Source organism: Nonomuraea sp. K271 (assembly GCF_009908215.1).
Lineage (GTDB): Bacteria > Actinomycetota > Actinomycetes > Streptosporangiales > Streptosporangiaceae > Nonomuraea > Nonomuraea longispora.
On sequence record NZ_JAAAHR010000005.1, the window covers coordinates 1 to 111486 of the forward strand.

A 111486-nucleotide genomic window follows, 5' to 3' on the forward strand; every position below is an offset into this window, starting at 1 on the left:
GATCTGGGTGGTGGGCGCGGTCATCGATCGGGCCCTGCGTGTGACGCTCGTGGTGGTGCTGGCCGTGGTGGCGGGGGCGATGGCCGTGCTGGGCACGATCGGCGGGCCGGTCTCCCTGGTGGCGGTGGTGTTGTGGGGCGCCGCCTTCGGCGGTGTGCCGACGTTGTTGCAGACGGCGCTGGTGACGGTGTCAGGGCCGCGGAACGCCGACGTGGCCACCTCCATGCAGACGACGGTGTACAACGCCGGCATCGCGGGTGGGTCGCTGGCCGGCGGGCTGGTGCTGGAGGGGGCCGGCGCGGGCGCGCTGCCGTGGACGGCCCTGCCGCTGGTGGCGCTCGCCCTGGCGATCGTGCTCGCGGCGCGCGGGCGCGCCTTCCCCGGCCGCCGGGCCGCTAGAAGCCGTGCCTGGCCAGGGGCTCGACGAGTTCGCGCTCCTCGTACGACAGGTGGGACAGCAGGCTGTCGGTGAGCAGGTCCACGGCGGCGCGCAGGGCGCCGACGCCGCCCGGTTCCCCTCCTCGGGCCGCTCCAGCGGGGGCAGATGACCCGTGTCCTGCAGGTCGAGCCGGCGGGCGCCGGGGACGCCCGCGGCGAGCAGGCCGGACACGTCCTGGATGCCGGGCACGTCCGACAGGCCGTTGATCACCAGGGTCGGCGCGGCGATCTCGGTCAGACGGGTGGCCGCGGGCGGATCGAGCTCGCGTTCGGCCGGCCGGGGGCCGGACCACGACCGTTCGACACCAGCCGGCACATCTCCACCGCCGCCGCCCACACCTCGTCGGAGAGGGCGTCGCGGCCACGGCCGGGGCCCGCGACCTGCCACAGCGTGTGGTCCTCGGCCATCGCGCGCACGTCGGCCGGATCGACGCGATCCGCGGTGCCTGCGCGGTAGCGGGCCAGCCGGTCGGCCGGAACCGAGCTGTGAAACGCTCGCGGGCCTGGTCGAGCATCTCCCGCGGCCACTGGTGACCGGTCAGTCCGGAGCCGATCAGGACGAGCGCGGCGACCCGCGAAGGGGCGGCGAGCGCGGCCTCCACGGCGTACGCGCCGCCCATGGACGAGCCGATCAGGGCCGCCCGCTCGATCCGCGCGGCGTCCATGAGGGCGAGCAGGTCCTCGTGGTGGCAGACTTCGTCGTCGTCGTCGTCGTCGTCGGCGTCGCCGGACCGGCCGTGGCCGCGCATGGCGTAGCGGACCACGGGGTGGCGACGTGACAGCGCCGCGAACTGGTGGTCCCACACGCGCATGTCGGCCACCGCCGCGTGCAGCAGCACCACGGTGCCCACGGGCTCTTCGGGACCGGCTTCTTCCCAGGCGATCCCGACCTCGCCGGCCTTCACCATGCAGCGGACACTAACGCAGGGCGGGGCGGGGGAGCGCGGCCGTTCGCCAGTGCGCAGCGCGGAACGGCTCCGCAGGGGGAGGATCATCCCCCTGACGGGGGAGCCCCGGCGGCGGGCCCCTCGGCAGAGTCGATGCCATGAGAATCGTGATGGCGGGCATCGCATGGACCGGTCTGTACGTGGCGTCGAAGGTGGTCTACGCCCTGGAGGGCAGGCTGGGCGTCACCGGCGGGCCACAGGTGTCCCCGAACAGCTACGACGCGTACGGGCCTGGCGAGGTGGCGCTGGCCCAATGGGGAAACGTGGCGTCCGGGGTGGTGATCATGGCGATCCTGCTGGCGGGACGGATCCGGTTCACGAGGCGCCTGCCGTACCTGGTGGTGCTGTGGCTGCACGGGGCGTGCACGGCGGTAGCCGCCGTGGGGGCGGTGGGGATGACGGGCGGCGCGCTGCTGACCGGCCGCGGGGGCGCGGTCTTCGGCGCCTACTGCGCCGTGTGGGCGGTGCTGCTGTTCCTGGCCACGCGTGACGTACGCCGCAGGCACCACGCGCGGCGGCCGCTCGGTGAGCCGAAAAGCGGTGGCCGCGCCTCCGCCCGCCATCAGAGAATCGGAGGCGCCCGGGAACGGTGACACCGGATGGAGAGGGGTCCGTATGCGCGCCTGTGAGCTCATCGCCGCCGCTTCGAGGCGAGGGTACGAGACACCTCACTGACGTGGCCTGCTCATCGGACCGCCGCGCCGGCGGTCCGATGCGGGTCCCCTGCCGGCACGAGGCCGCCGGATTCCCTCCGGCGTCTGAGGCTCCTCGCCTGGAGCGGTCGCACGCGCACACGACCGTTTCCCTCCCGTCCGAGGAGTTCTTTTGCGTGCACTCAGCTCCGCGCGTCCCGGCGCGGACTTCACCATTCCCGGTGACGGCATCCCCGTCATCCACCCGGCCTTCTTCCCGCTCGCCACCGGTGAGGCGCTCGCCGGCCCGGCCCTCGTACCCACCGGTGCGGGGGAGTGGTGAGCGTGTCCCTGCTTCCCCGTGAGCTCAGGGCCGGGCTCGACCGGGAGCTCGCCCGTCACCCGGCGCGTGACCTGGCGGAGGCGGCGGCGCGGCTCAGCGAGCGTTACCGCGCGGGCGCCGCCCCCGGAGGCGTGTACCTGCGCGGCGAGACCGACGTCGCCGCCTACGCCGGGGTGCGCATGCCCGCCACCTACGCCGCCACCGCCGCCGCACTGCACCGGGCGGCGGTGCCGGGTTTCCTGCCCCGTGGGCATCTCGACGTCGGCGGCGGCACCGGTGCGGCGATCTGGGCGGCGGCCGGCGCCTGGCCGTCCATCGAGCAGGTCACCGTCGTCGAACGCGACCCGCACGCCATCGACCTGGGCCGCCGCCTGGCCCGGACCTCGCCGGCGCTGCGCGGGGCGACGTGGCGGCGGGCGCCCGCCGGCCCCGGTCTCGACCGCCCCGCGGCCGACCTCGTCACCATGGCGTACGCCCTGGGCGAGCTTCCCCCGGAGGATCGTCCGGCGGCCGTGCGCTGGCTGGCCGCGGACGCCGCCATGGTGGTCATCGTCGAGCCCGGCACCCCCGCCGGCTACGCCACCATCGCCGCGGCCCGGGAGGTCCTGGCGGCGAACGGCCTGACCATCGTCGCCCCCTGCCCTCACGACGGGCCCTGTCCGATCCGCCGGGGTGAGGATTGGTGCCACTTCTCGGTACGGCTGCCCCGGAGCGCCCTGCACCGCAGGGTCAAGGCGGGCACTCTCGGCTTCGAGGACGAGAGGTTCTCCTATGTGGCCGCCACGACGACGAGGTGGCCGAGGGCCGGCGCCAGGGTCCTGCGCCACCCGCGCACGCGTAAGGGCATGGTGTCCCTGCGGGTGTGCACGGACGAGGAGTCGGTACGCGACGTGACGGTTTCCAGACGGCAGGGCGGGCTCTACCGGCTGGCCAGGGACACCGGCTGGGGCGACGCCTGGCCGCGTACCGGTGAGGAGGGGACGAGACGCCCTAGAAGGCGCATCCAAGCGTTCATGGAGCAGTGAGAGGCAGGTAGCGTCCGGCAATATCAGGAAAGATCCGGTACCAGTCGGTCAGGCACGCCATGCTGGTGGGGTGCAGACGACTGACCTCCTTCACGCCTTTTACGCCCGGCGCCTGCGCCGGCAGGTCATGGCGGGCCCTCTTCCGGGGCACGTCGGCCTGATCATGGACGGCAACCGGCGCTGGGCCAAACAGAAGGGCCTGGCGCACCCGGGCCTCGGCCACAAAGCCGGCGCCGAGCACATCGCCGACGTCCTGTCGTGGTGCGAGGCCCTGGGCATCAAGCATCTGACCGTGTTCCTCTGCTCGACGGAGAACCTCGAGCGCCGCGGCGACGAGGAGGTGACGTCGCTGCTGGGCGTGATCGAGCGCATGGTCGCCGACCAGCTCGACCGGCCCGACGCCCGCTGGCAGGTCCACGTCGCCGGGATGCTCGACACGCTGCCCGACACCACGGCCCGCGCGCTCAAGAGCGCCGTCGAGGCCACCCGTACGTGCGCCACCGGCTTCCACCTTACCCTGGCGATCGGGTACGGCGGCCGCCAGGAGGTCGTCGACGCCCTGCGCGAGCTGCTGTACGAGCGGGCCGAGTCGGGGCAGTCCATGGTGGAGCTGGCCTCGACGCTGACCGTCGACGACATCACCCCGCACCTGTACACCGCCGGGCAGCCCGACCCCGACCTGGTGATCCGCACCAGCGGTGAACAGCGGCTGTCGAACTTCCTGCTCTGGCAGTCGGCCTACTCCGAGCTGTACTTCTGCGAGGCGTACTGGCCAGCCTTCCGCGAGATCGACTTCTTGCGCGCGCTGCGGAGCTTCGCGGCGCGGCAGCGGCGCTACGGCGGCTGACAAACGGGTTTGCCCGGCGCACGCCGAACTGCTGAGCTGTCAGGATGGATCCTGACGAGGTACTGTCCCTGTTCGACCGGCGGCTGCGGCGGGAGGCCCGCCCCGACGGGCCGGGGCGGCGGATCGAGCGGACGGGCGGCGTGGTGCGCCAGACCGGCCCCGCGCACGGCTGGAACGGCGTGCTGTGGTCAGACCTCGACGAGGAGGACGCGGACCCGGCGATCGCCGTGCAGGTGCGGCACTTCGGGTCGCTGGGGCTGGCGTTCGAGTGGAAGCTGTACGCCCACGACCGCCCCGCCGACCTCGGCGACCGGCTGCTGGCCGCCGGGTTCACCGCCGGTCCCGAGGAGACGGTCATGGTGGCCGAGGCCGCCGCGATCGCGGCCGGGCCGCCCGCCGGGCCGCTCGCCGTGCCGGAGGGCGTCCGCCTGATCCCGGTGACCACAGCCGGCGACGTGGAGCTCATGGCCGGCGTGCACGAGCGCGCGTTCGGCACGGACGGCGGCGACCACCTCAGACGGCACCTTCTCGACGGGCTCGCGGACGGCACGCTCAACGCCGTGCTCGCCCTGTCCGGCGACGTACCGGTCAGCGCGGCGCGGATGGACCTGCACCCCGGCACCGGCTTCGCCGGCCTGTGGGGCGGCGGCACCGTCCCCGGACGGCGCGGGAGGGGCCTCTACCGCGCGCTGGTCGCCTGGCGTGCCCGGGAGGCGGCCGCGCGCGGCTACACCCACCTGCAGGTGGACGCGTCCAGCCGGAGCCGGCCCATCCTGGAGCGGCTCGGGTTCACGCCGCTCACCACGACGACGCCGTACACACACAGTTGAATAAGGTGAAGCGTCACGTTTCGTCGTACGCGAGGAGCAGCAGTTGCCCGGAACGAACCCGCGTGAGCTCGGCCTGCTGGCCGACTGCGAGAGCTGCTTCGGGCTGTGCTGCGTGGCGCTGCCGTTCTCGGCATCGGCGGACTTCGCGGCCGACAAGGACGCCGGGCAGCCCTGCCACCACCTGCGCGACGACTTCCGCTGCTCCATCCATGACCGGCTCAGGCAGAGCGGCTTCGCCGGGTGCACGGTCTTCGAGTGCTTCGGTGCGGGGCAGAAGGTCTCCCAGGTCACGTTCGAGGGCACGAGCTGGCGGGAGGCGCCGGGGACGGCCCGGCGGATGTACACCGTGTTCCCGGTCATGCGGCAGCTGCACGAGCTGCTGTGGTATCTGGCGGAGGCGCTGGCGCTCGACACCGCCCGGCCCCTGCACGCGGAGCTGGCCCAGGCCCTCGCCGGCACCGAGCGCCTCACCCTGCTGGACGCCGGCGAACTGGAGAAGCTCGACGTGGAGGCGGAGCGCGTGCGCGTCAACACGCTGCTGCTGAAGGTCAGCGAGCTGGTCAGGGCCGGGAGGGGCGGCAAGGACCGCAGGGGAGCCGACCTGATCGGAGCCCGTCTGGCCGGGGCCGACCTGCGCGCGGCCAGCCTGCGCGGCGCCTACCTGATCGGGGCCGACCTGAGGGGCGCCGACCTGCGCCAGGCCGACCTCATCGGGGCGGACCTGCGGGGGGCCGACCTGTCGGGCGCCGACCTCACCGGCGCGTTGTTCCTCACCCAGCCCCAGCTCGACTCCGCCAGGGGCGACACCGCGACCCGCCTCCCCGCCGCCCTCACCCGCCCGGCGCACTGGGCGGCCCCGCAGGAACGGGCGTCGCGGCCCCGCACCAGGGGCGGAGGAAGGGCGCGCGGCGCCGGCCGCCGCCGCTGAACCCCGCCCTCCTGCGCGCCCGCGACGCGGGCACGTCCTCCTGAGGCGTGCACGCCTCAGGAGGGGCCGGTCGTGTCGCCGAGGGACTCCAGCAGGTCGCGCAAGGTGGCGGCGAGGTCGTCGCGCCGCTCCTTCGGCAGCGCGGCCAGCACACGCTGCTCCGTCTCGAGGTGGTGCGGCAGCACCCGGTCGATCAACGTGTGCCCCTCGTCCGTGAGCGTCACGTGGACGCCGCGCCCGTCCGAGTCGCTCGGCGTACGGGTCACCAGGCCGCGCGCCTCCAGGCGGTCGAGCCGCTGCGTGATGGCCCCCGAGGTCACCATGGAAGCGCGCATCAGCTCCGCGGGCGTCAGGCGGTGCGGCGGGTCGCTGCGGCGCAGCGTGGCCAGCACGTCGAAGGAGGCGGGGTCGAGTCCGTGGGCCTCGAAGGTCCGGCGCAGCTCCACGGTGATCAGCCACGACAGCCGCGACAGGCGGCCGATGATCGCCATGGGGGAGACGTCCAGGTCGGGGCGCTGCGCGGCCCACTGTTCGAGCACGAGGTCGACGTGATCTGACACTGCTCCAGCCTAGCGATGTCTTAGCGGTGAGGTACATCACCTAGGCAAATATCTTAGCGATGAGTTACTTTGCCTTAGTGCTAAGGAATGGGCTGGGAATCGTGTTACTGACCGCGTTGACCCCCTCCATCTGGGGGACGACCTACCTCGTCACCACCGAGCTGCTGCCGCCCGACCGGCCCTTGCTGGCGGCGTTGGTCCGGGCCCTGCCCGCCGGCCTGCTCCTCCTGGCGATCAACAGGCGCCTGCCCGAGGGCATCTGGTGGTGGCGTGCGCTGGTGCTGGGGGCGCTGAACATCGGGGTGTTCTTCGCCCTGCTGTTCGTGGGCGCCTACCGGCTGCCCGGCGGGGTGGCCGCGACCGTCGGCGCCATCCAGCCCCTGCTGGTCGCGCTGCTGTCGGCCGGGCTGCTCGCCGAGCGCCTGTCCCTGCGCACCGCGCTGTCGGCCGTGGTGGGCGTGGCCGGGGTCGGCCTGCTCGTGCTGCGCGCCGACGCGCGGCTCGACGCGCTCGGGGTCGCCGCGGCGCTCGGAGGAGCCGCCGTCATGGCCACAGGAGTTGTGCTGAGCAAGCGGTGGCGTTCGCCCGCGCCGCTGCTGGCCACCACCGGCTGGCAGCTCGTGGCGGGCGGCCTGCTGCTGCTCCCCGTCGCCCTGCTCGTCGAAGGGCCGCCGCCGGCCACGCTCACCGCCGCCAACCTCGCCGGGTACGCCTACCTCACCGTCATCGGTTCCGCCTTCGCCTACGCCTTGTGGTTCTGGGGTCTGGGACGGCTGACGGCGACCCAGGTGACGTTCCTCGGCCTGCTCAGCCCCGTGGTCGCCACCGCACTCGGCTGGCTGGTGCTCGGCCAGCACCTCACCGCCGCCCAGGCGGTCGGCGCGGTCGTCGTCCTGACCGCGCTCGTCGCCGCCCAGCTCCGCCCCGCCCGGCCGCGGCCGGCGCAGGCCGTTCTGGCGGGAAAGGAAACCTGACCGTCATGCGCATCACCCTCTTCGGCGCCACCGGCGCCGTCGGCGGCAGGGCGCTGGCCGAGGCGCTCTCGCGAGGCCACGACGTCACCGCCGTCGTCCGCGACCCCGCACTGCCGGCCGCGGCGCACCCGGGCGCCAAGGTGCGTCGCGGCGACGCGTCGGACCTCGCCGACGTCATCGCGTTCAGCGCGGGGCAGGACCTCGTCATCAGCGCCACCCGCCCCGCGCGGGGCCAGGAGGACGACCTGGTGACCACCGCCGGTTCGCTGCTGTCCGGGGTCTCGGTCACCGGCGTGCGGCTTCTGCTCGTCGGCGGCGCGGCCGGGCTGACCGTGCCCGGCACCGGCGGGCTCACCCTCGTCGAGACCCCGGACTTCCCGTCCTCCTGGAGGCCCGTCGCGCTGGCCTGCCACGCCCAGCTCGCCGCCTGCCGCGCGGCGTCGCGCGCCGACTGGACGTACGTGAGCCCGCCGGCGCTGCTGGAGCCGGGCGAGCGCACCGGACGCTACCGGCTCGGCGCCGACGAGCTGCTGGTGGGCGCGGACGGCCGGTCGGCCATCTCCCTGGAGGACTTCGCCGTGGCGCTCATCGACGAGGCCGAACATCCCCGGCATCGGCGGTGCGGGTTCACGGTGGCGTACTGACGCCGCGGCGTTCTCGCCGGCCGCCGTTAGAGTCGTGCACCACGCACCCGGGATCACGACGAGGAGAGCGCCTCATGACCATCGCCGCGTACACCGTGACCGATCCCATCGCCGAGCACGGCGAGGGGCCCGTCTGGTCCAGCCGCTGGGGCGGGCTGCGCTGGGTCGACATGCTCGCCGGCGACGTGCTCGCGCTGGACGCAGGCGGCGGGGTGCGCCGCCGGCACGCCGGGTCGCTGGCCGCCGTCGTACGGCCCCGCGTGTCCGGCGGGTACGTGGTCGCCGCCGAGCGCGAGCTGCTCCTGTCCGGCTCCGACGACCTCGACGCCCCGCTGCGCTCCCTGGGCGAGGCGTGGACCGACCCCTCCGTCCGGATGAACGAGGGCGGCTGCGACCCTGACGGCCGCTTCTACATCGGCAGCATGGCCTACGACGCCGCTCCTGGTCGCGGCTCGTTCTATGTGGCGGGTCCCGGCGGGGAGCTGAGCGTGGTGCTGCCCGGGGTGACGATCTCCAACGGGTTCGATTTCAGCCCCGACGGGAGCCTCGCCTACTACGCCGACACCGCGACCGGCCGCGTGGACGTGCTCGACTACACCCCGGACGGCGGGCTGAGCGGCCGGCGGCCGTTCGCCGTCGTCGACCCCGGCCAGGGCGCGCCCGACGGCCTGACCGTGGACGCCGAGGGCGGGGTGTGGGTGGCGTTGTGGCAGGGCGGGGCCGTGCACCGGTACGACGCGGGCGGCCGGCTCGACGCGGTCATCACGCTGCCCGTACGCAAGGTCACGGCGGTGGCGTTCGGCGGCGCCGGCCTCGACCGGCTGTTCATCACGACCTCCGCGCTAGACGTCGACAGGGCCGAGCAGCCGGCCGCGGGCGCCCTGTTCGCCGCCGACCCCGGTGTGCGCGGCCGGCCCGTCCTGTCCGCGGCTCTCTGACCTCCGGTTTGCGTGACCGCGCCGCTCCAGGCTAAACCTAGGATTCGTAGGCTGACGGACGGGAGGTGGGCATGGCGCGTGCCGGACTGACCGCCGACCGGGTGACGGAGGCGGCGGCCGACCTGGCCGACGTGGTCGGGTTCGACAACGTCACGCTGTCGGCGCTGGCGCGCGGCTTCGGCGTCGCCGACGCGAGCCTCTACTCCCACGTCAGGAACATGCGCGACCTGCGCACCCGCGTGGCCGTGCGCGCCGCTGCCGAACTGGGCGACCGCCTCGCGGCGGCCACCGCGGGCCGGGCGGGCAAGGAGTCGCTGGCCGGGTTCGCCAACGCGTGGCGCGACTTCGCGCGCGAATGCCCCGGCCGCTACCAGGCCACCCAGATGGCCGTCGACCCCGAGGTCGTCGCCGCGTCCCCCGGCCACCAGCGGATCATGGCCATCGCCTACGCCCACCTGAGCGCGTACGCGCTGCCCGAGCCCGACCTGACCGACGCCATCCGCCTGCTGCGCAGCACGTACCAGGGCTTCTTCGCCATCGAGGCGAGCAGCGGGTTCGACCACCCGCGCGATCTGCAGGCCTCGTGGGAGAAGATCCTCGACGCGCTCGACAGCGCGCTCACGCACTGGCGCGTGTCCTAGCCCGCCCCGCCCCGGCCTGTGCCTGGACGGCGTGACGTTGGCGGGGGCGGCGTCCAGCGCTCGCCGGCGGACGGGAAGGGCCGCCCGCGGCCTCGGCCGGATGCCTGTTGCGGCCACCGCCGCCACGTGAGCGGGCGGTGTACGACGAGGCGCCGGCGTGAACGTCGCCCATGGCTTGGACCGCACGGCCCTGCCCTCCGGTTCCCTTCCGCGCGGGATTTCGTGCCCGCGTTGCCGCGTGCCCTGGCATCGGGATACTGTTACCATCGGGATGTTGCAATCATCGGAATGGAGTGGGCGATGACCGAGGTGCCTGAGATCGACCTGGCCGGCCCAGCGGTGCTGGCAGACCCGCTCACCGCGTTCTCGGCGGTGCGCGAGGAGTCGCCCGTGGTGCGGCTGACCGCACCCGGGTTCGGTCCGCTCTGGGCCGTCACGCGGCACGCCGAGGCCAGGGCGATGCTGAGCGACCCGCGCCTGGAGACCGGCGACGGCAGCTACCTGCCCTTCGACGTGCCCGAGCACTGCCGGCCCTACATGCGCACGATGTCCGTGCTCAACGGCCCGGAACACTCCCGGCTGCGCCGCCTGGTCGCGCCCGCGTTCACGCCGCGCAAGGCCGCCGCGTTCGGGCCGCGCATGGAGCGGATCGCCGGCCGCCTCCTCGACGAGCTGCCCGGGCACGCCGCCGAGGACGGCGCCATCGACCTGCTGGCCCATTTCGCGCGACCCCTTCCGATCGAGGTGATCTGTGAGCTGGTCGGCATCCCCGCCACCGACCGCCCCCGCTGGCGCGAGTACGGCGCCGCCGTCGCCGCCGGGCACGGCCAGGGCCTGCGGGAGGCCGTCCCGGCCATCATGGAGGGCGCCACGGCCGCCGTCGCCCGCGGCATCGCCGAGCGCGGCGACGACCTGATCTCCGACCTCGCCCGGATCCTGGAGGAGGACGGTGACCGGCTCAGCGAGGCCGAGCTGGTCACCATGGTCTGGCAGCTGGTCCTGGCCGGGCAGACGCCGACCAACCTCATCGCCAACGCCGTGCACACCCTGCTCGGCCACCCCGGGCAGCTCGCCGCCCTGCGCGCCGGCCCGGAGCTCATGCCGCGCGCCGTCGAGGAGCTGATGCGCTGGTGCGGCCCCCAGCTGCTGACGATCCCGCGCTTCCCCGCCGAGGACGTCGAGATCGGCGGCGTGCCCATCCCCAAGGGGGAGCCGGTCACCGCCGCGATCGCCGCCGTCAACCGCGACCCGCGCGTGTTCGACGATCCCGGCACGTTCGACATCCGGCGGGAGGCGTCCGGTCACCTCGGGTTCGCGCACGGCCCGCACTTCTGCGTCGGAGCCTCGCTGGCCCGGGTGCAGACCGGCGCCGCGCTCGGCGCGCTGCTGCGCCGCTTCCCCGACCTGGCGCTCGCCGGCGACGCCTCCTACACCCCCGACCCGGGCACGCTGCGCCTGGCCTGCCTGCCCGTGAGGCTGGGCCCGGCCGCCTGAAGGCCCTCAGGCCCGCGGGTTGTCCTCGCCGTCGAAGATGCGGCAGATCACTGCCGTGGGCGGTCCGGCGGTGGCCGCGTACGGCTCGCTGTCGTCGCGCGGCTCGTAGCCGAGCTTCCTGGCCGAGGCGAGATCCCAGTGCCGCCGGGTGTTGGCCGACATGCCGAAGTGCACGCTCCACCCCGGGCCGGCCGTCAGCGCCGCCAGCAGCAGCGCTCCCGCGTCCCGGCCGGACAGCCACATGCCCAGGTACCTCGCCTCGTCCAGCGCGTAGCCGGTCGAACCGAGCCGCAGGCAGACCACGGAAGCGCCGGTCAGCTCAGCGTGCAGCCGGCCGAGGTTCTCCGCGATGACCTTGCTGAGCCCGTACGCGCAGCAGGGCCGGGGTTCCCATGCCGGGTCCACCGGACGGTGCTCCGTCCGGTTGTACTCGCCCATGGCGTGCACCGTGCTGGCCAGCACCACCCGTGGCACGCCCTGTCCGGCGGCGGCGTCGAGCACGCGGCGGGTGAGCGTCACGTTGGCGCGGTAGACCTCCTCCCAGGCCGCGTGCGGCCTGGGGTCGCCCGCGAGGTGGACCAGCCCGGACGCCCCGGCCAGTGCCCGCTCGGCCACTCCTGGTTCGGCCAGGTCGGCCACCACGGACTCCTCGCCGGGCAGGGTCGTCCCGGCCACCCGGTCGACGACACGCAGCCGGTGCTCCGCCAGCAGCGCGGGCCGCACCAGGCTGCCCACCCGCCCGAAACCGCCAGTGATCACCACAGGATCCATGCCGTGCCCCGTTCCGCTCTCCACCTCGAATGTAGGCAGGTGATCGGGGGACGGACAGGACCTTTGCGACACGGATCTGCTACCGTGACCATCCCCGAACGGACCGGGCAGGGAGGTGAGACCCATTACCGCTGTGACAGGCTGGGTGCTCCCCTTCCCCGCCAGGCGGGCCACCGGGACCAGGTGACCGCGGGAGCGCCCATCGGCATCCCGGAAGGCTTCCATGTCTGCGTCTTCGTCACCCGTCCAGACCGCTGAGATCGTCACGAGGCTGCGCGCCGCGGGATGCGTGTTCGCGGAGGACGAGGCGGCATTGCTCGTCTCCACCGCGTCCACTCCCGAGGCCCTGGCCGCCATGGTCGCCAGGCGAGTCGCCGGCGAGCCGCTCGAACACGTGCTGGGCTGGGCGGAGTTCTGTGGCCTGCGCGTCGTCGTCGAGCCGGGGGTGTTCGTGCCCCGGCCGCGCACGGAGTTCCTCGTCCGCAGGGCCGTCGCACTGGCCCGCGCGACCGCCGGCCCACCCGTGGTTCTCGACCTGTGCTGCGGCACGGGCGCGATGGGCGCCGCCGTCATCGCCCAGCTCGCCGCCGCTGGGGCAGGCGAGGCCGAGGTGCACGCCGCCGACCTCGACCCGGCCGCCGTGCGTTGCGCCCGGCGCAACCTCCCAGGCGCGCACGTCTACGAGGGCGACCTGTTCGAGCCGCTGCCCTCCTCCCTGCGCGGCCGCGTCGGCCTGCTCGTCGTCAGCCCGCCGTACGTGCCGTCGGAGTCGATCGGCCTGCTGCCGCCCGAGGCCAGACTGCACGAGCCGCTGATGGCGCTCGACGGAGGCGGCGACGGGCTCGACGTCGCCCGGCGGGTGGTCGCCGAGGCGCCGCGGTGGCTGGCGTCGGGCGGCCACCTGCTGGTCGAGACCAGCGAACGACAGGCGGAGGCCACCGCCGCGGCCCTGGCGGCGGCCGGGCTGCGCGCCCGCGCGGAGTGGTCCGAGGAACTCGACGCCACCGCCGTCATCGGCACCCGCCCCTGACCCCCGCACACGTGACCGCCGGCCGACGGCGTCGGGGGTCAGGGCCTGCCCGCGGATGATCGGCGGGTCGTCGAAGGAGGACCATCGGCGCCCAGCCGTCCGGGCAGATCGTGCAGACCGGGCCCGACGCCGTGAAGACGCCGCCGGGCGCGTGCACCGACAGCACCTGGCGCACCGACACGGTCGACTTCTTCGCGCCCGCCATGACGCGGAGGCGCACCGGCGCGGCCTTCTACAAGGCGCGGGTGTGGAGCCCGCACCACGGCGGCCCCGGCCAGAGCCGCGCGGCACGGTGTGGGACCGCACCCGTGGCCCACCGGGCGCCTGGGCTTCCGGCGCGACCGGGATCGACGCGAACGGCGGCATCTCCGACGTGTCGGCGGCGGCGCTGCCGGACGGGAGCCCGCACGTGCGGACGCTGGTGCCGGGGGCGGCGTCTGGGACCGTACGCGCAGCGCGGCCGGGGCCTGGGACGGCGCGGGGGTGAAGGCCGACGGCGACGCCAGTGTGCTGGCCTCCTCGGCCGCGGCGCTCCAGGACGGCACCTTGCCTATTTTCACGCTTCCTGACATTTCCTAATCTCCGGAAAATGTCAGGCGAAAGCCCAGAATAAGGGAATTCCCCTGAATTCTGAGGCGACCTTCGCTTGTGTCGTCCGTGGACTTCCCCGCTGATCCGCGATTTCATGTCCTCCGTCGATTTCGCTCGACGGCCAGGGGAAATACGGGGGATCATATGGGTCGTACGCGGAAAATCATACAAATAACCATCACCTTCGCGATGGTGGTCAGCGCCGCGCCACCCGCGGCCGCCCGGAGCGCGCCGGCGGAGGTCCGGATCACACGTTTCCTGGGCGAGCAGCGGGTGCCGCACCTGGTGCAGTTCGCGGGGACCACCGTGGGCGGTCTGTCCGGCCTCGACCGCGACCCCCGCACCGACACGTGGTATTTCGTCTCCGACGACCGGTGGCGCTACAACCCCGCCCGCTACTACACCGGGCGGCTCGACATCGACCGCCGGTCGGGCGCCTTTCACGGTGTGCGCCTGACGGGGGTGACGACGATGTTGCGGGCCGACGGGTCACCGTACCCCGCCTACGGCAGGCCGGGGTCGGCCGACCCGGAGTCCATCAGGTACGACCGGTGGAACCGGCGGCTGCTCTGGGGCGACGAAGGGGACCGCCCCGACACCCGCAATCCCGATATTCCGCTTTCACCCCCGGCGGTGCGCTCGATGGACCTCCGCGGCCGCCACACGAACGTCCTGCCGTTGCCGGCCAACCTGCGGCTCACCACGGCCGACCGGGGGCCCCGGCGCAACTCCGGCTTCGAAGGCCTGGCCGTCTCCAGGCGTACGATCACCGCCGTGACCGAGGGCCCGCGCTACGAGGACGGTCAGCCGCCGACGGCCGAGCGCGGCGCGCCCGCGCGGCTGACCGTCTGGAACCGCCAGGGCGTCCTGCGCGGCCAGTACGCCTACCCGCTCGACCCGCTGCCCGCCGCGCCCGTCCCCGCGTCCGGGCAGTCGGACACCGGCGTGTCGGAGCTGCTGCCCATCGACGGGTCCCGCTTCCTGACACTGGAGCGCTCCTGGGTCGAGGGGACCGGCTACCGCGCCAAGATCTACGAGATCGACCTGCGCGGCGCCACCAACGTGCTCGGCACGGCCGCGCTGGCGAGCGGGGGCCCGTACCGCGCGGTGACCAAGCGCCTGGTCTTCGACCTGGGCGCCTTCCGGCCTCCGGTGCAGAACTGGGAGGGCCTGGCCTGGGGGCCGCGCCTGGCCGGCGGCGAGTGCACGCTCGTGGTCGCCTCCGACGACAACTTCGACGAGCGCGAGTCGACCAACTTCCTGGTGTTCGGCGCGACCGGCTGCCGCTGACGCCCCTGCCCCGCTCGGCCCCGCTCGGCCTGGCCCGGCCGTGGAAAGCCGCTGAGGTGGATGACCTCCCGCTCCGGGGTAGCTGTGCGGAACAGAGGCAGGCGAGACGGGAGGGCCGCGATGAGCGGAGCGATCGTGGTCGGGATCGACGGGGCGGACCGGGCCTGGACCGCGCTGGCGTGGGCCGCGGACGACGCCGCGCGGCGCGGTCGGCCGCTGCGGATCGTGCATGTACGCGAGCCGTGGCAGCCCGAACGGCCGCTGGCGGGCACGCGCCTGACGCTCAGCGAACGCAACGAGGCGCTGCTGTCGGACGCCGTCGAGCGGGTACGCACCGTCGCACCCGAGGTGGAGACGACGGCCGTGCTCGTCACCGGCGCGGTGGTCGAACGGCTGCGCACCGAGGGCGCCGACGCCGACAGTCTGGTGCTGGGCAGCAGGGGACGCAGCGCGGTCGCCGGGCTGATGCTGGGCTCCACCGGTTTCGCGCTGGCCGGTCACGTACGCTGCCCGGTGGTGATCGTGCACGAGCCGCCCGGCCCTGCGCGCGGCGAGATCGTGGTGGGATACGACGGATCCGCCGACGCCGAGGCGGCCCTGGCGTACGGGCTGGAGCAGGCGGACGCGCGCGGCGCCCGGGTCCGGGTGGTGTACGGCCGGCAGGTGCCCGTGTTGTCGCCTCATCCCGTGGGATACGGGCCGCTGCCGGGAGCCAATTTCGGCCGGCAACTGGAGGCGGCGATGGCGCCGTGGCGGGAGATGTACCCGGACGTGCCGATCGAGGACTCCTTCGTCGACCGGCACCCGGTCACCGCGCTGGTACGCGCCTCCAGCGGGGCCGACCTGGCGGTGGTCGGGTCGCGCGGGCTGAGCAGGCTCACCGCGACGGTGCTCGGCACGGTGAGTCACGGCGTGCTCCAGCGGGCCCACTGCCCGGTCGCCGTGGTGCGCGCCCCCTGGCGCCCGTCGTCCCAGCCCCCCGATCGTCAAGGTGGCCGGGCACGCGTGATGCCACGGTTCACGCGGTCTACACGCCGTGGATGCGGCGGCCCGTGATCTGCCGCGGCGTGATGCGGACGTAGAGGTGCCGCTCGCCGCCCGCCCACGGGATGACGCCTGAGCCCGCCGCGTCGGCCACCCCCTCCGCCGGCACGTGGTGGGCGGGACCCTGCACCAGGACGCTCCAGCCTTCGCGGTTGACCTCGTCGATCCGGTCGATCTCGAACGCGATCACGATGTCGACCCCCTCCACGCCGCTGCGCAGGTCCTGGTCCATGGCGCCGCCGGTCGCGGTGCGGAAGACGATGTCGCCGTCGTGCAGCTTGTAGTTGACGGGCAGCACCGTCGGCCCGTGCGAGCCGTTGAACGCCACCCGCCCGATTCCGCCGGACTCGATCAGCCGCAGGCACTCCTCCCGGTCCAGCGCTTCCAGGGTGGGATGGGCCATGGCAAGACCGTGGCCGGGCGGACGGTCCTGGCCGCCGCCGAGCAGCTCCTCGACCGTGGTCTGCAGGGCGTCCGCCAGGCGGTAGATGGCGCCGGTGTCCGGCGTGTCGGCGTGCTCTTCCAGATATTCCATGTACCCGGGCGACATGTCTGCCTTGTCGGCGACCTGTTCACGGGTCAGGCCGAGACGTTCGCGGTGATGAATGATGCGCCGCCCGAAATCGCCGGTGCCTGTCATGATCACTTCTCCTCGCCCATAGGTGCGGCGCGCGGTGCCGTTGATGCGCGCCTCGCGATGGTCGGCGTCGACGAAGATCTGGCGCCCGTGGTAACGCAGCGGCATGCACACCAGGCCGAGCCGGTCGGGCACCTGCGGGTCCAGGCGCAGCCGCCCGCCCCGTTCCAGCTCCAGGCCCAGGTAGCAGCTCTGCAGCAGGTCCAGCGTGCCGCCCATGGCGCCCAGGTGGATGCCCTCCGCCGTCGTGCCTCCCTGCACGTCCTCGATGTCGCCCGTGAGGGCCTCGATGAAGAACTCCCAGGACTGCTCAGGGTTGCGGCGGGCCAGGATCCAGGCGTGCACGACGGCGCTGAGCGTGGAGCCGTGGCTGGTGCGCCGCAGGTAGTAGGAGATCGTCCTCTCGATCAGGTCCGGGTCGGGCGCGTAGCCGAGCCGTTCCAGGATGCCGGTCAGCTCCTCGTCGCTCAGCAGGTAGCAGAGCATGAGCGTGTCGGCCTGCTTGGAGGCCTGGTAACGGTTGACGTCGTCGCCGTCGGCCTCCAGCGCCCGGTCCAGCCGGCGCACGCCGCCGTAGCGGTCCCAGTCGAGCTCCCGCAGCTCCCCGTACCCCGTGAACTGGCTGATGACGCCGTCGTGGAAGTCGACCCGCATGCGGCGGCCGACGTCGGCCCAGTGGGCCAGCTCGGCGGCCGGCGGCGCCAGGTGCGGCGCCAGCACGGCGGTCTCGCGGGCGCGCTCCATCAGCCACACGGTCATGATGTTGGTGTAGGCGTTGTTCGCCAGCCCGGGCTCGTCCGCGTCCGGGTAGGCGTCGTGATACTCGTCGGGGCCCATGACGCCGCGGATCTCGTAGCGGCCGTCGCGCGGCTCGGCCAGCGAGCCGAAGAACCTGGCGATGTCGAGCAGCAGCTCGGCGCACCACGGCGGCATCGAGCCGGTGGCCAGGTAGTGGTGCCACACGTTGTAGGCGATGGCCAGGCCGACGTGCCGCTGGCGATGGGAGTTGTCCGGCAGCCAGCGGCCGGAGGCGGGATTGAGATGCAGCGTCTGCGTCTCCTCGCGCCCGTCGCTGCCGCTCTGCCACGGGAACATCGCGCCCTCGTACCCGGCCTCGGCGGCGGCGTCCCTGGCCTCGGGCAGACGCCGCCAGCGGTAGCGCAGCAGGCCGATCGAGATCTCGGGGAAGCGCAGGTTCAGCCACGGCTCCACGAACAGCTCGTCCCAGAACACGTGCCCCCGGTACGCCTCACCGTGCAGCCCCCGGGCGGGCACCCCGGCGTCGAGGTCGGCGGTGTGCGGGGAGAGCGTCTGCAACAGATGGAAGATGTGCACGTGGACGAGCCGCGAGAGCTCGGCGCCGCCCGCGTCGAGCCGGGCCCGCCGCCACAGGCACTCCCACGCCGCCACGTGGCGGTCGAGCAGCTCGTCGAAGCGCGGCGCGCGGCGCACCTGACGCAGGGCCGAGGAGCGGGGGTCATGGATGGCGGGATCGCGCGAGCTGGTCAGAGCCACGGTCTTCGTGAGCCGGGCCGGCTCGCCCTCGGCCAGGTCGAGCACGTGGTCGGAGGTGATGTGGTCGCCGCACAACGCTGGCCGCGCGGCCTGCCCGTCGCCGTCGGTCCGCGCGGCCAGCGTCACCATGACGCGCGAGTTGCGCGTGGTCACGGTCAGCCAGGCCAGGCCGTCGTCCGCGCCGGTCTCGTGCCCGGTGAGATGGTCGCCGCGCAGGTCGCGGTAGCGGGCCACACCGGAGTTGGTCACCCGCCCGTCCAGCGTGCAGCGCACCCGCATCGGCCCCGACCAGTTCTCCGCGGTGAACGTGGTCTCCAGCGCGGCCAGCGTGGGGTCGGCCATGGACACCAGACGGCGCTGGCGTACGTACGTCACCCTGCCCGCGCCGTCGCGCCAGCGCAGCTCCCGCGTCAGCACGCCGTGCCGCAGATCCAGCTCGTGCCGGTAGAGCAGCAGCTCGGCCTCCTCCGGCCGGAACCAGCCGGACTCCGGCGTGGCGAACGTCAGCGGCAGCCAGTCGGGCAGGTTGACGATGTCCTCGTTGGTCACCGTACGGCCGGCCACGACCGAGTCGAGCCGGTCGTAACAGCCCGCCAGGTACGTGCCCGGCGTGCGCGGCCGCCCGTCGGGAGTGGCGCCCCGCGTCGCGAACCGGCCGTTGCCGAGCGTGCACAGTGCCTCGCGCAGCCCCTCGCCGGCGGGATCGAAACCCTCGTAGACGAGCGTCCAGGCGTTCATCGCCGTCCCACCGGCACCCGTCCCGACACGCTCGCGTCGGCCAGGTCGGCCACCACCACGTCGGCTCCGGCCGCGCGCATGGCCGCCTCCTGCGAGCCGCTCCTGTCCACGGCGACGATCCGCCCGAACCCGCCCTTGCGGCCGGCCTCGACCCCAGGCAGCGCGTCCTCCACGACCGCCACCTCGGCCGGGGGCACCCGCAGGCGGCGGGCCGCCTCCAGGAACATCGCGGGATCCGGCTTGCCCGGCAACCCCAGCTCGGCCAAGTCGTTGCCGTCGACCAGCGCGTCGAACAGGTGCAGCAGCCCCGCGGACGCCACGACCGCGCGGCAGTGCCTGCTCGCCGACACCACCGCGGTACGGGCCCCGCGCCGCCGCAACTCGTGCAGCAGCGCGACGGTCGAGGGGAACGCGGCCACGCCGTGCTTGTCGGTCTGCTCCACGAACAGCGCGTCCTTGGCCAGCCCCATCCCGTGGACGGTCGGCGCCCCCGGCTCGTCGTCCGGGCCGCCCTCAGGCAGCGTGACGCCGCGCGAGGCGAGGAACGTACGCACCCCGTCGAGCCGCGGCCGCCCGTCCACGTACGCCAGGTAGTCGGCGCGGATGTCGAACGGCTCCGCGCCCCGGCCCCGCAGGAAGGCGTCGAACACGTGCTTCCACGCGGCCGCGTGCACCCGGGCCGTGTCGGTGACCACGCCGTCCGTGTCGAAGACCACCGCGCGGAGTTTGCTCAGGTCGAAGGTGGACATATCAGGACGCCTACCCGCGTACGGCCCGGCCAGCCCTGACGGTACGTCCCGGCTTCGTCCTGCCCCGCACGAGGTCCCCGTACGGACTCACCGCGAGGGCGTCCACACGGATTTCGCCCGGTCAGAAGCCGTCCGGGGTACCTTGGGTTCGCCACCGTGAGCGCTGTCGCAGGAGGTCCGCATGAAGGTGATCCGCGTGCTGACGCCCCTCCTGGCGGCGCTCGGACTCGCCGTCGCCGGCTGCGGCGGCGGGGCCGGCCCGGAGACGAGGGCCACCGGGCAGCCCTCGACGCCACCTTCGACGTCCGCGGGGCCCACCGGTCCGCCCAGCCCGTCCGCCTCGACCCCGGGCCCCGGCACGCCCGCGCCGGGCGAGTCCCTCGTCGCGGGCCGCTACCAACCGCTGTGGCCGTTCTCCACCCAGGAGGAGGCGGAGGGATGGCGGCGCGCCCACGGAGAGGACGGCGGCCGGACCTGGCACCTCGACGCCGCCCGCACCGCGCTCGCCTTCACCCGCGGCTACCTCGGCTTCACCGAGATCGACCGGGCCGTCAAGATCTCCGAGGAGGGCGCGCACGCGCGCGTGCACGTCGGCTACCGCAGCAAGGAGGGCGACAGGCCGGCGGTCGCCGCCGTCGTGCACCTCGTGAGATACGGCTCGGGCGAGGACGCCCCGTGGGAGGTCGTCGGCACGGACGACACCTCGTTCACGCTGACGCGACCCGCGTACGGCGCGGCCGTGAGCTCGCCGCTCACCGTGGGCGGGCGCATCTCGGGCGTGGACGAGAGCATCACCGTCCACGTGCGCCGCCCCGGGACGGACGCCCCGCTGGGCGAGCGGTGCTGCGTGCCCGCGGGCGGCGAGAAGGCTCCCTGGTCGGCCACGGTCGACTTCACGGCCACGCCGGGCGGGACGCTCACCGTCGTGGCCTCCACGGGGGGTCACGTGGCGACGGTCGAGCGCTTCGCGGTGACGGGCGTCAGCGTCACGTCGTAGCTGGAGACGCCAGACGATCCGGTACCCGTCGGTGGAGTCTCGCTCGTGGAGAGCGACCCTGTTGCTCGACGGTGTGCTCGACGGTGTGCTCGGCGGCCTGCTCGTCCTCTGGACGGACGGCCGCTGATCAGCCTGCCTCCGGGCACCGGGCCGCGGGCGGTGCTGGAGGAGACCTGCGCGCGGGCGGGATTCGCCCCGAACGTGGCGTTCGAGGCCGGCGAGCCGCTCATGCTCGGCCGGCTGGCCGCGCGGGGGCTCGGCATGGCGATCCTGCCCCACATGACCCACCTCACCGAGTAATCTGAATGGCCGTTCATTGACCAGCGGAGGCGTCATGGGCAGGCCGCGTACGACCAGCGACGAGGCGATCCTGTGGGCCACCGCGCGCGCGATCGGCCGCCACGGGCCGCAGAGCCTCACCCTTGCCGCGGTCGCTCACGAGGCCGGCCTGTCCCCGGCCACGCTGGTGCAGCGGTTCGGCTCCAAGCGCGGCCTGCTGCTCGCGCTCGCCGGGCAGGCGGCGCAGAACGCGGCGCGGCCGTTCGAGCGCGCCCGGCAGGAGCACGCGTCGCCGCTGGAGGCGCTGCGGGCCGCCGTGGCCGCCCTGGCGGAAACCGTGGCCACGCCGCCGGAGCTGGCCAACAGCCTCGGCTTCCTGCAACTCGACCTGACCGATCCCGACTTCCGCGGGCACGCCGCCGAGCACGCCCGCCGCACGCGGGAGGAGATGGCCGCGCTGCTGGCCGAGGCGGTGGCGGCGGGAGAGCTCACGGGCGGGACGGACGTCGCCAGGCTGGCCCGCGCGGTGCAGGTGACCTACAACGGCGTGCTCATCCTGTGGGCGCTGACCGGCGAGGGCTCCCTCGCCGACGCCATGCGCGACGCGCTCGACGAGACGCTGCGCCCCTGGAGCAACGCCTGACCGACCCTCCGCCGGAAAGCTGGACCGGCGTGCCGTACTTCGGGGGATGGTCAGTGGTGAACGCACATCGGTCAACGAGGGAGCCATGAGCCACGCGGAGAACGGCCCGCCGGAGTCGCTGGAGGCGCTCGCCAGGAGGCACGGTTTGCGTCCCGCCGTGGCGCGGCCTCCGTTCCCCGTCTACCTGCGCCTGCTGTGGCAGCGGCGGCACTTCATCCTCACCTACGCCACCTCCAGGAACGTCTCGAAATACTCCGGCTCGGCGCTGGGGCAACTCTGGCAGGTCATCACCCCGCTGCTCAACGCCGCGATCTATTACGTGATGTTCGGGCTCATCCTGGGCGCGGGCCGGGGCATCGACAATTATCCGATCTTCCTGCTGACCGGCATGTTCGTCTTCACGTACACACAGCGGACCGCCACCGCGGGCGCCAAGTCGATCTCCGGCAACCTGTCGCTGATCCGCGCCCTGCACTTCCCCCGGGCCGCGCTGCCGCTGGCGTACACGATCCAGGAGCTGCAGCAGCTGGCCTTCTCCATGGGCGTGCTGCTGCTCATCGTGGTCGCCACCGGCGAGCCGCTGACGTGGTACTGGCTGATGATCCCGGTCGTGCTGGCGTTGCAGAGCGTCTTCAACGTCGGGGCCGGGCTGATCCTGGCCCGGCTGGGCGCCTGGCTGCGCGACCTCAACCAGCTGCTGCCGTTCATCATGCGCACGTGGTTGTACGCGTCCGGGGTGTTCTTCGCCATCCACGACAAGGTGGTCGGCACCGCGGGGCTGCCCGAGTGGGTGGCGACCGCGATGTACCTGAACCCGGCGGCCTCCTACATCGAGTGGATGCGGGACATCCTCATGGCGGAGCACACGCCGCCGCCGACGGCGCCGGTGGCCTGCGCGGTCTGGGCGGTGCTGGCGCTCGTGATCGGAGGCTGGTACTTCTGGCGGGCCGAGGACCGGTACGGGCGGGGCTGATCCGGGCGATTCGGTATACCCAAAATTGGCTCGCGCCGGCAGAAGGCGCTGATGGTGCTGGTACAAGAGAGGCGAACCCGATCTTCTGGCGTGGGAGCGTTCCCACCGGTAGCTGAAGAGAGAACCCCTTGCACCACCAGCACCTGAGATTCCCGGCGCTCTTAGCCGGCGCCGCACTCGTCCTCGCCCTCGCCGCGAGCCCCGGGCACGCCGGCGCCTCCGGCCAGGCCCCTACCACCAGCACTGCCACCAGCACTGTCACGAGCACTGCCACCAGCACTGCCACGAGCACCGGCACCGCCACGAGCTCCGCCGCACCCGTCACCATCACGCTGATCACCGGTGACGTCGTCACGTACACGCCGGTCAAGGACGGCGTCCCCAAGATCTACATCGAGGAGGCCGCCCGCCCCGACGGCGCGCAGGTCACCTTCGCGACCCTGCCGGCCAGGAACGGCGGCTGGCTGGTCCTGCCGTCCGACGCCGCGCCGCTGGTCTCCGCGGGAACCCTGGACGAGACGCTGTTCGACGTCGTCACGCTGGCGCGCGAGGGCCGTGCCGACCGCATCCCGCTGCTGGTCACCTACCGGGGTGAGCCCGCCGCGTCCGCGCTGTCACCGGCCGCGGTGGCCCTGGCCGGGGCCACGGACGTGCGCCCGCTGCCCAGCATCGACGGGGCCGCGCTCACCGTGCGGCCGTCCGACGCGGCACGGTTCTGGAACGGTTTCCGCGGCGAGCGGCCCGCGCTGGAAAGGTCGGCGGGCGGCATCGCCAAGATCTGGCTCGACCGGCAGGTCACCGCGTCGCTCGACAAGAGCGTGCCGCTCATCGGCGCGCCCGCCGGCTGGGAGAAGGGCCTCGACGGCACCGGCGCCAAGGTCGCCGTGCTCGACACGGGCATCGACGCCGAGCACCCGGACCTCGCCGGCAAGATCACCGCCAGCGAGAACTTCACCACGTCCTCGGACATCACCGACAAGAAGGGCCACGGCACTCACGTCGCCTCCATCATCGCGGGCTCGGGCAATGCGTCGGGCGGGACGTACAAGGGTGTCGCGCCCGGCGCCTCCCTGCTGATCGGCAAGGTGCTCGGCGACAACGGCAGGGGCGACTGGTCGTGGGCCATCGCCGGCATGGAGTGGGCCGCCCGGCAGGGCGCCGACGTGGTCAACCTGAGCCTGGGCAGCTGCTGCGGCGACGGCACCGACCCGATGAGCCAGGCCGTCGACGAGCTGACCAGGGCGCACGGCACGTTGTTCGTCGCCGCCGCGGGCAACGCCGGGGAGACGCTCACGGTCGACACCCCCGCCGCCGCGGACCTTGCCGTCGCCGTTGGCTCGGTGGACAAGGACACCGGCACGTCGCTGAGCGGCTTCACCAGCAAGGGGCCGCGGCTGTACGATGCGGCCGTCAAGCCGAACGTCGTCGCCCCCGGCGACGGCATCGTGGCCGCACGCTCCTCCACCTCCTCCGGGAAGCCGCACCCGGGCAACGAGCGCTACACCGCCGGCTCCGGCACCTCCATGGCCACCCCGCACGTGGCCGGCGCCGCGGCGATCCTGGCGCAGCAGCACCCCGGCTGGAGCGCCGCCGAACTGCGCGACGCGCTGACCTCCACCGCCGTGCGCGACGACGGCCACAACTGGTACGAGCAGGGCAGCGGCCGGGTCGACGTGGCCCGCGCGGTCAGCCGGCAGGTGTTCGCGACCTGGGCCGTCGACTTCCGCGTGCTCTCCGGCGAGCCCGCGACGCGGCAGGTCACGTACCGCAACACCGGGAGCGAGGACATCACGCTGACCGTCGAGCCCGTGACGCGCGGCTGGAGCGGCAGCCCCGCGCCCGAAGGGGCGGTGCGCCTCGGTGCCGGGACCGTCACCGTGCCCGCGAACGGCTCGGCCACCGTCGACGTCACCGTCGACCCGGCCAAGGGGGAGGCCGGCGCGTACGGCGGCTGGATCACCGCGAGCGGCGGCGGCGCCGAGCTTGTCACGCCGTTCAGCTACTACACCGGCCTGCCCACGCACCGGCTGACCGTCTCGCTGATCAACTCCTACGGCGTCAAGGAGTTCGGCAGCGGTGTCGCCGGCACCGAGCCGACCGTCTACTTCATCCCGATGAAGCGGAAGGTCAGCGCCGAGGACCCGTTCTACCCGGCCGGCTACTACACCGCCCGCACCGACGCCCAGGGCCACCGGCAGGTGCCGCTGCCCGCGGGCGAGTACGAGGTCGTCACGGTGATCAACGACGCGTTCACCGCCAACCGCTCCAGCATGGTCATCGGGACCGTCACGCTCGACGGCGACAGGACCCTCACCCTGGACGCCCGCGACACCGTGCCGGTCGAACCGGTCACCAAGGAGAAGACGGAGGGCGACGGGAGACTCTGGTACATCCGCACGTTCACCGACCGCGGCAACCCCGTCTCCGTGTACGCCGGCGGCGCCACGGGCCAGGACCACTACGTCACCCCGGTCCGCAAGGTCGCGGCCGGCGAGATGCGGCTGTCCCACGGGTGGCGGCTCGACCCCGCCGCGCTGGCCTCCGCGACCGCGGGGCGGCTCCGGCTCGACCCCGTCTACGAAGTCACCGACATGCACGCCGCCCTGACCGAGGACCGCACCCTCCGCGTCGTGTCCGTGGGGCAGGGCCGGGAGGCCGACTTCGAGGGCGTCGACGTGGCGGGCAAGCTCGTCCTGGCCGGGGTGCCGCTCGGCGACGGCTCCATGCCGTACCGCACCGCGGCCGGCGCGATGAACCAGGCCGCCAAGCTCGCCGCCGAGCGCGGCGCCGCCGGGTTCGCCGGGTACCTCGACGTCGACGGCGGCAGGGCAAGGACTCCGTACTCCACCGAGCAGTTCCTCGGCCTGGGGCTCAGCGCCGAACAGGGCCGCGCGCTGCGCGCCGCCGTGGACGCGCGGCCCGTCTCCGTGCGCCTGGAACCGGACGACGGGGGAGCGGTGTACCGCCTGCGTTACGACGAGCGCGGCCGGATCCCCGCCAAGCCCCACAAGGCGGACACGCGCGACCTCGTGCGGATCGACGCCCAGTACCACGCCGACCAGCCGGGAACCCCCGGCCGCGAGTACGGCAAGTCCGTCACGGACGAGGGGCTCGGCGAGATCGGGTACGGCCAGCCGGTCACCATGCCGCTGGCCCGCACCGAGTACTTCGGCCCGGTGGACGACAAGGTCACCTGGACCCGCGAGATCTCCAACCAGAGCCTGAGGCTGCACGCCAGTGACCGCTTCACCCGGCACGACAAGCGTCGGGGCGAGCACTGGTTCAAGGCCCCCCTGACGCCCGGCGCGGCCGAGCAGCCGAAGGACCACCCGGCCGGCCTGCCGTGCGTGATGTGCCGCGACGGTGACCGGTTCGTGCCGCTCGACCGGTGGTCCGACTCCGATCCGCGCCACTTCACCAGCCCCGGCGTGGCCGAGGTCAAGTCCGCGCCGCGGTTGTTCGCGGGCGAGCAGGAGATCCCGGTGCAGGGCCGTGCGCCCCGGTCCTTCGCCGTCCCGGAGGGGAGCGCGACGTACCGGCTGGAGAGCGTCGACACCACCAAGCGCACCCTGTCGCCAGAGGTGAGCACCACGTGGTCGTTCGCCTCGTCGCCGCCGTCCGGCACGCCGCGCGGGACGGCCTGCTCGTACGGGCCGTCGTGCGCGGTCCAGCCGGCGATCCTGCTCGGCTACGACCTCCCGCTCGACCTGCTGAACCGGGCACGGGCCGGGCTGCCCTTCACCTTCGAGATCGCGGCGGGCCCGCACGACTCGATCCCGAGGAAGCACGCGGTCAAGCGGCTCACGGCCGAGTACTCCGTCGACGACGGCGCCACCTGGCTGCCGGCCCTCACCGGGAAACGCGGCCAGGACCGTTACCAGGCCCTGGTGATGCATCCGCCGCTCCGAGCCACCAGCGGGTACGTTTCCCTGCGGGTCACCGCCTCGAACAAGGCGGGGGCCACGGTCACGCAGACCATCAAGCGGGCGTACGCGCTGAAGTGACCGCTCCCCGGGGGCGGCCGCCGGCGCCGCCCCCGCGCGATGGCACCCTTTGATGTCGAACAGGAGCCATGCATGCGAATCGGTGTCGTCTTTCCGCAGAACGAGATGAGCGGGGACGTGGGCGCGGTGCGCGCCTACGGGCAGGCAGTGGAGGAGCTCGGATTCAGGCACGTGATGGCCTACGATCACGTGGTCGGCGCCGACCCCGCTGTGCACCAGGGCTGGCAGGGGCCCTACGACCTGCGGAGCACGTTCCACGAGCCCATGGTGCTGTTCGGTTATCTCGCCGCGCTGACCACGCTCGAACTGGTCTCCGGCATCATCATCCTGCCCCAGCGGCAGACGGTCCTGGCGGCCAAGCAGGCGGCCGAGGTCGACCTGCTCACCGCCGGCCGTTTCCGGCTGGGCGTGGGGCTGGGCTGGAACCAGGTCGAGTACGAAGCCCTCGGCCAGGACTTCACCACCCGGGGCAGGCGCATGGAGGAGCAGGTCGCGCTGATGCGCCGGTTGTGGACGGAGGGGTCGGTCACGTTCGAGGGCGCCTTCGACCGGGTGACCGGGGCGGGCCTGGCGCCGCTGCCGGTGAGCAGGCCGATCCCCCTCTGGTTCGGCGCGCAGTCGCCCCCGGCCTACCGCCGCGCCGGCCGGCTGGCCGACGGGTGGTTCCCGCAGATGTCTCCCGGCCCGAAGCTGGACGAGGCGAGAGCCATCGTCGAGGAGGCGGCCACGCAGGCGGGGCGCGACCCCGCCGGCCTCGGCATGGAGGGCCGGGTCAGCTGGACGGGCGACGCCGACGAGCTGGGCGCGCTGGCCGGCAGGTGGCGGGAGGCCGGAGCCACGCACCTGGCCGTCAACACCATGAAAGCGGGGCTGGGCTCGGTCGACGAGCACATCGCCGCCCTGGCGAGCGCGGCCGTCACACTCGGACTTCGCGGAAGCTGAGCCCATCGCGTCGCCGGACCCGGCTCAACGGCCGGGCCCGGCGCCGCGGTCCACGGCGACGCGGTCCACGGCCGGGCACGGCACGGTCCCCGGCCGGGCAGGTCGAGCCGGTGCCGCGTACGGACGCGACCGTCGTCCGGCCCGGTCAGATCGAGGCCAGACCGGCGCCGACCAGGAAGCGCAGGTGCTCCAGCAGGTCGTCGGGGGTGGCGGCGAGCGGCTGGACGCAGACGTGGTCGGCGCCCGCCTCGAGGTGGTCGCGTACCCTCTCGATGATCGTTTCCGGGTCGCCCCACGCGACGATGGCGTCGACCAGCGCGTCGCTGCCGCCGCCCGTGACGTCGTCCTCGCTCCAGCCCAGGTCGAGCAGGTTGTTCACGTAGTTCGGCAGGCCGAGGTAGATCGACATGAAACGGCGGGCGATCTGCCGCGCCCGCTCCGGATCGGTGTCGAGCACGACCGTCTGCTCCGGCGCCAGCACGGGGTCGGGGCCGAGGACGGCGCGGGCCCGCGCGGTGTGCTCCACGGGCACGAAGTAGGGGTGCGCCCCCTGCGTGCGCTGGGCGGCCAGTTCCAGCATCCGGGGGCGCAGCGCCGCCAGCAGGCGCGGCGGCGGCGCGGGCAGCGGGGCGCTGTACTGGGTCGCGTCCATGGCGTCGAGATAGTCGCGCATCGCCGACACCGGCCTGCTGTAGTCATGGCCGCGCATCTCCACGGCGGGCGCGTGGCTCACGCCGAGCCCGAGCACGAACCGTCCGCCGTACGCCTCGGCGAGCGCGTTCGAGCCGGTCGCGGCGGCGGTGGCGTCGCGGCCCCAGATGCTGGCGATCCCGGTGGCGATCATCATGCTCTGGGTGGCGTCGAGCAGCAACGCGGCATGGACCAGCGACTCCTTGCCCGCCGGGGTCTCACCGAACCACAACGTCCCGAAACCCAGGCTCTCGATCTCGGCCGCCGCGTCGCGTTCCACCGGGGCCGACTCCGAGGTCAGCGTGGCGTTCCAGACGCCTACCCGTCCCATGCGCCGCTTCAGCGCCGCCACGTCGATGCTCGCCTCCGGCATCGCAGTCACCACCTTGGTCGTCAGCTGTCACCCAGGGCCACGATATGCGGCGTATCGTCCGCGTAGCGCAAGGCCCGCTTCATGACTTGCCGCGTTCCCCGCCATCCGTACGCGACGGCCCGCCCCGGCGCCGGAGGCGGGCGGGGGCCTTTGTAGCGCCCCGCGGCCACTGGAGCGGCCACCGTGGCTGGCGGCGAGGCAGGCCGCTGTCACGTACCGCCGCAGCCGCCTCCGCCGCAGCCCCCGCCGCAGCCTCCGCCGCCACCTTCGCTGTCGCCGCCGCCGAAGTCGCTTCCGCCGTGACCGCCGCCCGAGTGCGAGCCGCCGGAGCTGAACGGAGCGCCGAAGCCGGAGAAGCCGCCGCAGCTCGCCCCGCTGGAGCCGCTGCCGTGGAGCACCGGAGTGCTCATGCTTCCGTACGATCCGCAGCGTCCAGGGGCGCAGCACGCGGCGTGCGATCGGGTTCTGGCCCGGGTGTCGCGGCGCAGCGTGTCGGCGAGCCGCCGGTCGGGCAGCTTCGTCAACCCGTGCAACGCCACCCCGCTGATGTCCTCCGAACCCCGCCACTCGCCTGTCGCGAGGATTCTGGTGTCCACCCGCTCCAGCGCCGCCCGCCCGGCCATGGTGAGCGGGTCGGTCAGCCGTTGGCGGAGCAGGTAGAAGCAGACGTACGCGGCCACGGCCGCCACGGCGGCGATCGCGATCGCGCCGTCGGGGCTGTGCACGGCCGCGCCCACGGCGGCCCCGACCGTCGCCAGGGCGGCGAGCACGGCCAGCAGGCTGGTACGCCGCCGCGCCCTCACCCTGTCGGCCGCGGCATCAGATAGCCCCGGCGCACGAGGGACGTGGCCAACGATCGCAGCGCTTCCGCGTCGCCGACGCCGTGGCGTACCTCGGCGGCGGTCGACCCGCCCACGCTGCCCTTGACCTGCCCGTGGACCGCTCGCTCGACCCGTACCCGCTTGTCCGGCCGGAAGCCCCGCACCGGCGTGACGACTCCCTCGCTGGACACCCGTACCCCGCCCTGGGCGGCCAGCGACACCAGCGCTGTGTTGATCGCCCGCCGCGGCCCGCCCGCGAGATAGGCGGCCTCGTAGAGGTCGAGCCGCGGGCCTGTGACGGCCGTCGAACGCGATCGCGCGGCGGACCACGCCAGTTGGGTGCGCGTCGCGGCGAGTGCGATGAGCGCGATGAGCGCGATGAGCGAGATGGCGACCGTGTAGGAAACCCCGTCCATGTGTCTCCTCTTCCGCAGAGAAATGACGCAACAGGCGGCCCCCTGTGCTTGGAGGACGTTCCCGGTCCGGCCGGCGGTTCCCCGGGAGTTGGCAGAACGAGCAGAAGTGCCCCCAGACGCAGCCCCCGAAGGGGGCTTCACCTGGAAATATCCTGGTATGGCGGGCCCCGGGCGGGCAGGGACCTATGAGGGACCCAAAAGCCTCTGCCGGACATGATGGCGCCACCCGGAGAGAGCCGTCAGGGGGTGTTCGTGATGCGCGACTCGGTGATGCGACAAGTGCGGAGATACCGGTTCGACCGCAATCCGCTGCGACGCCGATCCGACCGCCTGGAAAGTCTCGCGCTGCTGGTGGCCGTGCTGCTGGTGCTCCTCAGCGCGTGGCCGGCGGTGGCGGCCGGGCGGCAGGCGTACCAGAGCGCCGCGAGCGCGGGCGCCGGTGGGCGGCTGCAGGTGGACGCGACGCTGCTGGCGGACGTGCCCGTCAGCCCGACGTCGTTCGGCTCGCTGTCCAGGGGCGGTCCGGTCGAGGCACGGTGGACGTTGCCCTCAGGGCAGGAACGCACCGGCCAGGTACGCGCTCCCGCCCTCGCCAAGGCGGGCACCACGGTCCGCATCTGGGTCGACGAGACCGGCCGGCCGGCACTCCCGCCGCCGAGCGCGCTGGAGGTCCGCATCACGGGCGTGGTGACGGTGCTGCTCGTCATGCTGGGCGCGGTGGCCGCCGTGCTGATCGCGCTGGCGGCCTTCCGGTGGCTGGTGGACCGGGGCAGGTATCGCGCATGGGAGGACGCCTGGTCGCTGATCGACGAACGCCGGCGCCGCCGCCGCTCATGAGCCCAGGAAGGGGCTGAGGGCTTCTGATGCACTCGGGCGCCGACACGCCAGGCACCGCGCAACCCCCGTAACCGGCGCGGGTGTCGCGCGCCCTCTGCAGCATGCGCGGAGGGTGTCAGGGCGATGACTTACAGTTTCCCCATCATTTTCAGTCATCGCCTGTTCAGGGGGACAGATGAGAACACGGACCATCCCGATCACGGCGGCCGCCGCCCTGGCCTTGACCGGCCTCACGGTGCCGGTGGCCGCCGCGTCGGGGGCCGGGCGGGCCGTCTCGCCCGTGGCGGGGGCGCCCGCGGACACACGCCCGCGGTGGCCGCACGGCGCGGACAGGTCGCCGGAGATGGACGCCCACACGTCCAGCGAGTTCTGGACGCCCGCCCGCATGACGGCCGCGCTCGGCGCGTCCCTGCCGGAGACCGAGCTGGATCCGCACCACGGCGAGGGGGCGGCGCGCGTCACCGGAGTCCCCTCGTCGCAGCGGCTGACGCCCGGCGGTGACCGCAACGGCTACGCCAAGGTCCGGCGTCCCTACGGCAGGCTCCCGCACACCCGCGCGACCGGCCGGCTGTTCTTCGTCGACGCCCACGGCAAGCTCAGGTCCTGTACGGCGGCCGTGGTGCGCTCGCGCGACGAGTCGCTGATCGCCACCGCCGCGCAGTGCGTGTACGGCGCCCCCGAGGACCATCACGAAGGGGAGCACCGCCGTGATCCGCACGGGTACGGCTGGCACCGCCACCTGCTGTTCGTGCCCGGCTACGACGGGGGCGGGGAGCGGGAGCCGTACAGCCGCTGGGGGGCGGTGCGCGCGTGGAAGCCGAGCGCCTACACCGGCCACGAGAGCGGGGACGCCAACTCCCCGTACGACGTCGCGCTGGTGAGGGTGGAGAACATCTACACCGACCAGACGTTGCAGGACCGGGTGGGCGCCTACACCGTGCTGCGCAACCAGGGAGGCAGCTTCAGGGTCAACACGCTCGGCTACCCCGCCGTGCACAAGGACCGTGCCTACCAGGGCAAGGACCAGCGGTGGTGCCAGGGCCGCACCCGGCCGTCCCGCCCCTACGAGCCGCGCCGCCACGACGTACGGTTCGGCGGGCTGACCACCCACAACTGCGAGTCGGCCGACGGCGGCAACGGCGGACCGTGGATGCTGCGCGCCCCGGGCAGCGGCCTGGTCGGCGTGACGTCGACCGGCCGGTCGCACCACGGCGACAACGGCAGCACCACCGCCACGGCCATGGGCATCGACTCCTACGGCGCCGTCGTCCGGGCGGCCGACCCCTACGGCGTCCACGACCAGCTGTCGATCAGCGCCGACGTGGCGGAGGGGACGATCGAGCAGGGGGAGAGCACCACGGCCACCCTGACGGTCGCCATGCGCGGGCTGAGCGGCGCGGCGGGCGTGCCCGTCACCGTCCGGCTGCCGCGCGGGTTCCGCCTGGTGCCCGGCTCGGAATCGGACTGCGAAGGGTCGCACGGCGAGGTGACCTGCATGGTCGACGCCATCTACCCGGGTCAGACGGTGGAGCTCAGCCTGCGGATCGCGGCCGGCGACGCCGCCCCCGGCAGCCACCGTTTCCGCGCGGCCGTCGAGCGTACCCATCTCAACCCCGAACCGCGCGGCACCATCGCGTCCTTCAGGATCCGCGTCCTGCGCTGAGCCATTCCGCCCCGCGGGCGGACCTGCCCGCCCTCATGCGGGGGCGGGCTTGGCCCTGACGTGCATGCGCTCGCCCTGCGGCCCGAACAGGGCCAGCACCTCGGCCGGCTCGTCGGTGGGGTTGGCGAAGGCGTGCGGCGTCCGCGTGTCGAACTCGGCCGCCTCGCCCGGGGTGAGGATCACGTCGTGCCGCCCGAGCAGCAGCCGCAGCCGCCCCGACAGGACGTACAGCCACTCATAACCCTCGTGGACCTGCTGCTCCAGCTCGCAGCCGGGCCAGTGCGGCGGGTAGATCTGCTTGAACGCCTGCAACCCGCCCGGCCGGCGGGTCAGCGGGATGTACGTCCTGCCCCCCTTGAGTTTGACCGGCCGCATGTGCACCCGGGGGTCGCCGGTGACGGGCGCGTCGATCAACTCGTCGAGCTGCACCTGGTGGGCTCTGGCCAGCAGGAGCAGCAGCTCCAGCGTCGGCTTGCGCTGCCCGGCCTCCAGGCGTGAGAGCGTGCTGACGGAGACCCCCGTGCTCGTCGACAACTGCGTCAGCGTCACGCCGCGCTCCTGCCGCAGCGCCCGCAGCCGCGGACCCACCGCCTGCAGCACTTCATCGAGTTCCATGGTCCCACTTTGCCACTTCGGCAATGAAATTTGTCAAGTGGGGGTCGCGTCGCGGACAGTGGCCGCACCACACGGACAAGAGGAGCGGCAATGGAAACGAGATATGACGTGGTGGTCATCGGAGGCGGCGCCGCCGGACTGAGCGGCGCGCTCACGCTGACGAGGGCGCGCCGCAGGGTGCTGGTGATCGACGAGGGCCGGCCGCGCAACGCGCCCGCCGACGGCGTGCACGTCTACCTGGGGCGCGAGGGCGTGCCGCCGCACGAGCTCCTCGCGGCCGGCCGCGAGGAGGTGGCCGGGTACGGCGGCGAGATCGTCACCGGCACCGTCGAGACCGCCGAGCGCGTCGGCAAGGGTTTCCGGCTCGGGCTCGCCGACGGGTCGCAGGTGGAGGCCGCCCGGCTGCTGGTGACCACCGGCCTGGTCGACGAGCTGCCCGACATCCCCGGGCTGGCCGGGCTGTGGGGCCGTGACGTGCTGCACTGCCCGTACTGCCACGGCTGGGAGGTGCGCGACCAGGCGATCGGCGTCATCGCCGCCGGCCCGCTCGCCGTTCACCAGGCGCTGCTGTGGCGGCAGTGGAGCGAGGACGTGACGCTCTTCCGCCACACCGCGCCCGAGTTCGGCGGGGAGGACGTCGAGCAGCTCGTCGCCAGGGACATCACGGTCGTGGAAGGGCGTATCACCGGGCTGGAGCTGACCGAGGGCCGGCTCAGCGGCGTGCGGGTCGGCGGCACGGTCGTGCCGCGCCGGGCCCTCACCGTCTCCACCCGGCTCATCGCCCGCTCCGGCGTGCTCGCCGGGCTGGGGGTGGAGACGGCCGAGCAGGAGACCCTCGGGCACGTGATCGGCACCCACGTCCCCGCCGACCCGACAGGCGCGACCAACGTGCCCGGCGTGTGGGTGGCGGGGAACGTGACGAACCTGGTCGAGCAGGTCATCGGCTCGGCGGCGGCGGGCGTCCGGGCGGGCGCGGCCATCAACGCCGACCTGATCGCCGGGGAAACTCGCCAGGCCGTCGCCGTGCACCGGGCGCACGCGGCCGGCCAGATCCCCCCGGAGGAGTTCTGGGACGGCTTCTACCGCGAGCGCCCGCAGATCTGGAGCGGGAAGCCCAACGTCATGCTCGTGCGCGAGGCCGCGGACCTGGAGCCGGGCCGGGCGCTCGACCTCGGGTGCGGCGAGGGCGCCGACGCGATCTGGCTCGCGGAGCGGGGCTGGCGGGTGACGGCCTCCGACATCTCCCGCGTCGCGCTCGACCGGGCGGCCGAGCACGCCAAGGCCGCGGAGGTGGCCGACCGCATCGACTGGCAGCGCCACGACCTGGGCAGAACGTTCCCCGACGGGCGGTACGACCTGGTCTCGGCCTCGTTCCTGCACTCGAAGGGGGAACTGCCGCGCGAGAAGATCCTGCGCTCCGCGGCGGCGGCCGTCGCGCCCGGCGGAGTGCTGCTCGTCCTCGGGCACGGCGGCTGGCCGAGCTGGGAGCACGACCCGATGCCCGAGGTGCACTTCCCGACCACACAGGAGGTGCTCGACGCGCTCGAACTGCCGGAGGGGGAGTGGGAGGTGCTCCGCAGCGAGGAGTACGAGCGCAGCCACCACGACCACGAGGGCCGGCCGGGCACCCGCACCGACAACGTGCTGAAGGTCCGCCGCCGCCCCTGACAGGCCGGCGCGCGGCGAGGAGGGCAGAGAGCTGTGCGTCCTGGCGGATGACACGGTGGGGACGGCATGGGTGGAGGTGACCCGCCCAGGTGTGATCGGGAAGCCCATTGTCATCAGAGACGACAACGTCCGGCATCCGGGCGGCACCTGTCAGGTGCTCGCTTCCCTCGAAGACGTCACCTACCGGGCGGATTACGAGAGTGACTGCGGCCGTGGGTGGTGAACCACGTCGCGATCTGCACCCGGGAGGAGAGAGACAGCTTGGTCATGATGTGCTCGACGTGCCCTTCGGCGGTGCGCTGCGCGATGACCAGCCTGGCGGCGATCTCCTTGTTGCTCAGCCCCTGTGCGACGAGTTCTGCGACCTCCTGTTCCCGGGGGGTCAGGACGGAGGGCCGCCGGCGTTGCGCCGGCGGGCTCCGGTCGACGTCGAGCGCGTGGTCGACGGCTTCGTCGAGGGACAGGCCGGCGCCCCGCCGGAAGACGCTCAGGTACGCGTCCCCGCCCAGGGCGTCGCGCACCCGCGTCTCGCAGAGGTTGTGGAAGTCGGTGAAGGACCGCAGCCCGGGCGTCGCCGTGCCGATCGACCGCCAGGTCGCGCAGGCGGCGCCGAACAGGGTGGCCGCCCGCTCCTCCCGGCCGTGCGCCGCCTCGATCCAGGCCAGCACCTCCAGGCTCTCGGCGACGCCCCAGCGGTCGTCGTGGCGGCGCATGACGTCGAGCCCTTTCTTGACCAGCGCCGCCGCCTGGTCCTGCGCTCCCTGGAACCAGTGCGCCAGGCCGGCCACCCACAGGGCGTTGGACCTGGACAGGTAGGCGCTGCGGCCCTCGCACATCGCCAGGCACTCCGCCGCGTATGCAGCGGCCTGATCAGTGTCGCCCGACGCCGAGTAGACGATGACCAGGTGGAACAGGGTCATCCACACTCCGGCCTGGTCGCTGGCGGCGAGGTAGCGCTCGCGCGCCTCCGACAGGAGCGCCAGGGCCTCCTGGTGCTCGCCTTCCAGATGGGCGGCCAGCCCGGAGAAATGGGTGACGCTCGCCAGCGCGGCCGGGAGATCGAGCCGCTGCGCGAGGTCGCGGCTCTCGCTGAGCAGGGGCTTGGCCGCGTCCACGTCGCCCTGCCTGAGGGCGAACCACGCCGCCACCCACAGCGCGTCGGCGCGGATCGGGCTGGCCTCGGGAGCCAGCTCCAGGGCTCGGGCCAGCCTGCGGCGGCCCTCGCCGAACGAGCCGGCGGTGAAGAGCCAGTAGTTCCACAGCGAGCTGACGATCTCCAGCGCGGCGGGCGCTTCGCCGGGCTCGCCGAGACTGAACTCCAGCGCGGCCCTGATCCCGTCCTGGTCGCACTGGAGCCGGGTGACCCACTCCGCCTGGTCGGGACCGAACCACTCCTGCCGTGCCCGTCGCGCCAGGCTCAGATAGTGGTCGCGGTGCCGCCTGCGCAGCGCGGGCTCCTCGCCGAAGCCGGCCAGGATGTCCTGACCGTACTCCCGGATGTTGTCGAGCAGACGGTATCGCGCGCGTCCGGCCCGCTCCGTGCGCGTCAGGATCGACTTGTCCAGCAGTCCGCCCAGCAGATCGAACACCTCGTCCGGGGCGATCTCGTCGCTGGAGCAGACCTGCTCGGCGGATTCCAGGCCGAACTCGCCGGGAAACACCGACAACCGGGCCCACAGAACGCGTTCGGCGGGCTCGCAGAGGTCGTAACTCCAGTCGATCGCCGCGCGCAGCGTCCGGTGCCTGGGCACGGCGGTCTGCCGGCGGTCGGCAAGGAGCCGGAAACGGTCGTCCATCCGGTCGAGAATCTCGGCCACGGGCAGAACTCTCAGCCGCGCCGCGGCGAGCTCGATGGCCAACGGGAGGCCGTCCAGCCGCCGGCACAGCTCGGCGACCCGCTCGCCGTCGTCCCCGAGGGTGAAACCCGGCTGTACGGCCGCGGCCCGTTCGGCGAACAGGGTCACCGCCTCGCTGAGGTCCGCTGACTGCCCGGGCAGGGGGAGGGTGAGCGGCGGCACCGTGAACACACACTCGCCCTCCACGCCGAGGGTCTCCCGGCTGGTCGCCAGGATCCGCAGCTCGGGGGCCGCGCCCAGCAGCTTGCCGGCCAGTACGGCCACCGGCAGAGGCATGTGCTCACAGTTGTCCAGCACGAGCAGGAGCTGCCGGGACTCCAGCAGTTCGACCAGGCCGGAGTCGGGCCGGCGCGGCGATTCGTCGCGGAACCCGAGGGCGTCGACGACGGCGGGCGCGAGGGACTCGGCGTCGTGCAGGGGGGCGAGGTCGACCAGCCACACGCCGTCACGGAACGCCCGGCGTGCGTCGGCGGCGAGGCGCAGCGCGAGCCTGGTCTTGCCCACGCCGCCGGCGCCGGTCAGCGTCAGCATGCGGGTCTGGGTCATGAGCCGCCGCGCCTCGGCGAGCTCGTGACGGCGGCCGACAAAGCTCGACAGTTCGAGCGGCAGGTTGCCTTCGGTCCGTTTCGGCACCATGGTTCACAGTAACGTGCCAGGTCAAGCCGGGTACGGCCGCCCCTCGTCATGCTCCGGAGTTCGAAATCTACAACGTAAAGGCGCCGGGTTCGGCGCAGTACGCCGTACCCTTACCGGAAACCCGCACCGGCGCGGCGGCGGCCGGCACGAACGCCGACTGCCCCGGGCGCAGGGTGAGGCCCTCGCCCAGGCGGGTCTCGCCGTCGAGGCAGAGCACGATCCGCGGCACGCCGCCGGGCAGGGTGTGGGCGGCTTCGCCGGTCAGGTCGTAGCGGATGAGCGCGAACTCGGGGGCGGGCGGCCGGTAGTGGTGCTCGCCGGCGGTGTCGTGGCCGGGGTGGACGAGGTGCGGGGCGGCCGGCGTGAAGTCGACGACGCGCATGAGCTCGGGGACGTCGACGTGCTTGGTGGTGAGGCCGCACCGCAGCACGTTGTCGGAGTTGGCCATGATCTCCACCCCGATGCCGTCCAGATAGGCGTGGGGCACCCCGGCGCCGAGGTAGAGCGCCTGGCCGGGGAGCAGGTCGACGTGGTGCAGGAGGAGGGCGGCGACGATGCCGGGGTCGCCGGGGCAGGCGCGGGCGATGCCGGCGTAGGGGGCCAGTTCGTCGTCGCCGGTGCCGATGAGAGCGTGCTCGACCTGGTCGCGCAGCGGCCCGGACGCGTCGTCGAGCATCTGCGCGAACACGGTGCGCAGGGCGGTCCGCGGCTCGGCGGAGCGGAGGGTGCCGGTCCAGGAGCGCAGGTCCGGCAGGCACAGGCGGTCGAGGAGGTCGGCGGTGGCGGCGGGGTCACGGAACCCGCACAGGCCGTGGAAGGGAGTGATGGCGCAGACCATCTCGGGTTTGTGCGAGGTGTCCTTGTAGGTGCGGGTGGGGTCGTCGAGGGGGACGTCGCGGGCGTTCTCGTCGGCGAACCCGGCCTCGGCCTGTTCGGTGGTGGGGTGGACCTGGAGGGAGAGCGGCCGCTCGATGGCGAGGACCTTCAGCAGGTAGGGGAGCGCGGGCCCGAACCGGGCGGTGGAGCGTTCGCCGAGGGTGGCGGCGGGGTTTCGGGCGATGAGGTCGTTGAGCGGGATGCCGGCGACGGTCGAGGGGGCGCCGGGGTGGGCGCCCATCCAGAGTTCGGCCTGCGGCCGGCCGGTGGGTTCCGTCCCGAACAGCTCGGGCAGGGCGGTGACCGAGCCCCAGTCGTAGGGGCGGATGGTGGTGGCCAGGCGCATGGGCGCGTCGGTCGGTGGCAGGTCGGGGTGTGGCACGGCGTCGGCTCCAATCGTCGTCCATGGAGATTAGAACGCGACCGGCGGCGGTGGGTATTCGGGTGCCGTTCCGCCCGTTGGTTCGCCGCGTGCCCCCTGTCCAGGCGGGCACGCGGCGAACCAACGGGCGGGTCACTGGGCTGGTCACTGGGCGCGCGGCCCGAGCAGCACGGGCATGGTGCGGGTGCTGTTGCCGAGCAGGGTGTCCAGCGGGCGCAGCTCTTCCGCCGGTACGGCGGGCGCGATCTCCGGGAACGCGTCGAAGAGCGCCGACAGCGCCACTTCGGCCTCGAGGCGGGCCAGTGGCGCGCCGAGGCAGAAGTGCGGGCCGTGCCCGAAGGACAGGTGGGTGGCCGGCGGGTCGGTGAGGTCGAACAGGTGCGCGTCCTCGCCGTACTGGTCGGGGTCGCGTCCCGCGGAGGCGAAGCAGCCCAGTACAGGTTCCCCCGCGCGCACCCGTACGCCGTCGATCTCGACGTCGCGCCGGGCGTAGCGCATGGGGAAGTAGGCGATCGGCGAGTCCCAGCGCAGGGTCTCCTCCACGGCCGCGCTGTAGGGGCATTTGCCCGCGCGCAGCAGCTCGACCTGGTCGGGTACGTGGAGCAGGGCGCCGATGGCGTTGGTGATGAGGTTGACCGTGGTGACGTGGCCGGCGATGAACAGCAGCTCGATGGTGGCGAACAGCTCGTCGTTGGAGAGCCTGCCGCCGTCCTGCTCGCGCAGCGTGATGAGGTCGGTGATGAGGTCCTCGCCGGGGCTGTCGCGCCGCTCGTCGATGATCTGACCGAGCAGCACGTGCAGGGCCTGGCGCAGGTCGGGTGTGTCGTCGAGGCTGCCGCCGACCTGGGCGACGGCGTCGGTCAGCTCGTGGAGCTTCTCCTGGTGGGCGGCCGGGATGCCGATCATGTCCGAGATGACGTCGCGGGGCAGCGGGTAGGCGTACTCCTTGCGCATGTCGACCGGCCGGCCGGGCGGCATGGCGGCGAGCCGGTCGATGAGGGCGGCGGTGAGCTCCTCGATCCTCGGGCGCAGCCCTTTGAGCCGGCGGGGGGTGAAGGCGGGCGTCAGCGGGGCGCGTAGCCGGCGGTGTTCGTCTCCTTCCGCGTTGAGCAGCGAGGTGTCGGTGACGATGCGGGTGATGGCGGTGCCCGGCGGGGCGCTGTCGCGGTCTTTCCAGTAGCGCAGTTCCCTGGACAGGTCCGGGTGGGTCAGTACGGCCAGCAGCGTGGAGTAGCGGGTGGCGGCCCAGGTGTGCACGCCTTCGGCGTCTACCGGGACGAGCGGTCCCGCGGCGCGCAGCCTGTCGTCGTCGCCGTGCAGGTCGCTGGTGGCCGGGTCGAGGATGAAGCGGCTGTGGTCGGTCATGGGTCATCCCGTTCGTCGTGGGCCGACCGCGAGCGCGGTCACGTCGAAGCCGGGGTCCTGGTCGAGGTAGAGGTCGCGGACCAGCTCGCCGGCGGCGGGCGCGTTGCACAGTCCGTGGCCGGAGAAGCCGGTGGCGTACAGGAACGCCGGAGGCCCCGGCTGGTGGCCGATGAAGGCGGTGCGGTCGGGGCTCGCGTCGCGCAGGCCGGTGACGGCGGTGTGCAGCGTGAGTTCCGCGAGGCTCGGGTAGACCTCGGAGACCCGCCGGGCGACGTCGTGTCGCCAGGCCTCCCGGTCGGGCCCCGGGTAGCCCATGCCGATCAGCATGCGGTCGTCGCGGACCCGGATGAGCAGGCCTGTGGCGGCGTGCAGGGTGACCGGCACGTCGGGTGTGTCGGGCGGCAGCGGGTCGGTGGTGAGCAGTTCCTGCTCGATGGGTTCGGTGAGCGGCAGGTCGACGCCCGCGCAGCGGACGAGTGAGGCCGACCAGGCGCCGGCGGCGCAGATGATCGCGTCGGCGCCGATCTCGCCGCTGGCCGTGCGGAGGCGGCCGGCCTGCGCGTCGATGCCGGTGACCGGGCAGCCGGTACGCAGGACGGCGCCGGCCTTCTCGGCCGCCTGCGCGTAGGCGGTGACGATGGCCGTGGTGTCGGAGATGTAGGCCTGCGGCGAGTACGCGGCGGCCAGCAGCGGTGTGTCGCCGCCGACGAGCGGGTTGAGCTCGCGCGCCTCCTCGGCGGTGATGAGGCGGACGTCGACGCCGGCGGCGTGCTGGGCGGGCAGGTCGGCCTGGAAGGCGGACAGCTGTTCCGGCTCGGTGAACAGGACCAGGTAGCCGACCTGCCGCAGGGGCAGGTCGATGCCTGGCCGGTCCGGGAAGGCGTGGTAGGCCTGCAGGCTCCGTACTGCCAGCGCGGAGCTGACGGGGTTGCCGGCGAAGTAGGAGCGGACGACGTCGGCGGTGGCGCGGGAGGCGCCGGAGCCGAGGGTGCCGCGTTCGAGGAGGGTGACGTCGACGCCGGCTTCAGCCAGGTGGTAGGCGATTGACAGGCCGATCACGCCGCCGCCGACCACCACCACCCGGGAGCCGCCGTTCATGCCGGCTCCCGTACGACGCGCAGGCTCTCGCCGGCCTGCCAGGGGAACAGGTGCAGGTTCCAGCCGCCCAGGCAGTTGCAGTAGAGGGCCATGTGGGCCATGACGGAGATGAAGTCCTCGTGGCTGTCGAGGCGTTCGAGTCCTGACAGGAGGCGCTGGGTGAAGTCCCAGAGGGTGTCGAGGCCGCAGTAGCCGAGGAACTCGGCGGGGGTGGCGGCGAGTTGGCGGGTCATCTGGCGCAGCCACGGCATGGGCATGCCGTCGAGGGCGGCGCGGACGAGGCCGCCGTAGCAGCTGTAGCCGAGCGGGCGGGTCTCGCCGTTGACGAACAGGAGTGTGGTCAGGACGGTCTCGTAGCTGCCCGCGCCGGAGGGGATGCGGCCCTCGTGCAGGGCGACGAGCTCGCGTGGCGGGTCGAGCCAGATGCGTTCGGTCTCGGCGTGGACGTCTTTGACGAGTTCGTTGAGCTGCGGGTCGCCGATGGGCAGGCGGGGCAGGACGTGGCCGCTGTCCTGGCCGGCGCGGCGAACTTCGGCGATGACGGGCTCTTTGGTGGTGTAGACGGCGTTCCAGACGTCGCGGCCGGCCTGAATGAGGGCGTCGAGGTCCTCTTCTGCGACCTGGCCGACGGGGGTGGCGGTCATGGGTTCGGTGAGTTCGCCGTACTTGATGCCCAGGTGTTGCAGGCGGGAGCAGAACAGGGTGCCGTCGGGCACGGTGCGGCGGTCCACGCGGTATTCCGCGGGGGCGTGCAGCAGCGAGTGGACCGGGGCCACGTGGTAGAGGTGGTATCCCGCCACCAGGGCGTGTCCTTGCAGGCTGCGGTAGGGGAGCGCGTCCCACAGGCATTGGGCCAGGGCGGGGTTGCGCTCGTCGAGTTGGGCCGCCACGGTGATGCCGAGGCCGGGCCAGGTTATTTCCACACGCTTAGTCTCGTTCACAGTACGTCACTGTATCGTCGCATTTTGTGGCGATACAGGGCGTGGTCAGGGTATTTACCCGGACATGACCGCATCTGGGTGCTGCCCGAGCAGCGCCCCGCTTCGCGGGGTCTGCGACAGCCGCTCCCTGAAGTCCGCCACCTGCGGCCTGGAGCCGAAGGAGGCCGTCCACCGTGCGAGCCGGAACGCGCGCGGGCCCTCGCGGTGGAGGGTGAGCGCCGCAGCTCGCCGATGCACTCTTCGGCTGCCCGCCGGCTCATCAGGATGGCGACGTGGGCGAACACGCGGGCGGGCGACCCGCCCACCCCGCTCTCCTCCCGGACGGGTGGTCAGCCCTTGATGCCGGAGAGCAGGACGCCCCTGACGATCCAGCGCTGCGCGATGAGGAAGAGGGCGACCAAGGGCAGGATGGCCACGAGCGCGCCGGCGAACAGCGCGGGAAGGTTGACCGCCTGCTGGTTGAGGTTGGTGGACAGCGCCACCTGCACGGTCCAGTACTCCGGGTCCTGGCCGATGACCAGCGGCCACAGGAAGGCGTTCCAGTGCTCGATGAAGGACAGGATGCCGAGCGAGGCGAACAGGGCGCCGGAGTTCGGCAGCGCCAGGCGGGCGTACAGACCGAGGAAGCCCAGGCCGTCCACCCGGCCCGCGTCCTCCAGCTCGCGGGGGAAACGCAGGTAGAAGCCGCGGAACAGCAGGACGGCGAACGCGCTGAACAGGCCGGGGGCGATCAGCCCCCACAGGGTGTTCACCCCGCCCATCGAGCCGACCACGACGAACGTCGGGATGAACGTGGCCGCGCCCGGCACCATCATCGTGGCGATGATGAAGTAGAACACCGGCTTGGACGCCGCCACGGGGATGCGGGCCAGCGCATATCCGGCCATCGACGCCAGCAGCGTCGACAGGGGCGCCGAGATCGCGGCTATGAGCGTGGAGTTCCACAGGGCGTTGGCCAGCGGCACCGCCTCGTTGCCGAAGGCGTCGGCGAAGCCCTGGAAGCTGATCTCCTCCGGCCACCATTGCCAGTCGAGCGAGCCCAGCTCCCGCCTGGTCATGAGGGCATTGCGGATCAGCAGGTAGAACGGCAGCAGGAACGGCACCGCGAAGACGATGGCGGCCGCGTACGAGCCCAGATGCCGTTTCCTCATCGCCCCTCCTCCTCTCCGGTCCTGCCGAACCCGGCGAAGCGGCCCTGCAGCAGCGTGAACACCACGATCAGCGCGGTGACGATGAACGCGCCCGCGGATCCGGCGCCGTAGTTCTGCTCGCCGAGCGCCGTCTGGAACAGGTAGATCAGCGGTGTCCTGCCGTCGGCGCTCCCCAGCCCCGACAGGTTGGAGGCGAGGATGTTGTAGAACTCGTCGAACGCCTGGAACGCGTTGATGATCAGCAGCAGCGTCACGGCGACCGACGTGTTGCGCAGCATCGGCCAGGTGATGTGGCGGAACAGCTGCCATTCGGTGTGCGCGCCGTCCACCCGCGCCGCCTCGTACAGCTGGGCGGGGATCTGCTGGATGCCGGCCAGGAACAGGATCATGTAGAAGCCCGTCTGCAGCCACAGCCGGACCGTGACCAGCACGATCCAGTACAGCGGCGGGTCCACGGTCGCCACCCAGCCGATGGTGTCCTCGTAGCCGAGCAGGTAGGCCAGGCTGTTGGCCACGCCCGAGGGTGTGCCGCTGAACAGGCTCATCTTCCACACCAGCGCCCCGACCACGTACGAGACGGCCGTGGGGATGAAGAAGGTGGTCCTGAAGATCGCCCGCCCGCCGCGCAGGCGGTTGACCAGCACCGCCAGGCCGAGCGCCAGGGCGAACGTCACCGGGACGATGAACAGCGTGAACACCAGGATGGTGACCAGCGACCTGGTGAAAGCCGGGTCGCCCAGCAGCCGCCGGTAGTTGTCCAGGCCGTTCCACGAGCCGAGGCTGATGGTGCCGCGGGCGTCGTTGAAGCTGAGCAGCAGGCCCCAGCCGATGGCGACGTACTTGAACAGCAGCAGACCGGCCACCATCGGCAGGGTGAGCAGGAGGAACGCGCGCCAGGCCGGCCACCGGGAGGCCCACCGCGCGGGAGCGCGGTGCGGCCCGCCGGCGCGGGGGCGGGCGGGCGCGGCCGTCGTCATAGCGTGGGCACCTTGTCCAGGATGTCCTGGGACCGCTTGGCCGCCTCCGCCAGGGTCTTGGCCGGGTCGGCGTCCTTCTTGACGATGGCGGTGACGGCGTCGTCGTAGGGCTGGCGGACCTCGGGGGTCCACAGGGCGGGCTGCTTGACGCCGTGGGTGTTCGCGGCCTCCATCACCTTCTGCGCCTGGCCGGTGCGCAGCTTGTCCGCCGCGTTGGCGGCGCTGGTGCGCGGCGGGATGTGGAAGCCGTAGCCCAGGTTCCAGTCGGTCTGCGCGGCGGTGTTCTCCACCCACAACCAGCGCACGTACTTCTTGGCCGCCTCCAGGTGGGCGCTCTTCCCGTTGACGACCTGCACCCAGCCGCCCATGTTGACCACCTGACGGCCGCCGGGCCCGAACGCCGGCAGGGGGAAGGCGCCGAAGTCGTCGCCCAGTTCCGCCGTCATGCCGGGAACGGCCCACATGCCGACCCACTGCATGGCCGCCGCGCCGGTGATCAGCGCGCCCGGGTCCCACCAGTCGGTCGAGTAGCCCTGCAGGGTGACCTTGCTGTCGTGCAGGCCTTTGAGCGCGGTCAGCGCCTCGACCACCTTCGGGTCGTCGTAGACGATCTCGCGGTCCTCGACCAGCAGGTTGCCGTTCGACCAGGGCACCAGCATCCCCAGGTCGCCGATGCCGTCGTTGCCGACGAACAGGCCCTTCTGCTTGCCCGCGGTGAGCGTCTTGGCCGCCGCGGCGAACTCGGCGAAGGTCGTCGGCACCGCCACGCCGGCCTTCTGGAACAACGACGTGCGGTAGAACACCAGCATCGGGTCCACGACCATGGGCACCGCGTAGACCTTGCCGCCCCACGTGTACGGGGCCAGCACCTTCGCGTCGAAGTCGGACTTCTCCGCGCCGAGGACGTCGTCGAGCGGCGTGACCTGCTCGGCCTTGACCATGTCGGGGCTGACGTCGTTGACCTCGTAGATGTCGGGGCCGTCGGAGGTCAGGACGGCGGCCGTCCACTTGGTGCCGTAGTCGCCGGGGATCCAGGACACCTTGACCGCGATGTCGGGGTTGGCCTTGGTGAAGTCGGCGGCGTAGCGCAGGGCCGCCTGCTGCGTGCCCTCCTCGCCGTACTCGTGGTACCAGTGGTTCAAGGTGATCTTGGCGTTGCCCGCGGCGGGTGAGGTCTTGGTCTTGGCCAGCGGGTCGCCACCGCACGCGGAGACGGCGGCGCCGGCGACGAAGAGCACGGAGCCTTTGAGCAGTCCGCGGCGGCTGAGTGGTCTGTCCATCGGGGCCACCTCTCGTTGAGGGGGGTGAGATCGGTGCCGATGCGAGGTAACCGGTTACTTCTGACGTCGTGAGGCGGACGTTAGACGCGCCCGGCAGGTGCCGTCAATGTGCTGTTAACTTTTCGTTACAAAGCCGCTGGATCCGGTCTTGACGGGCCGTGGCAGATCTCCTAGCGTCCAGGGCGTTCGCCATGTAACCGGTTACCTGCCTGGAGGCCTGCCGTGAGACTGCCGCCTGCCGATCGGGCCGCCTCCGCACGCACCGGCCCCACCCGGGAGCCCGCCGCACCAGGGGGTGCCCGGTGAGCACGCCCGGCCGGGTCACCATCCGCGACGTGGCGCGGCGGGCCGGGGTGTCCGTGGCCACCGTCTCCCGGGTGCTGGCCGGCGGCTATCCCGTGCTGGCCGTCACCCGCAACAAGGTCTTGCGGGCCGTACGCGAGCTCGACTACGTCCCCAACGCCCACGCCAGGGCCCTGTCGGCGGCCCGCCCCGGCGCCATCGCGATCGTCGTCGACAGCGTCGCCATGCCCTACTACGCCTACATCGCCCAGGGCGTGGAGGAGCAGGCCGCGCGTGAGGGCCGGCTGTCGCTGATCTGCACCACCGGCGGCGACACCGGCCGCGAGCTGTCGATCGTGCAGCTCCTGCGCGAGCAGCGGGCCGAGGCCGTCATCCTGGTCGGCAGCGTGATCCTGGACGACGAATACCGCAAGCGGATGACCGAGTACGCGCACGCGCTGGCCGCCGCGGGCTCGCGCCTGGTGCTGTGCGGCCGCCCGCCGCTCGGGGAGGGCGTGCCGGCCCTGGTCGTCGGCTACGACAACACCGGCGGCGCCCACGCCGTGACCGCCCACCTGCTCTCGGCCGGCCACCGCAGGATCCTCTACCTCGGGCTGCGGCCCGGCCACACCACCTCCGACAGCCGGGTGGCCGGCTACCGCAGCGCGCTGGCCGAGCACGGCGTGCCCGCCGACCCGGCCCTGGAGGTGGAGGCGGAGTTCACGCGCGAGGCCGGGTACGACGCGATGAAACGCCGCCTGGCCGAAGGGCCGCCCGGCTTCACCGCCGTCTTCGCCGGCAACGACCTGGTGGCCTCGGGGGCGATCCAGGCGCTGGACGAGCACGGGCTGAGCGTGCCCGGCGACGTCTCGATCGTCGGTTACGACGACGTGCCCCCGGCCCAGGACCTGCGCCTGACGACCGTGCACCTGCCGCACGACGAGCTCGGCCGGGCCGCCGTACGCCTCGCGCTCGGCCGGATGGCCTCCAGCCCGCTGATCCTCGGCACGCACATCGTGGTGCGCGGCTCGGTCCGCCCGCTCGGCCCCCGATGACCCTCCCGGCGAACCCGCTCGCGGCCTTCGCGCTGCAGCCGCCGCTGCTGCCCGAACTGTTCCCGCCGGAGCTGCGCCGCCGGCTGTCGCTGGTGGCCCGGGTGCACGAGCGCGTCCTCGACCGTTTCGAGGGGCCGCTCGACGCCGACGTCCTGATCACCGGCTGGGGCTGCCCGCGCATCGACGCCGGCGTGCTGGACGCCGCGCCCCGGCTGCGCGCGGTCGTCCACGCGGCGGGCAGCGTGAAGGGTCATCTGACGGCGGAGGTGTTCGACCGGGGCATCGTCGTCTCCTCCGCGGCGCAGGCCAACGCGGTGCCGGTGGCCGACTTCACCTTGGCGATGCTGGTGCTGGCGGCCAAACAGGCGTTCACCCGCGCCCGCGCGTACGCCGCCGGAGGGTGGTCGGGCGACGCGCTGCCGGGCGTGGCCACGCCGGGGGAGCGCGGCGGGCTGACCGGGGCGGTCGTCGGCGTCGTCGGCGCCTCGCGGGTGGGCCGGCTGGTCATCGGACGGCTGCGCGCCCACGGCGCGGACATCCTGCTCAGCGACCCGTACGCGAGCCCTGAACAGGCCGCCGCGCTGGGCGCGAGCCTCGTCCCCCTCGACGAGCTGTGCCGGCGCGCGGACCTGCTGACGGTGCACGCCCCCGAGCTGCCGGAGACGCGCGGCCTGCTCGGCGACCGGCGGCTGTCGCTCCTGCGCGACGGGGCGGTGCTGGTCAACACCGCTCGCGGCGCCATCGTCGACACCGACGCGCTGGTACGCCACTGCGCGGGCGGCCGCATCGGCGCCGTCCTCGACGTGACCGACCCCGAGCCGCTGCCCCCGGGCCATCCGCTGCTCGCCCTGCCCAACGTCCTGGTGACCCCGCACATCAGCGGCGCGCGGGGACGGGAGCTGCGGCGGCTGGGGGAGTTCGCGGTGGCGGAGGTGGAGCGCCTGGTCCGCGGCCGCCCGCTCCGGGGCGCCGTCCGCCCCGCCGACCTGAACCGCATCGCCTGATGCCCGCTCACCCCGCTCCCGCGCCCGCGCTGCTGGTACGGCAGGCGCGGGAGGAGGCCGCAAGGGCGCGTACGGAACCGCTGCCCGCGCTGACCTTCGCCCTGTGGAGCCGCTACGCCGACACCGGCGACCGCCGTGCTTACGAGCGCGTCTACTTCGAACGGCGCCGCCGCCTGGCCGCCCTCATGCTGGTCGCGCACCTGGACGGCCGCCCCGACCCGGCGCTTGACGACCTGCTGTGGGCGGTGTGCGACGAGTACTCGTGGGTGCTGCCGGCCCACGAGCCGCAGGACCGTCCGGTCGGCACGTTCGTCGACCTGTTCGCCGCCGAGACCGGGCACACACTGGCGGAGGCGGTGGCCCTGCTCGGCGGGCGGCTCGACCCCCGCGTACGGGACCGGGCGCGCGAGGAGGTGGAGCGCAGGGTCCTGCGCCCCCTCCTGGCCGGAACGCCAGCCCTGTGGTGGGAGTCGGCCCGGCACAACTGGGCGGCCGTCTGCGCCGGCGCGGCCGGGATGGCTGCCCTCGCCCTGGACTACGAGCACCTGCCCGCCCTCCTGCCCCGCCTGGAACGCGCCCTGGCATCGTTCCTCGCGGGCGCGGGCCCGGACGGCGCCTGCCTGGAGGGACCCGACTACTGGTCCTACGGCTTCGGCTATTTCGTCTACTTCGCCGAGGCGCTGCGCGAGCGTACGGGCAGGGACCTGCTGGACGACCCCCACGTCCGCGAGATGGCCGCCTATCCCGCCAGGATCGACCTCGGCGACGGCGTGCGCCCGGCCTTCGCCGACTCCTCCGGCACGGGCGCCTACCCGGCGGGCCTGCTGGACCGCCTGGCGCAGCGCCTGGGCGTGCGCGTGCCGCCGCGGCGGGAGCCGTCGTTCCACGACGATCACTGCTACCGCTGGGCGCACCTGAGCCGCACCCTGTGGTGGACGGCGCCCACGCCGCCGGCGCCGCCTGCCCCGCTCGCTCCGCACGACCGCCTGCCGGACGCCGCGATCGTGGTCGCCAGGGCGGACGGTACGGCCTTCGCCGCCAAAGGCGGTCACAACGACGAGCCGCACAACCATCTCGACCTGGGCCACTTCGTCCTGCACGCCCACGGCGAGACGGTGCTGGACGACCTGGGCGCCCCCGAGTACACCCGCGACTACTTCGGCCCCGGCCGCTACGCGGTGGCGCAGGCCTCGGCGGAGTGGCACTCGGTCCCGATCATCGGGGGCGCCGCGCAACGCCCCGGCCGCGACCGCCGCGCCGAGACCGTCCGGTACGCGGCCGGCCCCGACACCGTGGAGTGGACGCTGGACCTGACCGCCGCCTACGACGCGCCCCGGCTCGTCCGCTTCACCCGCGCCTTCGCCTGGTGGCCGGCCCGGCTGGAGCTCACCGACACCTTCGACGTCACGGGAGGCGAATGCCCGGTGACGGAGTCGTTCGTCTCCCGCGTGCGCCCCGAGGTGCGCCGCGGCTCGGTCCGCTGGGGGCCGGTCGCGCTGCGGGTCCCGCCCCCGTGGCGCGTCACGGCCGAGGACCTGGAGGCGCGCGGCCACGACGGCGTTCCCGAGACCGTGCACCGCGTACGCCTGAGCGCCGCCGTGCCGTCCGGCCCGCATACCTTCGTCTTCACCGTGGATTGACGGTCGCGGACGCAAGCGCACAAATTTGTGCCTCGATATGTTGATATATGCCCAGCAATAGGGAATACTCTGATCCAGAAGTCCAGCAGAGGGCTTCGACCCACGCATTATCCGTGGCGTGCCTCTGCCTGGGCTTTTTGTCGTGCAGGGGCAGCCATGAACTGAGCTTTGGGAGCATCAGATGGCCGTCCTGGAGATCGCACTCGAAGAGATGACCGCCGAGCAGCTGCTCACCGAGATGAACCGGCCCGAGACGCCGGAGCTGCGGAAGGTACGGATCCGTGAGCGGGTCGTGGCCATGTACGACGCTCTGGTGGGCGAGGTCACCCGCCGCTACCGCTACCGCGGCGAGCCGATGGAGGACCTGCGCCAGGCCGCGTACGTGGGCCTGATGAAGGCCATCAACGGATTCGACCCCACCCTGGGGCACGACTTCCGCGGCTATGCGATGATCACGATGGTCGGCGAGGTCAAGCGGCACTTCCGCGACCGCACCTGGGCCATCCGGGTGCCGCGCGTCTACCAGGAGCGCCGCCTGGAGCTGAACAAGGTGACCAGCGAGCTCACCCAGACCTTCGGCCGCGCCCCCACGGTCGCCGAACTGGCCGGCAAGATGGGCATCTCCGAGGAGGACGTGCTGCTCGCCCTGGACGCCTCCGCCGCGTACAGCACCCTGTCGCTGGACGCGCCCGTCGGCGGCGAGGACGACGCGGCCGACCTCGGGGACTTCCTGCCCGCGCAGGACGACTCGCTCGACAACATGCTCGGCAAGCACGCGATCAAGCCGCTCATCGACGCGCTGCCCGAGCGGGAGCGCACGATCCTGCTCATGCGCTTCTACGGCAACATGACCCAGTCGGAGATCGCCACGGAGTTCGGCATCTCGCAGATGCACGTCTCCCGCATCCTGCGCGCCGTGCTGACCAAGCTCCGCACCGCCCTGCAGGACTGACCCGACCAGACCTGGCCCGACCAGACCTGGCCCGACCAGATTTGGCCCGACCAGACCGGACCGCCCTGACGCCGCCCGGATCCCGGCCGTACGTGCCGGATCCGGGCGGCGTCACATTGCGGCGACGGCCCGGCTCTCGCCGGGGGAGTCCAGGTGGAAGGCCGCCGTGCGACCGGCCGCCGACACCTCGTACGCGCCGAGGAACCCGGTGAAGCGCACCCGCCCCTCCGCGTCGGTGCGCAAGGTGGTGGGCGGGAACCACCAGTCGCCCTTGATGAGCGCCCGCGCCGCCTCGTACGACGGCTTGGGGCTGCCGTCGGCGCGGACGAACCCGCCGGGCGCGCCGAGCCAGCCGCCGTCGGCCATCCCCCAGTACGTCATCGCCTCAACCGACGGATGCGACAGCAGCGTCCGGTAGTGACGGACGATCTCGCCGGCCTGGCGCTCCTCGCCGTCGGGAGTGCTCGGCCAGGACGCCACCTGGTAGTCGTTCAGGTCGGTGATGTGCCCCGGCATGAGCTCGCCGGACAGGATGGTGGTCTCGGTGAAGTGCAGGGGCAGGCCGTACCGCGAGAAACGGTCGAGTACGGCGAGCGTCCTCTCCTCACCCCAGTAGCCCTGGTGCATGTGGCTCTGCAGGCCCAGCGCGTCGATGCGCACGCCCGCTTCGAGCAGGCCCTCGATGAGGCACTCGTACGCCGCCGACATGTCGAAGTCGTTGAGCAGCAGCGTGGCATGCGGGTCGGCCTCGCGGGCGGCGTCGAAGACCATCCTGACCATCGGGATGCGCCCGATCTCGCGGCACAGGCGGGTGATCCCGTTGTCGTACTTGTCGAAGATCGGCATGATGACGACCTCGTTGATGACATCCCACATGTCGATAAGTTCGGAAAAATCGCTTACCTCGCGCCGGATCCGGTCCACCTGCGCGCGGGCGATCTCCTCGTTCGGCAGGTCCATCAGCCAGTCGGCCGTCACCGTGTGCCACACCAGCGGATGGCCCTTGACCGGGCGTCCCCGCTCGCGGAACCACGTCGCCGCCTTCCGCAGCCGCGCGGTCCCGGCCTGCCCGCGTACCTGCTCGAACTGCCCCCAGTAGAACGGCAGCGTGACGAAGTTGAACAACCCGAGCCAGTGCCCGGCCAGCCGCTCGGCCCTGGCGGCGGCCTCGCCCGTCAGCTCGCCGTTGGCGAAGGGCACGAGGTCGAACCCCGTGCAGCCGAACAGAAACCGGTGGTCGCGCTGGGAGACCAGCACATCCCGATCCGGCAGCGGAACGCCGTCCAGGGTGACAGTGATCGTGGCATTCGCAGTACGGTTCTTCCTGATCGAGGCGTCCAGATTCGTCAGGGCCACGGCAACCCCTCACCATGCCGAAACTTTCGGGAAAGTTATCGCCGCACAACGACCGACATAGACAGTGAACTCGGGCGTCGCGCGCCGACCGGACCTGCAACATAGCAGTTGGAGACGCTCTTGACAGCCTTCTGCGAACCCGCTTATGTTGCCGCAATATTAAGCGGTTTTCCTTGAAAGTTTCGGCTTCACATACCGCAATCCGCGTGGGATGTTGCCGTTATAAGCCCCGAAGGGATGGCATGACGGGCCACGGACCGATCGACACGCGCCCCACGCCGGACGGCAGCACGCGGTGGCGGGACCCAGGGCTGTCCCCCGGCGAGCGAGCCGAGGCCCTCATCCCGCTCATGACGCTGGAGGAGAAGGTCGCCCAGCTGGTGGGGGTGTGGGTCGGCGCCGACGCCTCGGGGGAGGGCGTCGCCCCGCACCAGACCGAGATGGCCGGCGGCGCCGAGTGGAGCACCGTCATCCGGCACGGGCTCGGCCAGCTGACCAGGCCGTACGGCACCGCGCCCGTCGACCCCGCCGCCGGCGCCCGGTCGCTGGCCGCCTCCCAGGCCGAGATCGTCGCGACCAGCCGCTTCGGCATCCCCGCCCAGGTGCACGAGGAGTGCCTGACGGGGTTCGCCGCCTGGCGGGCGACCGTCTACCCGGCGCCGCTGAGCTGGGGCGCGGCGTTCGACCCAGGGCTGGTCGAGGAGATGGCCGGGCGGATCGGCCGTTCCCTGCGCGCCGCCGGCGTGCACCAGGGCCTGGCCCCGGTGCTCGACGTGACCCGCGACTACCGCTGGGGCCGCACCGAGGAGACGATCAGCGAGGACCCCTACCTCGTCGGCACCATCGGCGCGGCCTACGTGCGCGGGGTGGAGGGCGCCGGCGTCGTCGCCACGCTCAAGCACTTCGCCGGCTACTCCGCCTCGCGCGGCGGCCGCAACCTCGCCCCCGTGCCGATGGGCCGCAGGGAACTGGCCGACGTCGTCCTGCCGCCGTTCGAGATGGCGCTGCGCCTGGGCGGCGCCCGCTCGGTGATGAACTCCTACGCCGAGATCGACGGCGTGCCCGTGGCCGCCGACGACGGCCTGCTGAGCGGGCTGCTGCGCGACGAGTGGGGCTTCACAGGCACGGTGGTCGCCGACTACTTCGCGATCCGGTTCCTGCAGAAACTGCACGCCGTGGCCGCCGACGGCGCCGAGGCGGCCGGGCTCGCCCTGCGCGCCGGCATCGACGTCGAACTGCCCACCGTCGACACCTTCGGCGAACCGCTGATCGAGGCGGTGAAGGCGGGAGCGGTCGACGAGAAGCTCGTCGACCGCGCGCTTCGCAGGGTGCTGACACAGAAGGCCGAGCTCGGCCTGCTCGACGAAGGCTGGCAGTGCATTCCCGAAGGCCTGTCCAAGAGCCTGCCCGGGACCTCGCCCGACGGCTCTTCCGGCGGCTCTTCCGGCGGGTCCTCCGGCGGCGCCGATCGGCTGCGCCTCGACGACGCCGAGAGCCAGGACATCGCCCTGCGGCTGGCCCGCGAATCGGTGGTGCTTCTGCGCAACACCGCGGACATCCTGCCGCTGGCCCCCGGCCGGCGGGTCACCCTCGTGGGGCCGGTCGCCGACGACCCGATGGCGATGCTCGGCTGCTACGCCTTCCCCGCGCATGTCGGCGCCCACCCCGAGCACGGGCTCGGCCTGGAGATCCCCTCACTGCGCGAGGCGCTCGGCGCGCTGGTCCCCGGGCTCACTTACGTGCCCGGCTGCGACATCACCGGCGACGACACCTCCGGCATCGAGGCCGCGGCCGCCGCGGCCGCCGCCGGCGACGTGTGCGTGCTGGCCGTCGGCGACCGGGCCGGGCTGTTCGGCCGTGGCACCTCCGGCGAGGGCTGCGACGCCACCGACCTGCGTCTGCCGGGCGTGCAGTCCGAGCTGGTCAGGGCCGTGCTGGCCACCGGCACCCCCGTGGTGCTCGTGCTGCTGGCCGGGCGGCCGTATGCGCTGGGTGAGGAGGTCGACGCCGCCGCCGCCATCGTGTACGCCTTCTTCCCCGGCCAGCGCGGCGGCCAGGCCCTGGCCGAGGTGCTCACCGGCGCGGTGAACCCGTCGGGACGGCTGCCCGTCAGCGTGCCGCGCGACGCGGGCGGACTGCCGGCCACATATCTGTCCCCGTGGCTGGGCCGGCGCTCCCAGGTGTCGTCCGTCGACCCGACCCCCGCCTTCCCGTTCGGGCACGGGCTGGGCTACACCACGTTCGACTGGAGCGACGTGACAGGGCCCGGAGAGCCGGGCGAGCGCGCGGACTGGCCGGTCGACGGCGAGGTGAGCGTCGCCGTCACCGTCCGCAACGCCGGCACCCGGCCCGGCACCGAGGTCGTCCAGCTCTACCTGCACGACCCGGTCGCTCAGACCACGCGGCCGGTGGTCCGCCTGGTCGGCTACGCCCGCGTCCCGCTGGAGCCGGGCGAGGCCGCCCGCGTGACGTTCGACGTGCCGGCCGACCTCACCTCGTTCACCGGCGTGCGCGGCCGGCGCATCGTCGAGCCGGGCGAGGTCGAGCTGCGCTTCGCGCGGTCGAGCGCCGACGCGGCCGGGGCCGTGCCGCTGCGCGTGACCGGCGACGTACGCGAAGTGGGCCACGAGCGACGGATGCGGCCACGGGCGCGGATCGAGCGCATCGCACCGGAGGACAGAGGATGAGCACCACCCCCACGACCATGAACCCCCCACCGGACACCCTCGAAACCGGGCCGTCCACGCGCCGCCGCAGACGGCGTCCCGCCGGCGCCTCCGCCTGGAGTGCGGCGTTCCGCCGCAACTGGCAGCTCTATTCGCTGGCCATCCTGCCGCTGCTGTTCTTCGCCGTCTTCCGGTACGCTCCCATGATCGGCAACGTGATCGCGTTCCGGAAGTTCGAGCCCGGCGGCAGCGTGCTGGGCGAGGAATGGGTCGGCCTGCGCTACGTGAAGTTGTTCCTGAACGACCCCACGTTCTGGAACGTCTTCACCAACACCGCGATCCTCGGAGGGCTGACCCTGCTGTTCTGCTTCCCGCTGCCGATCGTGCTGGCGCTGCTGCTCAACGAGATCCGCAACCGCGGCCTGAAGAGGTTCCTGCAGTCGGTCTCCTACCTGCCGCACTTCCTGTCGATCGTGGTCGTGGCCGGCATCGTCATGCAGACGCTCTCCATCGACGGTCCGGTCAACCAGATCGTCCGGGCCTTCGGCGACGACCCCGTCGCGTTCATGCAGAAACCCGAGTGGTTCCGCACGATCTACATCTCGTCGGAGATCTGGCAGACCGTCGGCTGGGGCACGATCCTCTACCTCGCCGCCCTCACCACCATCGACGAGCAGCTCTACGAGGCGGCCAGGATCGACGGCGCCGGACGGTGGCGGCAGATCTGGCACGTCACGCTCCCCGGCATCCGGCCGACGGCGGTCACTTTGCTGATCCTCAACATCGGCACGTTCATGGCCGTCGGCTTCGAGAAGGTGCTGCTGCTCTACAACCCCCTGACGTATCCGACCGCCGACGTGATCTCCACCTACCTGTACCGGATGGGCGTGGAGTCCAGCAACTTCAGCTACGCCGCCGCGATCGGCCTGTTCGAGGCCATCATCGGGCTGACCCTGATCCTGTCGGCGAACCTGATCTCCCGCCGAGCAGTAGGGACGAGCCTGTGGTGACACTCGCCAAGAGCCGGGGCTACCGCGCCTTCCAGGTCGTCAACGCCGTCGTCCTGACCGGCGTGGTCATCCTGACGCTCTATCCGTTCGTCAACATCATCGCCCGTTCCTTCAGCGAGGAACGCTACATCCTGTCGGGCGAGGTCAACCTCATCCCGCGCGGGTTCAACCTGACGACGTACCAGATCGTGGTCGCGGACCCGATGTTCTGGACGAACTACCGCAACACCGTGGTCTACACCGTCGTCGCCACCGCGATCGCGATGGTGCTGACCACCTGCTACGCGTACGTGCTGTCCAAGAGGCACCTCAAGGGCAGGACGTTCCTCATCTGGGTCGCCGTCTTCACGATGTTCTTCAACGGCGGACTCATCCCCAACTACGTGCTGGTCAACAGCCTCGGGCTGACGAACTCCCTCTGGGCCATCGTCCTGCCCAACGCGATCAGCGTCTTCAACCTGCTGGTGATGAAGGCGTTCTTCGAGAACCTGCCGAGCGACCTGGAAGAGGCCGCCGCCATCGACGGGCTCAACACCTACGGCATCCTGGGGCGGATCGTGCTGCCGCTGTCGAAGGCGGTGATCGCCACGATGGTGCTGTTCTACGCGGTCTCGTTCTGGAACTCGTGGTTCTCGGCGTTCCTCTACCTCAACAGGACGGAGTTGTTCCCGGTCACCGTCTATCTGCGCAACATCATCGCGGGCGCCACCGGCGCCGAGAACGCCGGCGCGGGAGCGGCGGATCTCACGCAGGTCGCGGCCAACATCCAGTCGGTGACGATCATGCTCACCGTGCTGCCCATCCTCGCGGTCTACCCCTTCGTCCAGCGGTACTTCGTCTCCGGAGTCATGCTCGGCGCGGTGAAGGGTTAGCCTCCTCACGCCTCCACAACCCCCCGGACACGGCAAAGGAACCCCAATGCGCGAACTTTCACGGCGTCAGGCGATCATCGGCTTGGGTGCGTTCACCCTCGTCCTCGCCGGCTGCGGCGAGGACGAAGCCCCGAAGCAGGCTGCCCAGACCGCGAACAAGGCGGGCGCGATGGCCAACTACGGTGTCAACCAGCAGTTCAAGGCAACCGAACCGCTGTCGTTCGACGTGCTCTACAACAACCACCCGTTCTACCCGCTGAAGGACGACTGGCTGTTCTGGGAAGAGCTGACCAAGCGCACGAACGTGACGCTCAAGCCGGTCGCGGTGCCACTGAGCGACTACGAGAAGAAGCGCAGCTTAATGATCGGCGCAGGGGACGCCCCGCTCGTCATCCCGAAGACGTACCACCCGCAGGAGGAGGCCTTCGTGGCCTCCGGCGCGGTCCTGCCGGTCAGCGAGTACTTCGACCTGATGCCGAACCTCAAGGACAAGGTCGCCAAGTGGAAGATGGAGCCGGAGCTCGACACGCTCCGGCAGGCCGACGGCCGCATCTACCTGCTGCCCGGCATGCACGAGAACGTCTGGGTCGACTACACCCTCGCGATGCGCATGGACATCCTGGAGGAGCTCGACCTGGAGGTCCCGAAGACCTGGGACGAGCTCTACACCGTGCTCAAGGCCATGAAGGCCAAATATCCTGACCTCTACCCCATGACCGACCGGTTCGGCATCCCCACCCCCGGCGGCAACCTGCTCAAGCTCGTCGCCCAGGCCTACGGCACCAAGGGCGGCTGGGAGTACCAGCACGCCTTCTGGGACGCCACCGCCGGCAAGTTCGTCTACACCGGAGCCATGCCGCAGTACAAGCAGATGATCGAATATCTGCACAAGCTGGTGAAGGAGAAGCTGCTCGACCCCGAAGCCTTCACCCAGCAGGACGAGCAGGCCGACCAGAAGCTCATCTCCGGCAAGTCGTTCGTCATCAGCTGCAACGCGCAGACCCTCGTCAACGAGTTCCGCGGCGCGCTCACCAAGGCCAACCCCGACGCCAAGATCGCCAAGATCCCCGTCCCCATGGGCCCCGTCGGCGACTACAAGATCGGCACCCGGCTCGAGAACGGCGTCATGATCTCCAAGAAGGCGCTGGAGCACAAGAACTTCGTCGCCATCATGCAGTTCGTCGACTGGCTCTGGTACTCCGACCAGGGCCTGGAGTTCTGCAAGTGGGGCGTCGAAGGCACGACGTTCACCAAGGACGCCTCCGGCGGCTACAAGCTGGCCGACGACGTCGACTTCGTCGGGCTCAACCCCGACGCGTCCAAGCACCTGCAGAAGGATTTCGGCTTCCAGAACGGCGTGTTCTCCTACGGCGGCACCACCAAGCTGCTGGAGTCCACCTTCTCCGAGGAGGAGCTGGAGTTCCAGAAGGTGATGAACGCCAGGAAGGCCTGGCCGGTCGACCCGCCCCACCCGTTCAACGAGGAGGAGCGCGAGCAGGCCACGCTGTGGGAGACACCGCTCAAGGACTTCGTCACCCAGCAGACGCTCAAGTTCATCCTCGGCGAGCGCGACCTCAGCGAGTGGGACGCCTACGTCAAGGAACTGGAGGGCAATAACATGGCCTCCTACATCAACCTGGTCAACACCGCCTACGACCGGTTCAAGAAGGAACACGGCTGAGTGGAGGGCCCTCGATGAGCGACGCGACCGGGGGGCGGTTCGGCACCGGGCCGCTCTCGCGCGTCGCCGCGCTGGTCTACACCCTGCTGGTCGTCGAGCTGCTGTTCCTGCTCACGGCCGCGCCGGGGCTGGCGGCGCTCGTCCTGCTCGACCGCGACGCCGGCAACCTCCCACTGGCCGCGCTGTGCGCGCTGCCCGCGGGCCCGGCGCTGTCGGCCGCCCTCTACGCGCTGCGTCACCGGCGCTCCGACCTGACGGACCTGCGTCCCGCGGCGGTGTTCTGGCGGGGCTACCGGGGCAACGTCGCGGGGGTCCTGAAGATCTGGGCGCCGTGGCTGGCGGGGCTGACCATCGTCGGGACGAACCTGGCGAACTACTCGGCCGCCGGCGTTCCCGGCTGGTGGGCGGTGCTGCTCGTCGCCGTCGCCGTGGCGGCGGCGCTCTGGGCCGCCGCCGCGCTGGTCATCACCTCGCTGTTCGAGTTCCGGGCGGCCGACGTCGCCCGGCTGGCGTCCTACTCGCTCGTACGTTTCCCCGGCGTCACCGTGAGCAACCTCTGCCTCCTCGTGGTGGCGGCGGGCCTCACGACGGTCGCCACCGAGGCGGCGCTGACCCTCCTCGCCGCGGTGTTCGTGGCGGCGCTGCTGCGCAACAGCCGCCCGATGATCGACGAGATCAGGGAGAGGTTCACCGCCTGACCGCCAGCGGCGCGTCACGGGATGCGCCGGCCCCGGGCGTCGGGCACTCCCGACTTACGGAAGAAATAGGCGTTGACCTGGTCGCGCCACTCCTCCGCACAGCGCAGCTGCTCGTCGAGCAGCTCCTTCACCCGGGCGTGCAGCGCCGGATCCCCGGGATCGGCCCGCTCCCAGAGCCGCCGGCTCCCGGCCACCTCCTCGACCCCCGCGAAGTGGGTGTCATAGATGTGCTGGATGACCGTGGCGCCGTCGTGCAGCACGTGCCCGTACGGGACGTGGTGGAAGAACAGCAGCAGCTCGTCGGGGCAGGTGCCGAGCGACTCGTAGACCTCGGACCACGGCTGCGGGTACTGACCGGTGAACCCGGTGCCGGAGGCGCGGGTGCGGTCGACGCCGACGCCGTCGCGGTCCGCGAAATGGTACGTGCCCCACGGCGTGTATTCGTAGCCGTCCACGTCGGGGCCGTAGTGGTGACCGGGACGGACCATGAACCCGACGCCCAGCGGCGCGGTGTACCGCTCGTACGTGCGCCACGAACCGTCCATCATCGCGTGCAGCGTGCTCCGCAGCGGACCCGGGTCGCCGCCCGCCGCCGGCGCGAACGTCAGGTCGATCCATTCGTCGAGGAGAGCGGCGGGCTCCAGCCGCGGGTCCCAGGCCAGGCGGCCGAAGGCGTACAGGTTCGCCTGGGCGAGCGGATGGCCCGTCCAGTAGAAGTCGTCGCCGACGTTCGACACCGCGACCAGGCCGCCGCCGTCGCCCGACGCGCCGGTGGCGACGTCGGCCACGGTGCGCCCGTCCGCGCCCCACGGCCCGAACCCGAGCACCTCCTTCCACATCGGCGCCAGATAGCACACATGCCGCTGCTGGCCGGTGTACTCCTGCGTCACCTGCAGCTCCACCGCCAGCCGGGTGGACGGCATGGCCGCGATCACCGGCGACACCGGCTCGCGCGTCTGGAAGTCCATCGGGCCGTGCTTCACCTGGAGGATCGCGTTGTCCCTGAACCGCCCGTCGAGCGGCGCGAAATGGTCGTAGGCCGCGCGGGCGCGATCGGTCGAGCGGTCACGCCAGTCCTGCCGGTGGTTGTAGACGAAGGCCCGCCAGTGCACCACCCCGCCGAACGGGGCCAGGGCGTCGGCGAGCGTGTTCGCGCCGTCGGCGTGGCTGCGCCCGTACGCGAACGGGCCCGGCTGCCCTTCCGAGTCGGCCTTGACGACGTAGCCGCCGAAGTCGGGGATGGCCGCGTACACTTGCTCGGTCGTGCGCGCCCACCACTCGCGCACCCGCTCGTCGAGCGGGTCGGCGGTGGGCAACCCGCCGAGCCTGATCGGCGAGGCGAAGCTGACCGACAGATGCACCCGGATCCCGTACGGGCGCACCTCGTCCGCGATGGCGGCCACGTCGCCGAGACGGTCGGTCAGCAGGCGGGACTCGGTGGCGTGCACGTTGACGTTGTTCACCGTGATGGCGTTCACCCCGGTCGCGGCCAGCAGCCGCGCATAGGCCCGCACCCTGGCCGGGTCGCCGCGGGGGCCGCCGTCCCGCCAGAAGATCGACCCGCCGGAATAGCCGCGCTCGACCTGGCCCATCACCGGATGCACGTCGATGTTGTCCCAGTGGTCGAGCATCCGCCGGCGGGCGGCGGGCCGGTGCCGCTCGGCGGGGCGCTCCCCGGTGAACGCCTCCTCGCCCAGCCTGACCACGTGGAACAACCCGTAGAGCAGGCCGGCGGAGTCGTCGGCCAGCACCACCGTGACGCCGTCGCGGCGGGCGAGCAGGTAACCCTCCTCGCCGACGGCGGACCCGCCCTGCCCGGCCAGCAACTCCCGCGCGGCGGGCGCCTGGCCGGCCGCCGCCGACAGGGCGAGCACGAGGTCGGGGGATCCCGTCCCATCCTGCTCCAGGGCGCCGCCGTGCCGGGCGCACGCCTGCTCGGCCTCCGCTCGTACGGTGCCGGTGAGGGGCCCGTCGCCGAGCACGAGGACGCGGCGCGCGCCGATCGCGCGGAACACGCCGGGGGGAAGCCATGCGGGATGGACGCCGGTCAGGTCGGGAATGCTCACGTGTTCCTCGGTCGGCTCGATGATGGTTGATCCATCATGAATCTACTGAAAACAGATCACGTAGGACCCCGCCCGATCAGAACCCCGCCGGCAACCGCGTGCGCGGAGCCCGCAGAAGCCCTGTCTGGCCAGCAGATCCCGCAGCACCTTCGTCACCTCCGCCGGGGCCTCATCCGCCATGAAATGCCCGCACGACACCGTCTCGTCACCAGGTCCGGCGCCCACGCCCGCCACCGGCCGGCGGTGTCGAAGCCGAGCGCGGCACCCCCAGTCCTGCTGCAGCACGGTCACCGGCATCCGCAGCCGGTTGCCCGCCCGCCGGTCGGCGGGGTCGTGCTCGACGCCGACGGTGGCCGAGGCGCCGTGCATGACGTTCTGGCCCTGTACCGCACGCCGCGACCGCCTCCGGTCAGAGAATCTGGCCCGAGGCGAAGGCATGGCTGCGGCGCACCAGCTCCCACACCGTCTCCAGTTCTCCGCCGTCGCGCGGGCCGTACACCATGATCAGGGTCGGCGGGCAGCGGCCCTCGGCCACCAGCGGGTGGAACTCGCCCCAGCCCTGCGCCAGGGCCTCGGCTGCGTCACGCTCGGGCAGCAGCAGGTGCAGGCTCCCGTCGAACGGCCCGTGCAGGTGGGCGAACTCGGTGCTGTCACGCACGAACGCCGTGGCCGGCCCGAGCGCGTGCTCGGGGTCGAGATGCAGCGCGCGTGTCTCCGGCAGGGAGACGACGCTGGCGCCGGTGCGTACGTGGCCGAGCCCGGCCATCCGCCGCCACAGTTCCTCCTGCAACTCCACCGGCGCGATCTGGTCGAGCTGCTGGTGCGGGATCTCGGGGTGGGTGGCGGGACGTTCACCGCACCGCTCCCGCAGTGCGTACGGAAGGGATATCTCTGTCTCTTGAGTTCTCACACTGAGTAATCATACATATGCGTAATGTAGCGACATGTGGGTGCGGTTCCCCCGGCAGGTCACGCCGTGATGCCCGACCCCGTCAGGTAGTGCTGCACCACCGGGCCGATCTCCCGCACCAGGGTCTCGGTGTCGGCCTCCACCATGGGCGGAAACCGCAGGACGTAACGGGTGAGCGCCAGCCCCAGGAGTTGTGCGCTGACCAGCCCCGCCCGGTGCTCCGCGTCGTCGGCTCCCGTCAGCCGGGCCACCTGTGAGGCGATCTGACCGGCGAACACCTCCCGCATGCGCTCGGCGGCCATGCGGTTCGTGCTGGCGGAACGGAGCAGCAGGACCAGCGCGTCGTCGGACAGATCGCCCTCCCATCGCGCCAGGAAATGGCGTACGAGCAGCTCGCCCAGCCGGTCGAGCGGTGGCGGCTGCCCGGTCTGGTCGAGTCGCAGATCGACGTCGACGGCGGCGTTGAAAAGCCCGGCCTTGCTCCCGTAGTAGCGCATGACCATCGACGGGTCGACGCCCACCCGCTCGGCGACCGCCCTGATCGTCATGCCCTCGAAGCCCCGCTCGACGAGGAGCCTCCTGGCGGCCGAGAGGATGGAGGCCCGGGTGGCGGCCGACCGCTCGGTGAAAGCCATGACAACAAGTGTAGGCCAACACGTGTGCGCTTCTCTCCCGTGATCACCAGCCGCACCCACGGGGGGTCCCGCGCCGGACCCACCGAACCCGCGGTGAAACTTTCACCGCGGGAAGCCGCAGGTCGGCGAGCGTACTTGCGAAGGCCTGTTGACGGTGGCCCACGAGCGTGCGATCAAAGCTCGAACAGCGACGACCGGCCTGCGATTAAGGCGGACCTCCCAACGAACTCAGCGGCCCCGGCGCGTCACTCCCGTCGGGAAAGCGCTTACCGCAAAGGAGAAACGACCTTGAACCGAACCCCTCGCTCCAGGCGATGGCGCCGGCTCCCCGCGACCCTCGCCGCCATGCTGACGGCCATGCTCACGGCCATGCTCACGGCCATGCTCACGGCCATCGTGGGCGCCATCGCCGTGACACCGCTCCCCGCGCAGGGAGCCACCGTCGACACCAGCGCCTGGTACGTCCTGGTCAACCGGCACAGCGGCAAGGCCCTCGACCTGTACGACTTCGCGACCGCCGACGGCGCGCCGATCGTCCAGTGGGCCCGCAACGACGGCGACCAGCAGCAGTGGCAGTTCGTCAGCTCCGGCGACGGCTACTACCGGCTCAGGTCGCGCCACAGCGGCAAGGTGCTGGACGTCTACGAATGGTCGACGGCCGGCGGCGCGGAGATCGTGCAGTGGGCGGACCTGAACGCCGCCAACCAGCAGTTCCGCCTGGCCGACTCCGACGGCGGCCACGTACGGCTGATCAACCGCAACAGCGGCATGGCCCTGGAGGTGTGGGAGTGGGGCACCGGCGACGGCGCCAGGATCTCCCAGTGGGACGACCTCGGGGGCGCCAACCAGCAGTGGCGGCTCGTCAAGATGGGCGGCGGCGACGGGGGCGGAGGCGACGGCGAGTGGCCCTCCGACACCGGCAGCGTGCACATCACCGAGACCCGTGACGTCGGCACGTTCTTCGACGGCGGCATGAAGCGCTACTACGGCATCGGCGACGGCGGCCAGGGCGAGAGCCAGGACCCGATGTTCGTGGTGGGCAACGGCGGCACCATCCAGAACGTCATCATCGACGCCCCGGCCGGCGACGGCATCCACTGCGAGGGCTCGTGCACGATCCGCAACGTGTGGTGGAACGACGTCGGAGAGGACGCCGCGACGTTCAGGTCGTCCAGTTCGTCGGCCACGTACCTGGTGGACGGTGGCGGCGCCAGGTCCGCCTCCGACAAGGTGTTCCAGCACAACGGCGCCGGGACGCTGACCATCAGGGACTTCCAGGCGCACAACGCGGGCAAGCTCTACCGCGCCTGCGGCAACTGCTCCAGCTCCTACCAGCGCCACGTGGTCATGGACGGCGTCACCGCCCGCTCCACCGACGTCCTGGCGGGCATCAACACGAACTGGGGCGACACGGCCCGCTTCAGCAGGATCACGGTGTACGGCGACGACACCACGATCTGCGAGAAGTACCGGGGCGTTCCGAAGGGTGACGAACCGGAGAAGATCGGCGAGGGCGCCGACGGCGTGAACTGCCTCTACTCCTCCTCCGACATCACCTGGCGCTAGCTCTCACGGGGCCCCGGGAACGCTCGGGGCCCCGTCCGCCTACTTTCCTCACAGGAAAGTGACCGGGGGGAGGGGGCACGTGAGCCACCGGAACGCTCGATCGTCGCTCGACCACATCCACCACCTTCAGGACCGGACGCGCGACGAGATGCTCCGGCAGAGCTTCTTTCCTGTACGCCGGAGTCAGCGGGCCCGCCCGCCCGTGGTTGGAGCGGCACGACGGCGCGTCCGGCACGTGCGCCGCTCGCCGGGCTCCTGCTGCGGTGGTGCCTCGTCGGCGGCGTGACGCCCACCGGGATCAAGAACCGACCGGTGTCGTGGCGCGGCCTGCCCGGCGGAGCTAAGGTCGTGACGTGAGGGATGACGAGCAGGAAAACCGGGTCACGGGGGTCGGGGTGATCGACCGGGCGGTGGCCATCCTCGACACCGTCGAGCGTGCCCCGATGGGCGCCAGCGAGCTGGCCCGCCACCTCGGCCTGTCCGTCCCGACCGCGCAGCGGCTGGCCGCGTCCATGGTCAAGCACGGGTTGTTGCGGCGCGACCGGCACGGGCGCTACCACGTCGGGAGGCGCTTCACCTCCTCGGGGCTGATCACGGTCGCCGGCCCCGTGCTCGACGATCTGCGGGCGCGCACGGGGGAGACGGCGGCCATCTGGGTGCGCCGCGGCGACCACCGGCTCTGCGTGGCCTGCGCGGAGTCCGAGGCCGAGCTGCGCGCCTCCCTGCCCGTCGGCTCGCGCCTGCCGCTGGCGGCGCGCGGCTCGGCGGCGCGCATCCTGGAGGCCGGTGACCCGCCGGACCCCGCGCATCCCGAGCGGCGCTGGCTCGAAAGCGTCTCCGAGCGCATGCTGGGGCTGAGTTCGGTGAGCGCGTCCGTCCGGCTCAACGACGAGGTGGTGGCGGCCCTCTGCCTGTCCGCCCCGCTGTCGCGGGTCGGCCCGGAAGGGCCCGGCCACCAGTACGGCGACCTCGTCGTGGCGGGCGCCGAGCGCATCGAGAAGCTCATCATGTCCGGCTGACGGCCTCCCACGAAGCTCGTCCGGTACGCCCGCCCGCCGGCCCGTCCGGTACGCCCGCCCGCTCGCCGAGCCGCTCGGGTCCGCCCGGCCGGGTGCCCGCTCAGGCGAGTGCGTGGGCGATGTGGCGGGTCGACCGGTAGAGGTCGCGGTAGAGGTGGTAGAGCCGGTCGTAGTCGCCGGCCGCGCCGGGATCGGGCTCGACCGTGGCGACGGCCGGGTTCCACCCCTCGCTCGCCACGCCGCACGCCCGCGCGGCCAGCATGGCGTCGCCGTACGTGGCCCCGACCGTGTGCGCGGGCAGCACCTGCGGCTGTTGCAGCACGTCCGACACGATCTGGGTCCACAGCCCGCCCTGCGTGCCGCCGCCGACCGCCACCAGCCGCCTGCCCGTCCCGCCCGCGGCCCGCATCGTCTCCAGGTTGTGGCGCACGCCGAAGGCCGTGGCCTCCAGCGCCGCCCGGTAGAGGTGGCCGCGTCCGTGCCGCAGGGTCATCCCGATCAGGGTGCCGCGCGCGTCCGGGTCGAAGACGGGCGTGCGCTCACCGGCGAAGTACGGCAGCATGAGCAGCCCCTCCGCGCCCCGCCCGATGGCGGCGGCCTCGGCGGTGAGGTCCTCGAACGACGCGCCGGTCAGGTCGCGCAGCCACCCGGTGATCGCCCCGGAGGTGGCCATCCCGGCCGCCAGGTTGTACGTTCCCGGCGCGATCCCCACCGTGCCCCACAGCTGCGGAGAGGCGGCCCGTGCGGCGAGCACCTCGACGATGAACATCGTGGTCCCGTACATCAGCATCACGTCGCCCGGTGCGGTGACGCCCGCGCTGCACGCCTCCGCCCAGGCGTCGATGGTTCCGGCGACCACCGGGATGCCGGCGGGCAGCCCGGTGTCCGCCGCGGCGGCGGCCGTGACCGTGCCGGCGACCTCCCCGCTCCAGGCCAGTTCGGGCAGTTCGAGGCCCGGCGCGATGTCGTCCGCCCACTCGGTGATCCACGTGTGGGCGCGGGTGTCGTAGAGGGGTGTGCACTGGCTGGCCGCGTGGTGGTCGAGCACGTACGCGCCGGTCAGCCGGTAGGCCAGCCACGAGTGCGCCATGAACATCCGCCGGGTGCGCTCCCACACGCCGGGCTCGTGGGCCCGCAGCCACTCCAGCTTCGGCCCGGCCGCCTGCGAGGTGAGCGGCGACCCGCATCTTTCCATGATCGCGGCTTTGCCGTACCGCTCGGTCTGGGCGGCGATCTCGGCGGTGGCCCGGGTGTCCACGCCGTACAGGATGGCGGGCCGCAGCGGGGTGCCGCCGGCGTCGCAGGGCAGCACGCACGGCCCGATGCCGCTGATCCCGACGGCGGCGACGCCGGGGCGGGCCAGTTCACGGGTGATGGCCAGGAAGTCGGCCCACCAGATCTCGTCCGCGTCGTGCTCGAACCAGCCGGGCCTGGGCGTGGCGGTGCGGTGCTCGTGCACCGCCGTGGCCACCACCGCCCCGTCGGGCGCCACCAGCACCCCCTTGGAGCTGGAGGTGCCGATGTCGATGCCGAGGAACATTCAGCCCTGCCCTGACAGGTCGTACTTCTTGTAGAGCTCGGCCGCGTTGTCCTTGGTGACCTGCGTGGTGCCGAGCACCTGCTTCTTCTCCACCTTCTCGCCGTGGAGGATCTTGTTGACGGTCGCGGCCGCCTCCTCCGCGCCGGTCGGGTAGATGAACGTGGCCGAGAGCTGCCCGAGCTGCACGGCGCGGATGCCGCCGTCGGGGATGGCCAGCCCGTCGATGCCGATGAACTTGATCTGCCCGGCCTTGCCCGCGGCCTGGGCCGCCAGGTAGGCGCCCAGCGCCATGGGGTCGTTGTGCCCGTACACGAGGTCGATCTTCTCGTGCTGCGCCAGCCACTGCTGCATGATAGGGGTGGCCTGCTCCTTCAGCCACTTGCCCTCGCGATCCGCTATGATCTTGATTTTGGGGTTGGCCGCGATGGCCTCGCGGAAGCCCTTGTCGCGGTCGATCTGCGGCTGGTTGGACATGATGCCGCGCAGTTCGACGATGTTGCCGCCGTCGGGCAGCAGCTTGACCGCCTCCTCGCCCGCCTTCTTGCCGATGAGCACGTTGTCGCCGCCGATGAAGGCGCTGTAGCACTCGGTGTTCACCGTGCGGTCGAGGATGATGACGGGGATCTTGGCCTGGCACGCCTGCTCGACGGCCGCCGTCAGCGGCGCGGGCTCGGTGGGCGAGACGATGAGCGCGTCGACCTTCTGCGTGATGAAGTTCTGGACCTGGGAGACCTGCGTGGCGCTCGACTGCTTCGCGTCGGCGATCGGCAGCAGCTCGATGTCCGGATATTTCTTCATATAGTGCTGCAGCTGCAGATTGAGCTGCGCCCGGTACGGCTCGGCGTTGTTCGACTGCGAGTAACCGACGACGAACTTCTTCTTCTCACCGCCGTCGGCCGACGTGGACGGGCCGGGCGCCTTGGACGCGCACGCCGCGGCGAGAACCGCGCAGAGCGCGACGGTGATGGCCTTCTTCACGATCGAGACCCTCCTCGGAAGAACTTGAAGAGATCGGGACGCTGCAGGACCACCGCCACGACGACGATCAGGCCCTTGATGACGAGCTGCCAGTTGTCGCTGACCGCGTTGAGCCCCAGCACGTTGTCCAGCAGCGTCAGGATGAGGGCGCCGACGAACGTGCCCGCGATGGTGCCCTTGCCGCCCGCCAGCGACGCGCCGCCGATGACCGCGGCCGCGATGGCGTCCAGCTCGTACGACTGCCCGGCCTGCGGATCGGCCGAGGCGCTGTAGGCGGCGTCGATGGGCCCGGCGAACCCCGCGAGCATGCCCGACAGCGTGAACACCGCGATCGTGATCGCCGTGACGTTGACGCCGGACAGGCGGGCCGCGGTGGGGTTGCCGCCGACCGCGTACACGTGCCGGCCGAACCTGGTCTTCGTCAGGATCAGGTGGAAGACCACGCAGACCACGACGAAGGCCAGCACCGGATAGTAGATCCGGTCGAACAGGTTGTGCCCCGGAGTGCCGAACAGCTGGAACGCCTCCGCCTGCGGCGTCAGCTTCCCGTCGGGCCCCGCGATCTGGGTGCCGACACTGACGTTGTCGCTGACCTGCCGGTCCAGGCCGCGTACGACGGACAGCATGGCCAGCGTCATGACGAACGACTGGATGCGCAGCCAGGCCGTGCCCGCGCCGTTGAGGAAGCCGAAGAACCCGCCCACCACCATGCAGATCGGCACGATCTGCCACGGCTCCAGGGAGTACTTCGACAACATCATCGCCGCCGTCATCGAGGCGATGCCGAGCAGCGAGCCGACCGACAGGTCGATGCCGCCGGTGAGGATCACCAGCGTGACGCCGACGGCCAGGATGCCGCGCGAGGCGAAGGCGCCGACGGCGTTGGTGAGGTTCGTCTCGTTGAGAAAGACCTCGCCCTTCGTCGCGATCCCGACCGCGAGGATCAGGACCAGGCCGATGTAGGCCTGCGCCGCGCCCAGGGCGGAGAACGCGCGCCGCAGCCGGCTTTCGCCCGGCGCCTTCGCGGGCGGGGGCGGCTCCGTCGTGGTCGTCATAGGGTCGTCACCTTTTGTCGTGCCATGGCGGCTTCGAGAATCGCCTCCTGCGTGGGCCGCTGCTCCCGCGAGAACTCGGCGGTGATCCGGCCCTCGCACAACACGAGGATCCGGTCGCACATGGCGAGCAGCTCGGGCAGCTCCGACGAGGCGACCAGCACGCCCTTGCCGCCGGCGGCCAGCGAGGACATGAGCGCGTGGATCTCCGCCTTGGCCCCCACGTCGATGCCGCGGGTGGGTTCGTCCATGAGGATCAGCGACGGCGAGGTCAGCAGCCACTTGGCCAGCACGACCTTCTGCTGGTTGCCGCCGGACAGGTTCCCGACGGTGAACCGGGTGCCGGGAGTCTTGACGCGCAGCTCGTTCACCTGCCGCTCGACGGCCCTGTGCTCGCGGCGGCCGTCCACGGTTCCGAAGCGCAGGAACCGCCCGAGCGAGGGCAGGCTGGCGTTGAAGGCGATGGTGTTGCCCAGCACCAGGCTCTGCGCCTTACGGTCCTCGGCGACCAGGGCGACGCCGCGCCGGATCGCGCCTTTGGGGCGTCGCGGGCGGTACGGCCGGCCGCCGAGGCTCATCGAGCCCGCGGTCGGCCGGTGCAGGCCGAAGATCGATTCCAGCAGCTCGCTGCGGCCCGCGCCCATCAGGCCGGCCACGCCGACGATCTCGCCCGCCCGTACGGACAGGCTGATCTCGCGCAACGGGGTGCGGCCCGAGCCGGGTTCGCCCGGCACCGACAGCCCCTCGACCTTCAGCAGTTCCTCGCCGCTCCTGCCGCCGTCCGCCCGAGGGAACAGCTCGCCCAGCGGACGGCCGGCCATCATCTGGATCAGCTCGTCGCGGTCGACCTCGGAGCGCTCGCCGATGTAGGCGCCGTCACGCAGCACCACCACCCGGTCCGCGATCTCCTCCAGCTCCTCCAGGCGGTGCGATATGTAGATGACGGCCACGCCGCGGCCGGTCAGGTCGCGGATGACCGTGTACAAACGCCGCACCTCCGCGTCGGCCAGGGCCGAGGTCGGCTCGTCCATGACCAGGACGCGCACGTTCTGCGACAGCGCCTTGGCCACCTCGATGAGCTGGCGTTCGGCGATCTTGCACTGCTTGATGAGCCGGCGCGGCGACAGGTCGAGGCCGAGACCGCGCAGCAGCTCCGCGGTCCGCGCCTCCATGGCCTTCCTGTCGAGGATCGCGCGCTCCCTGCCGAGGAAGATGTTGTCGGCGATGGACAGCTCCGGCACGAGGTTGAGCTCCTGGTGGATCATCGCGATCCCGTGCCGGCGCGCGTCCTTGGGCGAGTGGATGTGCGCCACCCGTCCGCCGATCTCGATTTCGCCCTCGTAGTCCTTGAACACGCCGGCCAGGATGTTCATCAGCGTCGACTTGCCGGCGCCGTTCTCTCCGAGGAGGGCCACCACCTCGCCCTCCGCCACGGTGAGCGAGACCCCGTCGAGGGCCCGCACACCTGGGAAGGACTTGCCGATGGCCCGCATCGTCAGAACGGTCACCGCAGGCTCCAGGCGGTGTAGGAGGCGGCCGACCAGGGCGTCTTCGGCGTGAGCCGGACCGTGATCTCGCCGCCGCCCCGGGTCGCGCTGGCCGGGATCTGGTAGGTGTCCTCCAGCCACCTGCGGCTCTCGTTGCCGAGCGGCTGCACCCAGTCGGGCAGCCGGCGTCCGTTGACGGTGACCTCGGCGCGCTGGCCGGCACGGCTCTGGTCACTCGTACGCCGCAGCTCGACGCCGTTGTTGCCGCGCTCGATCCGCAGCTTGAAGGAGTGCGGCCGCTCGGTGACCCGCTGGGTGGCCTTCATCGTGTCGGCGTTCTTCAGGTCGCCCTCGAACGCGGACTCCAGCGTCGTGACCTCGCCCTCGCCGGTGTAGCCGTGTGCCCGCTCGCTGGCCGGGTCGCCGACCGTCAGGGCGTCGGTCCGCCTGGTGGAGGTCTTGCCCGAGCCGTACCAGTAGGCGGTGGAGGAGTAGACGCCCTCGACGTTGTTGGTCCAGCCGTGCTCGATGTCGAACGTGATCGAGCTGCCGAACGGCACCGCGTCGCCGATCATCAGCCGGTAGGCGCTGGTGCAGTCGCTTTCGCCCGGGCAGCCGGTGGCGGGGGCCAGGTGCACGGGATTGCCGTGGAAGGGGGTGTTGAAGGTCTCCCGGTTGAAGTACCAGCCCGCCTGGTAGAAGTCCTCGCTGCCGGTGCCGTGGATCTGCGGGGTGCGCGAGCCGTCCACGTGGACGCGCTCGTCGCCTTCCAGGTAGTTGCGGTTGGTCGGGCCGCGCATGGTGTGGCTGACGCCGACGAACTTGCCCTGGCCGGTGGCCTTGAGGAAGGGCCAGCTCTTGCCGGGCGTGGTGGCGCCGGCATGCGACTGTGCGCCGAAATAACCGATATTTCCTGCCATGGGGCGGTTGGCCGACGTGACCGACGCCTCGCCGTCGATGGCCCGCCCGGAACCGTTGTGCAGCTCGACCGTCGCGCCCTTCCTGTACGGCATCGGCCACCAGGCCGACATCGTGCTCGTCCCGGCGTCGACGGCGTACATCAGCGACCTGACCGGCATCATGGCGTGCCCGCTGCCGAAGAACTCGCCGACCGGCGCGTCCACGGTGCGCTCGCCGTCGAAGGTGATCCTCAGCCGCAGCTTCTGCAGCACCTCCTGCGCGGCCTTGACCCTGGCGAGCTGCTCCTCCTCCATCGGGAAGGCGAAGGTTCGCTCGCCCTGCCAGGTCTGCCCGGCGATCGTGTAGCCGTGCGCCGCCTCGTCCGCCGCGTCGCCGACGTCCACGGTGTCCGTGCGCTCGCCGCCGCTGTCCACCCAGTACGTGAACTCGTTGTAGTCGAGGTCCGACGAGTGGAACACGTTCTTGACAGTGATCTTCGACTTGCCCTTCGTCGCGCTCGCCGGCAGGTCGAGGGACTCCTCGGCCCACATTCCCGAGGCGCCGGTCGTGCTCGGCGGCCACTGGGCCACCTCCTCGCCGTCCACCAGCACCTTGGCGACCTGCTTGCCGATGGCCGGGTCGATGCGCCGGGTCAGCCGCACCCCGTCGTTGCCGGGATCGATCGCGACCGTGAACTCGCTGGAGCCTCCCTTGCCGAACGCCCGCCCCTCGTCGGCCTCGGTCTCGGGCAGGACCTGCTCGGCCTGGGGCAGCCGCACCCTGATCTGCGACAGCAGGCCGGAGCCCTGCGTGCGGGCGAGCCGTACCGACCTGCCGGGGGCCAGGTCGATCGCGGTGTCCTGCGTGCGAGCGCCCGGGAGCGCGGGCTTGGGGTCGCCGCCGGCCTTGAGCCGGTCGATGACGTCCCGCGCCTTGTCGGACGGGTCGAACGTGCGCACGCCCTCCGCGTCGGCGAACGTGCGGTAGGAGACGTGGTAGAAGAGCGGGTTGTGCTCGGTGGTGATGCGCATCGACTTCCGGTACGGCATCGGCACCTCGACGTAGACGCCGCCGGAACTCTGGTCGGCGTTGCCCACGAGCGGATAGGTGAACGGCGCCCCTAGTTCGCCGTTCACCAGGTCCTGCAGGCTCGCCTCGACGACCTTGCGGCCGTCGAGCTCGATGGTGATCGTGCCGGTCTTGGTGACGTCGCCGCCGTCCCTGGTGAACCAGAGGGCCTGCACCTCGCCGGCGCCGGTGTGCTCGGCGAGCACACAGCCGCTCTCCGAGGTGCTCAGGCACGAGTACGTGCCCTCGAACCCGTCGTTGTTGTCCGCCGTGCGGTCGAAGCTGGAGAATTGTTTGGTCTGCACGCCGGTCGTCAGCTCCGGCAGCCGGTCCAGCCGCCGGTAGACCTCCCACCCGACCGGGCCCTTGCCCGGCGCCGCCTGCGCCTGCGCCTGCGCGGGTGCCGACAACGCCCCGGCCGCTACGACGGCGGCCAGCAGAGTCGTCCTGAGCCGCCTGAACCGCCTAAGCCGCATCGCCGAACCCCTCGAACTCGACACCCAGCTGCGTGCAGACCGCTTCCAGCTCGGCGACGTAGTCGCCGGGCACCGCGTGGATGTGGTTGGAGCCGAACCGCCCGAGGAACTCGGTGGCAGGCACGTGCAGCCTGGTGAAGGCGTGCGGCCACTCGAACGTCGACTGCCTGGCCATGGCCTCGTTCGTGGCGTCGTCGTACAGCTCGAAGTCGCCGCGCATCACGTGCATGCGGTAGCGGCCGTCCCTGCGGGTGAGGCGGGCGAACGTGGCGGCGCCGGGCGCGGCCAGGTGGTGCACGCTGGCGCCGCCGGCGGGGAAGAAGAACACCTCGGGGTAGAAGTGGGTCTTCGCCAGGTTCTCGGCGGGGTCGTCGGAGCGGGCGGCGTACCAGGTGGCGTGCTGACCGGAGTTGCACAGGTCCCACACGTCCTTGTCGGCGTGGTAGTGGCGCACGTCGGCGAACAGGACCGGGTCGCCGCTCAGCAGCTTGAGTATCTGCATGCTCAGCGCGCCGTCCATGTCGGCCTCGGTCGCGCAGACGTGGGTCTCCTTCGGTCCCTCCCAGTCGTAGGGGTCGTTGAGGAAGGCCTCGGCGATGTCCATCGTGCAGAAGTGGGTGGTCAGCTCGGGCTGGCCCTTGATGCCGGAGAAGTCCAGCCGCCACTCGTCGATGAGCTCGCGCATCGCGTAGTACGTACGGATCTGACGTTCGAGCAGGTCAGGCGTGAGCTGCTTGCCGTCGTAGTGGACGTTGCCCTTGGTCTCGAGCCATTCTCGGGCCTCCTTCACACGGGTCTGGGACGCGTTGTCGCTGCGGCGCACGATCTCCCACTGGTCGATCTCCTCGACGTCCACGCCGAAGGTGCGCATCCATTGGTCGGTGTTGGCGACGGCGGTGTACATGCCCATGGGCCGGCCGCCGATCCGGCCGAACGTCGATCCGCGCAGCCCCTGGACGGCCTGGGCGGCGCGCACCTCGGTCAGCACCCGGTTCCGCACGGCGGGGTCCTCGATGTCCCCCCAGGCCCGCGCGTGCACCCGGCCGACCTGGTCGAGACCGCCGCCGCCGGCCAGCATGCCGACCATGCCGGGCTGGGCGGGGTCGATGTTGGCCATGAGCAGCAGCGGGCCCGCGGTGGCCTCGGCGGCGAGCATCGTGAAATGCGGGAAGGCCCAGACCGCGTAATTGAAGATCGTCAGGTCGGGCCGCTGGTCCGCCAGCCAGCGGGCCTGCGAGGTGGCCAGCTCGTTGGTCCACACGATCTCCGGAGCCACGATGACTTCGTGCCCCTCCTTGCGCAACGCCTCCGCCAGGGCGGTGGTGGCGGCGCCGATGTGATCCACGAGATCGCGGGCGACGAAGTCGCGTCCGTCCGAGATGCTCAGCACTCCGATACGTGCCACGGGTGTTTGACCTCCAGGTTCGGAAATCGATTGCTCGGAAATCGATTTCCACCCAAGCTAGATCGCACCCCTGGAACCGTCAATGCCGCCTCACGTCACAGAATGACAACAGTAAAGGCCGGTGTCGGGAGCCGCGTTCTGGTAGCGCTACCAGGTAACAGCGGCGGGAAAGTCGAGGGAGATCCGGAAGGTCAGCAGGCGCGGGGGCTGGAGCTCTCGCGGGGGTGCAGCTCGGTCTGCAGCACCATCCGGGCAGCGGGCTTGGCCGGGTTGTCGATGCGGTCGGCGAGCAGCTGCGCGGCCGCCCGCCCCAGCTCGTACGTGGGCTGCCGCACCGTGCTCAACCCCGGCCTGAACAGCCGCGCCCAGGGGATGTCGTCGAACCCGATCACGCCGACCTGGGCGGGGATGGCCACGCCGCGCTCCGTGAGGCACTCCACGGCGCCCACGGTCATCAGGTTGTTGGCGGCGAACACCGCGTCGACCTCCACCCCCTCGTCCAGCAGCGCCGCCATGGCCGAGTAGCCGCCCTCCTCGCGGAAGTCGGCGTGGCGGACCAGGGAACGATCCGACGGCAGCCCGAAGGCGCGCAGTGCCCGCTGGTAGCCGCGCAGCCGCCGCATCGCCGTGGACATCCGGCGGGGGCCGGTGATGCAGGCGATGCGGCGGTAGCCCGACTCCAGCAGGTGTGCCGTGGCCATCTCCGCGCCCTTCTCGTTGTCCACGAGCACGGCGTCGACCTCGGTCTCGGCCAGCTCGCGGTCGATGGTCACCACGGCGGTGCCCGCGGCGACCAGGGCGCTGATGTCGGTGGAGTCGTCGGCGGGGGAGATGATCACGCCGGCCATGTTGTCGGCCAGCGCCACCGCGATGTACTCCGCCTCCCTGGCGCGGTTCTCGTCGGTGTTGCACAACACGACCGAGTAGCCGAACTGCCGCCCGCCGTCCTCCACCCCGCGCACCAGCGAGGTGAAGAACGGGTTGCCGACGTCGGAGATGAGCACCGCCCACAGCGTGGTCTGCCGGCGCCTGAGGTTGCGCGCGACGCCGTTGGGCCGGTAGCCCAGCTCCCTGACGGCGGCGTGCACGCGGGCCGCGAGCTCGGGGTTGACCGTGGAACGGCCGTTGAGCACGCGGGAGACCGTCGCGGCGGAGACCCCGGCATGTCGCGCGACATCTTGGATTTTGAGCAACCTCGTCCCATCTCGTGGCAGGCAAGTCCCGGCGGCTGTGCTACGGCAGTCTAGCGCGGGCCTTGGAAATCGATTACTACCGGGGTGGGAACGGAAGGCGCTGCTCGACGGGCGCGATCCCGAACGGCTTGTGCGGCAGCGTCTGGTACCAGTACGCCACCGACGTGTAGTCGTCAGAGCGCTTGTTGGCGTGGCCGTGCTCGATCGTCACCTTGATCGACTCGGTGAACGTGATCGGGTCCTCGACGTGGAAGCGGTAGAGCGAGACCTCGCCGCTCCAGTTGTCGCCGCCGGGCATGGTGATGCCGTGGTACGGCGCGTGGTACGTCTGCGTCGGACACCAGGCGGTGTTGAAGTAGTCCTCGGTGCCGGTGCCGTGCAACGACGGCGGGAACGGCTGCCCGTCGATGAAGATCATGTCGTCGCCCTCGCCGTACCAGTTCCAGTCGCTGGTCTCGCGCAGGTTGCGGATGTTGAGCACGCAGCCCACGTAGTGGCCGCGCCCCTCGGCGTCCAGGATGACGTAGTTGCCGTCGCCGGTGTCGTTGAAGCCCTCCACCTGGAACTCGCGGTTGCTCTGCGCGCCCTGTTCGATCCCGTCCGTCGGCCGCTCGCAGCGCCACTGCGCGTGGAAGTAGCCGAGGTCGTCCGCGGCGGAGTCGAACACCTCGTAGTCGATGTAGTAGTAGAAGAAGACCGGCTGGGACGACAGCTCGCTGACCAGCTCCACCTTCGCCCGGCTCGCGAACGGCATGTGGAACCACGAGTTGAACCCCTTGCCGTCCTGCGGGCTCATCTGCAGCGGCGCCGAGACGAAGTTCGCCGTCTTGGCGTGGCCCATGCCGAAGAAGTCGCCCAGCGGCACCAGCACGCTGGGGTGCTCCTGGTCCTCCCACGTGATCTTCAACACCAGGCGGCGCAGGTAGTCGAGGTCCGCCGCGTCCGGCCCGTTCTTGGGCAGCGCGACGGTGCACCAGATGTGGTTGATCGAGCCGGGGCCCTCGATGTCGGCCAGGGTGACGGTGGTGCCCGCCTCCACCTTCAGCCGGTCGTCGTTGCCGCCGGTGCGGTCATAACTGGAGACGCGCCTGCGCCTGGAGGCCCGCAGCCGGGGCAGGTCGCGCAGGCTGCTGCCGAAGTCGCCATAGGTCATGCTGATTTCCATCCTTACTTCAATCCGGAGGTCTTGATCGCCTCGACGAGCCGGCGCTGGCCGAGCACGAAAGCGACCAAGGTGGGCACGGCCGCGATCACCGTCGCGGCCAGGACATAGTTCCAGGCCGAACCGTACTGGCCCTGGAGGGTGGAGATCCCGACCTGCACCACGCGCAGCTCGGGGTCGCGAGTGGCGGTCAGCGGCCAGAGGAAGGCATTCCAGTTGGCCAGGAAGAACAGCACGGCGAGTGAGGAGAGCACCGGGCGGCTGAGCGGCACCACCACCTGCCACCAGCGCCGGAGATATCCGCACCCGTCGAGATCCGCCGCCTCCTCCAGCTCGCGCGGGATCGTCAGGTAGTACTGCCGGAGCAGGAAGATCCCGAACGCGTGGAAGATCGCCGGCAGGATGAGCCCCGCGTACGTGTCCAGCAGCCCCAGCTCCCTGGCCACCAGGAACAGCGGCACGAGGATCACCGGCAGCGACACCAGCAGCGTGGACACGATCATGGAGAAGATCACGCGTCGCCCGGGGAACCGCAGCCGGGCCAGCGCGTACGCCGCCATCGAGTGCAGCACGAGCGCGATCACCGTCACCGCCACGGAGACGATGGCGCTGTTGAGCATGTAGCGGCCGATCGGCACCTCGGTCAGCACATAGAGCAGGTTGTCCAGGGTCAGCCTGCTCGGCAGCGACACCTCGAACAGCTCGTCGGCCGGTCTCAGCACCGCCACCAGCAGCCAGACGAGCGGGGCCACGGTGACCATGGCCAGCACGTATCCGACGAACGCGCGCAGCCTAACCGGCATCGAACCGGCCTCCCTTCGTGAGCCCGAACATGGTGGCCGTGGCCGCGACGAGGAATCCGACGACCACCGTGGTCAGAGCCGCCGCGTAGCCGTGGTCGTTGAAGGTGAAGGCCTGCTGGTAGATGTAGAAGACCACGCTGGACGTGCTGCCCGCGGGGCCGCCCTGGGTCAGCACATAGACCAGGTCGAAGGCCTGCAGCCCGGTCACCGACCCGACGACCGAGTTGACCAGCACGAAGAAGCTGGTGGGCCGGAGCAGCGGCCAGATCACGTGGCGGAAGTTCTGCCACGCGCCGGCCCCGTCGATGGCGGCCGCCTCCTCGTACTCCTTCGGGATGTCCTTCAGCCCGCCAAGCAGGATGAGCATGTTGTAGCCCATCAGGAACCAGATGCTGATCGCCACCAGTGACCCCAGCGCCAGCGACGGATCGCCGAGGAAGGACGTGTCGCCCAGCCCCACGGGCCGCAGCAGCGTGGGCACCGCGCCCTGCTTGTCCACCAGCAGGAACTGCCAGGCGATGCCGACGACGACCAGGCTGATCACGTGCGGCACGAAGAACAACGTCCGCACCAGCCCGACGCCGGGGAAGTGGTCGCGCACCAGCAGCGCGAGGCCGAGGCTGACCACGAAGCCGATCGGCACGAACGCCGCCGTGTACGTGACCGTGACTCTGACGCTCTGCCAGAGCTGGGTGTCCCCGGCCATCTGCCGGAAGTTGTCCAGGCCGACGTAGGTGTAGCCGCCGAACCCGTCCGCGTTGAACAGTGAGACGCCGATCGCCAGGACCATGGGCAGCCCGACGAACATCATCAGGCCGAGCAGGTCGGGCGCCACGAAGGCGTAGCCGGCCAGCGCCTCGCGCCTGCGCCGGTTCCACACCGGGGGCGGCGCGGCGCCGGACGGCCGGCGCACCGCCGTGCCGGAGTCGGCAACGGTCGCCATGCTCTATCGCCCCTCTCCGCTGATCAGGCGGTCGCCGGGCGGCGCGAACGCGGCGGGCCGGGAACGCCGCTCACAACATCGCCGCACCCTTGTAACCCTTCAGGAAGGTGTCGATCTTCGCCGCGGCGTCGGCCGCCGCCTTCGCCGGATCCGCGCCGCCGAGCTGGGTGGCCTGGATGGCGTCCGACACGGCCTTGTAGACCTCTGGGGTGTAGCGGGGCTCGCCCCGGGAGCCGGGGACGACCTTGTCCAGGAAGACCTTGAGCGCGGGATCGTCGAAGGCGCCGGCCGACTTGGCGGCCTCCTGCACGGACGTGCGGGCCGGCAGGTTCGCCTTGACGACCGTGTTCCACCGGCGGCCCCGCTCGACGCCCTCGGCGTCGTTCGCGCCCAGGGCCCAGGCGATGAACTTGGCCGCGGCCTCGGGGTTGGCGCCCTTGGCGTTGGCCACGAAAGCCCAGCCGCCGACCGAGGTCGTGTAGGTGCCGCCCTCCGGAACGGGCAGCGGGAAGACGCCGTAGCGGAAGTCCTTGTTGTTCTGCGCGAGCTGTGACACGCCCCAGATGCCCGTCTGCTGCATGGCGGCGAACTCGGCGCCGAGGTTGGCCGGGGTGTCGGTGCCGCCGTCGCCCTGCGGCTTGCGCGGGCAGACCTTGGCGGTGATGCCGTCCTGCCAGAGCTTCAGCGCGCTGTGCACGGCGGGCGAGTCGAAACCGGGGCCGCCGTTCTCCGGCACCGCCGAGCCGCCGGCCATCCACATGAACGGATACCAGGTGAAGTTCTGGTAGTAGCCGGGGATCGTCTCGAACAGCAGGCCGAACCGGTCCTTCGAGGTCAGCTTGCCGGCCACATCGAGCAGCTGGTCCCAGGTCTTCGGCAGGTCGCCCTCCGACAACTTCGCCTGCTCGAAGGCGTCGACACTGTAGAAGACGGCCAGCGGCTCCCGCTCCATCGGCAGGCCGTAGACCTTCCCGTCGACCTTGCGGGTGTCGAGCGCGCCGTCGGCGAAGTCGGCGATCTGGTCGGGCCCGAGGTACGGAGCGAGGTCGGTCAGCACGCCGCCGTTGTGATAGCGCAGGAAGTCACCCGGGCTGAGCAGGAAGATGTCCGGCCCCTCCCCGGCGGAGAACGCGGTCTGCAACGCCCTGCCTGCCAGGTATTCCGACACGGGCATGTAGTGCAGCTTGACCTTGACCTCGTTGTTGGCGTTCCACTGCGCGGCAAGGTCGGTGAACCACTTGCTCTGCGCGTCGGGCTGCGGGTTGGGGCCGTAGAAATTCCAGAACGTCAACTCCTTCGGGTTGCCGCCCTGGCCGCCGCCCCCGCATGCCGACAGCAGCGGCGCCGCCGCGGCGGAACCTAACATGACGGCCCCGCCGCGCAGCAGCGATCGGCGGGTCACTCTCGCGAAGGCCGACATCTCGCATCCTCCTGGAGTTGGAGTGCTCGAAACGAGCAATCGATTTCTCCGAAAATGTAGAAGTCAGCCCGCGAAGCGTCAAGAACTCTGCGTCACCGCTTGCCGAATACAGGAATCGATATCTCAGCGTGACCTGCGCGGACGCCTCCCGGACGGTCCCTCGTCTGCTCCGCGGCATTCCGGGCCGTTTTCCGCCCGTTTCCCGGGCCGGCCCTTTCACGCGTGTTCGGCAAGCAGGTCACGCAGGCGAGGCCTGCCGGGCGACGCCGGCGCCGCCCACGTCGCGGGCGAGGCCGGAAGCCGCCACGTCCGTTCAGGTCAGGGGCGTGCCGCGGGCCAGGCACTTCCTGACCAGGCTCACCGCGTCGGCGAGGGCGTCCTCGTCGATGCCGGTGCGCACCCCGCGGGAGTGCAGGTGAGCCACCAGGCGCTCGGTGGCGAGGTTGCCGTGCGCGCCAGGGGCGAACGGGCACCCGCCGTAGCCGCCTGCGGCGGCGTCGAAGCGGGTCACACCCAGCTCCAGCGCCGCGTCGACCGTGTCGAGCGCCTGGCCGCTGGCGTCGTGCAGGTGCAGCCCGAACTCCACGTCAGGCAGGGCCACGCGGACCGCGGCCAGCGTACGGGCGATCCGCTCGGGGCGGGTCGTGCCCAGCGTGTCGGCCAGGACCATGCGGGTCACGCCCATCCCGGCCAGGCCGCGGGCCACGTCGAGCAACCTGTGCGGGGGGATCTCGCCGTCGAACGGGCAGGTGAACGCGGTGGACACAGCCCCGGTGAACGCGGCCCCCGGGTGGCCGGCCACCGCGTCCCGCAAGCCGGCGAGCACCTCCTCGGTCCCGCGTCCCGCGTTGGCCAGGCTGTGCCCACGCCCCGCCGACACGACCAGCACGATCTCGTCGACGTCCGCCGCCACCGCGCGGGCGACGCCCCGGGCGTTGAGCGCGAGCGCGCTGTAACGTACGCGGCCGCCGCGGGGGAGCGCGGCGAACAGTTCCTCCGCGCCCGCCATCTGCGGCACCCTGGCCGGGTTGACGAAGGAGGCGGCCTCGATCGCGCGCACCCCGGCGGCGGCCAGCGCGGCGGCGACGGCGACGCGGTCCGGCACGGCGACCACGACGGGCTCGTCCTGCAGGCCGTCCCTGAGCACGACGTCCGTGATCGTCACGTCACCGGGAAGCGGCAGGAGCTCCTCCGGGTGCCGCCCGGGGGCGGGCATGTCAGATCACCTTCTTGGCGCGCAGTTCGCCGAGCCGCTCGGTCGTGTAGGCGAGCAGGTCGCCCAGGACCTGGTCGGTGTGCGCGCCCAGGTCGGGGCCTGGCCAGCGTACGTCGCCCGGCGCGCCCGGCACGCGGGGCACCACGCCGGGGAAGCGGATCTCCTCGGGCTCGCCGTCGACGGCCACCTTGATCGGGCGCAGCATGTCGCGGGCCTGGTAGTGCTCGTCACCGGCGATGTCGGCGGCGTCGTAGATGGGCCCGGCGGGCACCCCGGCACGGCTGAGCAGCTCGACCGCTTCGGCTGCGGTGTGGCGGGCGGTCCAGGCCGAGATGGCCCCGTTGAGCTCGGGCTCGCGGGCGTCGCGGGCGGAGCCGTCGGCGAGCGTCGGGTCCGCTCCGAGATCGGGGCGGCCGACGGCGGTCATGAGCCGCCCGAACACGCCGCTGGAGTTCCCCGCGATGATCACGGATCCGCCGCCGCTGGTGGGATAGATGCCGCTGGGCACTACGCCGGGCAGGTTGCCGGCCGTGCGGCGGCGGACGACGCCGTACGCGTCGTAGTCGGGGACCAGCGACTCCATGGCCATGAACACCGATTCGTACAGCGCCACGTCCACCATCCGCGACCCCTCGTGCGGGCGTCCCCGTGCCTTGGCCAGCAGCAGGATGAGCGCGCCGATCGCGCCGTACAGGCCGGCCAGGGCGTCGCCGACCGGCGCGGCGGGCCGGACGGGCTCGCGGTCGGGATGCCCGGTGACGTGCCGCAGGCCGCCGAACGCCTCGGCCACGCCGCCGAACCCCGCCCGGTCCCGGTACGGCCCCGTCTGCCCGTACCCGGAGATGCGGACCAGCACGACGTCGGCGTTGGCGGCGGTCAGTTCGTCGGAGCCGAGCTTGAGGCGCTCCAGCGTGCCGGGACGGAAGTTCTCGACGACGACGTCGCAGTGGCGCACGAGGCCGAGCGCGATGTCGCGGCCCTCGCCTGTGCTCAGGTCCACGGTGACGGAACGTTTGTTGCGGGCGATGGTACGGAACATCATCGACGTCCGGCCCCTGTCGCGCCGCCAGCCGCGTAGTTCGTCACCGGTGCCGGGCCGCTCGATCTTCACGACCTCGGCGCCGAAGTCCGCGAAGATCCGCGTGGCGAACGGCGCGGCGATGAAGCTGCCCAGTTCGAGGACCCGGATCCCGGCGAGCGGCGGTTGGTCTCCTTCGTCCACAACACTGCCTTTCTCAAATAATGAGTATTGCTGCTCATTTAACGAGAATAAGAGCCTATTGCGACGATAGAGGCCCATATATGGACAAACAAGAGGGCCTGCCCCATAAGGACGCCGTGGCCAGGCGTTTAGGTGGGTCTAGGGGTGCGGGGCGGCATATCGCGGCGGGTGTGCCGGTGCGGTCAGAGGGCGCTGCTCTGGAGGGCGCTGCTCTGGCGGGGACGCAGTTCGGCGGGCAGGACGACCCTGGCGGGCCGGCCCGCGGGCGTGGCGATGCGGTCGACGAGGAGGCGTGCGGCCATCCGGCCGAGCTCGTAGGTCGGCTGGGCCACCGTGGTGAGTGACGGGCGGACGAGGTCGGCCCACGGGATCTCGTCGAACCCGACCACCCCCATCTCGGCGGGCACTCGTACGTCGTGGTCGGCCAGGCACCGCAGCGCGCCCACCGTCATGAGGTTGTTGGCCACGAACACCGCGTCGGGGCGCTCGGCGGAGGACAGCAGCGACTCCATGGCGTCGTAGCCGCCCTGCTCGCGGAAGTCGGTCCTGACGATCAAGGGCTCCCCTGGCGGCCGGCGCGCCGACAGGGCCGAGGTGTAGCCGCGCAGGCGCAGGTCGGCGGTGCTCACGCCCTCGGGGCCCGTGACGCAGGCGACGCGCCGGTAGCCGGCGTCGAGCAGGTGCCGGGTGGCCGTGGCCGCGCCGGCCTCGTTGTCGACCACGACGGTGTCGACCTCGCCGCGCGGGAGCTGGCGGTCGATGGCGACGACCGGAATGGGAGAGTCGAGCAGGCTCCTGGCCGCCTTGGCGCTCCCGGAGGACGCGATGATCACACCGGCCATCTGCTCGCTCAGCGCCGCCGCGACGTACGTCTCCTCCTTGGCCGGGTCTTCGTCGCTGTTGCACAGCACGACCGAGTAGCCCGCCTGCTGGGCGACGTCCTCGATGCCCCGGACGGTGGCGGTGAAGAACGGGTTGCCGATGTCAGAGATGATCACAGCCCAGAGCGTGGTGCGGCTGCGCCTCAGGTTGCGGGCCACCGCGTTGGGGCGGTAGCCGAGCTCGCGGACCGCGGTGAGCACCCGCGCGACCATGGCGGGATCGACCGTTCTCGCACCGTTGAGCACACGGGAGACGGTGGCCGCGGACACGCCGGCCTCGCGGGCGACATCGTAGATAGTGGGCATCGCACCAAGTTTCTACCATCGCCGGGGGCCCTGTTCCCGGGCCTTCGGCGTCCAACAGGAGAGTCCTTGATCATCTTGTCATGATTCGAGCTTCCTTGAAGTATGCCCGCGGGCGGGGGCGGCCCGCCGCCCGATCCCGGACGCGCGGGAGGCGGGCCGGTACGGCGGGAAACGGCGCCGAAACAGCGCTCGCGCTACAACGGCGGTCATCACCTGCGTGCGGCTGCCGGGTTTCCCCGGACCGCTCGAGCAGGAGGACTTCGCTATGAACCGTGCGATCGTTACTCGAATCTGGCCCGCGGCGTGCCCAGGCAGCAGGAGCCCGGTGAGAAGGCCTCCTGCTTCAACACCAACTACATCCTCCTCGGCATGATCATCGAGAGGCTGACCGGCCACACCCTCGCAGACGAGCTCGACCGGCGGCTGTTCACCCCGCTGGGAATGCACCGTACCTACCTGCCCACGAAGCCGCCCGAGGGCATCAGGGGCCCGCGCAACCACGGCTACCTACCCGACGAGCAGGGCCGGCTCCACGACGTGGACCGGATCAACGCCAGCCATCTGTGGGCGGCCGGTGGCGTGGTCTCCACCGCGGAGGAGGTCAGCGCCTTCCACCGCGCCTACACGCAGGGCAAGTTGCTGCCGCCCCGGCTGCAGGAGGTGATCGACGGGCGCAAGCGCCCCGGTCCGCCGGACGGCGAGCGCCTCTGCGGCGGATTGTTCGAGCTGCGTGAGATCGTCGGAGGCGCGCCCGGCTTCCACGCGCCCACCTACGTGTCGGCCGATGGCCGCCGGCAGTTCGCCATGTCGGTCACGCTCAGCGTCCGGAACGACGGGGTGCGGCCGATGGTCGGTAAGGCCGCGGAAGCGGTGCTCTGCCCGGGGAGATGACGAGGGCCGGCTTTCCGCTCAGGGTCCGCTAGATCAGCACGTCGAGCGCGCGGTCGACGTCGTCGGGAGTGTTGTAGACGTGGAAGCTCGCCCGCACCTTCCCGGCCCGTACGGCCGCGCGGACCCCGGCCGCCCGTAGCCGCTCGCCAGGGGCGTCCACGGAGACGATGGCCGTGTCGGAGGGCTCCAGGCCCAGACCGGCTCTGAAACGGTTGGCGAGCGCCACGTCGTGGTCGCGCACGCGCTGGACGCCGAGCTCGTTCAGCAGTTCGATGGCGGGGGCCGCCCCGACGTACGAGAACCAGGCGGGCGACAGGTCAAAGGCGCGGGCGTCGGGCGCGAGGCGCAGCGGCGGGCCGTAGTAGGAGCCGCCCTCGTCCGCGCCGGCGTACCAGCCCGCGGCCAGGGGCCGCATGCGCTCGCGCAGGCGTGGTGACAGGTAGCCGAAGGCGGCGCCGCGCGGCGCCATCAGCCACTTGTACGCCGCGCAGGCCAGCGCGTCCACGCCGGCGACGTCCACCGGCAGCCAGCCGCAGGCCTGCGACCCGTCGGCGATGACGAGCGCGTCGCAGTCCCGGGCGGCGGCCACGATGTCGGCGAGCGGCGCGACGTGGCCGGTGGCGGACTGGACGAGGCTGAAGGCGACGGCGCTGGTGGAGCCGTCGACGGCGTCGGCCAGCCGGTCGGCGGGGACGGTCTCCACCTGCGCGGCCACCGCCCAGGGGAACAGGTTGCTGGTGAACTCGACCTCGGGTACGACGACGCGCGCGCCCGGCGGCAGCGCCGTGGCGACCGTGGACATGATCTGGGAGACGGTGGAACTGATCGACACGTCGGCCACGGGAACGCCGATGAGGCGGGCGAAGGCGGCGCGCGACCGGGTGACGGAGGTGTCCCAGGGCGCCCAGTCGCTGCTGCCGTGCCGCCAGTCGGTCAGTACCGCCTGGAGCTCGTCGGCGGCGCGTCGCGGCGGCAGGCCGTAGGAGGCGGTGTTGAGCCAGCCGGGATCGGCGTCCCAGAGTTCGCCGGCCGTGGCGATGAGTTCGGCGTCCATGAGGCCAGCGTAGGACGTCCGATCTGGCCGTCGGGGGGAACGGTGACCGTCTCACCACGGCATACGCGGATAAGTTATATCAAATCTTCTATTGACATAACTAAATGCTACAGCGAGTATTTTGGCATGTCGGAACGTGACCTCCTGCTCCATGTGCAGATCCGCAGGGCGCTGGAGGCGCGCATCCGCAGTGGCCATTGGGGTCCGGGCACCCGGATCCCCACTGAGGCCGAGCTCTGCGAGGAGTTCGAGGTCTCGCGCATCACCGTGCAGCGGGCCCTTCGCGACCTCGCCGACGCGGGGCTGATCGTGCGCTTCCGCAGGCGCGGCAGCTTCGTCGCCCAGGCCGTCGGCCGGCACAACCTGCTCCGCTTCACCGGCCTGCTGATCCAGGGGCCGGAGACGCACGGCGACCACAAGGTCGTCTCGGCTCGGGTGATGCCCGCGCAGGCGGCGCGGCTGCGGCTGCCCGGTGTCCCCGGCGAGGAGGCGGTCGTCCAGATGGAGCGCCACAAGATGGACACGACCGGCCAGATGATCAACACCGAGCTGCACGTGTTGCCGTTCCGGCTGGCGCCCGACCTGCTCGACCAGCCGCTCGAGCCCCTCACCACGCACGCCTACCTGCGCGACCGCGGGACGGAGCTGGTGCGGGCCAGGATGTACGTCGAGCCGCACGTCCTCGGCGGCGCCGAGGCGGAGGCGTTCGGCGTGCCCGCGGGCACCCCCGCGTTCCGCTGGACCCGCGAGACCTGGACCAGGCAGGGCGAGATCGCGGAGCTCGTGGAAATGATCGTCCCGCCCCGCTCGGAGCGTTTCTACGTGGAGACGGACCTGAGCGGCTCCACCGACCACAGCTGAATCACCCCTCCCGACAGGTCCGGCGCCGGGCCTGGTTCTCGCCACGCCGGAAACCCAACGCCCGGAAACCCAACGCCCGGAAACCCCATCCCCTAAGGAGTGGAGCCATGACCTCAGTCGCCGTCGTCGGCACCGGCACCGTCGGCTCGATGGCCCTGTGGCGGCTGGCCGAGCGCGGCATCCACGCCGTCGGCTTCGACGCCTACGCCCCCGGCCACGACAGAGGGGCCGCCGGAGGCGAGTCGCGCATCTTCCGTACGGCCTACAAGGAGGGGCCCCGCTACGTTCCGCTGCTGCGCGAGGCCCGCGGCCTGTGGGCCGAGCTGGAGCGAACCTCGGGACGTCGCCTGCTCGCCCCGGTCGGCGGGGTCACGGCGGGGCCCCGCGAGCACCCCAAGGTGCGCGCGGTGCTGGACGCCGCCCGCGCCCACGACCTGCCCGTCGAGGTCCTGAAGGGCGAGCAGGCGCGGCGGCGGGTGCCCGAGCACCCCCTGCGCGACGGCGAGATCATGGTCGTCGACCACGACGCCGGCTTCCTGCGTCCCGAACCCGCCGTCGGCGCCGCGGCCACCGCCGCCGAGCGGGCGGGCGCGCGCGTGGCCCGCTACACACCCGTGCGCGAGCTGCGCGAGGACGCCGACGGCGTCACCGTCCTGGCCGAGGACGGCGAACACCGTTTCACCCACGCGGTGCTGGCCCCCGGCCCGTGGGCGGCGACGAGCGGCCTGCTGCCCGAGCCGCTCGCCCGCGCCCTGACCACCAGGGCCATCACCTCGACGTGGTTCCCGCGCCGGGACGAGAGCCTGTTCGACCCCGGCCGGTGCCCGGTCGCCATCCGCGTCGGCGAGCCCGCCTACTCGTGTTTCCCGGCGGTCGACGGCGCGGGCGTAAAGATCAACCTGCACGTGCCATGGGAGGAGATCGCCTCGCCCGCCGCGCTGGCCCGCAGCGTGCCCGTCGCCTACGTCCGGCAGGTGGCACGCGCCGTCGCCGGGACCCTGCCGGGGCTCGGCCCCGACCCGGTGCGGGTGGCGACGTACTGCGACGCCTTCACCCCCGACGGGCACGGCTTGCTCGGCAGGCACGGCCGCACCGTGCTGGCCGCGGCGTTCAGCGGGCACGGGTTCAAGCTCGCCCCCGTCCTCGGCGACATCGTCGCCGACCTGGTCGAGAACGGCGCGACCGCGCGCGACATCGGCCACCTAGCCCCGAACCGCACCCTGCGGAGGTCGCCATGACATCCAGATCGCTGACCGCCGTGCTCCTCGCCGGAGCCCTCGCCCTCACCGCCTGCGGCCCTCCCACGCCGTCCGCCGCACCCGGCACCCTGGTCGTCGCCGGATACGGCGGCTCGTACGAGGAGGCGTTCAAGCAGTCGGTCATCCCCGGCTTCGAGAAGACCTGCTCGTGCAAGGTCACCTACATCGCGGGCAGCTCCACCGACACCGTGGCCAAGCTCAAGGCGCAGCAGGACGCGCCGCAGATCGACGTCGCGCTGATCGACGACGGCGTGCAGAACCAGGCGGTCGAGGCGGGCCTGCTGGCCAAGCTCGACCCGAAGACCGTCACGAACCTGCCCAAGGTGATCGACCTCGCCCGCCTGCCCGGCGACGTCGGCGTCGGCTTCTCCCTGAACGCCACCGGCCTGGCCTACAACACCGACTACTACGCCGAGCACGGCCTGCGGCCCCCCGAGCGCCTGGCCGACCTCGCCGACCCCAAGCTCAAGGGCAAGCTCGTCATGCCGTCCATCACCCAGACGTACGGCCTGGGCGCCCTGCTCATGGCGGCCAAGGTCGGCGGTGGCTCCGAGCAGGACATCGGCCCCGGTTTCACGGGCGTGAAGAAGGTGGCGGCCAACGCCGTCACGTTCGACACCACCGCCGACGTGTCCAACTACTTCCTCCAGGGGCAGGCCGTCGCCACCGTGTGGGGCAACTCGCGGGTGCAGACGCTGGCCAAGAAGGGATTCCCGATCAAGTTCGTCTACCCGGAGGAGGGCGCGCTGCCGCTGATCGCCACCGTCAACGTGGTGAACAAGGCCCCGCACGCCGACCTGGCGCAGAAGTTCGTCAACACGCTGCTCGAACCGTCGGCGCAGCAGGCGATGGCCGCCTCCAACTTCAACGGCCCGGTCGTCGAGGGCGTCACCCTCGACCCCGCGCTCGCCGAGCAGGTCGTCGGCCAGGAGCGCGCCGCCGACCTGCGCAAGCTCGACTGGGCCACGATCAACAAGAGCCGCTCCGCGTGGACCGACCGCTGGAACAAGGAGATCGAATCGTCATGACCAGGCTGCTCGCCGCGGCGCTGGCCCTCGCCGGGCTCGCGGCCTGCGCTCCGCCCACCCCCGCCGCCTCCCCGGGCAGGCTCGTGGTGGCCGGCTACGGAGGCTCGTACCAGGAGGCCTTCGAGCAGGCCGTGCTGCCCGGCTTCGAGAAGTCCTGCGGCTGCGAGGTCACCTACATCGCCGGCAGCTCCACCGACACCGTGGCCAAGCTCAAGGCCCAGCAGGACGCGCCGCAGATCGACGTGGCCCTCATCGACGACGGGCCGCAGGCCCAGGCGGCCGAGGCCGGGCTGCTGGCCAGGCTCGACCCGGCCAAGGTCACCCGCCTGGGCAAGGTGGAGAAGGTGGCCAGGCTCGACGGTGACGTCGGGGTCGGCTTCGCGCTGACCGCCACCGGGCTCGCCTACAACCGCGACTGGTACGCCGAGCACGGCGTGCCCGCCCCCAAGCGCCTGGCCGACCTGGCCGACCCCAGGCTCAAGGGCAAGGTCGTGCTGCCGTCGATCAGCAACACGTACGGCGTGGGCGCGCTCATGCTGGCCGCCCGCGCCGACGGCGGCTCCGAACGGGACGCCGGTCCGGGCTTCGAGGGCGTGAAGAAGGTGGCGGCCAATGCGTTCACCTTCGACACCACGGCCGACGTGTCCAACTACTTCCTCCAGGGGCAGGCCGTCGCCTCCGTCTGGGGCGGGTCGCGGGTGGAGACGCTGGCGGACAAGGACTTCCCGATCGCGTTCGTGCATCCGGAGGGCGGCGCCATCCCGCTGCTGGCCACCGCGAACGTGGTGAACAAGGCGCCGCACCCGGACCTGGCGCAGCAGTTCGTCAACGCCCTCCTGCAGCCGGGCATCCAGAGCAAGCTGGCCGCCGAGGGCTACGACGGGCCGACCGTCACCGACGCCGAGCTCGACCCGGCGGTGGCGGAACGGGTGGTGGGCCCCGAGCAGGCGGCCGAGATGAAGCCGCTGGACTGGACCGTCGTCAACAACGCGCGGTCCGCGTGGACGGACCGGTGGACGAAGGAGGTTGAGCGGTCGTGAAGACCCGCACCACCCGGCAGGAGGGTGAACGCTCGATGAGCACGAGCACCACCGAGATGCCCGCGGACCCGTCCGCGCGGCGCGGGCGGCTGCGCCTGGACGGCGTGCGCAAGGTGCTGGGCGGCAAGGAGGTCGTCTCCGCGGTGGACCTGGAGACCGAGCCGGGCGAGTTCCTCACCCTGCTCGGGCCGTCGGGCTGCGGCAAGACCACCACGCTCAACATGGTGGCCGGGCATCTCAGCGCCGACGGCGGCGTGATCGAGGTGGACGGCACCGACGTCACCGGCACTCCGCCGCACCGCCGCTCCATGGGCATGGTCTTCCAGTCGTACGCCCTGTTCCCGCACATGACGATCGCCGACAACGTGGCGTTCGGCCTGCGGATGCGGAAGGTGCCGGCGGCCGCGCGCAGGAGGCAGGTCGAGGAGGTGCTGGAGATGGCCGGCCTCGAGGGCATGGCCGGCCGGCACCCGCGCCAGCTGTCCGGCGGCCAGCAGCAGCGCGCCGCGCTGGCCAGGGCCCTGGTCATCCAACCCGACCTGCTGCTGCTCGACGAGCCGTTCTCGAACCTCGACGCGCAGTTGCGGGTGCGCCTGCGCGAGGAGGTCGTCGCGCTGCAGCGGCGCATCGGCACCACCACCATCCTCGTCACCCACGACCAGGAGGAGGCGCTGGCGGTGTCCGACCGGATCGCGGTCATGGCCGACGGCGTCATCCACCAGCTCGACCGGCCGCGGGAGATCTACCTGCGGCCGGCCACGGACTTCGTGGCGCAGTTCATCGGCGAGGTCAACGCCCTCGACGGCACCGCGACGGGCGGCGACACCTGCGAGGTCGCGGGGGCGCGGGTCGGCGCCACCCCGGTGGGCGACCCGCCCGCTCCCGGCGCCGGCGTGCGCGTCTACGTGCGGCCCGAGGTCGTACGCGTCCAGACCGGCGGCGACGGGCTCACAGGCACCGTGCGGGAGACCCGCTTCCTCGGCTCGCGCATCCGCTGCGTCGTCGCCACCGGGGCGGGCGACGTGACGGCGGCCCTGCCGTTCGACGCGCGGGTGCCCGCGGAAGGGGAGGAGGTGACCTGCGCATGGCGGCCGTCGGACGCCTCACTGGCGACCAGGTGAGCAGACCCGCGAACCATCCGCGCCGGCGTACGGGCCTGCTGCTCGCGCTGCCCGCCATCGTCATCTTCGCGCTGCTGTTCGTGGCGCCGCTGTTCACGCTGGTGGCCAACAGCTTCAGGACGCAGACGGGCGCGTTCACGATCGGCAACTACGCACGCTTCCTCGGCGACCCGTTCTACCGGGAGGTGTTGTGGAACACCCTCAAGGTCGCCGCCCTCACCACGGTGGGCTGCCTGCTCATCGGCTACCCGTTCGCCCTCTACATGCGCGGCCGCTCACCCCGGGTGCGCAACTGGCTGGCGCTGCTGCTGCTGTCGCCGCTGCTGATCAGCATGGTCATCCGCGCGTACGGCTGGCTCGTGGTGCTCGGGCCGAACGGGCCGGTCGCGGGCGTGCTGGCGTGGTTCGGGATCACCCCGCCGCAGCTGCTCTACAACGACACGGCCGTGCTCATCGGCATGGTCCACGTGATGCTGGCGTACATGGTGCTGCCGCTGATGGGCAGCCTCGACCGGATCGACCCGACGCTCGTGCCCGCCGCCAAGGGTCTCGGCGCGTCCGGCTGGACCTGTTTCTGGCGGATCACGCTGCCGCTGTCCGCTCCCGGCATGCTGGCCGGGGCCATGATCGTGTTCAGCCTGACCGCGTCCAGCTTCGTCACCCCCGCGATCCTCGGCGGGCCGAAGGTGAAGCTCATGCCGTACTTCGTCTACACGCAGGCCACGACCACGCTCGACTGGCCGTACGCGGCCGCGATCGGGTTCGTCCTGGTCGTCGTGACGACCGGGCTGCTGCTCGGCTACTCGCGGCTGCTGCGCCGGGGGCGCGGGGAGGTGGTGTTCGGATGACCCGGCTCACCCGCGCGCTCGGCACGGTCTTCGCCGTCCTCGTCGGGCTGTTCCTCATCGCGCCCGTCGCCGTCACCGTGGCCTCCTCGCTCACCGCCACCTCGTACGTGACCTTCCCGCCGCAGGGCATCACGCTGCGCTGGTACGCGGAGGTGTTCGGCAAGCCGGAGTTCCTGTCGTCGTTCGTGCTCAGCGCCGGGGTGGCGCTGGCCGCTGCGGCGATCTCCGCGGTGGTCGGGCTGGCCGGCGGGCTGGCCATCCACCGCTACCGCTTCCCCGGCCGCGGCGCGCTGGAGGCGGTGTTGTCCAGCGCGTTCGCGGTGCCGACGATCGTGCTCGGCATCGGGCTGCTGCAGTGGTTCGCGCAGATGGGGCTGGCGTCGAGCCCGCTCACGCTGCTCCTGGCCCACCTCGTGCTGACCGTGCCGTACGCGGTGCGGCTCGTCCTCGCCGGGCTCGCCGGGCTGGACCGGTCGGCGGAGAAGGCCGCCGCCGGGCTGGGCGCGCCGCCGTTCCTGGTGTTCTGGCACGTGACGCTGCCCGCCGTGCGCGGCGCGCTGGTCGGGGGCGCGTTCTTCGCGTTCATTACTTCTTTTGACGATCTCACCGTCGCTCTGTTCGTGGTCACCACCGACCTGCAGACCCTGCCCGTGCGGATCTTCAACTACATGCAGTACGACTACGACCCGACCGTCACCGCCATCGGCACGCTGATGGTGTTGTTCGCCGTGGTCGCGGTCGTCGTCATCGAACGTTTCGTCGGCGTGGCCAGGCTGTTCGGCGCCGACACCGACCACAAGTGAGAGGAGCCACTGTGCGAGTCGTCGTCATCGGTGCGGGGGTGGTCGGGTCCGCGATCGCGGCCGGTCTCACCCGGCGCGGCGCGCAGGTCACCGTACTGGAGGCCCGGACCCCGGGCTCCGGTACGACGTCCACCTCGGTCGCCTGGGTCAACGCCAACAACAAGACCCCGAAGGAGTACTTCGACCTCAACCACGCCGCCGTCTGGGCGCACCACGAGCTGCCCGGCGACTGGCACTTCCCCACGGGCAACCTCGAATGCGCGGTCACCGACGAGCACAAGGGCCTGCTGGAGGAGCGCGTACGGCGGCTGCTCGCCATGGGCTACCCCGTCGAGCGGGTGACCGCCCGGCGGGCGCGGGCGCTGGAGCCCGACCTGGTGCCGCCGCCCGGCGACGCCGAGTACGTGTTCTACCCCGGCGAGGCGTACGTGCTGCCGCTGCGGCTGCTCGGCCGGCTGCTCGGCGAGGCGCGCGACCGTGGCGCGGTGGTCGAGTGCGGGGCCGAGGTCACCGCCGTGGAGACGTCCGGCGCGGGCGCCAAGGTGACGCTGGCCGACGGGCGCACGTACGCGGGCGACGTGGTGGTGACGTGCGCCGGCCGCTGGACGCAGCAGGTGGCCGCGCTGGCCGGGGTGGACGTGCCCATGCTCGACCCGGCCGTGTCCGGGACGGTCACCAACGGGTTCCTGGTCACCACGTCGCCGGTGCCCGCCCGGCTGTCCCGGGTGCTCACCACCGGCGCGCTCAACCTGCGCCCCGACGGCGGCGGCCGGCTGCTGCTGCAGTCACTGCACCTGGACGGGCTGGCCGACCCGGCGCTCCCGGTGCCGGGCGAGGTCGTCGACGAGATCCTCGGCCTGCTGCCGAAGGTGCTGCGCGCCACCGAGGGCGCCACGGCCGAGCGGGCGGTCGTCGGCCAGCGGGCGATGCCGGGCGACGGGCTCACCGTGGCCGGCTTCGCCGACGCCGGCCGGCGCGTGTACACCGTGGCCACGCACAGCGGGGTGACGTTGGCGCCGCTGCTGATGGACGAGGTGGCGGGCGAGCTGTTCGGGGAGGAGTCCGCGCTGCTGGCGCCGTTCCGTCCCGGCCGCTTCGCCGGCGGCGCCGTACGGCCCGCCCCGGCTCCGGCCCGCCGCCCCGGCCAGCAGTGACCGAGGGTCCGGCCGGTTCAGGTCCGGACCGTCCAGTCCGCCACCCGCCGCAGGAACGTCGTCGCGGTCGGCAGGTGAGCGTCGTCCGGGGACAACACCACCGCGTGGAACGCGTGCGGCATGCCGTCGTAGACGTCGAACGCCGTGTCGACGCCGGCGGCGGAGGCTGCCTCGGCGAAGCGCCGGGAATCGTCGAGGAGCACCTCGTCGCCGCCCGCGACGATCAGGAGGGGCGGCAGCCCGCGCAGGTCGCCGTAGAGCGGCGACTGCGGCGCCTGGTCCGGACGGGCCCCCGCGAGATACTGCTCGCCGATGGGGCCCATGATGTCCGGGTCGATGAGGTCGAGGCCCTTGTTGGTGCGGATGGACGGGCTCGAATCCGTGAAGTCGGTGATGGGGGAGACCGCCACGGCGCCCGCCGGCAGGGGGTCGCCGGCCTCGGCGAGCACCAGGAGCGCCGACAGCAGCAACGTCCCGCCGGCCGACTCGCCGGCGAGCAGGATCCGCCCGGCGGGCACGTCCTGGGCGAGCAGGCTCCGGTGGACGGCCACCACGTCATCGACGGCCGCGGGGTAGGGGTGGGCCGGTGCGAGCCGGTAGTCGACGGCGAAGGCGGGGCGGCCCGTCGCCCGGGAGAGGCGATGGGCCATGATCTGCTCCATGGCCGGGTTGCTGTGGGAGAAGCCCCCGCCGTGCACGTAGATCGTGACGCCCGCGTCGGGCGTCACTCCGGGCGCGGTGACCCACATGCCGGGGACGCCGCCGGTCCGCGGCAGGACGGGGGTCACGTCGGCGTCGGCGTCGAGCATGGGCGGGTCGGTGAACAGCGTTCCCAGCCGGGCGCGTACGGCGGTCCTGGCTTCGGGCGTGATGGAGATGTGTGCGAGCTGCACGATGGATCCCTTCGATCAGGTGGACAAGCGTGGGTGAGCATGGCGTGGCGGCGGCATCGGTGGCCGCGGGCACGCGGGGATGAGCCGGGGGGAGACTCATGCGGGTCCGTGCCGGGCGCTGGGCGCCGTCAGGGGCACGGAGACGTCACGCGGTTCGCGGAAGGATCAGGTGAGGTCCGTGCACATGAAGATCAACCCCCGGGTGTCAGGTGCCGCCCACCCGCCGCCGTCCACCTGGCGGCGTCACACGACACGTCGAGCATTACAACCGTGCCGTCCGCGCGGTGTCAAGCGCCGGGTGCGTGCTCACGCCGCGACGTCGGGCCCGGCGGCGGCTGATCGCGGCACCGCGAGGTTCCCGTACAGGCTGAGCGGGTACGCGTACTTCCTCCGGTGAGAAAGGCCTAGGGGTACGTCGATGATCGAGAGGCTGATCGAGCTGGGCGAGTTCGGCGCGGAGGCCGCGGTCGCCCTCACCCGCAACGGGCTGCTGCGCCCGGCCCACCCTGCCGCGCTCGCCCGGGTGGTGGAGGCGTACCGGCATTTCCACGTGACCCCCGCCGCCGGGCTGGCGATGGCGGCGGCGCGCTGGCCGGACCGGCAGGCGATCCTGGACGAGGACGGCGCGCTCACGTTCGCCGAACTGGACGAGCGCGCCGCCGCGCTGGCCGGCGGCCTGCACCACCGGCTCGGCGTGGGAGAGGGGACCACGGTGGCGGTCATGTGGCCCAACCACCGAGGGTTCGCCGAGGCGGTCGCGGCCGTGTCCCGGCTGGGCGCGGACCTGCTGCTGCTCAACACCGGGCTGGCCGGTCCGGCCCTGCGCGACGTGCTGCGCCGCGAGCAGGTCGGTGTGCTCATCGCCGCGCCCGGCCTGCCGCCGGTGGACTTCGCCGGTCGGCGCGCCGACGACCTCGACGAGCTCATGCGCTCCGGCGCCCCGCCCGCTCCGGTGCCGAGGCGGCCGGGACGGCTGGTGCTGCTCACCTCGGGCACGACCGGCCTGCCCAAGGGCGCGCCCCGGCGGCTGTCGGTGGCGGAACTGGCCGAGCCTTTCATCTCAATGCTCGCCACCGTGCCGGTGCGCGGCGGCGAGCCGATGCTCATCGCGCCGCCGCTGTTCCACGGGCTCGGCATCCTTTGGTACGCGGTCGCGCTCGTGCTCGGATGTCCCGTCATCCTGATGCGCCGATTCGACCCCGACGCCGTGCTCGACGCCTTGGAGCGGCACCGGGCCGGCGCGCTGGTCGCCGTGCCCGCCATGCTGTCGCGGCTGCTGGCCCGCGAGCCCCGCGACCTGCCCGCCCTGCGGGTGGTGGTCTCCGGCGGCGCCGCGCTCCGGCCCGACCTCGCCACCGCGTTCATGGACGCCTACGGCGAGGTGCTGCACAACCTGTACGGCTCCACCGAGGCCGGCTGGGTGGCCCTCGCCACGCCGGAGGACCTGCGGGATGCCCCCGAGACGATCGGCCGCCCGCCGCGCGGCGCCACCGTGCGGATCGCGGGACCGGACGGGGAGGAACTGCCGCCGGGCGAGGTGGGGCGGGTCCTGGTCGGCGGCGGACTGGCGTTCGGCGCGCGGGCGGGCGAGCTGATGAGCACGGGCGACCTGGGACACCGGGACGAGCGAGGGTTGCTGTTCATCGACGGCCGCGACGACGACATGATCGTCTCCGGCGGGGAGAACGTCTTTCCGCAGGAGGTCGAGAACCTCCTGGCCCGCCTGCCGGGCGTCGCCGACGTGGCCGTGCTGGGCGTGCCCGACGAGGAGTACGGCCAGCGGCTGGCGGCGTACGTGGTCGCGGAGGAGGGCGTCACCCTGTCGGCCGACGAGCTCAGGAGCGCGGTGAAGGCGGAGCTGGCGGGCTTCAAGGTGCCGCGCGACATCGTGTTCGTGCCGTCGGTGCCGCGCAACCCGACCGGCAAGGTCGACCGCGCCCGGCTCACCGGCGACTGACCCAGCCGGCGCCGCGGCCCACCCGACGGGCCGCCGGGCGGACGAGGCGGCGGCCGGTCAGGGGCGGCGGCCGGTCAGGGGCTCAGCGGCGGTGAGGCCGTGCCGTGGGGGTTGTCGATGACGTAGCGCCACCGGCCGTCCGGGCCGCACCGGACGACGTCGGTGGCCGTCCCGGACAGGTCGATCTGGCTGCCGTCCCTCGCGGTGCCGCGCATCGACCAGTCGACGATGAGCAGGGCGATGTCGCCGGCGACGTACACGTGCCTGGGACACGCCTCGATCGGCAGGCCGAAGCTCCGCAGGTGCTCGTTGGCGGCCAGGAGGCCGGGGCCGGTGACGGGATGGCCGGGGACGGGGACGAGCACGGCGTCGTCCTCGTAGACGTGGTCGAGGGCCGCAGGGTCGTGGGTGTTCATGGCCGCCACGAAACGGGCGGCGGCGCCGGCGGGGTCGCCCGCGAGCACGACGTGAGGCCGTGAAGTGTCATGAGTGTTCACGACAGAACGATCATATCAAGGGGAGGGTTCGCCGCCGGCGGCGGGGGCGAGGTCGAGCGTGGCCAGAGCGCCGCCTTCCCGCGGGTTGGCGAAGGTGAGCCGGGCGCCCAGGACGGCGGCCTGGCCCGCGGCGATGGTCAGGCCGAGGCCGTGGCCGGGGGTGGTGCGGTCGCCGCCCTTGCGGAACCGGGCCGGCCCGTCGCGCAGCAGGTGGCCGGGGAAGCCGGGGCCACGGTCGCGGACGGTGACGCGGGGTCCGTCGACGACCACGGTGATCGGCGCCCGGCCGTGCCGGGTGGCGTTGGTGAGCAGGTTGGCCAGGATGCGCTCCAGGCGGCGCGGGTCGGTGGCCACGACGGTGCCGACGCGGACCACGACCCGCGCGTCCGGTGCGAGAGCGGCCGCGCGGTGCGTGGTGAACTCCCCGAGCGCGACGTCCGACAGTGCGGGGCGTTCTGTGGCGGTGTCGAGGCGGGCCACCTCCAGCACGTCTTCGACGAGGGCGCGCAGGGCCTTGGTGCGCTCCTGCACGATGTCGGTCATCCTGCCGGGCGGCAGCAGCTCGGCGGCGGTCGTGAGGCCGGTCAGCGGGGTGCGCAGCTCGTGGGCGATGTCGGCGGTGACCCGGCGTTCGGCTTCGAGGCGGGCCTGCAGGGCGCCCGCCATCGCGTCGACGGCGTGGGCGAGCTCGGTGGCCTCGTCGTGGGAGCGGCCGCCGATCGCCGCGCCCACCCGGACGGTGGGGTCGCCGGCGCTGACGTGCCGGGCGGCGGTCGCGGCCCGGCGCAGCCGGTCCGACAGCCGCGCGCCTATCGCTATCCCGGCCAGGGTGCCGCCGGCGACGACAGCGGCCGAGCCCAGCAGCAGGACCCGGTCGAGCGCGGCCAGGTCGTCGAGGCTGTGCCGGTAGTCGGAGCGCAGGGACAGCACGTGGTCGCCGGTGCCGGCCGCCGCCCAGACGAAGGTGCCCTCGGAGGTCTGGCGCAGCGCGGTGGCGACCTTCCCGCCGCGCACCGCCGCGCGCAGGTCGGCGGGCACGGCCGGGTCGTCCAGCCGGCTGCCGAAGGCCGGCTGGCTGCCGCGGTGATATTCGCGCAGCAGCAGCTGGATGCGTTCGGACTGCAGGCGGTGGGCGTCGTCGGCCTGCTTGCGGGCGTAGGCGAGATGGACGATGAGGCTCAGCGCCACCGCCACGACGACGCTGACCGCGGCGACCGTGGCACTGATCTTCCAGCGCAGGCTCATCCGCCGTGGTCCCCTCGCGCGCGGGAACCTCACTCGCCCTCCGCGCGCAGCTTGTAGCCGAAGCCGCGTACCGTCTCGATGCGGTCGCTGCCGATCTTGGTGCGCAGCCGCTGCACGTGGATGTCGGCCAGCCGCGAATCGCCGCCGTAAGCGTAGTCCCAGACGCTTTCCAGCAGCACGTCCCTGCTGAGCACCACGCCGGGCGACTCGGCGAAGCGCAGCAGCAGCCGCATCTCGGTCGGGGTGAGCGCCACCGGCCTGCCGCCGCGCAGCACCCGCATGCCGTCGACGTCGATCTCCACGTCGCCGAAGCGCAGCGGGCGGACCCGCCGTCCGGCTGGAGCGCCGCCCTGCGTCGTGCGGCGCAGCACCGCGCGGATGCGGGCCAGCAGGACCGAGCCGTCGAAGGGTTTGGTGACGTAGTCGTCGGCCCCGGCCTCCAGGCCGACGACGACGTCGACGGCGTCGTCGCGGGCCGACACCATGATCACCGGGACGAGGCTCTCCTCGCGGATGCGCCGGCACAGGCTCACGCCGTTCATGCCGGGCAACATCACGTCCAGCAGCACCACGTCGGGAGTGCGGGCGCGGAAGGCCTCCAGCCCGGCCATCCCGTCGGCGGCGGTCGTGACCGTCAGGCCGTCGCGTTCGAGGGTCAGCTGGGTCACTTCCCGGATCACCTCGTCGTCCTCGACGAACAGCACGTGCGGGGTCTCGGTGGCGTCCATGAAATCCCTGTCCATCCTTCGTGTCGTCTCACGCGCCGTCGGGGACGAGCGTGCGGCCGCTCCAGCGAAGCGGCGTCTCCCTCGTGGCGGTCGGGCAGGAGGCGGCGTCGCCCGGCCGGTATTCCGGCCGCACCAGGACCAGGGCGGCGTCGCGGACCTCGACGCGGCTGCCCACGCCCTCGTGGGCGTAGACGCGCCGGTCCGGCTGCCCTCCGGTGAGACGGTAGACGTAGGTGCCACGGGTGCCCTCATAACCGCAGGCGCGGCCCGGGCAGACGTAGACGGTGACGACCACCAGGTCGACGTGCCCCCAGTCGCCGGAAAGGGAGACCTCCTCGGTGTGGACGGGGAACCTGCCGTGCTCACACCGTCTGATCGCGGCCGTCTCCCGCGTGCCCAGGCGCGGATCCTCGCGCAGCACCTGCATCCCGTCCAGGTCGGACCGGGTGCCGGCGGCCGTCTGCGCCGGCGTGGGCGAGGCCGTGCCCTGGCTGGGCTGTCCTTCCACTCGCACCCGCGGATCGATCCCGCACCCGGCCACGACAGCCGACCCGGCCAGGGCCAGCCCGCACAGCACGGCGCCCGCGACGGCGAGCGGTTTTCTCAACGACATGCCGCAGATAATACATTGCCGCGCATTGTTACAAGACCTATGGATTACCGCTGGCATTTCGATGTGAAAGCTGAAATGAATCGACGGCCACCGCCTTTACGGTGGACGCCGTGAAGCTCCGTCGAGGAGCCGAGTGCCGTACCGGCCTGCGCGTCAGGGCCGGTACAGCGGCCGGGAAGCGCCCGCCGGCAAGCCGCGAGGCGTTCCCCGCGGAGAAATTCCGTGACGCATTGAGAAAGACATCGAATTCGCCGAGCAGGCGGAGAAAGCCGGGACCATGCCCCTGTCTTGGGAGGCCTACCAGAAATGAACCATCCCGTGGACGTTCCCCATGACGCCCCGCCGGGCGCTCAGCCGACGGTCCGCTCCCGGCCCCCGCGGGGGCGGCTGCCGGGGCTGGACGCCGTGCGGGCGCTGGCCATCGTCGGCATGGTCTACATGCACGTCAGCCCGACCGGCTGGCTCAGCCCGGCTCCCATGCCGGACAAACCAGGTGTGCTCGACTGGGTCGAGCACACCGTCTCCGGCCGCTCGATGAGCCTGTTCGTGCTGATGGCCGGCATCTCGGTGGCGCTCATGACCGGCGGGCCGGCGCCGCTCGGCGGCGACCGGCTGGCGACGTCCAGGAAACGGCTGGCCGTCCGCGCGGTCATGCTGTTTCTGATCAGCCTGTGCGTGGATCAGCTGTCCGGCATGAACCTGTCGATCCTCGAGTTCTACGCCGTGTGGCTGCTGCTGCTGATCCCGCTGGTACGGCTGCGCCCGGGCACGCTGCTGGCGGCCGCCGGCGTCCTCGGGGCCGTGCTCCCCGTCTTCTGCTTCATCGTGCTCAACCACGGCCGCGATTGGGCCATCTCCCCGATGAACAGCGCCGGTGCCGAGCAGGCCTTCGGCCTGGCGGTGCTGCTGAACCCGCAGGACTGGCTCGCCAAGGTGCACCAGCTGCTACTGGGCGGTGGATTCCAGACGCCGTACGCGATCCCGCTGCTGCTGGCCGGGCTGGCCATCGGACGGCTCGACCTGCGCAGCCGCGCCGTGCGCGCGAAGATGGCCGGCTGCGGCGCGCTGCTCGTGGCCGTCTCCTGGCTGGTGTCGTGGGTGGCGCTCGTCCCGCTGGGCGCCGAGCGGGCGCTGGCGGACATGATGAAGTCCGCGGGTGGGCCGATGGTGCAGCCGTGGGCGTCGGTGCTGACCCTGCCGCCGCACCAGCTGTACGCGCTGAGCATTCCGATGGCGCCGATGATGGTCGGGGTCGGCCTGCTGCTGCTGGCCGGGTTCCTCACGCTGCTGGAGCGGCCGGGCTGGCAGCGGGCGCTGCTGCCGCTGACCGCCGCGGGAAGCCTGTCGCTGACGTGGTACGCCGCCCACCAGGTCGTCATCGAGCGGACGGCCGGCGACCCGCCCTACGCCTTCACCCTGTTCGCCGGCATGGTCGTCTTCGCCTTCGTCTTCTCGCCGCTGTGGCTGCGATGGATCCGGCGCGGGCCGCTGGAATGGCTGGTGCACCGGGTCACCGTCATGGTCGCACGCGACCCGGCGACGGCCAGGCACAAGGGCGCGTAGGCGGCGTGCGTGCGGCCGGGCCAGGGGCACCCCAGCGCTCGGTCCCGGCCGCCCTGCTCACCGCCTGCGGCGGCCGGCCGGCAACAGGACGCACGCGAGGGCTCCGAGCACGACGGTGGCGAGTCCTGAGGCGCCGAGCGTCGCCTGCGCGCCCAGCGCCGTCGTGACAGGACCGCCCAGCGCGGTGCCGAGCGGCGCTGCCGTGAGCAGCGCCGCGCTGCGGGCGGCCAGCATCGCGGCCAGGTGCTCCGGCGGCGCCTTGGCCTGCATGAGCGTCACCGACAGTGCCACGAACGGCCCGTAGACGGCGCCGCCGAGCCCGAAGCACACGACGGTCACGGCCGTCGGCGCGCCGAACCCGAACGGCAGCAGCAGGATCCCCCAGCCGAGCACGATGCCGACGGTCACGGGCCAGAGCGGCAGCCGCCGCAGCGCGCCGACGGCCAGCCCGCCGAACACGGCTCCGACGCCGAACACCATCCAGTACAGGCCGAGCAGCGTGCCCGGCGCGCCCAGATCGTGGGTCACGTGGAGCGGCAGTGCCACCTCGACCGGGCCGTACAGCAGGTTGAAGAACCAGGTGAGCGTCAGGAGCCCGAGCAACTCGGGATGGGAGCGCAACAACGCGAGCCCGCCGCGGGCGGCCGTCCGGTCGACGGGGGAGACCCGCCCCGATCCGGGCAGGCGGGTGCGCAGCACGACCACGGCGAGGAAGACGTAGGTGAGGGCGTCCAGGCCGACCACGAGCGCCGTGCTCACGTACGTCACCAGCACCCCCGCGATCGCGGGCCCGGCGATCGTGGCGGCGAATTCGAGCGAGCTGACGAGGGTGTTCGCGGCGAGCCGATGCTCGCCCGGCAGCAGCTCGGCCAGCAGCGTGTACTTGGCCGCGCTGCCCCACGCGTGCAGTAGGGACGAGACCGCGAGCAGCGCGACGTACAGCGGCAGGCTGAGCAGCCCCGCGAACCAGGCGAGCGGCACGACGCCGAGGAACACGCCGCGCACCACGTTGTCGGCGAGCAGCACCCACCTGGCCGGCACCCGTCGCAGGCGCCGGCCCAGCACCAGCGCGCCGGCCACGCCCGGCATCGTGTACGCGGCCACCGCGCCGCCGACCCACAACCCCGCGCTCGCCTGCGGCGCGAGCTCGATGGCGAGCCATGCCACGGCGACGAAGCTCATGCCGTCCCCGAGATAGGAGACGGCGAAGCCGAGGATCAGCCGCCGGAACACCCGATGGGCGAGCACCGGCCGGTAGGCGGCGGGGACGAGACGTCGGAGCACGGAAGGCGCGTGCGAGACCATGAGCGGCGGATCGGCTCAGCGCGGGTCCCGGACGCGGCGCGAGGCCGTCCGCCGGAGCGCGGGGCTCGCCGGGTCGTGCGGAATGGAGATGGTGTGAACCGTGATGTGCATGGTCATCAGGTTATGGGTCGCTATGAGAGCGATGCTTCTCGAAAACTGACCGGTCGCCTCGACGGGCCGCGAGGGCGGGCCCCGGCGACGGCCCGGGGTTCACGCGGCGGAGGCGCGGGCCCGGTCCAGGATGCCCAGCGTCAGATCCTCCTGCACGTCCTCCAGGTTCCACCGGGAGTCGCGGTAGGCGTGGTTGCTGACCCAGAACGTCATCACGCCGTCGTCCAGCGACCTGGCGTACGACGCCAGCGACCAGGAGTTGCCGCCGTCGTGCCAGGCGATCCGGCCGTCGCCGGTGCCGTGCATGCTCCAGCCGTACGCGTACGACTCGTCGGAGTCGGGCATCGGCGCGTACGGGGTGAACAGCTTGTCCTTGGCACCGCCGGGCAGGACGGTGTCGCCGATCAGCGCGCGGTGCCAGCGGAACATGTCGCGGGCGGTGGACAGCATGCCGCCGTTGCCGCGCAGGTTCCAGTAGGGGCCGTCCGGTGCCCGCGGATGTTCGTCGGGCCGGCCCTTCGCGCGGCCACCGGCGTCGTACTCCACGGCCATCCGGCTGCGGTCCCAGTGGGGCAGCACGTACCCGGTGCTGGTCATCCCGGCGGGGGCGAACAGGTGCTCGGCCAGGAACTCCTCGTAGCCGAGGCCGGAGACCTTCTCGATGATCGCGGCGAGCACGCTGTAGCCGGCGTTGGAGTAGCGGAACCGTTCGCCGGGGGCCGACAGCGGTGCGGAGGCCAGCGCCCGGGCCAGCAGGCCCTCGCGTGACAGCACTTCGTAGTCGTCGCCCAGCGACTCGGGAAGGCCCGCCGTGTGGGTCAGCAGGTGGTGCACGGTGATCCCCTGTTTGCCGGGCGGGACCTGCCCGAGGTGGGCGCTGATCGGGTCGCTGGTGCGCAGCCTGCCCATCGTCTCGAGCTTCAGGATCGCGGCCGCGGTGAACTGCTTGGTGATCGACATGACGTCGTACACCGTGTCGCAGGTCGCGGGGGTCCCGGCGGCGCGGTCGGCCAGGCCGAAGCCCTCACAGTCCACGATGCGGTCGCCGCGCGCCGCGATGACCGTGCCGCCCGGTCCTTCCGGCAGCGTCCTGGCCAGGAAGTCGGATATCGGTTCGTCGGCGGCGGGCGAGCACGCGGTCATCGCGAGCACGAGCAACAGCAGCGCACCTGTACGCATGGGGCCTCCAGCGATCGGAAGGCACCAGTTGACTCGCGCCGCCAGGACTGATCAACATGTCGGGGTGTCCGGGTTCGTACGGGACACCGTACGTCCAGGTCAGCGTCCCGGGCCCGCACCCGCAGATCGACACAGGAGCCGATCATGACCACCACACCGCCGCCGCCACCGGTCACCGGCGAGGCCGCATTCATGCAGGAACTCCGCCGGCTCAAGGCCTGGTCGGGCCAGAGCTTCCGGCAGCTCGAACGCCGCGCGTCCGCCGCCGGGGACGTGCTGCCCTCCTCCACCGCCTCCACCATGCTCGGCAGGAACCGGCTGCCCCGGCACGAGGTGCTCGTGGCGTTCGTCCGGGCCTGTGGCCTCGACGAGGAGCAGGTGCGAGCCTGGGCGGACGCCCGCGCCGCCATCGCCGCTCCGGCAGCCGCTCCGGCAGCCGCTCCGTCGGCCCATCCGGAGGGGCCGACGGAGGGGCCGCCACGGCGGTGGGCGGCGCCGACCCGGGGGTGGCGGGTCGTCGCCGCGGTGGCGGCCCTGGTGGCGGCCCTGGTGGCGGCCCTGGTGGCGGCCTTCGCCGGAGGGGCGGTCCTGACGTTCGGAGGCGACGCGATCGAGACGTACGAGACGACCGTCGTACGCTGACCCCGGCCCGGGTCAGAAGGCGTTGACGAGGACGACGTACACGGTGGTGCCGATGCCGACGCTCAGGATCGTGCGGCGGCCGAAGGCGAGATGGGCGCCCGCGGTGACGGCCACGGCGAGCAGCGCGGGCAGCGCCGCCCGTGGTTCCGCGGTGATGGTGCCGTGCAGGGCGGTGACGGCGAGGATCGCGAGGATGCCCACCGGCATCCACATCGCCAGGTGCCGTGCCGTCGCCGACGTGCGGAGCCCGCGCAGCGCCGCGAAGGGAACGGCGCGCAGGGCGAAGGTGATGCCGAAGACGATCGCGAGGACGGCGAGCAGGTAGGGCGTGCTAGGCACTGCCGGCCACCTCCTGGGGCCGGCCCGCGTTCCGGCGGGCGGCGAGCGCGTGGCGGGCCAGCAGCAGGGCGAGGAACAGCAGCAGCGCGGTGAACAGGGCTGCTTCCGGGGTCAGCACGAGCGCTGCCGCGACGCTCGCCCCGGCCAGCACGACGGAGGGGAGCTCGCTGCGCGAGCGGACCGCGTCCAGGGCGAGCGCCGTGAACAGGGCGCACAGGGCGAATTCCAGGCCCTTGACCGGGCCGGGCAGGGCCGTGCCGAGCGCGACGCCGGCCAGGCCGCCGCCGATCCAGTACGCCTCGCAGGCGACCTGCATCGCCAGCAGCCGGGGCGCCGAGCGTTCGGCCTCGGGCAGGGCGGCGTTGACCGCGTACGCCTCGTCGATCATCGCGTAGACGGCGTACGCCTTGGCCAGCGGGTGCCTGACCACGTGCAGCGGGAAGGAGAAGGCGTAGAAGACGTGGCGGAAGTTGACCACCAGGACGGTCAGGGCGATCGCGCCCAGCGGCGTGACCGTGGCCGCCATCCCCACCACCAGCAGCTCCACGGAGCCGGCGAACGCGGACAGCGACAGGGCGGGGGCCAGCCACCAGGGCAGGCCGGCCTGGACGACCATCAGCCCGAGCGCGACCCCCAGCGGGAGGATGCCCAGCCCGGCGGAGAACGAGTCGCGCACCCCCGCGGCGATCTGCTGCCGCCGGGTGGCTGGGATGGACGCTGGGATGGACGCTGGGATGGACGCTGGGATGGACGCTGGGATGGACATGGTGACCTGCGGGGGAACGTGTTCTCGCACTTCTCAATGGTCTCGCGAAACACGTGCCATGTGGTTGCCGGAATTGCCCGTCAAGCGGCTTGTGGTGCAATCTTCTCACCGTGGATGCGATCGACCGAGCAATAATCAGCGAGCTGGAGCGCGAAGGGCGCCTGACGAATGTCGAGCTGGCCCACCGGGTCGGGCTCACCACGGGGCCGTGCCTGAGACGCGTCCAGCGGCTGGAGGCCGACGGCGTCATCCGCGGCTACCGGGCCGTCATCGACCCCGCCGCCGTGGGGAGGTCCTTCGAGGTGCTGATCGACCTCACCCTCGACTCGCAGGACGCGGGGACCGTGGAGCGCTTCGAGCGCACCCTGGCGCAGGCCGAGGAGGTCGTCGAGCTGCGCCGCCTGTTCGGCACCCCCGACTACTTCATGCGCGTGGCCGTCGCCGACCTGGCCGCCTACGAGACCTTCCTCAGCCAGTACGTCATGACGATCCCGGGCGTGAGGGGCGTCACGTCGAACTTCACGATGAAGAACATCAAGTCGGCCCCGTGACGGCGGGCTGGATCCAGCCCTCCTCTCACGCGCGGTGGGCGGCCGCGTGGCGGGAGGTGTCCTCGGTCAGCGCGGAGGCGGCGATGTCGGGCCGGTGCTCGCGCGCCAGGCGTACCGCGTCGGCCGACGTGGCCGCCTCGGCGGCCACCTCAAGGTCATCTCCACGTCGAACGCCCCACACCTGTGGCGCGACGCGACCGTGGCCCGTACGTTCGCCGAGTGGTGCGGCGTCGTGGACGTCGTGGTCGCCGTGCAGCTGATCGCCCTGGTGCGACGGGGATCCCAGGCGGCGGCCGGTGGCGCTCCGTGCGGACGGCCACTGCGGACGGCCACTGCAACTGCGTGCAGAAAGCCCGGCAGCGCTGGATCATCGCCGGCCTGTGATCGACGATAAAGGGCCGGAAGCATCCCTCACAGGAAAGGCCGATGTCATGCGTACACGCTTATGGGCGGTGCTCGCCGCCACGATCGCCGCGGTCCTGCTGGCGGCGCAGCCCGCGGCGGCCCAGGCGACGGTGGAGTTCTCCGCCGACTCCGGCGACCGGTGCCGCCACGGCGTCACCGAGGGCACGCTGGAGTGGGTGGAAGGACCCGTCATCCGGCCCGCGGTCGAGGTCGAGGGCACCCTGTCCGACAGCGCCGGCCCGTCGATCTGCGCCCCCGACGACATGCACTCCCGCGCCACCTTCACCGCCTACAACGGCGCCACCGTCGTCGACTCCGAGGAGGCCAAGGCGGACGACGCGACCGTGGCGGTGACGATCGCGCTGTCCGACGCGACCGGAGTCACCTCCATCGACCGCGTGGTCGTGCAGGTGTGCCGCTACAGCAACTCCCCGTTCGGAACCAGCTACTGCGGCCAGGCGGCCGAGTACAAGATGCCCTGAGGCGTGAACGGGGCGGCATCCTGGCCGGGTGCCGCCCGCGCGCCCTTGTCCGGCGCGTGAGCTTACTTGACGCCGCAGGCGGGAAGGCGGATGCACGGGGGCCGCGATCGGCTGGGAGGCGTCATGGTCACTTCGCGAGGCGTCTTCAGGCGCAAACCGGTGGAGCAGATCGCCACCGAGCACGAGGGGGAACTCGCCAGGACACTGGGGTTGTGGCAGCTGACCGCCATCGGCGTGGGCGGCATCATCGGTGCGGGCATCTTCGCGCTGGCCGGCGCGGTCGCCAACGAGACCGCGGGACCCGCCGTGCTGGTGTCGTTCCTCATCGCGGGTGTCGCCAGCGCCGCCGCCGCGCTGTCCTACGCCGAGTTCGCGGGAATGATCCCGAAGGCCGGGTCCGCCTACACCTACGGGTACGCCGTCCTGGGGGAGATCGTCGGCTGGTTCATCGGCTGGGACCTGCTGCTGGAGTACACCGCGATCGTCGCGGTCGTCGCCATCGGCATCTCCGGCTATTTCGGCTTCCTCGTCCAGGAGCTGGGGTTCGGGCTGCCCGCGTGGATGCTCGGCGCGCCCGGCACCGGCGAGGGACGCGTGGTGGACCTGTTCGCGGTGCTGCTCTGCCTGCTCATCGCCTTCCTGCTGAACCTCGGCATCCGCACCGCCGCCCGGTTCGAGACGTTCGTGGTGGGGCTGAAGGTCGCGGTCGTGCTGCTCGTCATCGTGGTCGGCTTCTTCCACATCAACACCTCCAACTATCACCCCTTCTTCCCGTACGGGATCGGCGGGGCCATCACCGGAGCCGCCACCGTGTTCTTCGCGGTGTTCGGCTACGACGCGATGAGCACGGCGGCCGAGGAGTCACGCGACGCGCAGCGGCACATGCCCAAGGCGATCATCTACTCCCTGATCATCGCCATGGTGCTGTACGTGCTGGCCACGCTCGTGCTGACCGGCATGCAGAACTACCGGGAGATCGACCCCGAGAGCGGCTTCTCCTCGGCGTTCGTCTCGGTCGGGCTGTCCGGGCTGGCGTCGGTGATCGCGGTGGGTGCCATCATCGGCATCCTCACCGTCATGTTCACGTTCATGCTCGGCGTGACCCGCGTGTGGTTCTCGATGAGCCGCGACGGGCTGCTGCCGCAGTGGTTCGCCAAACTGCACCCGGTACGGCGCGTGCCCTCGCGTGTCACCTGGATCGTGGGCGTCGCCTCCGCCGTGATCGCCGGGTTCCTGCCCATCCAGGAGGCCGCCGAGCTGACGAACATCGGCATCCTGCTGGCGTTCGTCGTCGTCTGCCTGGCCGTGATCGTGCTCCGTTACCGCCGGCCCGGCCTGCGCCGGCAGTTCCGCACGCCCGGGATGCCGGTCGTGCCGGCCATCGGGGTGCTCTTCTCGATCTGGCTGATCACCTTCCTGGATCCGGCGACCTGGCTGCGCTTCGCCGCCTGGTTCGTGCTGGGGCTGGTCATCTACTTCGCCTACAGTCGCCGGCACTCCGCCCTGGAACAACCGCCGGCCGGGCCGGGCGAGCGCTGACGTACCGGACTGTGTGCCTGCGATCACACCGGGAAGGTGTCACGAAGCGAGGGCCGCGGGAGTCATGAGAGGGACATGACCCTCACAGTCAAGGAACGATCATGACCGATACCCGTACCGCTCTCCTGCGTGATCTGCACAAGCCCGGCGACCCGCTGATCCTGCCGAACGTGTGGGACGCGGGCAGCGCCACCGTCGTGGCCGAGGCCGGCTTCCCCGCCCTGGCGACGGCCAGCGCGTCCATCGCCGCCCTGCTGGGGCGCGGCGACCACCAGCAGGCGCCCGTCGAGGAGATGCTCGACATGGCCGCCAGGATCATCAGGGCCGTGGACGTACCGGTGACCGTCGACGCCGAGGGCGGCTACGGCCTGCCGGCCGGCGAGCTCGTCGAACGGCTCACCGCCATCGGCGCGGCCGGGTTCAACATCGAGGACACCGACTACCCGGGCGGGGGACTGGTCGACGCCGGCACGCAGGCCGAGCGCATCGCCGCACTCCGGGAGGCGGGCCCCGACCTGGTGATCAACGCGCGGATCGACGTGTTCCTGACCGGCTCGACGTCGGCCGAGGAGGTCGCGGAACGCGGGCGCCGCTACCTGGAGGCCGGCGCCGACTGCGTCTTCCCCATCCTGGCCCCGTCGGAGAAGGTGGTCGGCGACCTGGTGGAGGCCGTCGCCGGGCCGGTCAACGTCACCTGCATGCCCGGCATGGACCTGGGCAGGCTGGCCTCCCTCGGCGTCGCCCGCGTCTCGTTCGGCCCGTTGACGTACCTGACCGCGCTGGATGCGCTCAAGGCCATGGCGGGACGCATCCGCGCGGGCCGGGACCCGTACGCGGCCTGACCGGCGCGCGGAGGGCGGGCCGGCCCTCCGCGCGTCAGGCGGAGGCGCGGCCCAGGGCCCGCAGCTCGTCGGGGGAGAGCGCCGAGACGTTCTGGTCGATGGGAGTGTCGGAGTACTGGTGGATGGTCCAGGTCTTCCAGTCGGCGGGCGGCGTCACCGTCCCCTTAGGCTTGCTGTAGTGGGCCACCCACAGCGGGTACTCGGCCAGGCCCTTGCCGTGGGTGTCGGCGAAGTTCCAGCCGCTGTAGAACATCGGGGTAACCCCCGTCTCGGCCTTCACGTGCGACAGCCAGGCCTTGGCCCAGGCGTTGACCTCCTCGACGGACTTGCCGTCGGTGGTCTCCAGGTCCAGCACCAGCAGGTCACCGGGCTGGGAGGACTGCGAGTTCACCATGGACAGGAAGTGCTCGGCCTCGGCGATGGGGTCGTTGGCGGGGTGCCCGTAGTGGTACGCGCCGCGCACGATGCCCTTCTTGCCCAGCTCGCTCCAGTGCCGGGCGAAGGCGGCGTCACGGAAGTCGGTTCCTTCGGTGGCCTTGATGATGCCGAACTGTGCGGGGCTGGCTGCCCAGTCGTGCTGCGGCTGGTAGTTGGACACGTCCTGGCCGTAGGTGAGCGTCGGCTGCTCGGCCGCCTGGGCCGATTCCGGCTCGACGGGGGACGCGTACGCGGGCGCGGTCGCGCCCGACAGAGCGGCGGTTCCGGCCAGCAGGGCGCCGGCGGCGGAAAGGGTGAGGCGTCGGGTGAGTTCGCGCATGGGGGATCGACTCCTTGCTTCCATGTGCCTACCGGGTTAGCTGACGGGTTCGGACGTGGAAGTGCCCTACGCACGCGGCCGTCGGCCGGCGTGCGATTCACCCCGGAAAGGTGGGTCCCCGGTTCCGCGCTGTGCGGATTCGGCCTGTCAATGTCGCGGCAAAGGGCGGGGCTAACGATCACCGTCGGCCTCTGCCGTAATCCCCAGAAAGGTATATACAGCCCCATAAACGCTGCAAGCGGTATAAATCCCCATGCAATGTGTTTTTACCTTGAGAAGCCCTGGACCGCCGTGTGCGCAGACGTTCCAGGGCTTTGGCAAAATTTTCGGCACCGTACGCTGGCCCCTACCGTACGGCCCCGCGCCTGATGAGTACGCCGGGCCATGTCGACCAGGTCCTGCGGCTCGGGACCCGCGAGGTCGGCCTAGCGTCCCCGGGGCTCGCCGACCGCGATCTCGGCCGACAAGCCGGCCACGTCGGCGGGCACGAGCGCATGTGCGTCATCGCCGAGAAGGTGGCCGACGCCCACCGGGCATGGCGGGACAGCCTCGCCGGCGTCACCCTCGCCGACATTCTCACCGAGCTGCCGGAGTGGGCGCCGGCCCGGCTCGGATGATCCGCCGATGCGGACGCCGCATGAATGCCGGCGCGCGACTACGGGACGGTCGCCCGGCCTGCACTGCTTACGTCGCCTGGTCCCAGACCTCGGCGAGCAGGCCGTTCAGTTTCTCCGGAGCCTCCACGTGGGGGCAGTGGCCGCCGCCGGGGACCGACGTGTGACGGCCGCCGATGCGTTCCGCGGTGATGCGGGCGCAGGCCATGAGCGGGACGCCCCCGCGCTCACGATAGAGCTCGGGCGCGCTCTCCCACGTTCCTGAGATCACCAGCTTGGGGAACGCGGCCGCCCGCAACGCGGCGAGCGGGACCCCGGCCTCCCAGCACACCCGTTCGCGCAGCGCGGTGCCGGCGGCACGCAACCGCGGCTCGCTCGCCTCCAGCGGAAGGCTGCCGGTAGAGCCGCCGGAGGCCTGCAGCCACTGCTCCGGCGTCAGCTCGGGCAGCTCGGCGTAAGCCGTACGGTTGGTGCGCAGGGCGTCCGCCACGGCCGGGTCGTCGGCAGCGGCCTGATAACAGCCGGGCTCGATCAGGGTGAGCGAGCGCACCGCCTCGGGGCGGCGGGCGGCCGCGATCATGGCGCCGACCCCGCCGTACGAGTGGGCGACGAGGTGTGCGCCGTCACCGAGCAGCTCGGCGATGTCGTCGGCGTCCGCCAGGTAGTCGCTGGGAAACCTCTCCCCGGCGTCCGGGCTGCCCCCGTACCCGCGCCGGTCCATGAGCAGCAGACGGAAGCGGGCCGCCAGCGGCGCCTGGGCGGCGAAGCCGTAGGAAGGGTCATCGCCCCAGCTGGTGGAGCCGTGCACGAAGAGCACAGGCGGCGCGCCATGCGGGCCCATCGCGGTCACGTGCACGCTGCCCGGCAGCGGCCCGTTCGCACGGAACAACGGCGTGTCGGTGGGAGGGGGCATGACACACTCCTAAACATCGTTCATCGCTCTTGAACACTGTCTAATACGGCTGAACGACGACCGTCAATTCGGGGTACGGTGATCCCGTGTCCTCCGCAGACTTCTCCGACGGGTCCGTGTGGCTGCGTCCCCAACGGCCGCCGCGCGACCGCCGGCTCACCCGTGACCAGATCGTCGACGCCGCCGTGGCCGTGCTCGACTCCGACGGTCACCGAGGCCTGTCGATGCGCCGGATCGCCGCCGGCCTCGGCGTGACCGCCGGGTCGCTCTACTGGTATGTGCGCACCAAGGACGACCTGCTCGAACTCGCGCTCGACCGCGTGCTGGGGGAGGTGTGCGCCGCGCCCGACGTGCCGGACTGGCGGCGGGCGCTGGCCACCCTGGCCCGCCACCACCGCGACATGCTCCTTCGGCACCAGTGGGCGCTGTCGGAGCTGACCCTGCGGTCCAACCTGGGGCCGAACGCGCTGGCCCTGGCCGAGAAAGGGCTGCGCCTGCTGGCGCGTGCCGGGTTCGCCGACGCGGACCTGGACGCGGCGATGGCGACCGTCAATGACCACGTGGTCGGGTCGGCCATCGCCGAGATCGCCTGGCGCGACACCCTGGCACGCATGAGCGAGACGGGAGCCGGCTGGGACGAAAGGGCCGCGGGATTCGTCCGTGAGATCATCGACCGCCACCCGCTGCTGGCCCGCCGGATGGCCGCCACCAGCGAGATCGACGTGGAGCGCGAGAGCGAGCGACGGTTCGAGTTCGCCCTGGAGTGCATCCTCGACGGCCTGGTCGCCCGCCACGGCCGGCGATGACGCCCCCGCACGCGGGATGTGGGGCGGGTGTCACGTTGCCGGGGTGAAGCGCACGAACGGTATGTGCCGGCCCACCTCCCGGTAGTCCGCCACGCTGCCGTCCACCTCGAAACCCATGATTTTGCAG

The 111486-nt window shown here is 72.0% G+C and carries 102 protein-coding genes, 2 pseudogenes and 1 riboswitch; of the genes and pseudogenes, 54 read left to right on the plus strand and 50 right to left on the minus strand.

Annotated elements, in window-relative coordinates:
* Nucleotides 1-472 (plus strand): annotated as a pseudogene (locus tag GUY59_RS02650) (MFS transporter); the annotation flags it as partial.
* On the opposite strand, the gene GUY59_RS02655 reads toward GUY59_RS02650, so the two are convergent.
* Complete coding sequence (locus tag GUY59_RS02655) at nucleotides 396-1346, minus strand: alpha/beta fold hydrolase (protein ID WP_236666776.1); 951 nt, start codon at nucleotides 1344-1346, stop codon at nucleotides 396-398. The pseudogene GUY59_RS02650 and the gene GUY59_RS02655 sit on opposite strands and share 77 nt — an antisense overlap.
* A gap of 137 nt (nucleotides 1347-1483) precedes the next feature.
* On the opposite strand from GUY59_RS02655, the gene GUY59_RS02660 reads away from it, so the two are divergent.
* The 6 genes from GUY59_RS02660 (at nucleotide 1484) to GUY59_RS02685 (ending at nucleotide 5990) form a co-directional block, all read left to right on the plus strand.
* Nucleotides 1484-1978 (plus strand): hypothetical protein, encoded by a 495-nt coding sequence (locus GUY59_RS02660; protein WP_138198717.1) that lies wholly within the window; start codon nucleotides 1484-1486, stop codon nucleotides 1976-1978.
* Nucleotides 1979-2210: 232 nt separating this feature from the next.
* On the plus strand, nucleotides 2211-2360 hold the full coding sequence (locus tag GUY59_RS02665) for a hypothetical protein (RefSeq protein ID WP_161714349.1): 150 nt from the start codon (nucleotides 2211-2213) through the stop codon (nucleotides 2358-2360).
* A gap of 2 nt (nucleotides 2361-2362) precedes the next feature.
* The gene (locus GUY59_RS02670; protein WP_171055270.1) at nucleotides 2363-3385 is read left to right on the plus strand and encodes a small ribosomal subunit Rsm22 family protein; all 1023 of its coding nucleotides are present in this window, start codon (nucleotides 2363-2365) and stop codon (nucleotides 3383-3385) included.
* Between the two features lie 127 nt (nucleotides 3386-3512).
* Nucleotides 3513-4232 (plus strand): polyprenyl diphosphate synthase, encoded by a 720-nt coding sequence (gene uppS / locus GUY59_RS02675; RefSeq protein ID WP_138198804.1) that lies wholly within the window; start codon nucleotides 3513-3515, stop codon nucleotides 4230-4232.
* Nucleotides 4233-4276: 44 nt separating this feature from the next.
* Nucleotides 4277-5062 carry a GNAT family N-acetyltransferase gene (locus tag GUY59_RS02680; RefSeq protein WP_138198718.1) on the plus strand — a complete coding sequence of 262 codons (786 nt, stop codon included), beginning with the start codon at nucleotides 4277-4279 and terminating at the stop codon, nucleotides 5060-5062.
* A 43-nt stretch (nucleotides 5063-5105) separates the two neighbouring features.
* Entirely contained in the window at nucleotides 5106-5990 is an 885-nt protein-coding gene (locus GUY59_RS02685) for a pentapeptide repeat-containing protein (protein WP_138198719.1), read from the plus strand.
* Between the two features lie 56 nt (nucleotides 5991-6046).
* On the opposite strand, the gene GUY59_RS02690 is transcribed toward GUY59_RS02685, so the two are convergent.
* Nucleotides 6047-6550, minus strand: coding sequence for a MarR family winged helix-turn-helix transcriptional regulator (locus GUY59_RS02690; RefSeq protein WP_138198720.1), 504 nt, complete (start codon nucleotides 6548-6550; stop codon nucleotides 6047-6049).
* Between the two features lie 59 nt (nucleotides 6551-6609).
* On the opposite strand from GUY59_RS02690, the gene GUY59_RS02695 reads away from it, so the two are divergent.
* The 5 genes from GUY59_RS02695 to GUY59_RS02715 all read left to right on the plus strand — a co-directional run bounded on the left by GUY59_RS02695 (nucleotide 6610) and on the right by GUY59_RS02715 (nucleotide 11241).
* Nucleotides 6610-7524 (plus strand): EamA family transporter, encoded by a 915-nt coding sequence (locus GUY59_RS02695; protein WP_138198721.1) that lies wholly within the window; start codon nucleotides 6610-6612, stop codon nucleotides 7522-7524.
* A gap of 5 nt (nucleotides 7525-7529) precedes the next feature.
* Complete coding sequence (locus tag GUY59_RS02700) at nucleotides 7530-8168, plus strand: NAD(P)-dependent oxidoreductase (RefSeq protein WP_138198722.1); 639 nt, start codon at nucleotides 7530-7532, stop codon at nucleotides 8166-8168.
* Nucleotides 8169-8242: 74 nt separating this feature from the next.
* Entirely contained in the window at nucleotides 8243-9106 is an 864-nt protein-coding gene (locus tag GUY59_RS02705; RefSeq protein ID WP_138198723.1) for an SMP-30/gluconolactonase/LRE family protein, read from the plus strand.
* Nucleotides 9107-9177: 71 nt separating this feature from the next.
* Nucleotides 9178-9747 carry a TetR/AcrR family transcriptional regulator gene (locus tag GUY59_RS02710; RefSeq protein WP_138198724.1) on the plus strand — a complete coding sequence of 190 codons (570 nt, stop codon included), beginning with the start codon at nucleotides 9178-9180 and terminating at the stop codon, nucleotides 9745-9747.
* 300 nt (nucleotides 9748-10047) lie between these two features.
* A complete protein-coding gene (locus GUY59_RS02715) occupies nucleotides 10048-11241 on the plus strand; it encodes a cytochrome P450 family protein (RefSeq protein ID WP_138198725.1) in 1194 nt (397 codons plus the stop codon).
* Nucleotides 11242-11247: 6 nt separating this feature from the next.
* Here the strand turns inward: GUY59_RS02715 and GUY59_RS02720 are convergent, their stop codons facing one another.
* Nucleotides 11248-12000 carry an NAD-dependent epimerase/dehydratase family protein gene (locus tag GUY59_RS02720; protein ID WP_161714350.1) on the minus strand — a complete coding sequence of 251 codons (753 nt, stop codon included), beginning with the start codon at nucleotides 11998-12000 and terminating at the stop codon, nucleotides 11248-11250.
* A gap of 235 nt (nucleotides 12001-12235) precedes the next feature.
* Here GUY59_RS02720 and GUY59_RS02725 point away from each other — a divergent pair, with 235 nt between their 5' ends.
* The 4 genes from GUY59_RS02725 (at nucleotide 12236) to GUY59_RS02740 (ending at nucleotide 15979) form a co-directional block, all read left to right on the plus strand.
* Nucleotides 12236-13042 (plus strand): putative protein N(5)-glutamine methyltransferase, encoded by an 807-nt coding sequence (locus GUY59_RS02725; protein WP_138198727.1) that lies wholly within the window; start codon nucleotides 12236-12238, stop codon nucleotides 13040-13042.
* A 247-nt stretch (nucleotides 13043-13289) separates the two neighbouring features.
* Entirely contained in the window at nucleotides 13290-13529 is a 240-nt protein-coding gene (locus tag GUY59_RS02730) for a hypothetical protein (protein WP_138198728.1), read from the plus strand.
* Between the two features lie 293 nt (nucleotides 13530-13822).
* On the plus strand, nucleotides 13823-14923 hold the full coding sequence (locus GUY59_RS02735) for an esterase-like activity of phytase family protein (RefSeq protein WP_138198729.1): 1101 nt from the start codon (nucleotides 13823-13825) through the stop codon (nucleotides 14921-14923).
* A gap of 120 nt (nucleotides 14924-15043) precedes the next feature.
* Nucleotides 15044-15979: a universal stress protein gene (locus GUY59_RS02740; RefSeq protein WP_138198730.1), complete on the plus strand. Its 936-nt coding sequence runs from the start codon at nucleotides 15044-15046 to the stop codon at nucleotides 15977-15979.
* Here GUY59_RS02740 and GUY59_RS02745 read toward each other — a convergent pair.
* Nucleotides 15951-18857 (minus strand): pyridoxamine 5'-phosphate oxidase family protein, encoded by a 2907-nt coding sequence (locus GUY59_RS02745; RefSeq protein ID WP_138198731.1) that lies wholly within the window; start codon nucleotides 18855-18857, stop codon nucleotides 15951-15953. The two genes, GUY59_RS02740 and GUY59_RS02745, sit on opposite strands and share 29 nt — an antisense overlap.
* Nucleotides 18854-19606: an HAD family hydrolase gene (locus tag GUY59_RS02750; RefSeq protein WP_138198732.1), complete on the minus strand. Its 753-nt coding sequence runs from the start codon at nucleotides 19604-19606 to the stop codon at nucleotides 18854-18856. Before GUY59_RS02750 ends, GUY59_RS02745 begins: the two co-directional genes overlap by 4 nt.
* 181 nt (nucleotides 19607-19787) lie before the next feature.
* On the opposite strand from GUY59_RS02750, the gene GUY59_RS02755 reads away from it, so the two are divergent.
* The 6 genes from GUY59_RS02755 to GUY59_RS02780 all read left to right on the plus strand — a co-directional run bounded on the left by GUY59_RS02755 (nucleotide 19788) and on the right by GUY59_RS02780 (nucleotide 27444).
* A complete protein-coding gene (locus tag GUY59_RS02755; RefSeq protein ID WP_138198733.1) occupies nucleotides 19788-20603 on the plus strand; it encodes a hypothetical protein in 816 nt (271 codons plus the stop codon).
* A 132-nt stretch (nucleotides 20604-20735) separates the two neighbouring features.
* Nucleotides 20736-20903 carry a LysR substrate-binding domain-containing protein gene (locus GUY59_RS48220; RefSeq protein WP_236666780.1) on the plus strand — a complete coding sequence of 56 codons (168 nt, stop codon included), beginning with the start codon at nucleotides 20736-20738 and terminating at the stop codon, nucleotides 20901-20903.
* A 34-nt stretch (nucleotides 20904-20937) separates the two neighbouring features.
* Nucleotides 20938-21525, plus strand: coding sequence for a TetR/AcrR family transcriptional regulator (locus tag GUY59_RS02765; protein WP_138198735.1), 588 nt, complete (start codon nucleotides 20938-20940; stop codon nucleotides 21523-21525).
* An 85-nt stretch (nucleotides 21526-21610) separates the two neighbouring features.
* A complete protein-coding gene (locus GUY59_RS02770) occupies nucleotides 21611-22498 on the plus strand; it encodes an ABC transporter permease (RefSeq protein WP_138198736.1) in 888 nt (295 codons plus the stop codon).
* 128 nt (nucleotides 22499-22626) lie between these two features.
* A complete protein-coding gene (locus GUY59_RS02775) occupies nucleotides 22627-26502 on the plus strand; it encodes a S8 family serine peptidase (protein ID WP_138198737.1) in 3876 nt (1291 codons plus the stop codon).
* 72 nt (nucleotides 26503-26574) lie between these two features.
* On the plus strand, nucleotides 26575-27444 hold the full coding sequence (locus GUY59_RS02780) for an LLM class F420-dependent oxidoreductase (RefSeq protein ID WP_138198738.1): 870 nt from the start codon (nucleotides 26575-26577) through the stop codon (nucleotides 27442-27444).
* Between the two features lie 145 nt (nucleotides 27445-27589).
* Here GUY59_RS02780 and GUY59_RS02785 read toward each other — a convergent pair whose 3' ends face one another.
* From GUY59_RS02785 to GUY59_RS02795, 3 genes are all read right to left on the minus strand, one after another.
* A complete protein-coding gene (locus tag GUY59_RS02785; RefSeq protein ID WP_138198739.1) occupies nucleotides 27590-28507 on the minus strand; it encodes a TIGR03620 family F420-dependent LLM class oxidoreductase in 918 nt (305 codons plus the stop codon).
* A gap of 209 nt (nucleotides 28508-28716) precedes the next feature.
* The gene (locus tag GUY59_RS02790) at nucleotides 28717-29277 is read right to left on the minus strand and encodes a hypothetical protein (RefSeq protein WP_161714351.1); all 561 of its coding nucleotides are present in this window, start codon (nucleotides 29275-29277) and stop codon (nucleotides 28717-28719) included.
* Between the two features lie 29 nt (nucleotides 29278-29306).
* The gene (locus GUY59_RS02795) at nucleotides 29307-29744 is read right to left on the minus strand and encodes a TIGR04222 domain-containing membrane protein (RefSeq protein ID WP_138198741.1); all 438 of its coding nucleotides are present in this window, start codon (nucleotides 29742-29744) and stop codon (nucleotides 29307-29309) included.
* Nucleotides 29745-29999: 255 nt separating this feature from the next.
* Between GUY59_RS02795 and GUY59_RS02800 the strand changes: the two genes are divergently transcribed.
* Together GUY59_RS02800 and GUY59_RS02805 are read left to right on the plus strand one after the other, a co-directional pair.
* A complete protein-coding gene (locus GUY59_RS02800) occupies nucleotides 30000-30581 on the plus strand; it encodes an Rv1733c family protein (RefSeq protein WP_138198742.1) in 582 nt (193 codons plus the stop codon).
* A 175-nt stretch (nucleotides 30582-30756) separates the two neighbouring features.
* Nucleotides 30757-32244, plus strand: coding sequence for a DUF11 domain-containing protein (locus GUY59_RS02805; RefSeq protein ID WP_138198743.1), 1488 nt, complete (start codon nucleotides 30757-30759; stop codon nucleotides 32242-32244).
* A gap of 33 nt (nucleotides 32245-32277) precedes the next feature.
* Here GUY59_RS02805 and GUY59_RS02810 read toward each other — a convergent pair whose 3' ends face one another.
* Nucleotides 32278-32859: a helix-turn-helix domain-containing protein gene (locus tag GUY59_RS02810; protein WP_138198744.1), complete on the minus strand. Its 582-nt coding sequence runs from the start codon at nucleotides 32857-32859 to the stop codon at nucleotides 32278-32280.
* Between the two features lie 90 nt (nucleotides 32860-32949).
* On the opposite strand from GUY59_RS02810, the gene GUY59_RS02815 reads away from it, so the two are divergent.
* A complete protein-coding gene (locus tag GUY59_RS02815) occupies nucleotides 32950-34527 on the plus strand; it encodes an FAD-dependent oxidoreductase (protein ID WP_138198745.1) in 1578 nt (525 codons plus the stop codon).
* A gap of 176 nt (nucleotides 34528-34703) precedes the next feature.
* On the opposite strand, the gene GUY59_RS02820 is transcribed toward GUY59_RS02815, so the two are convergent.
* The 9 genes from GUY59_RS02820 to GUY59_RS02860 all read right to left on the minus strand — a co-directional run bounded on the left by GUY59_RS02820 (nucleotide 34704) and on the right by GUY59_RS02860 (nucleotide 45089).
* On the minus strand, nucleotides 34704-37019 hold the full coding sequence (locus GUY59_RS02820; RefSeq protein ID WP_138198746.1) for an ATP-binding protein: 2316 nt from the start codon (nucleotides 37017-37019) through the stop codon (nucleotides 34704-34706).
* Between the two features lie 67 nt (nucleotides 37020-37086).
* On the minus strand, nucleotides 37087-38277 hold the full coding sequence (manA, locus tag GUY59_RS02825) for a mannose-6-phosphate isomerase, class I (RefSeq protein WP_330849125.1): 1191 nt from the start codon (nucleotides 38275-38277) through the stop codon (nucleotides 37087-37089).
* A gap of 144 nt (nucleotides 38278-38421) precedes the next feature.
* On the minus strand, nucleotides 38422-39642 hold the full coding sequence (locus tag GUY59_RS02830; RefSeq protein WP_138198747.1) for a cytochrome P450 family protein: 1221 nt from the start codon (nucleotides 39640-39642) through the stop codon (nucleotides 38422-38424).
* 3 nt (nucleotides 39643-39645) lie between these two features.
* Nucleotides 39646-40740: an NAD(P)/FAD-dependent oxidoreductase gene (locus GUY59_RS02835; RefSeq protein WP_138198748.1), complete on the minus strand. Its 1095-nt coding sequence runs from the start codon at nucleotides 40738-40740 to the stop codon at nucleotides 39646-39648.
* Entirely contained in the window at nucleotides 40737-41663 is a 927-nt protein-coding gene (locus tag GUY59_RS02840; protein WP_252374798.1) for a hypothetical protein, read from the minus strand. The genes GUY59_RS02835 and GUY59_RS02840 overlap by 4 nt, the downstream gene beginning before the upstream one ends.
* 72 nt (nucleotides 41664-41735) lie before the next feature.
* Nucleotides 41736-41918, minus strand: a complete 183-nt coding sequence (locus GUY59_RS02845; RefSeq protein WP_138198749.1) for a hypothetical protein — start codon at nucleotides 41916-41918, stop codon at nucleotides 41736-41738.
* A gap of 92 nt (nucleotides 41919-42010) precedes the next feature.
* The gene (locus GUY59_RS02850; RefSeq protein ID WP_138198750.1) at nucleotides 42011-42832 is read right to left on the minus strand and encodes a carbohydrate ABC transporter permease; all 822 of its coding nucleotides are present in this window, start codon (nucleotides 42830-42832) and stop codon (nucleotides 42011-42013) included.
* Nucleotides 42829-43809 carry a carbohydrate ABC transporter permease gene (locus GUY59_RS02855; RefSeq protein ID WP_138198751.1) on the minus strand — a complete coding sequence of 327 codons (981 nt, stop codon included), beginning with the start codon at nucleotides 43807-43809 and terminating at the stop codon, nucleotides 42829-42831. The genes GUY59_RS02850 and GUY59_RS02855 overlap by 4 nt, the downstream gene beginning before the upstream one ends.
* The gene (locus tag GUY59_RS02860; RefSeq protein ID WP_138198752.1) at nucleotides 43806-45089 is read right to left on the minus strand and encodes an ABC transporter substrate-binding protein; all 1284 of its coding nucleotides are present in this window, start codon (nucleotides 45087-45089) and stop codon (nucleotides 43806-43808) included. The genes GUY59_RS02855 and GUY59_RS02860 overlap by 4 nt, the downstream gene beginning before the upstream one ends.
* Nucleotides 45090-45391: 302 nt before the next feature.
* Here GUY59_RS02860 and GUY59_RS02865 point away from each other — a divergent pair, with 302 nt between their 5' ends.
* The 4 genes from GUY59_RS02865 to GUY59_RS02880 all read left to right on the plus strand — a co-directional run bounded on the left by GUY59_RS02865 (nucleotide 45392) and on the right by GUY59_RS02880 (nucleotide 50022).
* Entirely contained in the window at nucleotides 45392-46426 is a 1035-nt protein-coding gene (locus tag GUY59_RS02865; protein ID WP_138198753.1) for a LacI family DNA-binding transcriptional regulator, read from the plus strand.
* Nucleotides 46423-47430: a hydroxyacid dehydrogenase gene (locus GUY59_RS02870; RefSeq protein ID WP_138198754.1), complete on the plus strand. Its 1008-nt coding sequence runs from the start codon at nucleotides 46423-46425 to the stop codon at nucleotides 47428-47430. Before GUY59_RS02865 ends, GUY59_RS02870 begins: the two co-directional genes overlap by 4 nt.
* Nucleotides 47430-49070, plus strand: a complete 1641-nt coding sequence (locus GUY59_RS02875) for a heparinase II/III domain-containing protein (RefSeq protein ID WP_138198755.1) — start codon at nucleotides 47430-47432, stop codon at nucleotides 49068-49070. The genes GUY59_RS02870 and GUY59_RS02875 overlap by 1 nt, the downstream gene beginning before the upstream one ends.
* Before the next feature lie 181 nt (nucleotides 49071-49251).
* Nucleotides 49252-50022, plus strand: a complete 771-nt coding sequence (locus GUY59_RS02880) for a SigB/SigF/SigG family RNA polymerase sigma factor (protein ID WP_138198756.1) — start codon at nucleotides 49252-49254, stop codon at nucleotides 50020-50022.
* A gap of 111 nt (nucleotides 50023-50133) precedes the next feature.
* On the opposite strand, the gene GUY59_RS02885 is transcribed toward GUY59_RS02880, so the two are convergent.
* Entirely contained in the window at nucleotides 50134-51378 is a 1245-nt protein-coding gene (locus GUY59_RS02885) for an endo-1,4-beta-xylanase (protein WP_201760435.1), read from the minus strand.
* Between the two features lie 242 nt (nucleotides 51379-51620).
* On the opposite strand from GUY59_RS02885, the gene GUY59_RS02890 reads away from it, so the two are divergent.
* The 5 genes from GUY59_RS02890 to GUY59_RS02910 are packed head-to-tail and all read left to right on the plus strand — an operon-like array spanning nucleotide 51621 to nucleotide 58305.
* On the plus strand, nucleotides 51621-54065 hold the full coding sequence (locus GUY59_RS02890; protein ID WP_138198757.1) for a glycoside hydrolase family 3 N-terminal domain-containing protein: 2445 nt from the start codon (nucleotides 51621-51623) through the stop codon (nucleotides 54063-54065).
* Complete coding sequence (locus GUY59_RS02895) at nucleotides 54062-55054, plus strand: ABC transporter permease (RefSeq protein ID WP_138198758.1); 993 nt, start codon at nucleotides 54062-54064, stop codon at nucleotides 55052-55054. The genes GUY59_RS02890 and GUY59_RS02895 overlap by 4 nt, the downstream gene beginning before the upstream one ends.
* Entirely contained in the window at nucleotides 55048-55926 is an 879-nt protein-coding gene (locus GUY59_RS02900; protein WP_138198759.1) for a carbohydrate ABC transporter permease, read from the plus strand. The genes GUY59_RS02895 and GUY59_RS02900 overlap by 7 nt, the downstream gene beginning before the upstream one ends.
* Nucleotides 55927-55972: 46 nt before the next feature.
* Nucleotides 55973-57607, plus strand: a complete 1635-nt coding sequence (locus tag GUY59_RS02905; RefSeq protein ID WP_138198760.1) for an ABC transporter substrate-binding protein — start codon at nucleotides 55973-55975, stop codon at nucleotides 57605-57607.
* A 14-nt stretch (nucleotides 57608-57621) separates the two neighbouring features.
* Nucleotides 57622-58305, plus strand: a complete 684-nt coding sequence (locus GUY59_RS02910) for a hypothetical protein (RefSeq protein WP_138198761.1) — start codon at nucleotides 57622-57624, stop codon at nucleotides 58303-58305.
* 14 nt (nucleotides 58306-58319) lie between these two features.
* Here GUY59_RS02910 and GUY59_RS02915 read toward each other — a convergent pair whose 3' ends face one another.
* The 4 genes and pseudogenes from GUY59_RS02915 to GUY59_RS02930 all read right to left on the minus strand — a co-directional run bounded on the left by GUY59_RS02915 (nucleotide 58320) and on the right by GUY59_RS02930 (nucleotide 61916).
* Nucleotides 58320-60371: an alpha-glucuronidase gene (locus tag GUY59_RS02915; protein ID WP_252374799.1), complete on the minus strand. Its 2052-nt coding sequence runs from the start codon at nucleotides 60369-60371 to the stop codon at nucleotides 58320-58322.
* 123 nt (nucleotides 60372-60494) lie between these two features.
* Nucleotides 60495-60776: pseudogene (locus tag GUY59_RS02920) on the minus strand (alpha/beta fold hydrolase); the annotation flags it as partial.
* 4 nt (nucleotides 60777-60780) lie between these two features.
* A complete protein-coding gene (locus GUY59_RS02925) occupies nucleotides 60781-61281 on the minus strand; it encodes a luciferase domain-containing protein (RefSeq protein ID WP_201760436.1) in 501 nt (166 codons plus the stop codon).
* 59 nt (nucleotides 61282-61340) lie between these two features.
* Nucleotides 61341-61916 (minus strand): TetR/AcrR family transcriptional regulator, encoded by a 576-nt coding sequence (locus GUY59_RS02930; RefSeq protein WP_138198762.1) that lies wholly within the window; start codon nucleotides 61914-61916, stop codon nucleotides 61341-61343.
* A 288-nt stretch (nucleotides 61917-62204) separates the two neighbouring features.
* Between GUY59_RS02930 and GUY59_RS02935 the strand changes: the two genes are divergently transcribed.
* Nucleotides 62205-63482: a pectate lyase gene (locus tag GUY59_RS02935; RefSeq protein WP_201760437.1), complete on the plus strand. Its 1278-nt coding sequence runs from the start codon at nucleotides 62205-62207 to the stop codon at nucleotides 63480-63482.
* Nucleotides 63483-63835: 353 nt separating this feature from the next.
* The gene (locus tag GUY59_RS02940; RefSeq protein WP_138198763.1) at nucleotides 63836-64501 is read left to right on the plus strand and encodes an IclR family transcriptional regulator; all 666 of its coding nucleotides are present in this window, start codon (nucleotides 63836-63838) and stop codon (nucleotides 64499-64501) included.
* 100 nt (nucleotides 64502-64601) lie between these two features.
* Here the strand turns inward: GUY59_RS02940 and GUY59_RS02945 are convergent, their stop codons facing one another.
* The 14 genes from GUY59_RS02945 to GUY59_RS03010 form a co-directional block, all read right to left on the minus strand.
* The gene (locus GUY59_RS02945; protein ID WP_138198764.1) at nucleotides 64602-66041 is read right to left on the minus strand and encodes an FGGY-family carbohydrate kinase; all 1440 of its coding nucleotides are present in this window, start codon (nucleotides 66039-66041) and stop codon (nucleotides 64602-64604) included.
* Complete coding sequence (locus GUY59_RS02950) at nucleotides 66042-67019, minus strand: substrate-binding domain-containing protein (protein ID WP_201760438.1); 978 nt, start codon at nucleotides 67017-67019, stop codon at nucleotides 66042-66044.
* On the minus strand, nucleotides 67016-68074 hold the full coding sequence (locus GUY59_RS02955) for an ABC transporter permease (RefSeq protein ID WP_138198765.1): 1059 nt from the start codon (nucleotides 68072-68074) through the stop codon (nucleotides 67016-67018). Before GUY59_RS02955 ends, GUY59_RS02950 begins: the two co-directional genes overlap by 4 nt.
* The gene (locus GUY59_RS02960; protein WP_201760439.1) at nucleotides 68071-69579 is read right to left on the minus strand and encodes a sugar ABC transporter ATP-binding protein; all 1509 of its coding nucleotides are present in this window, start codon (nucleotides 69577-69579) and stop codon (nucleotides 68071-68073) included. Before GUY59_RS02960 ends, GUY59_RS02955 begins: the two co-directional genes overlap by 4 nt.
* Nucleotides 69576-72002 carry a glycoside hydrolase family 172 protein gene (locus GUY59_RS02965; RefSeq protein WP_138198766.1) on the minus strand — a complete coding sequence of 809 codons (2427 nt, stop codon included), beginning with the start codon at nucleotides 72000-72002 and terminating at the stop codon, nucleotides 69576-69578. The genes GUY59_RS02960 and GUY59_RS02965 overlap by 4 nt, the downstream gene beginning before the upstream one ends.
* Nucleotides 71992-73407, minus strand: coding sequence for an L-fucose/L-arabinose isomerase family protein (locus GUY59_RS50500; protein ID WP_138198767.1), 1416 nt, complete (start codon nucleotides 73405-73407; stop codon nucleotides 71992-71994). The genes GUY59_RS02965 and GUY59_RS50500 overlap by 11 nt, the downstream gene beginning before the upstream one ends.
* A 191-nt stretch (nucleotides 73408-73598) precedes the next feature.
* The gene (locus tag GUY59_RS02975) at nucleotides 73599-74600 is read right to left on the minus strand and encodes a LacI family DNA-binding transcriptional regulator (RefSeq protein WP_138198768.1); all 1002 of its coding nucleotides are present in this window, start codon (nucleotides 74598-74600) and stop codon (nucleotides 73599-73601) included.
* 76 nt (nucleotides 74601-74676) lie between these two features.
* On the minus strand, nucleotides 74677-75753 hold the full coding sequence (locus GUY59_RS02980) for a glycoside hydrolase family 172 protein (RefSeq protein ID WP_138198769.1): 1077 nt from the start codon (nucleotides 75751-75753) through the stop codon (nucleotides 74677-74679).
* Nucleotides 75754-75767: 14 nt separating this feature from the next.
* Nucleotides 75768-76565, minus strand: coding sequence for a carbohydrate ABC transporter permease (locus GUY59_RS02985; protein WP_138198770.1), 798 nt, complete (start codon nucleotides 76563-76565; stop codon nucleotides 75768-75770).
* Nucleotides 76555-77508 (minus strand): carbohydrate ABC transporter permease, encoded by a 954-nt coding sequence (locus GUY59_RS02990; RefSeq protein WP_132333058.1) that lies wholly within the window; start codon nucleotides 77506-77508, stop codon nucleotides 76555-76557. Before GUY59_RS02990 ends, GUY59_RS02985 begins: the two co-directional genes overlap by 11 nt.
* 70 nt (nucleotides 77509-77578) lie before the next feature.
* Complete coding sequence (locus tag GUY59_RS02995) at nucleotides 77579-78928, minus strand: ABC transporter substrate-binding protein (RefSeq protein WP_138198771.1); 1350 nt, start codon at nucleotides 78926-78928, stop codon at nucleotides 77579-77581.
* Nucleotides 78929-79241: 313 nt separating this feature from the next.
* Nucleotides 79242-80144, minus strand: a complete 903-nt coding sequence (locus GUY59_RS03000; RefSeq protein ID WP_138198772.1) for a hydroxymethylglutaryl-CoA lyase — start codon at nucleotides 80142-80144, stop codon at nucleotides 79242-79244.
* 1 nt (nucleotide 80145) lies between these two features.
* Nucleotides 80146-81366, minus strand: a complete 1221-nt coding sequence (locus GUY59_RS03005) for a CaiB/BaiF CoA transferase family protein (protein ID WP_201760440.1) — start codon at nucleotides 81364-81366, stop codon at nucleotides 80146-80148.
* A gap of 182 nt (nucleotides 81367-81548) precedes the next feature.
* Nucleotides 81549-82553 carry a LacI family DNA-binding transcriptional regulator gene (locus GUY59_RS03010; protein WP_132333054.1) on the minus strand — a complete coding sequence of 335 codons (1005 nt, stop codon included), beginning with the start codon at nucleotides 82551-82553 and terminating at the stop codon, nucleotides 81549-81551.
* 102 nt (nucleotides 82554-82655) lie between these two features.
* Between GUY59_RS03010 and GUY59_RS03015 the strand changes: the two genes are divergently transcribed.
* Nucleotides 82656-83444, plus strand: a complete 789-nt coding sequence (locus GUY59_RS03015; protein WP_138198774.1) for a serine hydrolase domain-containing protein — start codon at nucleotides 82656-82658, stop codon at nucleotides 83442-83444.
* Nucleotides 83445-83472: 28 nt separating this feature from the next.
* Here the strand turns inward: GUY59_RS03015 and GUY59_RS03020 are convergent, their stop codons facing one another.
* Entirely contained in the window at nucleotides 83473-84498 is a 1026-nt protein-coding gene (locus tag GUY59_RS03020) for an aminotransferase class V-fold PLP-dependent enzyme (RefSeq protein WP_132333052.1), read from the minus strand.
* A gap of 126 nt (nucleotides 84499-84624) precedes the next feature.
* Here GUY59_RS03020 and GUY59_RS03025 point away from each other — a divergent pair, with 126 nt between their 5' ends.
* From GUY59_RS03025 to GUY59_RS03060, 8 genes are all read left to right on the plus strand, one after another.
* Nucleotides 84625-85359, plus strand: a complete 735-nt coding sequence (locus tag GUY59_RS03025) for a GntR family transcriptional regulator (RefSeq protein WP_138198775.1) — start codon at nucleotides 84625-84627, stop codon at nucleotides 85357-85359.
* 107 nt (nucleotides 85360-85466) lie between these two features.
* Nucleotides 85467-86597: an N-methyl-L-tryptophan oxidase gene (gene solA, locus GUY59_RS03030; RefSeq protein ID WP_138198776.1), complete on the plus strand. Its 1131-nt coding sequence runs from the start codon at nucleotides 85467-85469 to the stop codon at nucleotides 86595-86597.
* Complete coding sequence (locus GUY59_RS03035; protein WP_138198777.1) at nucleotides 86594-87646, plus strand: ABC transporter substrate-binding protein; 1053 nt, start codon at nucleotides 86594-86596, stop codon at nucleotides 87644-87646. Before solA ends, GUY59_RS03035 begins: the two co-directional genes overlap by 4 nt.
* Nucleotides 87643-88686, plus strand: a complete 1044-nt coding sequence (locus tag GUY59_RS03040; protein ID WP_138198778.1) for an ABC transporter substrate-binding protein — start codon at nucleotides 87643-87645, stop codon at nucleotides 88684-88686. The genes GUY59_RS03035 and GUY59_RS03040 overlap by 4 nt, the downstream gene beginning before the upstream one ends.
* Nucleotides 88683-89807, plus strand: a complete 1125-nt coding sequence (locus GUY59_RS03045; protein WP_201760441.1) for an ABC transporter ATP-binding protein — start codon at nucleotides 88683-88685, stop codon at nucleotides 89805-89807. The genes GUY59_RS03040 and GUY59_RS03045 overlap by 4 nt, the downstream gene beginning before the upstream one ends.
* A complete protein-coding gene (locus GUY59_RS03050; protein WP_138198779.1) occupies nucleotides 89804-90655 on the plus strand; it encodes an ABC transporter permease in 852 nt (283 codons plus the stop codon). The genes GUY59_RS03045 and GUY59_RS03050 overlap by 4 nt, the downstream gene beginning before the upstream one ends.
* Nucleotides 90652-91458, plus strand: a complete 807-nt coding sequence (locus tag GUY59_RS03055; RefSeq protein WP_138198780.1) for an ABC transporter permease — start codon at nucleotides 90652-90654, stop codon at nucleotides 91456-91458. The genes GUY59_RS03050 and GUY59_RS03055 overlap by 4 nt, the downstream gene beginning before the upstream one ends.
* An 11-nt stretch (nucleotides 91459-91469) precedes the next feature.
* A complete protein-coding gene (locus GUY59_RS03060; RefSeq protein WP_138198781.1) occupies nucleotides 91470-92612 on the plus strand; it encodes an NAD(P)/FAD-dependent oxidoreductase in 1143 nt (380 codons plus the stop codon).
* 17 nt (nucleotides 92613-92629) lie between these two features.
* Here GUY59_RS03060 and GUY59_RS03065 read toward each other — a convergent pair whose 3' ends face one another.
* The gene (locus GUY59_RS03065) at nucleotides 92630-93505 is read right to left on the minus strand and encodes an alpha/beta hydrolase (RefSeq protein WP_252374801.1); all 876 of its coding nucleotides are present in this window, start codon (nucleotides 93503-93505) and stop codon (nucleotides 92630-92632) included.
* Nucleotides 93506-93923: 418 nt separating this feature from the next.
* Between GUY59_RS03065 and GUY59_RS03070 the strand changes: the two genes are divergently transcribed.
* The gene (locus GUY59_RS03070; RefSeq protein WP_138198782.1) at nucleotides 93924-95462 is read left to right on the plus strand and encodes an AMP-binding protein; all 1539 of its coding nucleotides are present in this window, start codon (nucleotides 93924-93926) and stop codon (nucleotides 95460-95462) included.
* Nucleotides 95463-95536: 74 nt separating this feature from the next.
* On the opposite strand, the gene GUY59_RS03075 is transcribed toward GUY59_RS03070, so the two are convergent.
* Genes GUY59_RS03075 through GUY59_RS03090 form a run of 4 tightly spaced genes read right to left on the minus strand, consistent with a single transcriptional unit; the run spans nucleotide 95537 to nucleotide 98545 of the window.
* The gene (locus GUY59_RS03075) at nucleotides 95537-95959 is read right to left on the minus strand and encodes a YybH family protein (RefSeq protein WP_252374802.1); all 423 of its coding nucleotides are present in this window, start codon (nucleotides 95957-95959) and stop codon (nucleotides 95537-95539) included.
* Nucleotides 95960-95974: 15 nt separating this feature from the next.
* Complete coding sequence (locus GUY59_RS03080; RefSeq protein WP_138198783.1) at nucleotides 95975-97204, minus strand: sensor histidine kinase; 1230 nt, start codon at nucleotides 97202-97204, stop codon at nucleotides 95975-95977.
* Between the two features lie 29 nt (nucleotides 97205-97233).
* The gene (gene cseB, locus GUY59_RS03085; RefSeq protein ID WP_138198784.1) at nucleotides 97234-97932 is read right to left on the minus strand and encodes a two-component system response regulator CseB; all 699 of its coding nucleotides are present in this window, start codon (nucleotides 97930-97932) and stop codon (nucleotides 97234-97236) included.
* Between the two features lie 28 nt (nucleotides 97933-97960).
* The gene (locus GUY59_RS03090; protein WP_138198785.1) at nucleotides 97961-98545 is read right to left on the minus strand and encodes a hypothetical protein; all 585 of its coding nucleotides are present in this window, start codon (nucleotides 98543-98545) and stop codon (nucleotides 97961-97963) included.
* Between the two features lie 318 nt (nucleotides 98546-98863).
* Between GUY59_RS03090 and GUY59_RS03095 the strand changes: the two genes are divergently transcribed.
* Nucleotides 98864-100108: a DUF418 domain-containing protein gene (locus GUY59_RS03095; RefSeq protein WP_161714353.1), complete on the plus strand. Its 1245-nt coding sequence runs from the start codon at nucleotides 98864-98866 to the stop codon at nucleotides 100106-100108.
* 57 nt (nucleotides 100109-100165) lie between these two features.
* Here the strand turns inward: GUY59_RS03095 and GUY59_RS03100 are convergent, their stop codons facing one another.
* Together GUY59_RS03100 and GUY59_RS03105 are read right to left on the minus strand one after the other, a co-directional pair.
* A complete protein-coding gene (locus GUY59_RS03100; protein ID WP_201760442.1) occupies nucleotides 100166-101392 on the minus strand; it encodes an MFS transporter in 1227 nt (408 codons plus the stop codon).
* A 231-nt stretch (nucleotides 101393-101623) separates the two neighbouring features.
* A complete protein-coding gene (locus GUY59_RS03105) occupies nucleotides 101624-102703 on the minus strand; it encodes a serine hydrolase domain-containing protein (protein ID WP_138198790.1) in 1080 nt (359 codons plus the stop codon).
* Nucleotides 102704-102847: 144 nt separating this feature from the next.
* Here GUY59_RS03105 and GUY59_RS03110 point away from each other — a divergent pair, with 144 nt between their 5' ends.
* Nucleotides 102848-103345 (plus strand): helix-turn-helix domain-containing protein, encoded by a 498-nt coding sequence (locus GUY59_RS03110; RefSeq protein ID WP_161714354.1) that lies wholly within the window; start codon nucleotides 102848-102850, stop codon nucleotides 103343-103345.
* Nucleotides 103346-103357: 12 nt separating this feature from the next.
* Here the strand turns inward: GUY59_RS03110 and GUY59_RS03115 are convergent, their stop codons facing one another.
* Both GUY59_RS03115 and GUY59_RS03120 read right to left on the minus strand, forming a co-directional pair.
* Nucleotides 103358-103684, minus strand: a complete 327-nt coding sequence (locus GUY59_RS03115) for a branched-chain amino acid transporter permease (protein WP_132333037.1) — start codon at nucleotides 103682-103684, stop codon at nucleotides 103358-103360.
* On the minus strand, nucleotides 103677-104480 hold the full coding sequence (locus GUY59_RS03120; protein WP_252374803.1) for an AzlC family ABC transporter permease: 804 nt from the start codon (nucleotides 104478-104480) through the stop codon (nucleotides 103677-103679). Before GUY59_RS03120 ends, GUY59_RS03115 begins: the two co-directional genes overlap by 8 nt.
* A gap of 80 nt (nucleotides 104481-104560) precedes the next feature.
* On the opposite strand from GUY59_RS03120, the gene GUY59_RS03125 reads away from it, so the two are divergent.
* Nucleotides 104561-105001, plus strand: coding sequence for an Lrp/AsnC family transcriptional regulator (locus GUY59_RS03125; RefSeq protein ID WP_138198791.1), 441 nt, complete (start codon nucleotides 104561-104563; stop codon nucleotides 104999-105001).
* A 25-nt stretch (nucleotides 105002-105026) separates the two neighbouring features.
* Here GUY59_RS03125 and GUY59_RS49765 read toward each other — a convergent pair whose 3' ends face one another.
* Nucleotides 105027-105149 carry a hypothetical protein gene (locus GUY59_RS49765; RefSeq protein WP_269128682.1) on the minus strand — a complete coding sequence of 41 codons (123 nt, stop codon included), beginning with the start codon at nucleotides 105147-105149 and terminating at the stop codon, nucleotides 105027-105029.
* A 283-nt stretch (nucleotides 105150-105432) separates the two neighbouring features.
* On the opposite strand from GUY59_RS49765, the gene GUY59_RS03135 reads away from it, so the two are divergent.
* The 3 genes from GUY59_RS03135 to GUY59_RS03145 all read left to right on the plus strand — a co-directional run bounded on the left by GUY59_RS03135 (nucleotide 105433) and on the right by GUY59_RS03145 (nucleotide 108269).
* Entirely contained in the window at nucleotides 105433-105888 is a 456-nt protein-coding gene (locus tag GUY59_RS03135) for a hypothetical protein (RefSeq protein ID WP_138198793.1), read from the plus strand.
* Between the two features lie 123 nt (nucleotides 105889-106011).
* Entirely contained in the window at nucleotides 106012-107427 is a 1416-nt protein-coding gene (locus GUY59_RS03140; protein ID WP_138198795.1) for an amino acid permease, read from the plus strand.
* 101 nt (nucleotides 107428-107528) lie between these two features.
* A complete protein-coding gene (locus tag GUY59_RS03145; RefSeq protein ID WP_138198797.1) occupies nucleotides 107529-108269 on the plus strand; it encodes an isocitrate lyase/PEP mutase family protein in 741 nt (246 codons plus the stop codon).
* A gap of 34 nt (nucleotides 108270-108303) precedes the next feature.
* Here GUY59_RS03145 and GUY59_RS03150 read toward each other — a convergent pair whose 3' ends face one another.
* On the minus strand, nucleotides 108304-109026 hold the full coding sequence (locus GUY59_RS03150) for a glycoside hydrolase family 25 protein (RefSeq protein WP_161714355.1): 723 nt from the start codon (nucleotides 109024-109026) through the stop codon (nucleotides 108304-108306).
* 10 nt (nucleotides 109027-109036) lie between these two features.
* Nucleotides 109037-109181: riboswitch (cyclic di-AMP (ydaO/yuaA leader) on the minus strand.
* Between the two features lie 213 nt (nucleotides 109182-109394).
* Here GUY59_RS03150 and GUY59_RS47265 point away from each other — a divergent pair.
* Nucleotides 109395-109643 carry a hypothetical protein gene (locus tag GUY59_RS47265; RefSeq protein ID WP_201760444.1) on the plus strand — a complete coding sequence of 83 codons (249 nt, stop codon included), beginning with the start codon at nucleotides 109395-109397 and terminating at the stop codon, nucleotides 109641-109643.
* Nucleotides 109644-109710: 67 nt separating this feature from the next.
* Here the strand turns inward: GUY59_RS47265 and GUY59_RS03165 are convergent, their stop codons facing one another.
* Complete coding sequence (locus GUY59_RS03165) at nucleotides 109711-110553, minus strand: alpha/beta fold hydrolase (protein WP_201760445.1); 843 nt, start codon at nucleotides 110551-110553, stop codon at nucleotides 109711-109713.
* A gap of 86 nt (nucleotides 110554-110639) precedes the next feature.
* Here GUY59_RS03165 and GUY59_RS03170 point away from each other — a divergent pair, with 86 nt between their 5' ends.
* A complete protein-coding gene (locus GUY59_RS03170; RefSeq protein ID WP_138198801.1) occupies nucleotides 110640-111359 on the plus strand; it encodes a TetR/AcrR family transcriptional regulator in 720 nt (239 codons plus the stop codon).
* Nucleotides 111360-111486: the final 127 nt, after the last annotated feature.

Excerpts from the sequence above, each read along its gene's own strand:
- GUY59_RS02655 (WP_236666776.1), bottom strand. The coding sequence starts at position 1,346 with ATGGTGAAGGCCGGCGAGGTCGGGATCGCCTGGGAAGAAGCCGGTCCC.
- GUY59_RS02660 (WP_138198717.1), top strand. The coding sequence starts at position 1,484 with ATGAGAATCGTGATGGCGGGCATCGCATGGACCGGTCTGTACGTGGCG.
- uppS (WP_138198804.1), top strand. The coding sequence starts at position 3,513 with ATGGCGGGCCCTCTTCCGGGGCACGTCGGCCTGATCATGGACGGCAAC.
- GUY59_RS02680 (WP_138198718.1), top strand. The coding sequence starts at position 4,277 with ATGGATCCTGACGAGGTACTGTCCCTGTTCGACCGGCGGCTGCGGCGG.
- GUY59_RS02695 (WP_138198721.1), top strand. The coding sequence starts at position 6,610 with ATGAGTTACTTTGCCTTAGTGCTAAGGAATGGGCTGGGAATCGTGTTA.
- GUY59_RS02700 (WP_138198722.1), top strand. The coding sequence starts at position 7,530 with ATGCGCATCACCCTCTTCGGCGCCACCGGCGCCGTCGGCGGCAGGGCG.
- GUY59_RS02705 (WP_138198723.1), top strand. The coding sequence starts at position 8,243 with ATGACCATCGCCGCGTACACCGTGACCGATCCCATCGCCGAGCACGGC.
- GUY59_RS02710 (WP_138198724.1), top strand. The coding sequence starts at position 9,178 with ATGGCGCGTGCCGGACTGACCGCCGACCGGGTGACGGAGGCGGCGGCC.
- GUY59_RS02715 (WP_138198725.1), top strand. The coding sequence starts at position 10,048 with ATGACCGAGGTGCCTGAGATCGACCTGGCCGGCCCAGCGGTGCTGGCA.
- GUY59_RS02725 (WP_138198727.1), top strand. The coding sequence starts at position 12,236 with ATGTCTGCGTCTTCGTCACCCGTCCAGACCGCTGAGATCGTCACGAGG.
- GUY59_RS02735 (WP_138198729.1), top strand. The coding sequence starts at position 13,823 with ATGGTGGTCAGCGCCGCGCCACCCGCGGCCGCCCGGAGCGCGCCGGCG.
- GUY59_RS02740 (WP_138198730.1), top strand. The coding sequence starts at position 15,044 with ATGAGCGGAGCGATCGTGGTCGGGATCGACGGGGCGGACCGGGCCTGG.
- GUY59_RS02745 (WP_138198731.1), bottom strand. The coding sequence starts at position 18,857 with ATGAACGCCTGGACGCTCGTCTACGAGGGTTTCGATCCCGCCGGCGAG.
- GUY59_RS02750 (WP_138198732.1), bottom strand. The coding sequence starts at position 19,606 with ATGTCCACCTTCGACCTGAGCAAACTCCGCGCGGTGGTCTTCGACACG.
- GUY59_RS02755 (WP_138198733.1), top strand. The coding sequence starts at position 19,788 with ATGAAGGTGATCCGCGTGCTGACGCCCCTCCTGGCGGCGCTCGGACTC.
- GUY59_RS02765 (WP_138198735.1), top strand. The coding sequence starts at position 20,938 with ATGGGCAGGCCGCGTACGACCAGCGACGAGGCGATCCTGTGGGCCACC.
- GUY59_RS02770 (WP_138198736.1), top strand. The coding sequence starts at position 21,611 with ATGAGCCACGCGGAGAACGGCCCGCCGGAGTCGCTGGAGGCGCTCGCC.
- GUY59_RS02780 (WP_138198738.1), top strand. The coding sequence starts at position 26,575 with ATGCGAATCGGTGTCGTCTTTCCGCAGAACGAGATGAGCGGGGACGTG.
- GUY59_RS02785 (WP_138198739.1), bottom strand. The coding sequence starts at position 28,507 with ATGCCGGAGGCGAGCATCGACGTGGCGGCGCTGAAGCGGCGCATGGGA.
- GUY59_RS02795 (WP_138198741.1), bottom strand. The coding sequence starts at position 29,744 with ATGGACGGGGTTTCCTACACGGTCGCCATCTCGCTCATCGCGCTCATC.
- GUY59_RS02800 (WP_138198742.1), top strand. The coding sequence starts at position 30,000 with ATGCGCGACTCGGTGATGCGACAAGTGCGGAGATACCGGTTCGACCGC.
- GUY59_RS02805 (WP_138198743.1), top strand. The coding sequence starts at position 30,757 with ATGAGAACACGGACCATCCCGATCACGGCGGCCGCCGCCCTGGCCTTG.
- GUY59_RS02810 (WP_138198744.1), bottom strand. The coding sequence starts at position 32,859 with ATGGAACTCGATGAAGTGCTGCAGGCGGTGGGTCCGCGGCTGCGGGCG.
- GUY59_RS02815 (WP_138198745.1), top strand. The coding sequence starts at position 32,950 with ATGGAAACGAGATATGACGTGGTGGTCATCGGAGGCGGCGCCGCCGGA.
- GUY59_RS02820 (WP_138198746.1), bottom strand. The coding sequence starts at position 37,019 with ATGGTGCCGAAACGGACCGAAGGCAACCTGCCGCTCGAACTGTCGAGC.
- GUY59_RS02830 (WP_138198747.1), bottom strand. The coding sequence starts at position 39,642 with ATGACCGACCACAGCCGCTTCATCCTCGACCCGGCCACCAGCGACCTG.
- GUY59_RS02835 (WP_138198748.1), bottom strand. The coding sequence starts at position 40,740 with ATGAACGGCGGCTCCCGGGTGGTGGTGGTCGGCGGCGGCGTGATCGGC.
- GUY59_RS02850 (WP_138198750.1), bottom strand. The coding sequence starts at position 42,832 with ATGAGGAAACGGCATCTGGGCTCGTACGCGGCCGCCATCGTCTTCGCG.
- GUY59_RS02855 (WP_138198751.1), bottom strand. The coding sequence starts at position 43,809 with ATGACGACGGCCGCGCCCGCCCGCCCCCGCGCCGGCGGGCCGCACCGC.
- GUY59_RS02860 (WP_138198752.1), bottom strand. The coding sequence starts at position 45,089 with ATGGACAGACCACTCAGCCGCCGCGGACTGCTCAAAGGCTCCGTGCTC.
- GUY59_RS02870 (WP_138198754.1), top strand. The coding sequence starts at position 46,423 with ATGACCCTCCCGGCGAACCCGCTCGCGGCCTTCGCGCTGCAGCCGCCG.
- GUY59_RS02875 (WP_138198755.1), top strand. The coding sequence starts at position 47,430 with ATGCCCGCTCACCCCGCTCCCGCGCCCGCGCTGCTGGTACGGCAGGCG.
- GUY59_RS02880 (WP_138198756.1), top strand. The coding sequence starts at position 49,252 with ATGGCCGTCCTGGAGATCGCACTCGAAGAGATGACCGCCGAGCAGCTG.
- GUY59_RS02890 (WP_138198757.1), top strand. The coding sequence starts at position 51,621 with ATGACGGGCCACGGACCGATCGACACGCGCCCCACGCCGGACGGCAGC.
- GUY59_RS02895 (WP_138198758.1), top strand. The coding sequence starts at position 54,062 with ATGAGCACCACCCCCACGACCATGAACCCCCCACCGGACACCCTCGAA.
- GUY59_RS02905 (WP_138198760.1), top strand. The coding sequence starts at position 55,973 with ATGCGCGAACTTTCACGGCGTCAGGCGATCATCGGCTTGGGTGCGTTC.
- GUY59_RS02910 (WP_138198761.1), top strand. The coding sequence starts at position 57,622 with ATGAGCGACGCGACCGGGGGGCGGTTCGGCACCGGGCCGCTCTCGCGC.
- GUY59_RS02930 (WP_138198762.1), bottom strand. The coding sequence starts at position 61,916 with ATGGCTTTCACCGAGCGGTCGGCCGCCACCCGGGCCTCCATCCTCTCG.
- GUY59_RS02945 (WP_138198764.1), bottom strand. The coding sequence starts at position 66,041 with ATGTTCCTCGGCATCGACATCGGCACCTCCAGCTCCAAGGGGGTGCTG.
- GUY59_RS02955 (WP_138198765.1), bottom strand. The coding sequence starts at position 68,074 with ATGACGACCACGACGGAGCCGCCCCCGCCCGCGAAGGCGCCGGGCGAA.
- GUY59_RS02965 (WP_138198766.1), bottom strand. The coding sequence starts at position 72,002 with ATGCGGCTTAGGCGGTTCAGGCGGCTCAGGACGACTCTGCTGGCCGCC.
- GUY59_RS02980 (WP_138198769.1), bottom strand. The coding sequence starts at position 75,753 with ATGACCTATGGCGACTTCGGCAGCAGCCTGCGCGACCTGCCCCGGCTG.
- GUY59_RS02985 (WP_138198770.1), bottom strand. The coding sequence starts at position 76,565 with ATGCCGGTTAGGCTGCGCGCGTTCGTCGGATACGTGCTGGCCATGGTC.
- GUY59_RS02990 (WP_132333058.1), bottom strand. The coding sequence starts at position 77,508 with ATGGCGACCGTTGCCGACTCCGGCACGGCGGTGCGCCGGCCGTCCGGC.
- GUY59_RS02995 (WP_138198771.1), bottom strand. The coding sequence starts at position 78,928 with ATGTCGGCCTTCGCGAGAGTGACCCGCCGATCGCTGCTGCGCGGCGGG.
- GUY59_RS03000 (WP_138198772.1), bottom strand. The coding sequence starts at position 80,144 with ATGCCCGCCCCCGGGCGGCACCCGGAGGAGCTCCTGCCGCTTCCCGGT.
- GUY59_RS03010 (WP_132333054.1), bottom strand. The coding sequence starts at position 82,553 with ATGCCCACTATCTACGATGTCGCCCGCGAGGCCGGCGTGTCCGCGGCC.
- GUY59_RS03015 (WP_138198774.1), top strand. The coding sequence starts at position 82,656 with ATGCCCGCGGGCGGGGGCGGCCCGCCGCCCGATCCCGGACGCGCGGGA.
- GUY59_RS03020 (WP_132333052.1), bottom strand. The coding sequence starts at position 84,498 with ATGGACGCCGAACTCATCGCCACGGCCGGCGAACTCTGGGACGCCGAT.
- GUY59_RS03025 (WP_138198775.1), top strand. The coding sequence starts at position 84,625 with ATGTCGGAACGTGACCTCCTGCTCCATGTGCAGATCCGCAGGGCGCTG.
- solA (WP_138198776.1), top strand. The coding sequence starts at position 85,467 with ATGACCTCAGTCGCCGTCGTCGGCACCGGCACCGTCGGCTCGATGGCC.
- GUY59_RS03035 (WP_138198777.1), top strand. The coding sequence starts at position 86,594 with ATGACATCCAGATCGCTGACCGCCGTGCTCCTCGCCGGAGCCCTCGCC.
- GUY59_RS03040 (WP_138198778.1), top strand. The coding sequence starts at position 87,643 with ATGACCAGGCTGCTCGCCGCGGCGCTGGCCCTCGCCGGGCTCGCGGCC.
- GUY59_RS03055 (WP_138198780.1), top strand. The coding sequence starts at position 90,652 with ATGACCCGGCTCACCCGCGCGCTCGGCACGGTCTTCGCCGTCCTCGTC.
- GUY59_RS03070 (WP_138198782.1), top strand. The coding sequence starts at position 93,924 with ATGATCGAGAGGCTGATCGAGCTGGGCGAGTTCGGCGCGGAGGCCGCG.
- GUY59_RS03080 (WP_138198783.1), bottom strand. The coding sequence starts at position 97,204 with ATGAGCCTGCGCTGGAAGATCAGTGCCACGGTCGCCGCGGTCAGCGTC.
- cseB (WP_138198784.1), bottom strand. The coding sequence starts at position 97,932 with ATGGACGCCACCGAGACCCCGCACGTGCTGTTCGTCGAGGACGACGAG.
- GUY59_RS03090 (WP_138198785.1), bottom strand. The coding sequence starts at position 98,545 with ATGTCGTTGAGAAAACCGCTCGCCGTCGCGGGCGCCGTGCTGTGCGGG.
- GUY59_RS03105 (WP_138198790.1), bottom strand. The coding sequence starts at position 102,703 with ATGCGTACAGGTGCGCTGCTGTTGCTCGTGCTCGCGATGACCGCGTGC.
- GUY59_RS03110 (WP_161714354.1), top strand. The coding sequence starts at position 102,848 with ATGACCACCACACCGCCGCCGCCACCGGTCACCGGCGAGGCCGCATTC.
- GUY59_RS03135 (WP_138198793.1), top strand. The coding sequence starts at position 105,433 with ATGCGTACACGCTTATGGGCGGTGCTCGCCGCCACGATCGCCGCGGTC.
- GUY59_RS03140 (WP_138198795.1), top strand. The coding sequence starts at position 106,012 with ATGGTCACTTCGCGAGGCGTCTTCAGGCGCAAACCGGTGGAGCAGATC.
- GUY59_RS03145 (WP_138198797.1), top strand. The coding sequence starts at position 107,529 with ATGACCGATACCCGTACCGCTCTCCTGCGTGATCTGCACAAGCCCGGC.
- GUY59_RS03150 (WP_161714355.1), bottom strand. The coding sequence starts at position 109,026 with ATGCGCGAACTCACCCGACGCCTCACCCTTTCCGCCGCCGGCGCCCTG.
- GUY59_RS47265 (WP_201760444.1), top strand. The coding sequence starts at position 109,395 with ATGAGTACGCCGGGCCATGTCGACCAGGTCCTGCGGCTCGGGACCCGC.
- GUY59_RS03165 (WP_201760445.1), bottom strand. The coding sequence starts at position 110,553 with ATGCCCCCTCCCACCGACACGCCGTTGTTCCGTGCGAACGGGCCGCTG.